Origin of the sequence: Candidatus Competibacter denitrificans Run_A_D11 (genome assembly GCF_001051235.1) — a bacterium.
In the GTDB taxonomy this organism is placed as follows: Bacteria; Pseudomonadota; Gammaproteobacteria; order Competibacterales; family Competibacteraceae; genus Competibacter_A; species Competibacter_A denitrificans.
The window spans coordinates 1-115,343 of record NZ_CBTJ020000055.1; the positions used below are offsets into that span (position 1 = coordinate 1).

The window sequence follows — 115,343 nt, forward strand, 5'->3', positions numbered from 1 at the left end:
ATTGTTGACCATCCTCAATGCCATCCTCAAGACCAACTCCCCTTGGCAGCCTCCCGCAGAGTGCAGGCCATGAGATGACAACACAGTTGCTCTCCCTCAAAAGGAGAGGGGCGTTTCATCACAACCGGTAGTGCAGCGGGTTACGGTTTAGTCCAGACACCGTTGCCGGTGGGGTGGTCATTCCGCCACTCGTCGTAGCGCTCGCCGTTGAGAAAGGTCATGACACTTCGACCCTTTGGCTGGCCATTCTGGATTTCACCCTCGTAGCGTCCATTAGAATAGGTCAACACACCCTAAAAAAGTACAGGTGATTCATTGTAAATGCAGTTTGATAGAAGGTTTGCAACATACAGCCTCCAAGGTTTTCAGGACGGTTCAATCTGGTATTTTTTACCTCAGAACCCTATCATGACCAGTATCATGACTATAGTTTTACAGAGGGCCGAATGATGAAGACCGTCTCCAAAGGGGTGCTCAAAGCAAAAATGCTGGCGTACTTTCGGGAAATCGAAACTACTGGAGAAGCGTTGATTATCACCAGCAACGGGCAACCGGTGCTGAAAGTGATTCCCTATCAACCGGAAGCAACGGTAGAGGCCGTGTTTGCCGATGTGCGCGGTCGCCTTCAAGAACATGGGGATTTACTGGAACCGACTCTGGCGGAATGGGGCGAGAGCTGATGATCGTGCTGGACACGCATGTCCTGGTGTGGTGGACGCTTGATCCTGTCCGCCTCTCAGCAACGGCCAGGCATCTCTGCGACCAGATTCCGACGACCGGCGCGAAAGTCAGCACCATCTCCCTGTGGGAAATCGGCATCAAAATTCAGCGCGGCCATCTGGACCTTGGCTTGAGTCTGGAAGCATATGTACAGCGGCTGCGGGCACTCAAGGGTTTGGAATTGGTTGCCGTCGATGTTGAACATTGGTTGACCAACCTGAATCTTTCCTGGGCGCACCGTGATCCGGCAGATCGCACTATCGTAGCCACTGCCCAGCGCCACGACTTACCGCTCATCAGCAAAGATGACGCGATCCAAGCCTTTTATTCCAAAACGGTCTGGTAGTCACAGGGCCTTTGTCCCGGAATTTCAGAAGCATCAAAAACACGAGTTGACCTCATGAAAATCGCCATCTTCAGCAGCAAATCCTACGACCGTCAGTCGCTGGAACGTTACAACATGCCGTTCGGCCACGAACTGACCTTTCTCGAACCGCGCCTGTCGCCGGAAACGGTGGCGCTGGGGCGCGGCTTTCCCGGTGTCTGTATCTTCGTCAACGACAACTGCAACGCCGAGGTGGTCGCCGACCTAGCCAAACACGGCACCAAAATCATCGCCACCCGCAGCGCCGGGTACAACCAAATCCACTTGGCGACGGCGAAACAGCATGGCGTCATGGTAGCCCGCGTCCCGGCCTATTCGCCCAACGCCGTCTCGGAATTTACCTTGGCCCTGATCCTGACCCTGGGGCGCAAAACCCACAAAGCCTACAACCGCACCCGCGAATTCAATTTCGAGATCGCGGGCTTGGAAGGCTTCGAGTTGCGCGATAAAACGGTCGGCGTCTTCGGCACCGGCAAGATCGGCCAAATGGTGATCAAGAACCTCAGCGGCTTCGGCTGTCGGCTTCTGGCCTATGACAAGTATCCCAACGAGGCGGTGAAACAGTGGGCGACTTATGTGGACGGCCCGACCTTCGCCCGCGAATCCGACATCATCACCCTGCACTGCCCGCTGACCCCGGAAACCCAACACATCCTCAATCAGGAAACCATGCCGTATTTGAAGGACGGCGTATTCATCGTCAACACCAGCCGGGGCGCGCTACTCGATACCAACACCGTAATCAAGTTCCTGAAAAACGGTAAGATTGGAATGCTCGCCATTGACGTGTACGAGGAAGAAGCCGATTACTTCTACCGCGATCTTTCCGATAAAGTGCCGACCAACGACGAACTGGCCCGCCTGCTGACCTTTCCCAACGTGCTGGTGACATCGCACATGGCCTTTCTGACGGATCATGCGCTGCGCAACATCGCTGAAACCACGCTGGGGAATTTCGCCGAGTTCGAAAAAACGGGGCAGTGTGCGAACGCGGTGAGCGAGTAGCTAAAATCTGGCGTAGATCACACAGAAACGCACGATTAGCAGACCGTCCACAGCGGCCATCGTGCAGACGCCGCACCGATAGTTTTTCCAGGGGAGCAGAGGCAACGTATGAAAATTTTGGGTATTGATGTCGGCGGTTCGGGGATCAAGGGTTCCGTGATCGAAACAGAGACCGGGGAACTCACCGGGGAACGGGTACGCATCGCCGCGCCCCGCCCCGCTACACCCGAAACCGTCGGCGTCACGATCCGAGCGCTGGCCGAACAACATCATTGGACGGGTCCTATCGGTATCGGCTTTCCCGCTGCTATCCAGCACGGCGTCGCCCGCACGGCAGCCAATATTGATGCGTCCTTTATCGGCCTGCCGGTCGGCGAGTATTTTTCAAAACAAACCGGCTGCCCGGCTTATGTCGCCAACGATGCCGATGTTGCGGGCCTGGCCGAAATCCGATTCGGTGCCGGCCGGGGAGTCGCTGGCGTCGTGCTCATCGTCACGATTGGCACGGGTCTTGGGACAGCGCTGTTTAGCGATGGCCACCTACTACCGAATACCGAATTGGGTCATATCCTGCTCGACAATGGCCAGGAAGCCGAACGCTATGCTTCCGAAGCCGTGCGCGACGCTCAGAATCTCAAGTGGACAGACTGGGGAAACCGTCTTAATCGCTATCTGCTCGCCATGGAGAAGCTGTTCTGGCCTGACTTGATCATACTAGGCGGCGGGGCCAGCAAAAAGCTATCAAAGTTCGCGGAGAAGATCAGCGTGCAAGCGCCCGTGGCCCCCGCGCAATTTCTCAATCAGGCTGGCATGATCGGGGCAGCGCTATTCGCCGAGGAACGACTGCGTGCCAGCATCGCCTAAATGTCATCTTGAGGGCATAGCATTCTTGTGACTGAATATGGAAAAGCTTATCACCCGTATACGGTGCTATTCCCGCCCTCTTCTTCCTGGCGCGTGCCTGATATAAATTAGCTAACGATAGTTTAGATAAAATAAATTGGATTCAACCCATAGCCACCATCTATGATTGGGTCATCAACTTCATCAAGCCACCATTCATCTGCAACAGGAGACTACGTATGTCCTTGATCAACACTCAGATCAAACCTTTCAAGGCTCAGGCTTACCAGAACGGCAAGTTCATCGAAGTCACCGACCAGTCACTCAAAGGCAAGTGGTCAGTGGTTGTGTTCTATCCGGCCGACTTCACCTTCATCTGCCCGACCGAGCTGGAAGATTTGGCCGACAAGTACGAAGAGTTCAAGAAGCTGGGCGTCGAGGTTTATTCTGTTTCCACCGATACCCATTTCTCGCACAAAGCTTGGGCCGATACCTCGCCGGCGATCAAGAAGGTTAATTACGTGATGATCGGTGATCCCACCGGCACCATGACCCGCAACTTCGACGTGATGATCGAGGAAGAAGGACTGGCCCTGCGTGGGACCTTCGTCATCAACCCGGAAGGCCAGATCAAGGTTTGCGAAATCCATGATCTGGGGATCGGCCGCGATGCGTCCGAACTGCTGCGTAAGGTCAAAGCCGCGCAATACGTCGCTAGCCATCCGGGCGAAGTCTGCCCGGCCAAGTGGAAGGAAGGCGAAAAAACCCTCAAGCCCTCGCTGGATCTGGTCGGTAAGATCTAAGCAACGGACTCCGGCATCACGGCGCACGCGCAGCGTGCGCCTCAACCGGACGGTGCCAGGGCGACGACGCCCTCCCGTTCGGTTTTTTTTGAGCTGTTTTTTTGATAAGGAACCCTTCCGATGTTAGATGACGATCTCAAAACCCAATTAGCCGCTTATCTGGAGCGCGTTACTCGGCCGTTCGAACTGGTGGCTTCGCTTGACGGCAGTGAAAAATCCGAGGAACTGCGCACCCTGCTCGCACAAATCGCGGCCATGAGCGACAAGATTACGCTCAGAACCGATGGGGCCGACGCACGTAAACCGTCCTTTAGCATCAACCACAGCGACAGTGATATGAAGCTGCACTTCGCTGCGATTCCGCTGGGCCACGAATTCACCTCATTGGTACTGGCCTTACTGTGGACTGGCGGCCATCCGCCCAAGGTTGAGCCAGAGGTGATCGAACAGATCAAGAGCTTGGACGCTGATCTCGATTTCGAGGTCTATATCTCCCTCTCCTGCCATAACTGCCCCGATGTGGTGCAGGCGCTGACCCTGATGGCGGTGAATAACCCACGGGTGAAAGCGACCGTCATCGACGGTGGCCTGTATCAGAACGAAATCGAAGACCGCCAGATCATGGGCGTGCCGACCGTGTTCCTGAATGGCGAGTATTTCGGTTCCGGCCGGATGAACGTCGAGGAGATCATTGCCAAAGTCGATAGCGGCGCAGCAAAGCGTGACGCCGCGAAACTCAACGCCAAGGCTCCCTATGAGGTCTTGATCGTCGGTGGTGGTCCGGCAGGTGCAGCGGCGGCGGTCTATGCAGCACGCAAAGGCATTCGTACCGGTGTGGTGGCGGAACGCTTCGGCGGCCAGGTACTTGATACCCTAGCCATTGAGAACTACCCCGGCATGCCCGAAACCGATGGCCCGAAATACGCCGCCGGTCTGGAACAGCATGTGCGGGCCTACGACGTTGAAATCATGAATCTGCAACGAGTTGAGCAACTGATTCCCGCCGCTCAACCCGGCGGCCTGATCGAAGTCAAGCTGGCCAACGGAGCCTCGCTGAAAAGCCGTACCGTGATCCTGACCACCGGCGCACGCTGGCGCAACGTCAATGTTCCCGGTGAACAGGAGTATAAGACCAAGGGTGTGGCGTATTGCCCGCACTGCGACGGCCCGCTGTTCAAGGGCAAGGATGTGGCGGTGATCGGCGGCGGCAATTCCGGCATTGAGGCAGCCATCGATCTGGCTGGCGTCGTCAAGCACGTCACCGTGCTGGAGTTTATGCCCGAACTGAAAGCCGATGCCGTACTGGTGAAAAAGCTCTACAGCATGTCCAACGTGACCGTACATACCAACGCCCAGACCACCGAAATCACCGGCGCGGGCGGTAAGGTAAACGGTATCGTTTTCAAGCAGCGGGAACGTGGTGACACTCAGCAGGTGCCCCTGGAAGGCGTCTTCGTTCAGATCGGTTTGATCCCTAATACCGAATGGCTTAAGGGGACCATGGAATTAAGCAAGTTCGGGGAAATCGTGGTCGATGCACGCGGCACCACCAACGTGCCGGGCGTGTTTGCGGCGGGCGATTGCACCACGGTGCCGTTCAAGCAGATCGTCATTGCCGCAGGTGATGGGGCAAAAGCGGCCCTCAGCGCCTTCGATTACCTGATTCGCACCCCAGCGGCGAGCTGAGTGCCAGCTAGCGGAGTGGAGGATTCAAGCGCTCAGAACTTCACGCAGTTTATCCAGCCGGATCGGCTTGATCAGCGTGATCACCGAACGCAGACCCTTGAACTCCGCCAGCAGGCGCGCGTCCTTGGCGTAATCGGGATTGTAGCCGGTCATGATGATCAGGTTGGCATCGTACTGTTGTTCCATCAGCCACAGCACCAGCTCGTTGCCGTCCATCTCTGGCATCACCATATCCATCGCAATGGTGGTTGGCCGCATTTCATGGTAGGCCGCTTGGAAAGCACGACCGTCAGTCGTCACCTGCACCTCGTAGCCAAGGCCGGTGGCAACTTTGCGGACAAATTCACCAATTTCAGGCTCATCGTCAATGACCAGCAGACGTTTCTCGCTCATCAGTTCTCGCTTGGGCTTCATCCGGCCGAAGAGCCGATATCATGGAGTTTCAGAATAACATGGTACAAGCTGGTATCGTCGGTGTCGGCAAGGATGGCAAAGCCTAACGCCTGGTTCAATTGGAGCATCGGCTTGTTTTCCTTGAGCACTTCCCCATAAATCTCCCCGATTCCCCTTGTACGGGCATAGTCAATCATCCGGCGCATCAGTCGGTTGCCGAGTCCAAAACCGATCAGCGCCCGATCCACCAAGATGGAATACTCGGCGCGATCATTATTCGGGTCGGCGCTCAAATTGACGATGGCATAAATTTCGGCTTTACCGGGCAAACCTGGGCCGGCGGCCACCAACGCGATTTCCCGGTCATAGTCGATCTGGGTGAGACCGGCGGCCATTTCGTGGGAAAGTTCGCGGATCGGCTGAAAAAACCGGCGGCGCAAGTCTTCGGGGGAAGCCCGCGAGACCAGCGCATGGAGCGCTGGCTCGTCCTCCGGCAAAACCGGCCGCAGCCACATCTCCCGACCGTTCGCCAGGCTGAGAGCCTCCTCCAGTTCCTTGGGATAGGGGCGGATCGCCAAGCGCTGCGCCGGGCCTGAAGTGCTGGTGACAGGCGTCAGTTGTACCCTGGCATCAAGCGCCACCACGCCTTGCGCATTGACCCACAGCGGGTTGATGTGCAATTCGGTCAACTCGTCCAAATCGACCACCATCTGCGAAATCTTGACCAGGGTCAGCGCCAGCGCGTTGAGATCGGCCCGGCGCAGGAGACTGTAACGTAGCCGCTTGTAAATACGAGTCTGCCCCATAATCTCGCGGGCCAGATGCAGGTTGATCGGTGGCAAACCGCAGGTGAAATCGTCGATAGTATCCGCCTCAGTGCCACCTTGCCCGAAATAGATCACCGGTCCAAAACCCCCACCGGGGCGGACGCCCAAGGCTATCTCGTAGGCGCCATCTCGTGGCACCATCGGTTGCAGCACAAAGCCATCAAACCGCGCCGCCGGCGCTACCGTGCGCAAGCGCATCAGCATTGCAGTGGCCGTTTGTTGCACCACTTCTGGGCTGATCAAATAGCGCGCGACTCCACCAATCTGCGACTTGTTGACGACATCGGGTGAGATGATTTTCAGAGCCACCGCCTGATCCAGGCGAGCAGCGATCTCGGCCGCTTCATTCGGTGAGCGCGCGGTCAGGGTCTCGACCACCGGAATGCCGTAGGCGCCCAACAGTTGCATTGCTTCGTATTCGTTGAGCTGGTGGCGACCACCGGCCAGCGCTTTGGCGATAATGGTTTTCGCCAGCGCAACATCCGCAGTAAATTCTTCCGGCAACGAGGGCGGTGTCTCCATCAACAACGCCTGGTTGCGCTTGTACTGGACGATGCGCATGAAGGCTCGTACCGCATCGCCGGCCATTTCATAGGTCGGTATTTTTCGCCCCAACCGCTGCCGAGCTTCGGCACCCGTGAGCGAACCGGGGAAGCTGGCGATAACACAGCGGTGGCTGGTCAGTCGCTGGAGCAGAGCCTCGGCGACTGCTGTGGTATCACCGAATGTGCTGGGGGTTTTAATGACCAGCACACCATCGACGCCGGGGTCGGCAAATAGCAAATCCAGAGCTTTCCCATAAGTCTTTTCATCGGCCTGATCGCCAAGATCCAGTGGATTGGGCGAGGTGTTCGGTTCAATGAGGCTTTCCAGGCCACGTTGGGTCGCTTCGGAAAACTGTGCCAAGCGCCCGCCGAAATCATAGAGAATATCGGTGGCCAGCAAGCTCATGCTCGCGCTATTGCCGATGATTGCTAGCCGGTCGCTATTCACCAATCTGGCGGCCTTGAGCACCTCGACCATCCGCAAGAGTTCATCGCTATCATCCACGCGCAACAGCCCGGCGCGGCGGAACGCAGCCGCGTAAACCGTATCGTCGGGAGTATCGGGAAAGCGGCGCGGCTTGAGCACGATCACTGGTTTAACGCGCGCCGCCCGCCGGGCCGCCGACATGAATTTCCGGGCATCACCAATGTGTTCTAGATAAAGCAGGATAGCCCGCACCCGGTAATCACCCGCCAGATAATCGAGGATATCGGCTAAATCGACATCCAGGCCGTCGCCCAAATGAATCAGATGGCTAAAACCAAAGCCATAGTGGTTGCCGATATCGACAGCGGTCTGTCCAATAGTGCCGGATTCGGTAACGAACGCGATTTGACCAGGCAACAGCCGCTGGTGATTGAGGCTGGCGTTGAGGTTGGCCAGCGGCACGTTATAGCCCTGAGAATTAGGCCCCAGTACCCGCAACAGGTAGGGTTTGGCGGCATCCAGCACGGCTTGGCACAAGGCTGCGCGTTCTTTTTCCGCAAGATCACGCGCATCGCTGTAAATAACTGCCGCACGCGCCCCACGCTTACCCAGTTGCTCAATCAACGGCGGAATCTTTGGCAAGGGTCGGGTGATGATGGCCAGGGCCGGTGGAACCGGCAAGTCGGCAATATCGCGATAAGCCAACGCACCTTCCAAGGCCCAACGCTTGGGGTCAACTGGCATGATCGGCCCTTTGAAACCCCCGCGCATCAGATTGCGGGCGATGATGATCTCGGCATCACCACCGTCGCCGATCAGCGCAATGGCATTCGGCTTAAAAAGATAATCCAGGTTGCGAATGGTCATGAACAGCGACTGGTTCCGTTCGAGCTAGGCAGGCCGACGAATTAAGATAAGACGAGGCTGTTGGAAAGATACTATAACAGCCCTTCCAACAGAGCGGGAATTTCCCACGCGCGGCGACCATAACGCCGATCCAGGCCCCTAGCGACGATACCGATGATCATTTTTAGCGAGCGGAGCTAGGGGGTATTCGCTTTTGCAAGACATCAGCGACAATTCGATCCGCAGAGGTCAGATCCCCAGCACGAACCAGCATTTGGGCCAGGTACAACAGGGTGGCATCGCGCATGGCCTGATCTTTAATGGCCATCGCCGCGCTCAACACCGCAGTAAACTCGCTCCGGGCGGTGTCGGCATCCCCATTGACCGCAAGATTGTGGGCCAGCGCGCTCTGTGCTTGCAACCGATGCTGGAGCATCGCCGGCGGCGGTACTTGGAGCTTGATACCTGCAAGCTGCTGCAACAGGTTTTTGGCGGCAGCGGTGGCACCGGCTTCCGCCAAGTGTTGTGCCACGGTGCTGAGCGCAACCAAGTGGCTGGGCTGGCTGGACAAATCGGCGACGATATTTTTGACCTGAGCGAAGACCTCCCCGGCTTGATCGGTGCGCCCGGTCGCGGCCAGATCCCGCCCTAAGGCGCTCAACGTCACAGCCCGCGTAGCCGGATCAGTGATCGTGCGGGCGTTTTCTCCGGCGCGTTTGAAGTAGTCGCCCGCGTTGGTAGCATTGCTCGTGTTTAAGGAGCGCGCAAGACTGGCGTAGGCCAGGGAACGCTCACTGGCAGACCCGATGATATTGGTTATCCTGGCGGCTTGCAGCCACTGATCTTGGGCAACAGTCATTGCTTTTTCTTTGTATCGCTCCATGGCGATTGTTCCCATCGCAACGACTCGGGCATGATTGATGGAATCCAACTGTTCGGCCGAAAAACGACTCGGTTGCTCCTCAAGTAGCTCAGCAACACGGCCAAGAGTTGCCAACCCGGTCGTTGTATCGCCGATTTCTGTTTGGTAACGGGCCCATTCCACCATCAAGCGGGCGTTGTCGGGTGTGACCGGTATCGGTGTTGCAGTCACAGTCGCCGCCGGGGTAATGGTTTTCGGACCTATTGAGGCAGTGCTCGGCGATTGTGGTTCGCTGGGCGCAAGCTTGTCAGGTTCGATCAACAAGCTGGAGTTAGTCGCGCTATCCATTCTGCTAGCGGAATGACCTGCATCCGGCGAGCTTTCCACCGTAGAAACGGCACCCATTTGAGGAGTACTGAGCGCGCCGGCGGTACTTGTCTCCGGTTGAGTGCGCGTACCAACACGCGCCGCGCTTTTGCTGCCGAACCCCGTATCGTTACTTGGGGAAACAGCGATGGTACTGGACGGTGCTGAAACTGGACTAGGCTCGCTTCGGCCTGAGGGCGTGGGGACCGGGAGAGGTGCGGTTGGCTTAGCTGCACCTGCCGCAGGCTCACCGGCCACGTTGGTGGCCGGACTTGCCGATACTGAACGGGTATCGGTTCTTTGCTTTTCTTGGGGTGCGACAGGCTCCATTTTGAGCACGGCATCACTGATAGAGCTGGCTGAGATTTCAAACAGGGGTTTGACGGCTGTTTTGGGCCGGATCGATTCATCGATTCCCCAGTGTTGCCACGCCAGGAAACCCATACCTATCGCTACCAGGGCAGATCCCAATGTTCTGAACTTGAGAGCCGCTTTAAGTTTGACCCATGGACTGATGCCTATATTTTTTTCAGCCCGACGCAGCACTCGCGTGAGCAGTTCCATCTCGGCTTTCTGTTGCTGCTTGCTGATCCTACCCTTGAGCGCTTCCGTTCTAACCCTATTTTTTGAGGTCAACAATCCTTGCAGGCGCTCGCGCTCAAAAGCCTCTTTTTTCTCCGTATAGGCCTGGTAACTATGACCGACGACGCCACAACGCTCACAAATGTCCGTACCATCGGTAGCCACGGCTTGCCTGTGCCCACAGGCGGGACATTGATAATGCGTAGTATCTTTCTCAAGCGGCGCCAAGGTAAGCCTCATCGGCTCCAGACGGCATTTCAAACCGCTATCGGTGAGCATTCGTAGCAAGTTTTGCCCGGTATTCAGCGGGAGATTCTCAGCAAGCACGACATACTCATCGGTCAGAATGCGCTGAATCAGCGCGTCTATTTCCCTAGATCCGCCTTGAAAAAAATTGGCAAGTTTGCGCCGGACTGCCTGTGAATCCTGCTGGGGCTGGATACCAAGCGCTGTTAACTTAAATGTCGGGTCCATAGATTTGGGTTGCCTGTTAAGCCCCTAATAAATAGGCTATGACGCACGAGCGGGCATCAAGGTTGCGTAGCGCCGATCTGGCGGAGGGTACGTGTTCGGTTGCGCAATGTCGGTTAATTTACCGCAATCATTTTATTGCCCCGCACCCTTAAAAGCAGTATCCCGGCATATTTTCTCAATGCTGATTCTTTCCGCAATGTGGGATATTCTCGCAAAATCTTGGTCTTACCATAGATTATCATAAGGACTGCCGCCGCGCCGTCGCTTTGCCGAGCGGCGGTGAGCGCTTTTAGCAGGCTGATCGCCATCGTCTTACACGCCTTTTTTCATTTTCACCAAAGCTTAGGTATTGAGCGGCATGAAAAGCCATATTTCTTTGATTCTTCTATCGACTCTGCAATGCAACGCAGATTGCGAATACTGCTTTGAAGATAAAACGAGTGATCGGCTGACGCTAGATCGGCTTGGCGAGATGATACGCAAGGTTTTGGACTATATGGTGGAGAAATCTCTAGGATCGCTGGAGATTTACTGGCAGGGAGGCGAGGCGATGCTGCTACCGCCCAGTTGGTATGAACAGGCTAATGATCTGATCCGCCGTGAGGCCGAGGCGCGTGGCAAGACCGTCGTACACAGCCTGCAAAGCAACATGCTGGCTTATAGCTCTCGCTGGAACAAGGTGATCGCCGACATGTTCGGCAACAGCGTGGGCACCTCATTGGACTATCCCAACCTGCACCGTAAGTTGCTCGGACATGAGCCGGATACGTATAACCAAATTTGGGCACGGCGGGTGAGCGAAGCGAGGGCGGCCGGTATTGAGATCCAGGTTATCGCTGTTCCTAACCGGGCGACGCTGGAACTCGGTGCGGAACGGTTTTACAGCCATTTCGTCGATGAGTTAGGTATTACCGATTTTCAGGTCAACACCCCCTTCCCCGGCGGCACAGGGAGCACTGCCAAAAAAGCATTGCCTGTCGATGAAGTGGCAGCGCTGGGTCGATTTTATACCGAGCTGGCCGATGTCTGGCTAGCGCGCGGCCGTGATTGCGGCGTGCGAGTCGGGCCGCTGGATGCCCTGCTGCAACACTTCGGCCACCAACCAGCCACCCTTCCCTGCATTTGGAGTGATAACTGTGCCAACTCCCTGATCTCCATTGATGCGCGGGGTTATGTGGCGCAATGTGATTGCTGGGTCACCAGCTACCCCGATTATCATTACGGCAATATTTTTGAATGTGACAGCCTTGCTAAGCTGTTACAGACCAGCCCAGTGCGCAAGCAGTTCAACGAACGCCCAATTCAACTGATCCAGCGTGAGTGCCTAAGCTGCGACTACCTATCCCTTTGCCATGGGGGTTGTCCCGTGCGCACCTACACCGTCCACGGCAGCCTCTTCGAAAAAGATCCCTACTGCGCCCTATACCAGCAAATGTTCGGGCATATGGAACAAGCTGCCCGCAAATTGGCGCGGCAAGCGTCAGCCACGCCCAGTTTGGCCGCCTGATCAATCTACACCGGTGCGGAATATGCCACATGGCATATTCCGCACCATCCCAAAATATGCCATGTGGAATATTTCAATAGGCCCGAACTGCTTATTCACCTCTAAATTGGGGTTTGCGTTTCCCCAAAAACGCATTTAACCCTTCCTGATAGTCCTGGCTATCGTACACGGTACGCCGAAACCCCTGGATTCGCTCGAACAGTTCGGGGGTAATTGAGCGAGCGCTGGAGAGCAAGCGCAGCGCTTCCTTCATCACCGAAATGCTCAACGGCTCATTCGCGACGATTTGGCCGGCCAGATGATAGACGAATATCTCGATTTCTTCGGCTGGCTTGATGTAGTTGACAACACCCAGATTCAGGGCTTGGGCCGCTGGGATCGGTTGCACGGTGAACAGCATTTCCTTGGCGACCGGTAATGGGATCATGTTCATCACCGTGAGCAAGCCGCCCAGATTGTACGGGACGCCGAGCTTGGCCGGCGTAATGGCGAAAGTCGCTTCCGGTGTAGCGACTAAAATATCGCAAGCCATAGCGACCTCGCAGCCGCCGCCCCAGACTCCACCTTCGATCAAACCAAGAACCGGGACTGGGTACTCCTGAATCGCCCGAGTCAGCACCCGCAACGAATCCGCCCAACCCAAAGGGCGCGGCCACGGTTTGGCAACTCGCTAACATCGTGACCAGCGGACCAGACTTTGGTGCCGGTCGGCGCGCGCAGCACCACTGCACGGATATTCTGCTCTTTAAAAGCGTCCAAGGTAATCGTCACTTCTTCAATGAGCGCTTCACTCAAAGCATTGCGCTTAGTCGCATGATTCATGATGATGGTGCCGATGCGGTTCTCGGTTTCGGTAATGATTAGGGACACATCGCTCTCCTAGACAGTGGGCGCTGTGAGTGCGCCTTTCTTAAATGGGCGATATTCCACATGGAATATTGTAGGCTTGACCCGAATTTTCGGCTGTCGTTAACGGTCAACGCTGACTTACCGTTTTCGACAATCGCTGGTTATTCACTCAGTTACATTGTGCAGACTAGAGGTAGTTCATCATGCTCAAACCCAAGGAATCCTGGCGTTATACCCCATGGCTAGCTGCTCTGCTCATTGGGTTCGCCGGCACAGCCTCGGCGGCGGAAACCGCTCTGGATCGTTATGTGGCCAAGCCAGATGCCAACTATAGCTTCAGGGAGTACCTGACCAAGCACGAGATCGGCTATAGCGCTTATTTTCTTGATATGACCTCACAGCAATGGCGCTCAGCGGCCGAAGTTGATAAACCGATCTGGAAGCATGAGGTCGTTGTCGTCATCCCTCAATTGGCCTTGGATAGCACCGATACCGCAATTTTGCTGATCGACGGCGGCGATAACGAAGGGGCAGCCCTCAGCAGCGTAAGCCAGATAGCCGGTGCGGCGGCTGTTGCCACCGGCGCCATCTTGGCGGTGGTGCGCCAGATCCCCAATCAGCCGCTTTACTTCACTGATGATCCGACCAATGGACGCCAGGAGGATGCCATTCTTGGCTACAGCCTTGATAAAGCCCTCGACACGGGTGACCTGGAATGGGCAGTCCATTTGGCGATGACCAAGGCGGCTGTTCGCGCCATGGATACCGTGCAAGCCTTCGCCGCCGGTAAAGGCAAAACGGTTAAAAATTTCCTGGTCCTGGGTGGATCTAAGCGTGGTTGGACAACATGGCTAACTGCCGCCGTAGATAAGCGGGTGAAAGCCATCATACCCGCCTCCATCGATATGTTGAATTTGGGTCGCCAGTTTATCCATCACTGGGAAGCTTACGGATTCTTCGCACCGGCCTTAAAGGATTATGTGGAATTTGATTTGCCCTGTCGCCTACAGACCCCACAAGGTCAAGAACTGTTGCGGGTCGTTGACCCCTACGCCTACCGCGACCGTTACACAATGCCGAAATTAATCCTTAATGCCACCGGCGACCAGTTCTTTGTTACCGACTCGTCTCGCTTCTATTACGGCGATTTGCCCGGCCCCAAGTGGCTACGCTATACCCCAAACACCGATCACAAACAAAGCGACGATACCATCGTCAACGCTTTATCGTGGATCGACAACATTCTCGGTAACAAGACCAGTCCGCAAATCACCTGGACTGTGGAAGGCAGCGATACACTGCGGGTTTCGCCGACCAACCAGCCAAAACAGGTGCGTCTGTGGCAAGCCACCAATGCCAAAGCGCGCGATTTTCGGCTTGAGTCTCTCGGCCCGATGTGGACTAGCCAAGAGCTAACCGCAAGCGCCGACGGCACCTATACCGGCAAAGTGCAAGCGCCGACGAGCGGCTGGAAAGCGTTTTTTATTGAAGTCACCTTTCCGAGCACTGGCGTGCTTAAACCGGATCAAGTCTATTCGACCGACGTGCATATTACTCCAGACGTTTTGCCGTATGCCGGACAGGCTTGTGGCGGAAATCGCAAATCGAATCTGGAAAGCCCACAGCAAAGTTCCTTTGAAAGCGGGATCGGCTTGATCCGTGGCTGGATTTGCGATGCGAAAACCGTGGAAGTGCAAATCGATAACGGCACGCGCGAACAAGTCGCTTACGGCACGACGCGCCAAGACACGGCGGCCATTTGCGGTGATACCAATAACGGGTTCGGTTACACCGTGAATTGGAATCGCATCGGCAACGGTAGCCATACCTTACGGGCGTTCGCAGACGGAACGGAATTTGCCAGCACCACCTTTAATGTGACGACGCTCGGTGAGGAGTATTTGCGAGGCGTCCAAGGCCAATATCCATTGCCCAACTTCCCCAAGGCGGGGAAAAACGTCACGGTACGCTGGTCGGAACCCCACCAGAATTTTGTGATCGTGGGTGGCAGCACCCAGCCCATTGGCGGCACACCGGTGAATTCGACGTTGCCCGCTCATCTGGAAAGTCCCCAGCAAGGCTCTTTTGAAAGTGGGATCGGCTTGATCCGTGGCTGGATTTGCAATGCGAAAACCGTGGAAGTGCAAATCGATAACGGTGCCCGCGAGCAAGTCGCTTACGGCACCACACGGCTCGACACAGCGCCGGTGTGTGGTGACGCCAACAACGGGTTCGGCTACACCGTCAACTGGAACCGCATCGGCAATGGCAGTCACGTTTTGCGGGCGTTTGCGGACGGAACGGAATTCGCCAACGTCGGGTTTACAGTGACGACTTTGGGCGAAGAGTACTTGCAAGGCGCCAGCGGTGAGTTTCCTCTATCGAACTTCCCGCAAGCCGGTAAGACCGCCACCCTGCGCTGGTCAGAAGCCCATCAGAACTTCGTGATCATTAAAGCTCAGTAACTGGCTATTGGTCTCTGACCGAAACCCTCTCTCGCTCGCGGGAGAGGGTTTTTTTATGGGTAGAGTATTCCCCCAATACCGAAAATCAGCCGACCAGATTCTTGGCGGCAAATTCCCAATTCAGCAAATTATCGAGCACAGCCGCCACGTAATCAGCCCGCCGATTCTGGTAATCGAGATAATAGGCGTGCTCCCATACATCGACGGTCAGTAGCGGTTTTTGCTCGTGAGCGATGGGCGTATCGGCGTTGCCGGTCTTCGTCACCGCCAACTTGTCACCGTCTTTAATCAGCCAGGCCCAACCGCTGCCGAATTGGCCGGTCGCTGCTTTGGTGAATTCCGCTTTGAACTTGTCGTAATCGCCGAAGGATTTGTCGATCCATTCGGCTAATGCACCGGTCGGTTTACCGCCACCTTTGGGTTTCAGGCTGTTCCAGTAAAAGGTGTGATTCCACACTTGCGCGGCGTTGTTGAAAATCGCGGCCTGGTCGGCTTTGCCAGCGGTTGCCTTGATGATCGCTTCCAGTGATTGATCGGCCATCGGACTGCCGGCGACCAATTCATTGAGCTTGGTGGCGTAGCCCTGATGATGCTTGCCGTAATGGAAACCGATGGTGTTGGCCGAAATCACCGGACTCAAGGCGTCGTTGGCGTAGGGCAGGGGCGGCAGGGTAAAGGGGCCTGCGGCGGCGGCGCGCGCCACGCGGGGCAGCACTAAATCACCCAGCGTCAGTACGGCGGAACCCGCCAGCACGGTGGTCAGAAAACGGCGGCGGTTTAAAGCGTAATCGGACAGAGTAGGGGACATCGAATCGACTCCTTGTGGGGGCGCTGCGCGCAAAAGCACCCAGCGCATTGGATCAACCTGGCTTGAAGTGTAGACGATGCGCCGTGGCGGATCAGCCGCCGCTACGGCTGGCACGTTTTAGAGTCTGCCAGATCAAAAGAATTTTTCGGGTTAGGGCCGTACCGCGTGGATGATTCGACACAAGCGGGCGGCAGCGGCTTCAATCAGGGTTTGTCCCTCGCGCATCGCCTGTTCCAGTGTCATCGGCCTATCGCAGATACTCAGCAGCGCGTCGATGCCGTGGCTTAACAGCGTGTCGGTGCCCTCGCCCAGCGCACCGGAGAGGCAGAACACCGGTACGTTGAATTGCTTGGCGACTTTGGCGACACCGACCGGTGCTTTGCCGAATGCGGTCTGAAAATCGGTGCGGCCCTCGCCGGTGAGAACAAAGAACGCCGCTTGAACCACCTCAGCGAAATGCACGGCGTCCAGCACAATCTCGACGCCAGGCCGGAGCTGAGCCGGGGTGAAAAATAGCATGGCCGCGCCCAGGCCACCCGCCGCACCCGCGCCCGGTTGATCCGCCGCCTGCCGCCCGGTCGCTGCCGTCGCCAAAGCGGCAAAGTGGGCGAGGGCGGCATCCAGTTCGGCGACCATTGCCGGGGTTGCGCCCTTTTGCGGCCCGAACACCGCAGAAGCACCACACGGCCCACACAGCGGATTGTCCACGTCGCAAGCGACTGTTATCTCGGTTTCCCACAAGCGTGGATCGAGACCATCCAGATGAATCTGCCTGAGGCGAGCCAGCGCCGCACCGCCGTAAGGCAATTCCGCGCCATCCTCGCCGGTGAAGCGAACACCGAGCGCTTGGGCCATCCCAGCGCCGCCGTCGTTGGTGGCGCTGCCACCGATGCCGAGGATGATCTTGCGCAAACCAGCATCCAGCGCCGCTTTCAACAACTGGCCGGTGCCAAAGGTCGTTGTCAGGCGAGGATTGCGTTGGTCGGGGGACAGCAGAGGCAGGCCGGAAGCAGCGGCCATTTCGATCACGGCGGTCTGACCATCGCCGAGAATGCCCCATTGCGCGGTGACCGGATGGCCCAGCGGATCAATAACCTGAGTATGGCGGAATTGGCCGTTGGTGGCGGTGACCAGTGCTTCGACCGTGCCCTCGCCACCGTCGGAAATGGGTACTTTACACACCTCGGCGGTTGGGAATACCTGCCGAATACCGCGTTCCATCGCCTGGGCAACTGCGACAGCGGAAACACTGCCTTTGTAGGAATCGGGAGCGGCGACGATACGCAAGTTTCCGTCCTCCATAGCGATATCTGAGTGAGCAACCCACGCCGAAAAAAAGCATGGCTACTTAAGGCTATGCAGGATATCGTCGTCTTGCAAGATGATTCAAATACCGGCCATGTTGATGTACTTGATCACCAGATAATCTTCAATGCCGTAGTGCGAACCCTCGCGGCCAATACCTGATTGCTTAACACCGCCGAAGGGTGCCACCTCGTTGGAGATGAGTCCGGTATTAACGCCAACCATGCCGTATTCCAGTCGTTCGGCTATCCGCCAAACCCGACCAAGATCACGCGCGTAGAAATAACTGGCAAGGCCGAATTCGGTGTCATTGGCCATCGCCACCACCTCGTCCTCCGTCTCGAAGCGGAACAGCGGGGCCAACGGGCCGAAGGTCTCCTCACGCGCGACCAGCATGTCGCGGCTCGCCCCGGCCAGTACGGTCGGCTCAAAGAACGAATGGCCCAGCGCGTGCCGTGTGCCGCCGGTCAGCACCGTAGCACCCTTCGCCTTGGCGTCGGCGATATGCTCCTCGACCTTGCGTACTGCCTTCTCGTCGATCAACGGGCCGATCCGCACACCAGCAGCGCTACCGTCGCCCACTTGCAGCGTTTTCACCGCCGCAACCAGTTTTTCAGCAAAACTATCGTAGACCTTTGCCTGCACGTACAACCGATTGGCACAGACACAGGTCTGACCGGCATTGCGATATTTAGAAGCTAATGCGCCTTCGACCGCCGCATCCAGATCGGCGTCATCAAAGACAATAAAGGGCGCATTGCCGCCCAATTCCATAGAGACCTTCTTGATGGTGGCGGCCGTTTGCGCCATTAACACCCGGCCAACTTCGGTGGAACCGGTGAAGGTAACCTTACGCACGAGGGGATTCGTGCATAGTTCGGTGCCAATCTCACCGGCCGTGCCAGTAACCACCGACAGTACGCCCGCTGGAATTCCCGCCCGTTCGGCCAGCACCGCCAGCGCCAGCGCGGATAGCGGCGTTTGTGAGGCAGGCTTGACGATCATGGGGCAACCGGCTGCCAACGCCGGCCCGGCCTTACGGGCAATCATCGCCGCCGGAAAATTCCACGGGGTGATCGCGGCGCACACTCCGATGGGTTCTTTGATTACGACGATGCGTTGGTTGGCGACCGGCGCAGGAATGGTATCGCCATAGACCCGCTTGCCTTCTTCGCTAAACCATTCAATGAAGGAAGCGGCGTAAGCGATTTCGCCGCGTGACTCGGCCAGCGGCTTGCCCTGTTCGGCGGTCATGATCAGGGCTAAGTCTTCCTGATTGGCCATGATCAGTTCAAACCATTGGCGCAGTAACCCGGCGCGTTCCTTGGCGGTCTTGGCTCGCCAGCCCGGCCAGGCGCGGTGGGCAGCTTCGATGGCTTGGCGTGTTTCCACGTTGCCGAATCGGGGTACGGTTCCAACAAGCTGGCCGTTGGCGGGGTTAGTCACGTCGATCTGGGCCGTGCCGTCGCGCCATTGGCCGTCAATGAAGCACTGGTGCCGTAAGAGTGAGGGGTCGTTAAGCTTCAGCATCGTCGGAGACTCCAAGTCGAAAAAGAGATACGGATCGATTTAGCCGAAACTCTCAAATCATCTGCCGCGACACGTCAGATAAGATATTGCGGCGCCTGTGATACAGCGCCTCTTTTGGTGTATCAATGCGGGGGATGGCGGCAAAAATTTTTACAGAGCCATCCGCAGCCGTTGCTTTGGCCGCCACATCCCGCTTATCCGTCAGACCATTCGCCAGTCAGGCCACCAGCCAGTCGATATCGAACAGGTCTTCGCCGGTGAAGCCAAGCGTAGCGGCACTTTCCCCGGCCTTGAACTGAAGCGACAGGATACCCACATTGCTCAGGTTCGAGCAATGTGGGCACCCGTCGCTTCCTGCCGGTATCGCCCATACTCAATGTTTAGAACTGGTTGGGATCAATAGTCGGATTCGCCCAGCCATTATTCCACTGGGTATAGAATTCCTGTACCTTTTGGTCCCACTGATCGACCGTGCGTGAAGCCAGGTAGGGTATGGGCCGAACCGGATCGGAAGATGCCCAGACGATTGAAAATTGACCATCATCACGTACTTGCCCAATACGAACTGTCTTCCACGTATGGTTATTATGCGGATCGACCATCACTTGACCTTGCGGGGCATTGAATATCTGTTGCTTCACCGCTTGACGGATCGCGCCCACATCGGGGCTACCGGCTTTCTCAACCGCCTGCGCCCACAGATAAACCCCGGTGTAAGCCGCTTCGATGGGATCGTTTACAACTTGGTCCTGACCATATCTAGCCTTAAAGCGCCGCACGAAATCCTCGTTGGCAACGCTATCAATACTCTGGAAATAACTCCAGGTCGCGTAATGGCCGGCAAGCAGTTTTGAACCCATGGCGTTGATTTCAGATTCGCCGATACTGAACGACATGACCGGTGCGCGTACGTTTTTCATCTTTAAGTCATTGAAGAAGGGCACGTTGCTAGCACCATTGAGGGTATTGAGGATCACATCAGGCTTTTTGGCAAGGATGTCGGCTATCACAGCGTCCGTATCACCGCTACCGAGTAGCAAGAAGTTTTCGCCCACCACCTCACCACCGAGCGCCTGGATTTGGGTTTTGAAGATCTCGTGGGCCATGCGGGGGAAAATATAATCAGACCCGATCAGGTAGAAACGTTTCCCCAAATTATCGAAGCTCCACTGCACGGCAGGTGTCAGTTGCTGGTTGGGTGTGCTTCCGGTGTAGACGATGTTAGGCGAGGCTTCGAAGCCTTCGTATTGCACCGGATAAAACAATAGATGCTGGTGCTTCTCAAAGATCGGCTTGACCGTTTTACGACTGGCAGAGGTCCAGCAGCCAAACACGGTGGCAACTTTCTCGTCAGAGATCAACCGCTCAGCCTCCCGCCCGAAGGTTGGCCAATCAGAAGCGCCGTCTGCCACAACTGGCTGAACTTGACGGCCGAGGACGCCACCCCGTTGATTGATTTCCTCAATCGCCATCAACGTGGCATTGGCGACGGCCTTTTCACTAAAACCCATGGTGCCGGTCAGCGAATGGAGTACGCCGATTTTGATCGGGGATTGGTTTTTGGCGACTGCATCGCGGGTTAGCGGAGCTTGCAGAGCATAGAAGGCACCCAGGGCCATGGCGAGACCGGCGGCAGCATAAACCATTGATTTGCGAATTTTCATTTTATAATCTCCCGTTCAGATTAGGCCGCTTTGGAAAGCGTTTGCTGGACCGGCAAGATGATGGTGAAGGTCGTACCAACACCCTCGGTGCTGTCGATCAGGATTTCACCATTATGCTGGCGGATGATCTTCTCGGAGATGGAAAGCCCAAGACCGGTACCCTTGCCCACATCCTTGGTGGTGAAAAAGGGTTGGAAAATCTTCTTCCTCACCTCTGCCGACATACCCCGGCCATTGTCTTGGATAGAGATGCTCACCTTATCGCCATGGGCACGAGTGCTGATAACAATTTCGCCAAAGCCCTCAATAGCCTGACCGGCGTTAACAATGATGTTGAGCAACACCTGGTTGATTTGCCCTGAAGCGCAGCTCACCAGCGGTAATTGGCCGTAGTCCTTGATAACCTTGGCGCTATGCTTGATCCGGTTATGGGCAATGTTAAGGGTGCTGTCGATGCAACGGTGCAAATCGACATCATCGAAGTTCAGTCGGTCCATGCGGCTAAAATCTTTTAGGCTCACCACGATTTCCGAGATGCGCTCAATACCTTCGGCACTCTCGACCACCATGCTCGATAGATCCTCAAAGGTGCCATTGTTATAGAGTGCCAACGGGTCAGCGTCGGCAGGTGCTCCATCCACAGCCGCGTGTTGGCTGTAGGCAGCTTGCAAATCGACAAATTGCTCTTTCATCATTTCCAGATTACAGCGGATAAAACCGAGTGGTGTGTTGATCTCATGCGCCACACCAGCCACCATTTCGCCCAGCGAGGATAATTTTTCAGCTTGAATCAACATCAGTTCTGATTCACGGACTTTCTCATGCGCGTCTTTCAGTTCAGCGGTGCGCTTATGCACGACTTTTTCGATACGGGCGCTGTGGGTTAGGCTGGCAGCGAAGGCCACCAAGATTCCGGTGACTGCCAGACCAATGACCAATACCACCCAGGCGCTTTTTGGGGTTTCCTTACCGTATACCGCATAAGGGGCGACGAACCGCAGCCGCCAGGATGCGCCACCCGCTGTGACATCAGTCACATGAGCGAGCGAACCAGCACCCTCCACCTTGGCAATACGCCGCGCATAAAGCTCACCGGCACTGTCGGCTGCTGTGTCGATCAAGGTCTGTTCGGTATACGTGTCGTAAAGATTGGCGCGTTGTAGACCCACTTCAATGACGGCAGCGATATCGACTACGCCGACCACAAAACCGGCCAAATTCTCCGCACGTTGTTGGCGAGTCGCTTGCTGGCTTGAGGTGTAGACTGGCGCAAGCGCAATGACCTGCTTCTGCTCCCCAAGGCTAGACAGGGCAGGCCGGCCGTGGTTGATAATCTCACTCATCGTGCGTTGGACCGATGGCACAAGCGTCAAATCCTGCCCTACAGTCAGATCATCCGTGCGCGCCCCGTAAAACGGGCTATGGAAAACCGAGTTAACCCGGAACTGACCACTATGATCGTTCGGCAGCCATGCTGCGGAACTCAACACGTACTGGCTATTCAACAGTTGCTTAATGTTGCTGCGCAATATCGTGCTGGCGTCTTCGCCAATGACACTGGTGGTGGCCCGTTGGTTGTCCGTGATGGACGATTTCATGGCCGACAAGGTGCCGTCCAGATAGGATTTAATAGCATCGGCCTGCTGCAAGGAACGTGTTTCAAATGCTTGTTCAGCCCGAGCCTTCTCCTTGTGGATTTCCTGGTAAAAACCCCAGATTGAGCCGCCGATGCCTATCGCGATCAGCAAGCCAAGCAGCCAACCGCGCACGATGCGTTCCCAGTTTAGGGCAGATGATTTCTCAAAAATGGAGGCGTCTACGGGAGTAGGCAACGCCATAGTGGTTGTCGATGTCATGATAGTTACCTCGTGTTCGCTATAGCTGATTACCGAACGAGCCAGCCAAACAGGGCGCGAACTTTAGCTTTCAGACGGGCACCAAGACCGCCCATGCGCTTGAACATGGCACCCTCGGTGTCAAGCCCGCTCACATCGACCTGGTAGCGTTTCGCTTCGCTGGCCTTACTCTTTAGCGTGTTGTGCTTATCCAGCGCTTTTTGGATTGATCCCATCAAGACAGGCCGTGACGGTGGCTTGATCATGAAGCGGAATATCTGGCATTGGTTAATGAGTTGCCGTAGCAGCTCACTATCCCCAAGCGAAGTCAGGGCAATGGTGACGATGTACGGATAGTGGTATTTCAACGCGGCGACCATCTCGGCCACCGGCTCGCGGTTGGCCTTGACATCGGTGATGAGAATGCCGATCGCTGGGTTGTCTTCCAGGAGAGTGAAGGCTTTGTCGATGGTATTGGCGTAATGAACCCGGCCGGGGCTGTCGTAAGCCTTGGAGATCAGCTCGAATGTTGCTTTGTCATCGTCCACCACCAATAAATCGACAGCGGATTCAATGGCGTTGACCAGCGCCGTACTGGGAAGATCGCTACGCCCGGAGTTGGGATCAGCGGCTCGCTCAGCAACGAAATGGGTGCCCTCGACCAAGCTTTCACGGGCGATATCGGCTGCGTAACCGACGATTTCCTTTAATTCCTTGTTGTTCCAAGGCTTGAGAATGTAGCGAAAGATTTCCCCATCGTTGATCGAATCGACCAGGGCGCTCATATCGGAATATCCGGTAAGCAAGATGCGCATGGTCGCCGGCGAGATCTCCTTGATCACAGCCAGCGCTTCGACACCAATCATTTCCGGCATCCGTTGGTCGCAGACCACGACATGGATTTGGTTTTTGCTGACGATATCAATCGCCTCCAGGCCACTGGAAGCAGTAAACACGTTGTAGAGGGATGAAAATAACCGTTGCAGTGAACGCAAAATGAACGGTTCATCATCAACGAATAGGATGTTGGTAGGGGTGGTGGCTAGGGCTGTCATGGGCGTTAGTTCTCCGAGACGCTATATTCGAGGATATTTAACCGTATGTGTTGGTAGGCCTTGCACTTTCTTAGAACCGGGTCTTTCAAGACTTGCGTGATCGCGGTTCAGCAGTTTTTGCAATGCAATATAACTAATAAATGACATTGGGCTGCTGAGCAGCAGATAGCAATTGTCATACCATGATTCAATTTCTTCATTGTGAATTCGGTTATCGATAGAGCCAAGCCGATCACACTCTACGGCTTTGATGAGCGATTCGCTGACCGATTCTCTGAAAGCCACCTAATAGACCTTTTAGCCACTTCCTTCTTATTAATTTTTTATTATTAATACCTTATATAAATATTCTACCATTTAGATTGAGTGTTTTTTCTTCGTGGATCGTCGATGGTAGGCTTTTGTTGTCCGCCAAATTCTTCCAACTCACCAGTCTTCTAGGGCAATCAGCCTATAAATATTTTTATGACATTCGTATAAAAAATTAAATTAAATAGAGATTAATTTAATTTTTTAGGTCATTTATAGTACAAATTAATAGTCTTTAAAAAGTAACAAATGTGACAATTTAGGAAAATAAGAACTTTTTTGGACAAAAAATGCCAGATAACATGCTAAATAATGTCTTAATATGGCCTTATTAGTCAGCTTTGGCCAAATAGGTGGTAAGTAGCGTCAGCAGGCTTGGAGAAATGCGAAAAATTGTTATTTGAAGCCCACACGCCAGGCGAGAAAATTTCAGCGAATGGGAAAACGCGGACTTGTTGTGTCAAACAAGTTGGAGGGTATCAGTGCATTGGAAATCACCGCACTGCGGTATCGGCCGGTAGCTCCGTCAGAAGCTTTTTATAGCGGTATCGGCGCAACGTGCCACTAACCACCTGATAGCTAGCCAGATATTGGCTCAGCCGCCGGTATGATTCATGTGGCGCAGGATGACCGGTTGGCCATCGAGTTGAAAATCGTGACCGCGAGGCTTGAGCGCCATCGCTGAGATAATTGCTTGTTTCAACCGTTCCTGATCGCCGGGATACGCGCGCAAGGTGTGCTTCAAATCGACCGAATTTTCCTGTCCCAGACAGAGCAATAATCGGCCTTCGGCGGACACCCGCACCCGATTGCAGTCGCCGCAAAAATTGTGGCTGTGGGGCGAAATGAACCCAATCCGACTATTAGTAGCGGGAATGCGGTAATACCGCGCCGGCCCGCCAGTGGTTTCCGTGGTCGGAATCAATTCAAAAACTTGCGCGAGATCAGCATGGATTTCATCGCTGGAATAATACGCCTCAGCCCGGTCATGATCGCCAATCTCGCCCAGCGGCATTTCCTCGATAAAGCTGATGTCCAAGCCGTTATCGAGCGCAAATTGCACCAGATCGACCACTTCATCGTGGTTGCGATGCTTTAATATCACCGTGTTGAGCTTGATGCGCTGAAAGCCAGCGGCTTGTGCGCCCTGGATACCGCGCAAAACGGTTTTTAAGTCCCCATTGCGGGTGATACGCCGAAACCGTGCCGGGTCCAAGCTATCCAGACTGATGTTCAGCCGCGCCACCCCGGCAGCCTTGAGATCGACGGCCAGGCGCTCCAGTTGCGAGCCGTTGGTGGTCAGCACCAATTCCGCCAAACCACGCTCCCGCAACCGGCCCAGTTGCTGGAACAGCCACAGCACGTTGTGTCGCACCAGCGGCTCGCCACCGGTGATGCGGATTTTACGCACACCCAATTCCACGAACGCCTGACCCAGTGCTGTCAGTTCTTCCAAGGTCAGAATTTGTGCGCGCGGCAGGAATTTCATCTGCTCGCTCATACAGTAGACGCAGCGAAAATCGCAGCGATCCGTCACTGAAAACCGCACGTAGTCGATCCGACGGCCGAAACCGTCGATCAAGGTAGGTGCAGAACCTGCGTTTTCAGTATCGTTTGGCGTAGAAAGAGTCACGGTTTGCTGAGCAATCAACGGTTCTTCACTGATTTTGCAACTTAACCGGCGTGTTTTTTGACCCAGGCGACGTACTGATTCATCCAATCTTGCAGGAACTTGCGGCTGCCCTCGCCGATGTTGCCCGCATCGTCAAACAGTCCGTCCTTGGCTTGGATAAACGTTTCCGGCTGGCCCAGTGTCGGCATGTTCAGATAAGCCAGGATATTACGCAAGTGCTGCTGCGCCAAAGCGGTACCGATGGCCCCGACTGACAAACGATGGAGCGGCGGATGGACAGTGGTCTCCCGATTGAGCGGAAAGGAGTGAAATTGAATCGGTCAGCCCATAGAAGAATCCGATCTTTTCAAACCCCACTCGAAACTGCCTCTAAAATCACGCTAGAAGCTCATAAAAGCGTTTTTACGGATTTTCCATACCCAAGAGGCGGGTCACCGTAAAAATCGCTTAAATCGCCTTCCAGCGCGTTTGGTATAACGGCTCGGCTGGCGGTTGCGGTTCGGGCGCCATCGGCTGCATCGTGACCCACAGTTCACCCCGAGCCGGCTCCGTCACACCCGCTGGCATCGGCAAGGTGCGGGCGCTGCCGTCGTCCGGTAAGACACCGAGCATCATCGGCGGCGAATCGGCGGGCTTTAGCCAGAGGAAACAGCGCTGGTCGGGCGGCATCGCCATCGGTCGCGGGTTGCTGACGTACAAACGGCCATCGTCCACCCGCGCCACCGTCCACAGCAATTCTTGCTGCTTGCCCCGGATCGCGGCAAACCTCATGTCGGCTTCTTGCGGTATGTCGGCCAGTTGCGGCGCCAGCACCCCAACCGCCGCTAGCACCCCAGCCGCCGCCAAACCGCGCCAAAACGTTAGGCTATTCCACCATGAAGGGCGCTGCTCGCTGGGAAACAGTCGCTGCTGAAGGTTGTTCCAAACGTCCGTCGGCGGTAAAGCGGGTGAGCTGGCGACCGCCAGCCGGTTCAAGCGGCGCTCCCAGTCCGTCACCGCTCGCTGCAACGCCGGATGTGCCGGTAGTAGCCGCTCAAACCGACGACGGGCGCTGCCATGCAGGGTGCCAAGCACATATTCAGCCGCCAACTGGTCGCGCCAAAAGGAATGCAGATAATTCATGCCGCTTCCCCCAAGCAGATTTTCAGGCGTTGCAGGCTGCGCCGCACCCAGGCTTTGACGGTTCCCAACGGACGATCCAGTGACTGGGCGATGGCGTCGTGGGTCAGACCTTCAAAGTAAGCCAACAGCACGGCACGGCGTGGTTCTGCCTCCAGCCCCTCCAGACAGCGGACCAGCGCATGGTCACCCTGCTCAAGATGCAGTTGCTCTTCAGGGCTTAAGCCGGGAGCCGCGACATGCTCCCAACCTGCGTCGTCCAATTCGGCATGGTGGCGATGCTCACCCCGCCGCAACCGGTCGATGGTCAGATGGCGGACGATGCTGCCCATCCAAGTCAGCGGCTGGCCTAGCGCAGGTCGGTAATCACCCGCGCGTTGCCAAATACGAACGAAACCCTCCTGCAACAGATCAGCCGCTAATTCCCGGTCATGGGTCAGTTTTAGCAGCAAGCCGTATAAGACTGGCGAAGCCTGCCGGTAAAGCCTTTCGAAAGCGTGGCGATCACGCAAGGCACAGCGAGCGAGCAGGTCAACCAGCGAATCGGGAGTGGCCATACAAGAGATTCGAGCGGTTACGGGGATCTTATCGAGGCAGTATAAGCGGGATCGGCCCGATTCGCCGCCCAATCCCACCATCGGCCATAAAGCCGATTTTTCCAGGATGGTACTCGCAATGTACTCAGACTCAATGGCCGAGCGCATTGCCATTATGCTGGTCGGAGATCGCCAGCACCTCTTGGTTCAGAAATCGGGCAAGCGCGGTGGCGAGATCGAAGGTTGCATCGTCCCCAGCAGCCGTTTCCGCCGCCTCGGCTAACGGGCGATGCGCTGCGAACGCAGTCAACAGCACAAATTCTCCGGCAGATAATGGTTGCTGAACCACTGCGTTCTTTAGCCGCCATACTAGGACGGATTGCGCGTGTTTGAGATCGACAGCATCCAGTGGCCCGCCGTTAGGCTGGTGAGCGTCCCAAATTGCGTGAATCGGCCACCGTGATTGCAGTAAGCGAACTGAAGGGTGTAGCCAGATCGATAAACCAGGCAATTGCTCAGGTGGCACAGCGGCCAGTCGGGTAGGGGTTAACAGCGGCGCTTCAGGCGCGAATAACGCCTCATTACGCGCCCACTCCAGTCGAGCGATATCCGCCAGCCAAGGTAAATCGGCCAGGGGTTGAAATGCGGCCAGAAACCCAGGGAACCCTCCACCATAAGCGTACAAGACCGGCCGCTGGGGTGGATGTTGGGCCACGAAGGTCAAGCCGACTGCAGTAAAACATGCCTCGCCGATTAACTGGCGACTCACAGGAAACGCCGCTTCCAGCACGTTCAGTAGGGCATGACGGACGTTATTGCGATAGACGGCCAACCGTCGTTCACGTTCTCCAGTCGGACCGGCTAACAAGGCTAACAAGGCAGGATCGGGGCTGTGAGCCAGCATTGCCTGGTGCAGGCTGGTTTGCAATTCAACCCATCGCATGATTGATCTCGCGGAGGTAGACATTCGCCCGCTCAGCCTCGGCTATGAGCACGGGCAGCGTGGGAATATCGGTGTCCCATTCCACCAGCACCGGCTTGGGACCGGTGCGGCTCAACGCCGCCGCCAGTAAATCCCAAACCGGCTCAGCGACGGCCGAACCGTGATCGTCGATCAGTAATTCACTGCCAGTGATAACTACCCGTGCATGGCCAGCAATATGAATTTCACCGACCGCCTTGAGTGGCAATCGAGCCAGTGGCGCTACCGGATCGGTTCCGTGGTTCCGCGCACTGACGTACAGGTTGTTGACATCAAGCAACAGGCCACAGCCGGTGCGGTGTACCAGCTCAGCTAGAAAATCGGCCTCATCCCAGTCAGCTTCGCTAAAACGTAGGTACGTCGCCGGGTTTTCAAGCAATAAGCGCCGACCCAACGCTTCTTGGGCAAGATCCAGATTGTTAGCGACCACCTGTAAAGTTTCGTGGGTGTAGGGCAATGGCAGTAAATCAGCCAAAAACGTGCCATCCGGGGCTGTTGACCATGCCAGATGCTCAGAGACCAGTTCCGGCTCGAAACGGTCGTAAAGCGCCCGCAATCGTGCTAGATGCGCCCGATCCAGACCCTCCGCCGAACCCAGCGATAAACCCACCCCGTGACAGCTCAGCGGATAATCGCCGCGCAGTCGCTCCAAGGCGGCTACGCGGGGACCGCCAGGCGCAAGATAGTTTTCGCTGTGAATCTCCAGCCACGCCACCGGTTGGGATGCGGCCAGAAATTCTGGTAGATGCGGATGGCGCAGTCCGATTCCCGCTTGGTTGGGAAGGGCGGCACGATTGCGGGTTGGCGTCATATCGTTCAGCTAGCCGCCGGCTTGCCCTGTCCCTTAAACGCTTTCGTCTGGCCACCCATCTTTTCACAGGTTCCTTTAGCGACGTATTTCCAATCTTGGCCATCGTAGTTAGCGGTTGCTTTACCACCGCAGTCGTGTGTGCCCGCAGCGCTGGCACAGTCGTTCTCGCCGGCTTTGGCGACTCCGTAGCATTGGTCTTTACCGTCTTTGGCGGCTAGCGCAGGGGTGGCGACTAGGCTTAAGGCACCAGCGACGGCAGCGGCTAGAGCGAATTGGCTGAAAGTGGTCTTCGTCATCTTCAGTTTCCTTCAAGGTTGGGAAATACCGATTCGATTGATCCGGCTTGATGGTTTACGTGATGGATGCTGATTTGGATGCGGGAATCTTCGGAAATTTTATGATCGGTTCGGTTCGTTGGCTATTTTCCGGTAGCCGGATACCGTTTTGCAGGGACATTTTCCGTCGGTTGCGTCGGTTTTTGGGTTTTGGGTTTTTCCGAAAAACGACGACGACGACGCTCGTTTAAGTCGTTTAAATATGTTTAAAAGAACGTTTAAAGAATGTTTAGGGTGCGAATTTACTTTAAAAATCATATATTTATAAGACGTAATGTCCCCGTTTATGGGACGTAATGTCCCCGTTTATGGGACGTAATGTCCCCGTTTATGGGACGTAATGTCCCCGTTTATGGGACGTAATGTCCCCGTTTATGGGATAAAAATTAAAATGTCCCCGTTTATGGGATTTTTTCCCAAAATTTCACGCGAATTTTAAATTATTTCTTTTTTAATCAATTTTTTATTCTTTTATTGACTCTGCGTGCCATTGAAACCTATGAATCAAGCGGTGGCCTTGATGGATGAAAGGGTTGCTCAGCCGTCGTGGGTCGGGATTGCCCTTGATGCTCAGCGAAATGTCCCCGTTTATGGGATAAGAATGTCCCCATTGATTTTTTTCAACCAGGGGACATTTTTGGTAAACTAACTCAATGGCACGCAGCAGAGAAAGACGCGGCAGCGTGGATGCGGCACGTAGGATGGTCGTGACCGATTTGGCCGACCAGAATCTCAAAAAGCATGTCGCCGCCATCCACATCAACAACAGGCTAACGCTGACCCAGCGCAAAGCCTCGAATGTGCTTTTGTACAATGCTTACGAAAGCCTGTTGACCGCGCGCGTCCATCGGATTCGCGTGAAGGATTTAGCCGAAGCCATCGGGTTTAACACCCACAATCTAGACCCCCTCAAGGAAGCCTTGAAGACACTGGCTCGGACCATACTGGAATGGAACATCCTGGACGAAGAGGGGCGCCAAGAAGAATGGGGCGCGACCACCTTGCTGGCGCAAGCGGTCATCAAAGGCGGTTACTGCGTGTATGCCTACAGTCCAGAGCTGTGCGAAAAGCTCTATCGGCCAGAGATTTACGCGCTCCTCAATCTGAGCATCCAGCGCAAGTTCAGTAGCAGCTACGCGCTGGCTCTCTACGAGAATTGTCTGCGCTACCGGCGGATCGGGACCACGGGCTGGATCGGCCTGGATATCCTGAAACGACTGTTGGGGATCGGTGATACCGACGGCTATTATCAAGATTTTCGCAAGTTCAACGATAAAGTGATTAAGCCAGCGGTACGGCAAGTAAACGATACTTCTGATTTGCTGCTAGAAATCGATTATCAGCGCGACCGGCGCAGAGTCTCGGCGGTGCGGTTTCGGGTGAGTGATAACCCGCAGATGCTGTTATTTGCCCAGCATCAGGCCGCGATTGCCATGGCGGGAGATGCTCCCGTGGCGGAAGATCTGCCCGTCGAAGATAACCCAGAGCAGCGCCTCGAACATCAGGAGCAATTGCGCGCGCGGCTGTCGGCGTTTGGGCTGAGCGCCCGCCAGATCCGTATTGCGTTGGCTAGCCACCCGCCGAGCTATTTGGAAGGTAATCTTACGGTGGTCGAACGCGATTTGGCTGCCGGGAAAGTACATAACTTGCCAGCTTATCTGTTGGCGGCGTTGCGGGAGGATTACCGACCGGCAGCGGAGCCGAGCCGTAGTCCGCCTGCCACACCGAACCCCAGCGCTGATCTGCCGCAGCAACTGCAGTCGGAGCAGGTGGCAGTAGAGGTTTCCGATGCGCGATTTTTGGCGGCACGCTTGCAAGCGGCACTCGACCGGCTTAGCACTGCCGACCGGGAAGCGCTTGAAGCTGCATACATTACCCGACTGGAGCAGGGCGATGGGTTTGAAACCCAGCTAATTTTGGGGCTGTATCGTAAAAACGGCCTGAACAGCAAAATTGTGGAAAGTCATTTTCGGGCTTTTGCGCGTGAGCGCCTGTTAAACTCTGTCAGCGATACCGAAATTGTCGCTGGCGTGGCGGACAAGAACGAATAGAGTGGCTGGTGAACGGGCGGTGTTAATGCCTTGACGTGCTGAATCGGAAGGACGATAGGAGAGAAATCCGATGAGCGAGTATCGGAAGGGATCAAATCGCCAGGCTGAGAGTCGGTCGGATCGACTGGGCAGCATAACGCAGATTATCGGACGTCCGTGGGCTTTGGCAGTGATGGCGTTGCTTGGCTGCTGGTGGCTATCTGTGGCGGTCGGGGCCCAACCCATCACCCCCAATGATGCCGGAGATCGATTCTATTGGGGTTACTTCGTCGGCGGTGGCTTGCTGCTGGCAGGGCTTTTTGGCATACCGGTTGTCATGCTTGCGGGCCAGCGCCGCCAGCTCATGCTAGAGCGGGAGCGGTTGAGCGACCGCCTTTTCGCCCTGACGACCCGCCAGCAGGAGTTGGAGGCGGAGATCGAGCGCCAGCGTCAGGGAGCCGCTCGCCAGCGCGGGCTGGAAATCGAAATCGAGCAATTACGGCGTGCTGGTCGTGAATTTGAAGCGGAAATCGAGCGCCTGCGTCAGAGAACCGCTCGCCAGCGCGAGTTAGAGGCGGAGACTCAGAGGCTACGTCAAGGCACCACTCGTCAGCGCGAGTTGGAAATCGAAGTGGAGCAATTGCGCCAAAATCTGGCCGGCAAACAGAAACTGGAGGCCGAGACCGAGCGCTTGCGGCAAGATCTCGCCTGCCATTGGGAACTAGAGGTCGAGGTCGAGCAACTGCGCAAGGAGGCCGCCAGCCAGCGACAATTGGAGGAAGAAATCCGTCGGCTGAGGCAGAATTTGGAAACCCTGCGCGATAGCGAGCAGCGCTTCCGGACCCTCACGCAGCAACTGCCGGTCGGTATCTTCATGGCCGATCTTCAGGGTCAGTGTCGTTATGTCAACGAGCGCTGGTGCCAGATGACCGGGTTGGCTGCCGAGCAAACCGTCGGCTTGCCATGGACGCACGCTTTGCACCCGGACGACCGTGATCAGGTCGAGAAAATCTGGCGGCAAGCGCTCGACAAGGGGAGCGAGTTCGTAGTCGATCACCGCTTTAAGACGCCGACTGGCCGCGATGTATGGATGGATACTCGCGCGGTGCCCTTGCGGGATCGCTCCGGTCAGATTGTCTATTACCTGGGTGCGAATACCGATATCGCGGAGCTTAAGCGCACGGAGGAAACCTTGCGCGCCAGCGAAGCTCGTTTCCGCAGCTATTTCGAGCTGCCCCTGGTGGGCATCGCCCTGACTGGTCCCGACAAGCGTTGGTGGGAAGTCAATAATCGCCTTTGTGAGATGCTGGGGTATCGGCGTTCCCAACTGCTGCAACTGACGTGGGCCGAATTGACCTATCCGGAGGATTTGGCGACTGATCTTGCCCAGTTCGAACGGGTAGCCAGCCGTCGAATCGATGGTTACTCGGTCGATAAACGGTTCATGCGCCAGGATGGTTCGCTCTTATATGCCAGCGTTTCCACTCGCTGCATCCGGCGCTCAAATGGGATGGTTGACTATTACGTGGCGCTCATACAAGACATCAGCGAACGTAAACAGGCGGAAGAGCACATCCAGCATTTGGCCCACTACGACGCCTTAACTGACCTGCCCAACCGGACTTTGCTAGGTGACCGCTTGCAACAGGTGTTGTTGCGCGCTGCGCGCGATCATACGCAAGTCGGCATCTTGCTGGTGGATCTGGATCATTTCAAGCGGATCAACGATACGTTGGATCATACCGTCGGCGATCAGCTCTTGCGCGAGGTTGGCCATCGCTTGCAGTCGTGTGTACGCGAGTGTGACACCATCTCCCGCCAGGGCGGTGATGAATTCGCGGTTGTGTTGCCTGACCTCATCAACAACGACGAGGCACCCCGGATCGCCGAGCGGATCTTGGGGGCAATGACTGAGCCTTACCGGTTCAGTGATCATGATTTGCACATCACTTGCAGCATCGGTATCAGCCTCTATCCTCGTGACGGTCGCAGCGCCGAAATCCTGTTAAAGAACGCTGATAATGCTTTGTATCGGGCTAAAGATCTGGGACGGAATAACTATCAGTTCTACCAGTCGGGCGCGACGATGGTGGCCCGCGAGCGGCTCACGTTGGAAAACAGTTTGCGCTATGCGGTGGATCGGCAACAACTGGAGTTGTATTACCAGCCGAAGTGGGATTTTCACGCCAACGCCATCACCGGTGCCGAAGCATTGATCCGTTGGAATCACCCGCAGCTCGGACTATTGCCCCCGGCCCGGTTTATTCCTATCGCCGAAGACAGCGGGCTGGTACTGGCGCTCGGTGAATGGGTGTTGCGCGCTGCCGTCCAAGAGATCGGCCAGCTCCACCAAAACGGGGCGTCTGGCTTAAGAGTGGCGGTCAATGTCTCCGCTCGACAATTCCATCAGGGTAATCTCACCACGTTGGTGCAAGGGTTGCTGACTGAGAGCGGCTTCGATCCTGGGTCCTTGGAGTTGGAGCTGACCGAAGGCATTTTGATGCACCACACCGAAGACAATATTACCGCGCTGAAATCTTTTAAAGCCATGGGAGTGCGACTGGCCATTGACGATTTTGGCACCGGTTATTCGTCGCTGGGCTATCTGCAACGGTTTCCGGTGGATGTGCTCAAGATCGACCGGTCGTTTGTGACCGAGTTGCCGAGCAACGAGAGTAATGTCGCTATCGTCGATGCCATCGTTACCTTGGCGCACGGCTTAGGTTTGTTGGTGGTCGCCGAGGGGGTGGAGACCGTCGAGCATGTGGAGTTTTTGCGTGCTCACGGTTGTGATGAAGGCCAGGGTTATTATTTTGGCCGACCTGTGCCGTTGCTGGAATTTCAGAGCCTTTTGATGCGAGATCGTGCCCGGTTGGCAGGTGAGGCGCTATCGGCTGTCTCGCCGTGATGGTTTGTCATTTTCACCGAGCCAGTCGATTTTACTTGAACAATCTCGTGGTCCGATAAGAGACGAGTGGTGAGCGTTTCTGGCAATCTTGAGCACCAAACTCGGTTGTTGCCCTATGAACAAACTGCGTAAGCCCCAAAGAGTTTTTAAAACTGCAAGCCATATCATGGGGCTTACGCAAAAGTGGTCATGAAAGGTCGCCCACTGGCTGAATGGTCCCAACGCTGGATGCCTGTGGCGTAGCGATCTTACTGTTGAAAGATCCAAGCCAATCTTCCTCATCAGGAATCGCCTTCATGGCGTTACTCCGATGAAAAAGCGGATCGTTTGCGCTCGAAGCGTACTGCATGGCGCGGATCATGGTCCCTAGACCCGTGATAAAAGTGAACGTTGAGTGAGTGTATTGCATGTTCATAGCGATTCCTCCGTACTGCGAAAAACACTAACCAACATGGAGTTGCTAATCCTGCGCCCGCCGCAGGAGCCCGGCACTAATACGCCTCACCACGGCAACGCCTCCCCGTGCTGAACGTAGCTGCCGGTGGGGCCGGTGTAATCAAGCAGCGCCATCGCCACGCAGGCCGCCGCGCCGTCACCAACTTCGATTTCACCCAGACCCATATTCATATCCGTCTTCACGTAGCCGGGATCTACCGCGTTGACCTTGATGCCGGTATCGCGCAGCTCGTGGGCCAGGTGGACGGTCCAAGCATTTAGCGCCGTCTTTGAGGTGTCGTAGGCAGCGAACTTGGTATCGTAAATGGGCGATCCGGGCTGACTGTGCAACGTCAACGACGCCAGGCTGCTGGAGACGTTGACAATACGACCCGCTTTCGACAGCCGCAGCAGAGGCAAGAAGGCGCGCGTGACCGCGACCACCCCGAACAGGTTGATGTCGAAGGTCCGCCGCCAGGTATTCTCAGACTGCTGCGACGGGGCAAGGCCAATCTCGTCGATCAGGATGCCGGCGTTGTTGACCAGAATGTCGAGGCGGCCGTGTCGCTCGGCGACGAATTCAACCGCGAGGGCGATGCTGGCGCCATCGGTCACGTCGAGACCGATGGCTTTAACCGGCAGGTGATTGTTTTGGTTTTGTAATTGCAGCACCGCTTCGAATGCGCGGCCATAGTCGCGCCCGGAAAGCAGCGTGTAGACGCCGGCTTCGGCCAGTCGGCGCACGGTCTCGAAACCGATGCCACGATTGGCGCCGGTAACCAGGGCAATTTTCTGGGTATCATTCATGTGACCTCCTTTGCAGTCAGCGTGGAATAACAATTCCATCATCGTAAAGTCTACGCTGCTAAAAGGGACTTAATTAGTCCTAGTTATAGGGAATCATTATCCCAAAGCCGGTCTAATCATTTATACGCTTTCATCGGATATCCGCTTTCATCGGAGGTTGGCGATGCCAGATCTCAACGACACCCTCATCTTCGTCAAAGTGGTCGAGCAGGGCAGTTTTACCGGCGCGGCCAAGTCGCTGTGTCTCCCCAAAACCACCGTCAGCCGCAAGGTGCAAGACCTGGAAGCGCGGCTCAGCGCGCAGCTTCTGTATCGCACCACCCGCAAGCTCAGCTTGACCGAGACCGGCAGCCTCTATTTTGAGCACTGTCAGCGGATTGCCCGCCAGTTGGACGAGGCCGAACGGGCGGTCGCCCAACTTCAGGGCGCCCCGCGCGGCTGGCTGCGTTTTACCGCACCTTACGCGATTGGGGTGACGTGGATTGCGCCGCTGCTGGGTGATTTTTATGCGCTCTATCCCGAAGTGCGCATCGACATGGTGTTGAGCAATGAAGACCTGGATCTGATCGACGAGGGTCTCGATCTGGCCCTGCGCGTCGGCGCTCTGCCCGATTCCCGTCTGGCGGCGCGGCGCTTGGCGGTGTTCCGCAGCCATGTTTACGCGAGTCCCGCTTACCTCACTCGCCACGGTGAGCCACGGCATCCCGACGATCTCCGCCAGCACCGCGCCTTGGCGATGAACACCGCCCGCCGCAACGGCGGCGATTATTTCTGGACGCTGAGCGATGGCGTGGGCGGCGGTGATTTCGTCATCGATCCGGTGCTGGTCGCCAACGGTCCCAGTCCGCTCAAGAGCGCGCTGCTCTGCGGTGAGGGGCTGATGTTGGCAAGCGATGTCACGATCAAGGGGGAGGAAGTGAGAGGGTACGCGCGGCGTGTGCTGCCAAGCTGGGTCGGGCCGACGCTCGATTTCAATGCGGTGTTCGCGCGTGGGCGGGTGGAATCGCCCAAGGTGCGCGCCTTCATCGATTTCCTGGTCGAGCGTCTCGACTTCGATGTGGGCGACCGGCAGATTCTGGCTCCAAATCGTCACCTGACTAAGGGGGCAGAACTACAGCTTCACGCCGATTTAGTTTAATGGGATCAATTTCTTGACTATTTCACCATCCCCTCAGCCCCCGCTTTGGCACAGCCTGGACACCGCACAGGTCTTGCAAGCGCTGGACACCGCGCCCGGCGGCTTGAGCGGAGCCGAAGCCGCCCACCGGTTGGCTGCGCATGGCCCCAACCGGCTCCATCCTCCGGCACAACGTGGCCCCCTGCTCCGTTTCCTGCTGCAATTTCACAACGTCATCATCTATGTATTGCTGGCTTCGGCCGCCATCACCGCCGCCCTGGGTCACTGGGTCGATACCGGCGTGATTCTGGGCGTGGTGTTCATCAACGCCCTTGTCGGCTTCGTGCAGGAAGGCAAGGCCGAATCGGCGCTGGCTGCCATCCGCAAGATGCTGTCGCTGCGTGCGCTGGTGCTGCGCGACGGCCAGCGTCGGGAGATCACCGCCGAAGAACTGGTGCCCGGTGACTGGGTGCTGCTGCAATCTGGCGACAAGGTGCCCGCCGATCTGCGCTTGATCGACAGCAAGAACCTCCGTATCCAGGAAGCCGTGTTAACGGGCGAGGCGGAGGCGGTCGAGAAAGCTACCGCGCCGGTTGCGGCCGACGCCGCTATCGGCGACCGCGCCAACATGGCCTATTCCGGTACCTTGGTCAGCTACGGTCAGAGTACGGGCATCGTCATCGCAACCGGCGAGCACACCGAAATCGGCCGCATCAGCACGCTGTTGGAGCAGGTCGAGGAAGTCACCACCCCCTTGTTGCGCCAGACCGCCCAATTCGGCCGCTGGCTTAGCCTCGCCATCGTGCTGGTCGCGGTGGCGACTTTCCTGATCGGGGTATTTTGGCGCGGCCTGCCTGCGGACAACATGCTCATGGCGGCGGTCGCGCTGGCGGTGGCCGCGATTCCCGAAGGCTTGCCGGCCATCCTCACCGTCATTCTGGCGATTGGGGTACAACGGATGGCGGGCCGCCACGCCATCGTCCGCCGCCTGCCCGCAGTGGAAACGCTGGGCGCGGTCACGGTGATTTGCTCGGACAAGACCGGCACCCTGACCCGCAACGAGATGACGGTGCAGCGGGTCATCACCGCCGACCGGGTGATCAAAGTCAGTGGCGCGGGCTGCGCGCCCAGCGGTGACTTCAGCGTCGCTGGAGCGTCACTGCCACCCGATGCGGCGGCGGATGTGCAAGCCATCGCCCGCGCGGCGCTGCTGTGCAACGATGCGGTCTTGCGCCACGCAGACGGCGCCTGGTGCCTGGCGGGCGATCCCACCGAAGGTGCGCTGCTGGCCTTCGCTGGCAAGGCGGGCTTCGATCAGGCCACGGAAGCCGTGCGGTGGCGGCGGCTGGACAGCATTCCCTTCGAGTCCGAACACCGCTTCATGGCGACTTTGCAGCACGACCCGCAGGGGGGACATTGCATTTTCGTCAAGGGCGCGCCCGAACGGGTGCTGGCCATGTGCGCCAGCGAATGGCGGGCCACTGGGACGCAAGCCCTCGAACCGGCTTATTGGCGCCAGCACATTGAAGGACTGGCGGCGCAGGGTCAGCGAGTGCTGGCGGTCGCCTCCCGACCCGCCGCCGAGACCCAAACCGAGCTTCGGGTTGACGATGTTGCGGTGGGCTTAACCCTGTTGGGCCTGCTGGGGATCAGCGACCCGCCGCGCGAGGAAGCCATCCGCGCCGTGCGCCAAACCCAAGAAGCCGGGGTTCGGGTCAAGATGATCACCGGCGACCACGGCGTCACGGCCCGCGCCATCGCCGCCCAAATCGGCATCGGTGACGGCGTGAAGGTCTTGACCGGCCCGGAACTGGAAGCCCTGGACGATGCCACGCTGCAAACCGTGGTCTGGGACACCGACGTTTACGCCCGCGCCAGCCCCGAACACAAATTGCGTCTGGTCGCCGCTTTGCAAGCCAACCGCCATGTGGTGGCGATGACCGGCGACGGCGTAAACGATGCGCCAGCCCTCAAACGCGCCGATATCGGGGTAGCGATGGGGATGAACGGCACCGAGGCGGCCAAGGAAGCCGCCGATCTGGTATTGGCCGACGACAACTTCAGCTCGATCACCCACGCCGTCGAAGAAGGCCGCACCGTCTACGACAACCTGCGCAAGGCCTTGCTGTTCCTGCTGCCGACCAACGGCGCCCAGGCGGCGATCATCGTCATCGCCATCCTGTTTTCGCTGCCGCTGCCGATCACGCCAGTACAAATTCTGTGGGTCAACATGGTGACGGCGGTGACGCTGGCGCTGGCGCTGGCGTTCGAGCCGACCGAAGCCAACGTCATGCGCCGACCGCCGCGCGACGCGGCAGAACCTTTGATTCCCGGCTGGCTGGTCTGGCGGATCGGCTTAGCGACGGGGCTGCTGGTGGTCGCGCCGCTGGCCCTGTTTCTGTGGGAAATCGGGCATGACCGGCCGCTGGCCGAAGCCCGCACGCTGGCGGTGAACGCGCTGGTGGTGGGCGAGATTTTCTATCTGCTGAACAGTCGGCGGATTGATGCCTCGGTGCTGTCGTGGGATGGCTTGCTGGGTAGCCGCGCCGTACTCGTCAGCATCGGGCTAATTTTATTGCTGCAACTGCTGTTCACCTACGCGCCGCCCGTGCAGACGCTGATGGGAACCGCCGCGATCAGCGCCGCCGATTGGCTGATCGTGACGCTGGCCGGTACGGTGCTCCTACTGTGGGTGGAAGCAGAGAAAACTCGTCGGCGACGCTGGGGCCAGAGAGCCTAACCGCCAATAGCCTGGTCAAGCGCCTTCAACCGACCCGGTAGCGACTCACTGCCCTTCAACCCGACACCCGCACCTCAGCGGGCAAGGAGCGCGATCATGGCTTTTCGGCGCGAAAGCGACAGCATGGGTTCGATAGAGGTGCCCGCCGACCGATACTGGGGCGCACAAACCCAGCGTTCGCTGGAAAATTTCAGGATCGGCGGTCAGCGGTTTCCGCCAGCGGTCATCCGCGCTTTCGGTCTGGTCAAGAAAGCGGCGGCGCTGACCAACCGCGAGCTTGGTGAACTCGACGAGCGGAAAGCCGCGCTCATCGTCCGAGCGGCCGACGAGGTGATCGCGGGCCAATTCGACGACCAGTTTCCGCTGGTGGTCTGGCAGACCGGCAGCGGCACCCAATCGAACATGAACGCCAACGAGGTGATCGCCAACCGCGCCAACGAGCTGGCCGGTCAGCCGCTCGGCTCGAAGCAGCCGATCCACCCCAACGACGACGTGAACCATTCCCAATCATCGAACGACGTGTTTCCCACCGTGATGCATGTCGCCGCTGCCGGAGAAATTCAGCGGCGACTGTTGCCGGCGGTGGCCCAACTTCGCGCGGAATTGGAACGAAAGAGCGAAGATTTCAAAGAGATCGTCAAAATCGGCCGCACCCACTTGATGGACGCCACCCCGCTCACCCTCGGCCAGGAATTCGGCGGTTACGCCGCGCAAATCGGCTTCGCGGAACGGCAGATTCAAGCGGCGCTGACGGGACTTTACGAACTGGCGCTCGGCGGCAGCGCCGTCGGCGCCGGCCTCAACACCCATCTCGACTACGCCCGCCAAGCCGCCGCGCACATCGCCGCGCTGACCGGCCAGCCCTTTGTCAGCGCGCCCAACAAATTCGCCGCCCTGGCGGCCCACGACGCCATCGTTGCAGCCAGCGGGGCTACGCGGGTGTTGGCGGTGGCGTGCCTGAAGATCGCCAACGACATCCGTCTGCTGGGCAGCGGGCCGCGCTGCGGGATCGGGGAAATCACCCTGCCGGCCAACGAACCGGGCAGCTCGATCATGCCGGGCAAGGTCAACCCCACCCAGGCGGAGGCGCTGACGATGGTCGCGGCGCAGGTGATGGGCAACGATGTCACCGTCGGCATCGCCGGGGCCAGCGGCCACCTAGAACTTAACACGTTCAAGCCGGTCTTGATTTATAACCTGCTGGAATCGGTCGGTTTGCTGGCCGACGCCTGCGACAGCTTCACCCGCCACTGCGTGGCCGGCATCGCGCCGAACCGCGAAACCATCGCGCGCCATCTGGCGGATTCGCTGATGCTGGTCACCGCGCTCAATCCGGTCATCGGCTACGACCGCGCCGCCCAAGTCGCCAAGCTGGCTTACGAGCAGAATCTATCGCTGAAAGAGGCAGCCGTGCAGCTTGGCTTTATGAGCGCTGAGGATTTCGACCGCTACGTCCGCCCCGAACGGATGGTGTCGCCTTAAATCGCTTGCCACGCATCCGACGGCGTTAAACCCAGATCGGCGGCTTCCCACACTCACCGCGAGGATTTTGTCATGAGTTTTAATTCCTTCGGCAGTCAAGCCCATCTCAGCGTGTCCGGCCAGCGATTCGACATTCACCGGCTCGATGCCGTGTATGCACAGCATCCCGATGCCGTGCGCCTGCCGTTCTCGATCAAGATTCTGCTCGAAAACCTGCTGCGCACCGAGGATGGTCACGCCGTCCGCGCCGATGACATCGAAGCTGTCGCCCGCTGGCGGGCCAAAGCCGAACCGACCCAAGAAATTGCCTTCACCCCGGCACGAGTGCTATTGCAAGATTTCACCGGCGTACCGGCGGTGGTCGATCTGGCGGCGATGCGCGAGGCGATGGTGCGACTGGGCGGCGATCCCAAAACCATCAACCCGCTCCAACCGGTCGAATTGGTCATCGACCACTCGGTGCAGGTCGATTTCTTCGGCGGCCCGCACGCGCTGGAACAGAATGCCGAACTGGAATTTTCCCGCAACCGCGAGCGCTATCGCTTTCTCAAGTGGGGCCAGCAGGCGTTCGCCAATTTCCGTTGCGTGCCGCCGGATACCGGCATCGTCCATCAGGTCAATCTGGAATTTCTGGCGCGGGTAGTCATGGCGGCGGACGGCCAAGCCTACCCCGACACGCTGGTCGGCACCGACTCGCACACCACCATGATCAACGGCTTGGGTTGCCTGGGGTGGGGGGTAGGCGGTATCGAGGCGGAAGCCGCCATGCTCGGCCAGCCGGTCAGCATGTTGTTGCCGCAGGTGATCGGCGTGCGCCTCAGCGGTCAGTTGCCTGAAGGCGCGACCGCGACCGATTTGGTGCTGACGGTCACCCAAATGCTGCGCAAGCACGGCGTGGTCGGCAAATTCGTCGAATTCTTCGGCAATGGGGTGTTGGGGTTGCCGCTGGCGGATCGGGCCACCATTGCCAACATGGCTCCCGAATACGGCGCGACCTGCGGCATTTTTCCGATTGACGCCGAGACGCTGCGCTATCTGCGCTTTTCCGGTCGGCCGGAGGAACAGGTCGCTTTGGTCGAAGCCTACGCCAAAGAGCAGGGCCTGTTTTTGACGGTGGATGCGCCCGAAGCGAGCTATACCGAGGTGTTGGCGCTCGATCTGGCCACCGTCGAGCCGAGCTTGGCCGGCCCCTTGCGGCCGCAGGATCGGGTGCGGCTCAGTGCGGTGAAATCGTCCTTCGACGCGGCGCTGGCCGATTACCGCGCCCATCAGCCCTTGCCAGCGCCCACCAGCGCGACGCGGGATCAGCCGCCGGTACGCGCCACGTCCAATCTGGGCGAACTGGATGCGGCGGGCAAGCAGGTCGGCAATGACCAACCCGCCCCCGCTGGCACCATCGCCGATTCCGACATCACGGATGGTTCGGTGGTGATCTGCGCCATCACCAGTTGCACCAACACCTCCAACCCGTCGGTGTTGGTGGCGGCGGGATTGCTCGCCAAAAAGGCGGTCGAACGGGGCCTGTCGGCCCGGCCCTGGGTCAAGACCAGCCTCGCGCCCGGCTCCAAGGTGGTGACTGAGTATCTGGCGGCTTCCGGCCTACTGACGGCGCTGGAGCAACTTAATTTCTTCACGGTCGGTTATGGCTGCACCACTTGCATCGGCAACAGCGGCCCGTTGCCGTCGGCGGTGTCGCAAGCCATCGCCGAGGATGATCTGATGGTAGCGGCGGTGCTATCCGGCAACCGTAATTTCGAGGGGCGGGTGCACCCCGAAGTGCGCGCCAACTATCTGGCTTCGCCGCCGCTGGTGGTCGCCTATGCGCTCGCTGGCCGCATCGACATCGACCTGACCAGGGAGCCGCTCGGTCACGATCCCAGCGGCACGTCAGTCTATCTGAAAGACCTCTGGCCCAGTCAGCGCGAAGTGGCGGAAACGGTCGAGCAAGTGCTTGACGCCAGTATGTTTCGGTCGATCTATGCGGATGTTTACACCGGCAATGAGACCTGGCGTTCGCTGGAGGTTCCGGCAGGCGATCTGTTCCAGTTCGAGCCAGATTCCACCTACGTCCGGCTGCCGCCGTATTTCGTCGGCATGGCCAAGCAACCGGATGCGATTAAACCGATCCGCGGTGCGCGGGTGCTGGCGCTGCTGAGCGATAGCATCACCACCGATCACATTTCGCCGGCCGGTTCGATCCAGCGCGACAGCCCGGCCGGGCGCTATCTGATCGAACACGGGGTCGAACCGAAGGATTTCAACTCCTACGGCTCGCGGCGCGGCAACCACGAAGTCATGGTGCGCGGCACTTTCGCCAACGTGCGCCTGCGCAACCGGATCGCGCCCGGCACCGAGGGCGGTGTCACCCGGCATCTGCCATCGGGCGAAACCATGAGCATCTTCGATGCGTCCGAGCGTTACGCGCGCGAGGGCGTACCGCTGCTCATTATCGCTGGCAAGGAGTACGGGTCGGGTTCATCGCGCGATTGGGCGGCCAAAGGGCCGATGCTGCTCGGCGTGCGGGCGGTGCTGGCGGAAAGCTACGAGCGCATCCACCGCTCGAACCTGATCGGCATGGGCATTCTGCCGCTTCAGTTCAAAGCCGGCGAAACTGCGGCGACGCTGGGCCTGAGCGGTCAGGAGGTGTTCGGGGTCGAAGGGGTCGATACCCTGCTGGCGGACGGTCTGGCCGATCACCGCGAGGTGACCGTGAAGGCGGCGGCCGAAAACGGTTCGGTGAAGGCGTTTACCGCCATTGCCCGCATCGATACGCCGCAGGAAGCCCACTATTACCGGCACGGCGGCATCTTGCAGTATGTGCTGCGGCAGATGATTTGAGGGGGGGCTGTTGCGGGAACGACTGTCGCGCTGGCATTCGGCGGCCGGTCTACGGATGGTGCCGGGCGCCGATCATTTCATTTAGAGCCTCCAATTCAGGTTGAACCGAGCCAAATTGGCCTGCCAGCAGCGCTTTGTTTTGGATCAGTTCCATGGGTTATATTATAATCTATTGATTTAAATATAATTTTAATAATTTATAATGTGGCATTATATTTGCTTTACCTACCCTCGTAGGGAATCACAAAGATTTTTCCGCACTTTCGACAGAGAATTTGCGTTTGGTATAAACGGTTTTTGGAAAGGTGAGATTTGTAATGACTGTTGCTCTGATTTCACCACACTGGGCAGCCAATGCGCGTATTCAACGTGCGGCCAACAATAACCCACCCATGCGTCTGCATGAGAGCAATTCTGTGGCTGTCAAGCTGCTGCAAGAAGCGCTCATTCAAGCAGGTTTTCCCATGGTGGCTGGCGCCGATGGGATTTTTGGGCCGCAAACTGCAAAAGCTGTGGTTGATGCAGAGAGATTTTATGGATTTCAAACAGATGCTGGGGTTGCTGGGCGCGAGGTTCTAGGAGCACTCGACCTGGCGTTGCGGGGTTGGAAGCCTCCTCCTGGTGCGCATTGGGGTGGTCTTATCGCCAGGACGATTGTCCCTATTGCCCAGCGCAAAATCACGGCTGCTCTGAGGGCGTTGACTGATATACAAACCATGTTGAACGTCAGCGGGCACTTCGATTTTGTGACTGCTGACGGTGTGACGATGGTCGCCCTTGATACACATTTTAAACTCATTCCGGCTGGCGGTACCAAACCGGCCCGCAAGGATTTCATCAATCTTGCCACGATCATCCCGCTAATAAACAATTTTCGCGGTATTCAGCGTACCCTTGCCAATAGCAACATGATCCGACATTCGGTTTGTACGCTCGGCCTGGATGTGGCGGCTGAAGCGGCTTTTGGCGGTCCTATTCTGTTTGGCCCGCCGTACTCAGATTTTAAGCTCGACCCAGTTGACGTGACCAATATCGATAAGACTGGCCCCAATTCGCTTGCAGCGATGATGATCCATGAGGCAACCCATGTGATTGATGGCCAATCTGGCAGCGATAACACCCATATCTCGGAATTCACCCCGGAGTACGAAACGCAGTCCGCCGCAAATGCACGCCACAATCCGAGCGCCTTTGCCACCTTTGCCGCTCATATCGATGAGCAAAAGGATCGGCCTCGCAACCAACGCTATGGGCTGGGTGATGGGCGTCCTTTATGATTACGATAATGATTTCCAGAGATTTTTAAATTAATCAAAGCGTTTGATAAGCATTTCGGGCGCGACGCCCCTGGTCGAATGATTTAAGATATCCCGCCAGTTTGCTCATCTCCAGGCTCGCTAACGCCTTCAAGCGCGCATCGTTGGCGAGCACCGTGCGCACGGTCTCGGCTAGTGCGGTAGCGAAAGCAGCGGGTGGCTTTTTCTGGAACATCTCATCAAGCAACGCCCGGCGCTTGTCTTCCCAAGTCGTCACTTCATCCCAGCCGCCGGCCTCGGCTAGCTCGACCATCTCGACGCTGAGCAGGCGCAGCAACGTGATTGCCTGCTCCCAGTCGTTCGGAGTCTCAATCACACCGGTGCATCCGCAGCCAGTGTTTCTTCCGCATTTGGAGTGGCGCCTATCGCATCCCAGGCATCTTTGATGGGGCGCAGTAACTCAGCGACTTCATCCAGAATGGCAATATCGGAACGTAAATTGGCTTCCACCAATCGCTGCTGCATGTAGTCGTAAAGAGCTGCCAGATTAGCTGCCAACGGGCCGCCGACATCCAGATTCAGCGCCTCACGCAAGCCGCCGACGATGCCGATGGTTTTGCCGATCTGCTCACCTTTAGCGACGATATCGCCGCGCTGGATGTGCCCCTTGGCTTTGGTCAAGCTGTCCAGCGCACCTTCCATTAGCATCTGAATCAGTCGATGCGGGCTGGCGTAGGCGGTCGCCGATTCGGTATTGATTTGATGGTATTGGCGCAGGGCATGATGCGCGTTTGGTATGGCCATGGTGGATCTTCTCTTTTACGGTGGAGGGGGCCAATGCCCCTTGAAAGTCAAGAATTAAGCTAAAAATTTGGCGCTTTGCCGATCATTAACCCAGCGTGCAAACTTGGTGCCGACCCGTTTATCGTTCCACGGTCTGGGTTGCATTCTTAACGGGCCGATAAACTGGCCAACTGCTGTGTCAAATAACTGCCGGTGCTGGTCAATCGGCTGACCAGCTTATCCATGGCGGCGAATTGGGTTTTATAGCGCGCTTCTAGCGCTGACATGCGCAGGTCGAGGCGGTCGCGCTCGTCACCGATTTGATCGATTTGTTTGCTCAAGCTATCGGTACGGGTTTGTAGCGGGCCATCGCCGCCGAGCACATCGCTAAGCAAGCTATCCAGCCGTTGTGCCATACCGTCCGAGAGCGAAACCTTACCGCGCGCGCCGGTGGCACCGCCCAACACATCCACCGAAACGCCCGTTGCATCGCCAGATGCGCCTGTCAGCTTGCGTCCAGAACCGGTCGCAGCCGCCCCATCCAATGTGCCTTGGACATCGCGGCCGCTTGTTCCAGCGCCCACCGCGAACCCAAGCACCCCTTGAATATTTGCGTCCACCGCAGTGAACTCGACACTGGAGCTTGCGCCGTACAACGCAGAAGTCAGGGTAAATCCGCTCGTACCTGCACTGGCGCTGATCAAAGCACCGGCCGTTTGCAGCGCGGGATCACCATTGATTCGGCTTTGCAGCTCGGCGGCCAACTGGGCTGAGGTATAGGTTCCGGCGGCCAGGGTGATTGTGCTGGATTGCGTGCCATTGACTTTCAGGGCAAAGGTGTTGTCGGTGCCGCTGATCACCAAGGAACCGGTGGTGGGCACGACCGAACCGACATAGCTGCCCTGGGCCGGTAACTGGCTAACCGCAAGATCGTACTGGCCCGGTTTGCTGGTGCTGGTCGCGCTGTTATAACTGATTAGCGGGTCGGTGGTGGCGCCGGTGCGGGTAAACAGGCTGGCGACGGCCTGAGGATCGGCACTCAAGGCGGTTTTTAGTTTGCTGCTGTCCAGCTTCAGCGTACCATCGCTTTGCAAGCTGATCCCAGCATCCGCCAAGGATCGGTAGGCTCCTGTCGTGCCGGTGACACTGCTAGTGAAAACATCACGAATCCGGTTGAGCGTCGCGCGGACGTTTTGATCACCGGCCAGGGTACCTGCCGTTTTAGTATCCTTGTTGTAAGCCGTCAGCGACTTGGTGGTTTTCATCAAATCGTTGTAGGAATTGACGAACGTCTCCAGCGCCTTAGTGGTGACCGAGGCGTCCTCGGCGACCGTCAGACGGGTAGCGGTCTCCCCTTGGCTCTTGAGATTCAAAGCCACGCCGGGAACGGCGTCCTGGATCGTGTTGCTGGCGCTGGTCACCGTCAGGCCATCGAGGTTGATCCGGGCATTGCGCGCTGCCACGGTTTCGGTCAGGTTCTTGCCGGTCGCTCCGATAGGATCGTAAGCCAATAGCGATAAACCGGCTTGATCATCGTGCGTGCCGTCGTCGTCACTGACGGTGATTTTCAGGCTGTTGGCCGCGCCACTCTCTTTGGCACCGATCACCAGGCGATAGCCGTTACCATCATTGACCACGCTGGCCGTCACCCCGATATCGGCTTTATTGATGGCGTCGCGGACCCCAGCCAACGTGTTGTTGGTGGGATCGATGGTGACGGTTTTAACGGTTTTGCCCGCGTTGGCGATAAACGTGCCGGCCGTGCTATCGACCGTGCCGAATTGAAAGGTGAGGGTTCCTGCCCCCACGGTGGCATTGGTGCCGGCGAAGGTATGATCGGCGGCGGTGGCGAGCCGCTGCGCTTGGGCCAGTTGCTCGACTTTGATGGCGTACTCGCCGACTTGCGCGCCGTTGCTGGCGGTGGCGGTAAGCAGCTTATCATCGGCAACGGTCGCTTTCAGACTTTGAAAGGTATCGGTTTTTTTAAGGCTGGTCAGTGCGCTTTGCAGATTGGCCAGCACACTTTTGAAAGAGCCGAAAGCCGATATTTGCGCTTTGAGCTTGCTTTCCCGACTGTCAAGCCGGCTGGTCGCCGGGCCGCGTTCGGCGGCCACCAATTGAGAAGCCAAGCTTTTGATATCGATTCCGGAACCAAGCCCGGAGGCTGTAATACCTGCCATGTCTGCGCTCCGTTGGATATCGTGTACCAAAAAACGGATTTTTGCGGCTTAGGCTTTGGTGTCGAGCAATAGCCCTTCGACCTTCAGCCGCCGGCTATCCTTCGTCGCCACACCTTGCGGGGCTTCCGCCAGGTGTTGATCCTTTTCGAGATCTGCAAAAAATTTGGCGAAGGCGAGGACTTTTTCCGAAGGAATTTGCCGGACCACTTCCTCGGTTTGCCGGTCAACAATGCGCACGACCATTTTGTTGTCGTTCCGCTCATCCACCTCAAACCGTAATGCGGTGTCGCAGCGTTGCAAAAATCGGTTGAGGCCGTTTACCGTGTCCTCTAATCGCCCACGGCTTTCAGGGGTAGCCGCTGGTGATTTTTGCTCGGTCGGCGACGACTGGACAGTAGTCGTTGCGTCGCGCCGGTCGCGCCCTGGCGTGCCAGCGGCATCGGCAGATGGTGCGACTGCGGATTGTGGATCGACCAAGGGGCGAATGGCAGCGTGGTGGACGGCGGGAAGCTCCAGCGGCGCGGAGCGCGGTAGGGATGCCGGGTTTGTGCCGGAAAAGCCGCGTATAGTGAGATCGCTCATAGCGTTTGCTCCCCGCGTGGCAGCGGGGTCCGCAAGCAGGTTTGAACCCCTCTGGACCCCGTGCCGCGCTGCCCCTAAAGGCTAGCCGATTACCGCAACAGCGAGAGCACGCCCTGCTGTGATGAATTCGCCTGCGACAGCATGGCAGTACCCGCTTGTTGCAGGAGCTGTGCCCGACTGTTGTTGGCCACTTCCGCCGCGAAGTCGGCGTCCGTGATACGGGATTTGGCGGCCGTCATATTTTCGGAAACATTCTGCAAGTTGCTGATGGTGCTACCCAGGCGGTTCTGCACTGCACCGAGTTGAGAGCGCATGGTGTTGATGTTGCTAAGCGCGGTATCAACCATAGCGACAAAATTCATTGCAGACGCTTGCGAATTGAGCTGCGCTGAGGCACCGGCCATTGAGGTCATGCCCGCCAGGGTGGCGGCCGAGGCGCCGCCCAAGCCGCTCAGGGTGCCGGCGCTGGCGACCGAGATGTCGATGGTGCCGGTACCGGTGGTGGCGATGGTGGCATCGACCTGCATCGTATAGGTGCCGCTGGTCTTGAGGATGTTTTTGCCGTTAAACGTGGTTGAGTCGGCGATGCGGTTGATTTCCTGGGCCATTGACGATACTTCCTCCGCGATCTTCTGCTGGTCGGAGGAGGTGTTGGTGCCGTTGGCGGCTTGCACACCCAGCTCACGCATCCGCTGGAGGATGTCGTTGGTCGCGTTCAGCGACCCTTCGACCGTCTGCGCCAGGGAGATGCCATCGTTGGCGTTGCGCATCGCCTGGCTCATGCCGCGGATCTGCGCGTTCATCGTGTTGCTGATCGCCATGCCGGCCGCGTCGTCCTTGGCGTTATTGATGCGCAGGCCAGAGGTTAACCGCTCCATCGCGGTCTGCATCGCATTGTTGGTTTTCGACAGTTGGTTTTGAGCGTTGTAGGAAGCGACGTTGGTGTTGACGACGAGTGCCATGGTGATTCTCCTGAGCAGAAACAGTTAATGAGGTTCTGGGCTAATCCCGGATCATCCGGGCTTTGATTTTCTTATCGGCCCCCGCCGCACGAACTTTAGTGTTGCGTGAAAAATGTTTTGCGTGCGGCGGGTGCGGTGCGTGAGGGTGCTTACGGTTGTAATGCGCTCAGCCAATCGTGGGTGTGATCGTCCAGGATGTAGTGCGCCAGCACCCAGGCGCGCAGGGCATCGCCTTCGTGCTCGGCGGCATCCAGGTCGTGAACCCGCTCGCGGATGGCCGCCACCCAGGCAGCGGTATCGTTGGCAACCCGCTGCACTGGTGCGTTCTGGTATGGATAAATGTCGGTGCAGACCATGGGTCGTCCTAAGATGCCGTGCTCCAGGATGCGCAGATTGCTTTTGGCCTCGTTAAATGGGTGCAACTCCAGCGGCGCGACCGCTAAATCGAGATCCAAAGAGGCGAGTTTGGCCGGATAGTCGTTAAGGTGAACCCAGCCATGCACTTCCTTGACATAGGGGCGAACGTCGTCCAGGCACATGCCAAAGAAAATCCAGTCAACTTCGGTAGCGGTTTGCTTGACCACTTCGCTGATGAAGGCTAGATCGCCATGATGTTGCTGGGCGCCAGCCCAGCCGACCCGTAGCTTGGGACCAACACGCCGCCGGTTTTGCAGGTGTCCCCAGCGTGCTCGTTCCAAACGGTTGGGCACGACACGGATATCGGCAATCCACGGTCGGCATGCCTCGGCCAGTGGCTCGGTAGAGACGATCAGCCGGTCGCATTGCGCCAGGGCCTGGCGGTGACGGTGCTTGACATCGCGCACCAGACGTTCCTTCAGGCTGTTGGCATCGGGCACGTTGTGTTTGAGGTCATCAAGGTCGAATACCTTGAATGAGCGGTGAAAACGGCGGTATTGCCGCATCGCCGCAATGCCAAGATCGGCGATCATGCCCTGATAAAACACGGTATCTGGTGCCAGCCGTTCCAATTCGGTCAATTCCGGTGGGCGGGCGCCAGATCTGATCAGAGTGCATTCCGCCTGGGCCTGATGTTCTAGCAGCCAGAGAGGGGCATAGATGCGATAAAGCGCACAGCCGGTTTCATCGGCTGGAAAGCCCAGCACGCGCGGCCGGTCATGGAAGACGGTATCCCAGCCGGGCGCTAGATCGACCTCGACCCGGTGCGGTTCGACCAGGCTCAGGTTTCGGTTGTAGGCGGGGTCGGTCGCCAATTGCGGCAACCAGTGCTCAAACAGACGCTCGGCATCGCTGCGCGCCTGTACCACCACAGCGGAATGGTGATCGCCGCCACCGGTCGCCAGAGGGTATTCACCCAGCCAGGCCAGATTGGCAAACGGCGTCCACAGTGTGCGATAGCCCTGTGCAGCGGCCCGCAGACACAGGTCAGTATCGGCGTGGGCGAGGGTGAAGGCGGGATCGAAACCACCCAACGTGTCGAACACCTCACGCCGAATCATCAGACAATTCGCACTGACGGCGGAGACGGTCTGGTCCACTTGTGCCCGCCCCAGCGGACCCGGTGCTTTAAGCCCCAAGCCGGCAAACAGTGGCCCGGTCAAACCGTGTAGGCCAAGCAATTGCGCAGTGCCGTACACAAACGGTCGCGTTGCATCGGGCGTGGTTAACCGCGCACCGACGATGCCCACAGTGGCACGCAAGGCATGGTTAAGCAACCGCTCGATCCAGTCGGCTTGCACCACCAGAGCCGATCCGGTAAGAAACACCAAAACGTCACCGTGTGCCTCCCGCGCCCCCTGGTTGCGGTAGGCCGCCACTGACAGCGGCCCGCTGGCCACGGTGTAGCGGAAGCGGTCGGGGTAACATTCCGCCAGCTCGGCGTAGAGATCGAAGGTGTCTTCCGCCTCGCTACCACAATCCACCACCACCACTTCGTAATCGGGATAGGCGGTTTTCGCCAGCAGTTTGCGCAAGCAGCGGTCGAGCCGATCCAGTGCATCTTTCGCCAGGATAATGATGGAGACTTTCGGCCGGTGCGCGTGCTGATACACCACTCGCCAGGCGCCGGGCAGCAGGGTTGCCTCCACGGTGGCGGCGATGTGGTGGCGGGTGAGATAGTCCATCACCAACCGCCGCCGCACGCTAGCAATCGCATCAGGATCGGCTGCCGGCAGTCGGGTGGCCGCCCGATGGTAAAGGACATCAGCGAGATGACCGATGGCCCCTGCGCCGTGGCGTTGCCAAACGGTCAGCGCCGCCTGGAATGTGGTGACGCCCGGCAAGTAGGACAAATCGCCGTCCACCAGTACGCTATCGCGCCGCATCAGGCAGCAATCCCCCAGATAATGGGTGCCCAGCAATAAGTCGGGGTCGAACTCCGGTCGAAATAGCGGATCGCGGCACTCACCGCGCAAATCGAGCTGATCTTCGTCCAGATAGATGAACCGCCAGTCGGGATAGCGATTGCTGTAATCGGCAATCTTTAACAGGGCGTGCGGTGCCAGCCGGTCGCCGGCTTCCAGCAGGGCAAACCAGTCCAGCGCAGAGGCATCCAGCACCCGCCGTAGCGCGGCGTCGGCATCGGCTGCGACTTTGACCCACTCGACATGGGCCAACTCGGTGAAGGCGCCCTCCGGGCAATCAAAAGGTGCGAGCACACTGGCGCCCCAGTGGCCGTAAAGCTGTTGCCCCAGCGATTCCAGCGTATCGGCCAACGCGGTGGTTTGGCTCGGCTCGCACCAGATCACCAGGTGAAATATCGGTTGGGTTTGCCAGTGCTTGACCATCCGCTCACCGACGATTTCAGCCCAGCCTTCGCCTACCTGCTGCCGTTCGCACCAGCGGCGGTAGAGAGCGTTGTCCGATAGAGGGCCGGTTTCCCCGGATGGCTCGCCGGTTTTAGTGGTCGTGGTGGCCATCAAGGGCGGTGCTTCACCCGCGCCCTGATAAAAGGCCAGCACCTCCTCCGGGCATTCAAACACCATGAAAGCGTGCTGCCAGGGCCGTGGCCGGAATTTGGGTAACTCACCGGCGAATTTTTGCAAGAAACGCCGGTGGTAGTTGAAATAGATAGCGTCGTAGTCCCCGGCCGATTCATGGAGGATGGCGATATCGGTGAACACGCCGAGCCGGAAGCCGTGTCGGAAGGCACGGTAGCTGAAATCGAGATCGTATAGATGAAAACCGTCGAACGTTTCCGCGTCAAAACCGAGCGTTTCGGCCACTGGACGGCGCGCAGCGATGAAAGCGCCGTCCAGCGCCTGAATCCCTTCAACCAACGTCGTCGGCGTGCCGTAAACCACCACGGCGTAGGCGTCGTCTTGGCGCTGAACGATCCGCCCGAAGACATGCCCCAATCCTGCCGCGCCCCAACTGGTGTATTTCCAGAGCGCGGTCTGACCGCCGGTATCAGTCAGCCGATTAGTGCCGGCGACACCGACCACATCGCAGCGCTCCAAATGCTTGAGCAGGCGCTGGCCAAAATCCGGCGTCCAAATCTCCAGGTCGTCATGGGAGAAGATCAGGTAGTCGCCGCGACTGCGAGCGATGCCGCGGTTATAGCCCTCGCATAACGAACTGGCGTCGTCAATGCGGATGATCTCGTGGGGAATGTCGGTCAATAGCTCGTGATATTGCCGAGCGATTCGACTAAAGCGCGCGTTATCAACGCTACAAATCACTACCGAGATCGTTACCGTGACCGGTGAGGCTGGTACTGCTTCCTCCAGCCGAGCCGATGCGACCGTAGAGACGGGCAAGTGCGCTGATGACACAACGGACGATTCCTGCTTTTCTTGAGGCGGCTGGTTGCGGTCCTTAATTTGGCCTAACTCAGCAGGGTGAGGAATGAGGGATAGGCTGGGCGGTGGTGCGTTAAATCCAGCAAACAGAGCGTCGTGCCATTCGCCCAGATGATCTTCCAACATCCGGTGAGTACGGACCCAGGTTTGCAGCAGATCGCCTTCGCGCCAGATTGCGGCCAGATCGTGCGCTCGCTCACGAATGGCATCGACCCACGCCGGTATCGGGTTAGGTAGCCGGCTAATCGGCGCATCCGAATCGTAACCGTCATCCGCACAGCAGAGCGTTGGCCAGCCCAGGACGCCGTATTCGAGCAGGCGTAAACGGTTGTCGGTGGCAGTGAACGGATCGGATGCCGGTGGGATCACGGCTAAATCCAAATCGAGGCTAGCCAGACGAGCTGGATAATCCTGGAATGGCACTACCGGATGGTGTTCGCTCAGCAGTGACCGGATATTTTCTGGACACGATCCCAGTAAGATCCAATCCACAGCATCGCGGGTAGCCTCAATTACCGTGCGCAGCAACGTAAACGCCGTGCTTTGCCCAACACCGTTTACCCAGCCGATGCGGGGTTTACTGCCCCGGCCCCGACGGCTGCTCAGGTTTTCCCAGCGCTGACGCGGCAGATAGTTTGGCACGATGCGGATATCGCCGATCATGTCGCGGAACGCCTCGGCCAGGTCAGCATCGGCGACGATCAACCGGTCGCAAAAGGCTAAAGTCTGACGTAGATATTGCTCGGCTTGCTGGAGCGTGTCCGCATCTTCCGGTGTGCAGGGAATGTGAGTCCGCGCGGCGATCCGGGCCATGGCGTCGTTTTGCGTGAGTACGATCCGGCGATGCGGTAGGGCGGCACGCAGTTTCGCAATCCGGTCGAAACCGAAGGCATCTTGGAACAGAAAGACCGCCATGCCGGTGCGTTCGAGCGCCACTGGGTCCAGAAATTCGGGTTTGAGTCGATCATAATCCGGTAGCAAAGCATGGCGCGTCTGCCCGCTCGCCTCTAATGCCGCCAGCGGGTCACGCAGCCGGTGATGGCTGGTGCTTTCCCCATCGTAAGGCGCGGCCAAAACACAGGGTAGCGTCTCGAACTGGGGGTTCCACGGCACCATGAGCGTGTTGTCGAGCGACCAGTCAGGCTGCGCCAGACTCAGACGGCGGTTATAAGCAGGATCAGCGACTTGCCAGGCCAACCAGCGCCGTGTGAGCGCCAAAGCCGCCCGCTCGGTCGCGTCCTGATGGGCGGATGGCGTGTTGCCGGTCTGCTGAAGCAGGGTAGCAAACGGGGTCCAGACGACTTGCAGCCCACGCCCCCGGACTTGCAAGCACAGATCGACTTCAGCGTACTGGTCTGGGAAATGGTGTTCATCCAGTCCGCCGATTTCCCGGTAAAGGTCGCGCCGAATCAGCAAACAAGCGGCGCTGACGACGGAAAAATTCTGTGTCTGCTGTGCTCGACCTTGGTGGCCGAGGGTTGCTATTGGTGTATCGCAGCCGATAGGCTCGGCACCCCCAGAGAGGCCGAGAATCAGGCCGGCCTGTCGCACGCGGCCCTGCGGCGACAGCAGTCGGCCACCGACCACGCCGATGCCTGCCCGCAACCCGTGCGCAAGGAGCCGGTCGAGCCAGTTCGGTTGGACGGCGACCGTATTGCTGTCCAACATCAGCAGAAACTCACCAGTAGCCAGCGCGGCAACCTGGTTGCGGATTGTCGAGGGATTGTCGGCTACGACGCCGGACAGATGCTTAATCCGTGCATCCTGCGAGGATAAATCGTCCAAATAAGCGGCCGTGGCGGCCTCGTCGGCGGCGTTGCCCGCGACCCAGACCTCAAAATTGCGGTACTCGGTTTTGGTCAGCAGATGATCCAGACACAGCCTAAGCTGCTCAAGCGGCACTGTCGCCAGCAGGATGATCGACACCAGCGGATGGCGCGCGAGCGGGTAATCGACGAACAGCGTATCCGGCAGCAAACCGGGGTAGAGGGCGGCGGGTTCTTGCCGACGCGCGAGATGGGCGCTCAGCAACTCTTGGGCCATCGGCAGCCAGTCGGCGGTCTCGCCATCGGTCTGCACGGGTAAACTCACGGCCAGTTCGTCGATGTGACCGATAGCAGCTTCCCCAGCCATTTCCAAAGCCCGTAAAGCCGCATCGAAGGCGAACGCGCGCGGCCAGGCGGCCAGCCGATGATCCAGGGTTGGCCACAGCGCCCGATGCACCAAAACGGCGTGCCCGACATACGCTGATCCGTACAGCAGTTCTGGATTGATATCGGGTTTCAAGTGTGGGTCACTCGGTTGACCCGTGCCGTCCAGCCGATCCTCATCGAAATACAGGCAGCGCCAGGCTGGATGCTTGGCGGCGGCAGCCAACGTCAGCGCGGCAAATGTCGGCTCGAAGCGGATACCAGGTACGCAGACCATCAGCCAATCCAGCGATGCAGCGGCAACGGCTTGATTAAGCAGCGCCGGCAATGCTTCAGCAGTGGTTAACTGAAGCCATGCCAGCGCGGGTAGCGTGGTGAAAAGCGGATCGGGGCAGGGGTAGGGTGAAATGACCGTCAGCCGCCAACCTGGGGTGGCTTGCGTGGCCAGAGTATCGAGCGTATCGGCGACGGCAGCGTTATCGTTGGTTGTGGCTACCAGCACGATATGAACGCCCGCTCCGGCCTCGACCAGGGGCGCGACCTGCTCGGCCAGCCGGGCTGTGGCGGTAGCAGGCCAGCGCTGGCGTTCGCGCCATGCCGGATAAGACAGGGCTGGTGCGGCTGGTGCGGGGCGATTGGCGTTTGCCTGCTCGCCAGCGAGGGCGGTGAGCATCTGTTCACGGCCCGCTTGCACGTTGGCTGACAGGGTGGGGTGTCGTTGATAAATCTGCCGATACAGCGGCAAAAACCGCTCCCTTTCCCGACCCGACATGTGCTCGCTAAGATCGGTGCGAATGCGCACTTCAACGGTGGTTTGAGCGATGGGTTTCGGCTCGGTCAGCGCCGTTAGCCGTAGCAGGAATTCCCAATCCTCCAGCGCGGTGTAACTTTCCTCAAAAGGCCCGGCCCGCAACGCTAATGTTCGGCGCAAAGCCCAGGTGTTGACCGGAACAAAATTTTCAACCAGCAGGTGTGCACGGTCGTAGGGAATGCCTTTGAAGGGTTCGCCGCGCGCCAACTCGTGACGCTCGCCGTTTGCAAGCTGCTCGCGCACATACACGGCATCGGTGTAGACCAGATCAGCGCCCGGCTCTTGCAGGGCCGCGACCACCGTTTGTAGATGATGGGGCAGGAAACGGTCATCGTCGTCAAGAAAGCAAATGATTTCGCCACGCGCCAGAGCAATGCCGCTATTGCGGGCAGCCGATAAGCCCCGGTTAACGCCATGGCGTATTGAGCTGATCGGAACTTGAGTCTCCAGGGTAGCCAGCGCCGATTCGACCGGTTGGCCGCAATCGTTGACGACGATGATTTCGATGGAGCGGTAGGTTTGCGCCAACACGCTGTGGATGGCATCAAGCAGCAGCGCTGGCCGATTGAAGGTGGTGATAATGACGGAAACCAGCGGGTTTTCGTGATGAGCCTTTTCAAGCAGCTGCTGCAATTCATCCAGGATGGCTTGCTGCTCCCTGACGGTTTCCGCCGATGGCGAAAGAGCTTTTTTGATCCGTCCTTGTTGGATGATTTCTTCCCAGCGGGTGATGACGGTTTCCCAGTTAAAGCACTGCCGCCAGTGAGCATGGCCAATGTCGCCCAAGCGCCGGCGCAGATCAGGCGATCTTTCTAAACAAGCCAATCGGTTAAGAAATTGATCCATTGGGGCAATCAGCCCACCGGTTAACTGATTAGCTGCACCGCAGGTTGGTGTCGCTAACCAGGGTTTGGTACCAGCCATGGCTTCGAGAATAGTTGTTGGGAAACCTTCTCCCAAAGACGATAACAAAACAACATCCGCAGCTTTAATGGCCGCTTGAGCCTTAGCGTGTGGCAGACCGAGGATTAGTTTGATATTTTTAATGCCCGCAATGCGCTTGATTACCGCCTGGCTATAGTCAGCATCGGCGGGATGGCCGATCATCACCAATAACCAATCATCGGGCATTCCGGCTAATGCATCGATTAATCCTAAATGATTTTTAACTGGAAACAGATTGGCAATATGCAGTAATAAAAATCGCTCTTTTTCTATACCCATTTCAAGCCGAAAATCTTCGGTTGACTCAATGGGTGAGCAGGCATTCGGGATATACTCAACAGGTAAATGCTCTTCTGATAAGAAATGGGCATCAGGACCGTGCGGATTGAAAGCGATCAGGTGATCGGCTTTTTTAAGCGTGCTGCTTAAGCGTTGCCGGAAGGCGGCATGGTTGCGCCATAGGGCGTAACCTTGGTCGTTGATGATCGGTTGCACGATGATGCGGGTCTGCGGTGGGAAGGTGCCGGATTCCAGCGACCAAATCACCCAATTCAGCGGATCTGCCAACAAGATGCAGGCGTCGTAATCACCGGAGGCGATGAGATGCCTTAACTGGTCGGTTGCCTTGGGATACGGTTGTCCCGCTACGCTGGCGCGGCTGAGCGAAATAATAGGGCTGTTTTGGTATTTGTGCTCCTTGCGGTCGGGCAATTCGCCGGTGGCGATAGTGACTTGATAGCCTTTTGTGCTCAAATGCGTGGCTATTTCTTGCGTTTGTTTTTCCAGGCCACCGACAGAGGGCCAAAAAAAATCCACTGCTAACAGGATTTTTTTGGGCTGTGTTAGCTGCTGTATCTGGAATGTTGGCTCATTGGCAGGGCTTTGCTTTGATGTTGCGGAATCTGCAACGACCAATAAAGAAATTCGATTGAAGAAATGAATGCTGGCGATTTGCCAAGGCGTGTATTTCTTTATGGTATTGGTAATGGTATAAGGCGAGTACCAGCAATTGTGATCGGGATGAATGGCTTCGAGAAAAACCTGATTGTTGCCTGAATATTCAAAGTGCCGATTGAAACACTGAAAGAGGTCGGGGACGGTGATAAGGAATTTTTTGGTGGAGATTTTGGCCATTTCATCAAGAAATTTTGGCACGTCTCCGATATGTTCGAGAACTTCCGGGATGATGACGACATCATAGTCGCCCGATTCTTCCAGAGAATATAAAAACCGCCCATTCTGAATATAAGGCTTTAGAATTGGGTAGACTTCAGTGTGAATATCGTACCCATCAAGAATCGCACAAAATGGCGCAAGCTGAACATGCAGATTGTCAGCGAGTTGGGTGACGGGATAATCGACACAGCCGATATGAAGGACTTTTTTGTTCTCGCAGTAACTCCGCAAAACCTCCAGGCGTGATTTGCCAACGTAGGCATCGGAAACAGGGACGGATTGCAAGTAAAATGAAGCATGTTGATTTTCGATCATGAATTGAACCGAAAGACGATGATGGGTGAGAAAAGGGTTTAGATGTCTTAGCAGGGCATATACATATTGCGGGCCAATGAATTTACCTTGTTGAAAAACAAATAAATTCAATGAAATTGCGTGCCATTTTCCAACAGTGCATGCAGAGAGATCGTCGGAATTCCGACGCCGCCTGAAATCCGTCGCGTTAGGCTGAGGTCGGCGGAACCGAACCACGGCATCGCCCCCAAGCCAGGAGAATTCCTGTATGAGCGGTTCCACCGCACCGTTTGATCGCGCCCGTTTCACCCGTGCCTGTTGGTCGATCTACGCGATCCTGATGGCGTCCTATCTTTTGGTGTTTTTCCATCGAATTGCGCCAGCGGTAGTCTCCGCCGATTTGATGCGGGACTTCGGTACCACGGGCGCGGCGCTGGGATCGCTGGCGGCGACGTATTACTACCTCTATACGGTGATGCAGATTCCGGCGGGTGTACTGGCGGATACTGTGGGAACGCGGTTGGCGGTGACGCTGGGCAGTATCGTCTCTGGTCTCGGTTCGATCCTGTTCGGCTTGGCGGCCACATTCAGCGAGGCTTCCATCGGCCGAGCGCTGGTGGGTTTGGGCGTGTCGGTGGTCTTTGTCGGGTTGATGAAAAGCAATTCGGTCTGGTTTCGGGAACGGGATTACGGATTCATCAGCGGGTTAACCGTGTTGCTCGGCAATGTCGGCGCCATTCTCGCGGCAGGACCGCTGGCAGGAATCTTGACGATCTGGTCCTGGCGCACGGTGTTTATCAGTCTGGGCGTAGTGGCCCTGGGATTGGCCGGATTGACGTGGCTGGCGGTGCGCGATAGCCCGGAGCAGGCCGGTTTTCCCTCGCTGCGCGAGCAAGAGGGACACGCACGCCATGCCAGTCGTCGCCAACCTTGGTGGCATGATCTAGCCGGTGTGCTGGTCACGCGACGGCTATGGCCGGGATTTTGGGTCAACCTGGGGATGCCGGGTAGTTTGCTGGCTTTTCTCGGTCTGTGGGCGATTCCCTTTTTGCGCGATGTGCATGGTTTGGATCGAGCGGCCGCCTCGATTTACACCAGCGTCGGCTTGGCCGGCTTTGCGTCAGGCGCTTTGTTCTATGGCTGGTTTTCCGACCGGCTGGGCCGGCGTAAACCGCCATTGATGGTGGGTACCTTGCTGTATGTACTGGTCTGGGGAGTGATCGAATCAGGTGTCTGGGCGCCGGGAGCAGCGGGGATGGCCTGGTTCGGGTTACTTGGCTTCGGCGCCGGGGCATTCGTGTTGACGTTTGCTTGTGCCAAGGAGAGCGTGATGCCGGCTTTATCCGGGATGGCGGTAGCGCTGGTGAACACCGGCGCCTTTCTGGGCGCTGCCATCTTACAACCGTTGCTGGGTTGGGTAATGGATTTGACCTGGAACGGCACGCTCGCCAACGGCGTGCGGTTATACGGTCCCGGTGATTATCGAACCGGCTTTTTGCTGATGCTGGCTGGGGCTGGACTGGCGGTGGTCAGTGCGCTGTTTTTCCACGAAACCTATTGTCGGCAGATGGCCGCAGCCGATAGCCCGCCATCATCCGGCTAGAGGTAGCAGCTAGCGATGGTCTGGCAGGTTGCAGCGCAGCACTGAAAGCTACCAAAAAAGCTTGAGGGCCTATGCGAGAAACCCTCTCCTTCTGGGAAAGAGGTCGAGGGTGAGGGTATTCGATTTTGTGTAAGCGCTTAACCTTGCAGTAATTCATCCAGACGACCTGCACGATCCAGAGCGGCCAGGTCGTCATAGCCGCCGACGTGCGTTTCACCAATGAAGATTTGTGGTACGGAACGACGGCCGGTGCGAGCAATCATGACATCCATCTGAGCGGGATCGCTATCGACCGCGATTTTCTTTAGATCCGTGATGCCTTTATTTGTCAGCAATTGTTCTGCACGTCGGCAATACGGGCAAAGTTGAGTACCGTATAGGGTGACTTCGGGCATAGCGCGTGCTCCTCAGTGGTCAAAGAGAGAATCCCGCTAGCGTATCACCATGAAGGATATCGCACAGGCCATCTCGGCCGTGGTTGATCAAGTTGCGACCCTCAAAGCCAGCAACTGAGCTTCTGCCAATCAAGTGCCGCTTCGGTGGCATCGGCCAAACGGTCGATATCGGCTTCGCGTCGTGCGGCGAGGTCAACGAGCGCGATGTCTTGAGCGCCCGCCCAGGCCAGCAACGCCGCCAGGGCTTGCGGATGTTCGAACAGACCGTGGCAGTAGCTGCCAAGAATCTGATGATCTTCGGATAGCGCGCCCTCGGTGCGTCCGTCGTCGAGCGAAACAGCGGGTCGAAGCAATGCCGGCCCCTCTGTGACGCCCATGTGGATTTCATAGCCGCGCATCGCCGGACGGCCTGCATCAATAGTCAACCAGCCGCTGACATTGCGTAGCTGCTTTTCCGGCTCCAGTGTCGTCTCGCAATCCAGCAGATTCAAACCGGGCGTACTGCCGGGCTGGCCTTCCAGACCGGCTGGATCGTGCAGCGCGCGGCCCAGCATCTGATAGCCGCCGCACAGGCCGATGACTTTGCCGCCGTAGCGCAGATGACGTTTGATGGCGGCTTCGTGGTTCTGGGCACGCAGCCAGGCCAAATCAGCACGGACTGCTTTCGAGCCGGGCAGCACGATCAGATCACACGGCGGCAGCGGCTGGCCGGGGCCAATCCAGCGGAAATCAATTTCAGGATGCAGCCGCAGCGGATCAAGATCGTTGTGATTGGCCGTGCGCGGCAAGGCCAGCGCCACGACGGTGAGCTTGGCCTCGCCCACTCGTTCGGAGTGACGCGCAATCGCGTCCTCGGCATCCAGAAACAGCCCGTGCAGATAGGGCAATACGCCCAGCACGGGTTTTCCGGTGTATTGCTCCAGCCAGTCGAGGCCCGGTTGCAACAGCCCGATGTCACCACGAAACCGATTGATCACCAGCCCCTGTGTTCGCGCCCACTCGGTGGGAGCGAGTAAATTTAGCGTACCGGACAGATGGGCCAGCACCCCGCCCCGGTCGATGTCACCGACCAGAATCACCGGAATATCAACCGCTTCGGCAAAACCCATGTTGGCGATGTCGCGGTCGCGCAGATTGACCTCGGCCGGGCTGCCCGCGCCTTCCACCAGCACACAGTCAAATTCAGCGGTCAGCCGTTTCCAGGATTCCAGCACGGCGGCCATCGCAGTGCGTTTGTAGTCGTGATAGGCGCGGGCGTCGAGATCGGTGATGGCGTGACCGTGGATGATGACCTGCGCGCGGCGGTCGCTGCTGGGTTTGAGCAATACCGGGTTGAAGTCGATACGCGGGGCAAGTCCAGCGGCTTGCGCTTGCAGGGCCTGGGCGCGGCCGATTTCACCGCCATCGACCGTCACCGCTGAATTCAAGGCCATGTTCTGGGATTTGAACGGCGCGACCCGCACCCCGCGCCGGTGCAGGATGCGGCACAGGGCGGCAACCAGGGTGGATTTACCCGCGTCGGAGGTGCAGCCCTGTACCATTAAGGCTTTTTTGATCATTAGTTTTGCAGGCTTGATGTCGTCCCACTACCATGTTTCACAACGATACCACAGCTGAAACAGCCTCTAGCTCTACCCCGTGTTCATTTAATGAGTCGCTTCTGACGTGCCGACACGGGGATTTTTCCCCACTCAAATGGGAGCCGATGGACCACCGTCCAGCCAAATAAAACTCTAGTATGCCGTTGGGCGCGTGTTACCCAGGGTCTTGCCTCATATTCCGTAGCTAACGTACCTAGCCCCATAATCGCTAATCGTTTGCTCAAGGTGCGACCATATTCACAGTCGGCGTTCCGTTCATGATGCGCATCAGCCGCACAGCTTGCTGCATCGACATGATTGAAGTAGCGCCCTGAGTCCGTGATGGAGACTGGAGCGCCCAGCCAGTGCCCGACTTCGTGAGCCGCTGTAATTTGGTAATGCGAGTGACCGATCTCATCAATAGTTCGGTCAAAATCGACATCTTCGTCGGTAAGGCGGAGTTGGAAGGAATGAAATTGATGACCGGAAGGTTCTGCCAGTTTTACAGCTTCAATCAGCGCATGGGCAGTACTGGTGTTGCCAAAAGGCACGAGCGCGATCTCCAGCCCACAGCGGGCATGAGCGGGCACATTGCGAACGCTGATGAACTCCTTATAGACCTCATCGCTGATATCGGCACTAGGATCGCTGCCATCGGGCGGTATAAGAATAAGTTGATTGTTCCACGCTAATTCCACAACCTTCTTGAATTTGATACAGAACGCATTGAACTCGGATTCTAGCCAACTCCGGCAGCGCCAACGACGTCCATCCGCATCCAATACATCACCTCTTCTAACTTCAGACATAGCGCGAGCGAGATGTTCATGACGGACAAGGCCAGCGGTGATGGTAGATACTGAGGGATCGCGCGCAAAAAGGCGGACTTTTAGGCGGATTATGAGTCTTGCTGGTTGATTCGAGAGCGCGGGATGCAAGACCGAATCAAAGTTACTCTCTTTGATGGTGCGACGGTGGATCATAGTGGCCTTCTCTAATACATTTAGGAAAAAATCATTACTCCTATGGTTTATTCCCAGCCGAAAGCAGGGTAGTTCAAAGCAGAGCAAATTTTAGCACTGGCCAATTACGGCAAAAAAACCAGTCGCCAGCTTCCGGGCCAGCCCAAAGCAATTCATCGCAACATCGGTTTGTCTGTAACGTAGCAGTCTGCCGCTGTAGCAAACCTCTAAATAATATGAACATTATCTGTAATAAAGCGGCACAATACCTCTTGAATAGCAACCATGCCCGGCGCGAGCCGGGTACGGTTGGGGCATGAGGCTAAGTTTAGCCTTGAAGTTGTTTTTCAATATCCGAAGCTTTCACCAGAGCATCGGATCGACTGACTTCATTTTTTTCCTTATACAGAATTAACACGCCCTGCATACCGACGTTGAATTTTTTCAAGCTTGCCGTATCGTTGTCATAACTGACAACGAGCACCTTAAGATCCTTGTAGTGCGGATTGGCATAAATTTCGTTTAATGCCTGCTTTTGCGAGGCGCATACGGGACAGCCTTTTTTGTGAAAGGCGACCAGGAATGGTTTGCCACTGGCCTGCGCATCGCTAAAAGCTCCCTCTTTAAAAGGCATCTCATGGCTCATTTCCTTTTTCTCCATCGACATGAAGCTTTCTTTGGTCATCATTTTATCCTCGGCGGCGGAAGCGGGGCTGAGAGCCGCCGTCCCGATGGTGAGCACCGCGCCGACTATGATTGATAACCTATTGATTTTATTCATTTTTAACTCAAAAATCAGGTTGAGGGATAGAAGGACGGATTGGCCTTCTGATGGTCTTACGGTCGTTCGGTGCCATAGGTTACAAGGTGCATTTGTAACTTTGAGAGGGCTTTGAGCGTAATCAATGCTAAGCGAGCGAGAATCCGATGAGCTGGATCAATTGCTCAAGCGGCTGGTAACGGAAACGCGCCACGGCCAGGCGGCCAGCTACAAAAAGCTGTTGGAAACCCTGGCGCCTATGGTGCGACGCAGTGCGGCTTCGCTTCTGGTGCGCTGTGGGCAAACCGCGATGACGGAAGACGTGACCCAGGAAGTATTGATCGCCATCCATCTCAAACTCCATACCTATGATGCCGGTCTCTCTTTCATCGCGTGGCTGCGGGCTGTGACCCGACATAAGGTGATCGATGCCTTACGTCGTAACAAAATGCCGGTTTCCTCAATGGAGGAAGCAGGATTTGCAGAACCTGCTGATCCAGAAAATTTCGAGGAAATCCAAAGCGTCAGGCACGATCTCCAGAAGCTGCTGGCGCAATTGAAGCCCCCGGCTGGCGAGATTATCCATGCACTCAAGGTCGAGGGCGTAACGGTTCAAGAATTGGCGACGCGCTATAAAATGACTGAAAGTAATATCAAAATCATCGTGCATCGCGGGCTGCAAAAACTATCTGCAATGATCGCTTACAGCAAGGCGACATAAATGAAGACCGATGATCTGATCACCCTATTGTCGCAATCGCCCCAGCCGAGAAAACCGCTGTCATTTTCATTGGTTCTCCTGGCATGTCTGGCGATGATGACCGCATTCACTGTGTTCGTCCCTGGCTTGCGGCCGGACTTGGCTATAGCCCGTATGGCAGTCGTTCATAAAACGATTTTATTGGGTGCAGCCGCCGGTATGGCGGGGTTTTTATTGAAGAATGCTGCAAAACCAATGCCTGATGATCAGGGCGTTAAGCTTTATCTCTGGCTGCTTGTGGCTTTATATCTTGGATCAATCTTCTTTGAGTTGATTACAACGCCTTTATCCCGGATCGCCGGATTTTTTTATACCGTGAATTTCCCAGAGTGTTTATTTTTCGTCACGCTTTATGGCGCGGTGGGGTCATGGATTTTGCTCTGGCTGATGCGTTTTTATGCGCCCCATGATCTTAAAAAAGCAGGAATGACCATCGGATTTGCAGCAGCGACAACGGGCGCTGTGGGTTATTCGCTTCATTGTACAATCGACAGCCCTGTCTTTATTACTATTGCATACGGTCTTCCGGTGCTTTTGGTATCGGTCATTATGCGGAAGCTGGCCGACAAATTTATTCGATGGTGATGTAACCCGCTTACTCCATGCCAGCGTAAGGTTGTTTGAAAACACGCCTTATGGAGCAAAGCAATGATCGATCTGACTCAATCCGCACTGGCCCTCGCCGAGGGTTTTGGCCTGGCCTTTTCACCTTGCATCCTGCCGATCTTACCCTTGATTCTGGCTTCATCCGCTAGCGGTGGTCGTTGGCGGGCCTTGGAGATTGTTAGCGGCTTCATCCTCAGTTTTACCGCGTTCGCCCTGGTTTCGAGACAAATTCTGGCGACGACCGGTATCCAGCAGGATCAAATTCAATTCGGCGCTTTCCTGCTGCTGTTGGCTTTTGGCCTGGTGATGCTCGTTCCCCGGCTCGAAGAAAAGTTCGCGGCCCTCACCGGTGGATTGGCCGAGCGCGCGAATACAGCCAGCAATCGGCCAATCTCGACGCGGGCGGGCGGCGGCTTGATCGTTGGCGCACTGATCGGGGTGGTCTGGACGCCGTGCGCCGGGCCGATCCTCGCGGTTGCGTTACTACAAGTGATTCAGTCACAAACGAATTTGGACGCCGTAGCCACCATCGGTGCGTTTAGCATCGGGGCGGGTCTACCCATGCTGATTATCGGCTATTTTGGCCAGGCGCTCATTCGCTACATTCGCGCCCTGTCCCGCCATGCGGTGGTCATCCGCCGCGCTATGGGCATCGTGATCGTGGTGTTTTCGATCATGGGGCTGTCCGGCTTTAACCTCGGCGAGTGGGTCGTCACAGCGGCTGGTGCGGCTGGACAACCCACGCCCGCGCCAAGCCAGTTGCAAGAGGGCCTGGCGCAGCCCTACCCAGCCCCTGAGATCAGCGGTATTAGCCACTGGTTGAATTCAGCGCCGCTGGACAAGACCGCGCTCAAAGGCAAAGTCGTGCTGATCGATTTCTGGACGTATTCCTGCATTAATTGCATCCGCACCTTGCCGTATCTCAAAGCCTGGTATGAAAAATATAAGGATCAGGGTCTGGTCATTATTGGCGTTCATGCCCCGGAATTCGCTTTTGAAGCCAAGATCGAAAATGTAGAGAAAGCAATCCAGAAATTTGGCATTACTTATCCAGTCGCTATGGATAATGATTTTTCTACCTGGAAAAATTATAAAAACCGCTATTGGCCCGCGCATTATTTAATCGACCGAACCGGCCAGGTGGTTTATAGCCATTTTGGTGAAGGTCAATACGAATTAACTGAAGCCAATATTCGCCAACTGCTGGGCCTTAAAGAGAAACCCCAGGTTGATGTTGATAAAGAGGCTAGGGTAGCGGCAAGCCAGACCCCGGAAACTTATCTGGGAACAGACCGATCCGAGCATGAATCCACAGCGGATAAAGAGGCGCTACCGCTGCATTTTTGGGCATTACAGGGGAAATGGTTGCGAACCGGTGAATACATTCAGTCCCAGGCTAAAAACGCCGCCTTGACCCTTCATTATCGCGCCAAAAAGGTTTTCCTGGTCATGGAAAGCCAAGACCAGACACCCCGAACGGTTCTTATCAGGCAAAAGAGCACCGAAAAGCGCCTGACTGTTGATGACTCCAAACTGTATGAAATCGCCCTCAACCCGGCCCAGGAAAATAATTGGGTCAGCATTATTGCTGAAAACCCTGGCTTGAGACTGTTTGTTTTTACCTTTGAGAGTTAGGAGTAAAACGATGCGTTGGCTATGGTTCCCTTTGCTTTTAATCGCCACAGCAGCCTATCCACGAGAGATGACTATGAATAAAGAAACCAAGGAAAGTGCCTTAAAACACTTAACACCCGAACAATATCAAGTGACCCAGCAGGCCGGAACCGAGCCGCCATTTAAGAATGCCTATTGGGACAACCATCAAGAGGGCATTTACGTGGATATCGTCTCTGGCGAGCCGCTGTTTTCATCGTGGGACAAGTTTGATTCCGGCACGGGGTGGCCCAGCTTCACCAAGCCCATCAACAGCGCGAGCATTAAAAGCCTGCCGGATCACAGTTACGGCATGGGGCGGGTTGAGGTGAGATCCGCCAAAGCGGATTCGCATTTGGGGCATGTCTTTGACGACGGTCCTGCCGATCAGGGCGGTTTGCGCTATTGCATCAACTCGGCGTCCTTGCGGTTTATCCCCAAAGACCAATTGGAGGCTGAGGGCTATACGGAATTCAAGAAACAAGATTGAAGGGCCTGAAAACCATGCCCTATAGAAACAGCCGCGCAGCAGCTTCCGGGTTAGCAGGAAAATAAAAATGCATGTAGCTGGCAATCAGTCGCTGGCGGCGGTAGATCGCCTCACTACCGCGTCCATTCAACTTGATGGCATGACCGGTCGGTTCCAGCGGGGTTTCCGTGGTGGAATAGTGGAAGGTGTGACCAGTTAGCCGCCCTTCCGGCAGTTCGGCGCTCAGCATTCCCAGCCCGGCCAGCTTCGGCTGCATCCGCACCGCTCCCGGTAATAGGCCGAAGGTGGGGTAGGCGACGCCTTCCACCGTATACAGCGTGTCGAAACAGGCCATCATCCCGCCACATTCGGCCAGTAGCGGCTTGCCCACCGCCACCTGCGTAGCCAGCGCCTGAGCCATCGCCCGATTAGCCGCCAGCGTCGGGCCGTGCAGTTCGGGATAGCCGCCGGGCAACCAGATCGCATCGCAGGGCGGCGGCGCGGCATCGGCTAATGGTGAGAAGAAATGCAGAGTTGCGCCCAGCGCTGCCAGGCATTCCAGATTGGCCGGATACAGGAAGCAAAACGCGGCATCACGGGCGACGGCGATAATTTTTCCAGCCAGCAATGGCGGCAAAATCGGCGCGGGTGCGGCGATAAATTCCACGGTGGGCGGCAAAGTAGCGGCTTCGGTGGCGGTGAGTAGATCGGCCATCCGTTCAATGCGGGCGTCGAGATCGGCGATTTCGGCAGCAGGCAATAACCCCAGATGGCGTTCCGGCAGTGCGGCGGCGGCATCACGCGGCAGATGACCCAGCCAGGCAATATCGGCGGGTAAAGTCTGCCGACAAAGCTGGGCGTGGTAAGCGCTACCGACCCGATTGGCCAGCACATGGCTGATCGGCGCACCGTCGCGGTAGTGCTTCAAGCCCCACACCACCGCGCCAAAGCTGCCCGCCATCGCATCCGCATCCTGCACCAGCAGGATCGGCAGGCCAAGCCGCCGGGCCAGTTCCGCCGCGGATGGTTCGCCATCATGCAGGCCCATCACGCCTTCTACCAGGATCAGATCGGCCGTGGCAGCGGCTCTGGCCAGACGCCAGGCGGCATCGGCTTCACCCGCCATGCGAAAATCAAGGTTCTCGCACGGCTGGCCGGATGCCAGCGCATGAATCTGCGGATCAAGGAAATCGGGGCCGCATTTGAAGACACGCACCCGACGGCCTTGCCGGACATGCAGTCGGGCCAGCGCCGCAACCACTGTGGTTTTGCCCTGGCCCGAAGCCGGTGCGGCGACCAGTAAGGCGGGACAAGTCGGCATCAGAACTCAATCCCCGGCATGGCCTGCACGCCGGCCTGAAAGGCATGTTTCACTAGATTCATTTCGGTCACGGTGTCGGCGATGGTGATCAATTCCGGCGGTGCGGCGCGACCGGTGACGATGAGATGCTGCATGGGTGGTCGGGCGCAGATCGCCGCCAGCACGGGTTCAAGTTCCAGCCAGCGGTATTTGAAAACATAGGTAAATTCATCAAGGATCAGCAGATTAACGGCGGGATCAGTCAGCGCCTGTTGCGCTGTTTCCCAGGCGGCGCGGGCGGCGGCGGCATCGCGTTTGGCGTCCTGCGTCTCCCAGGTAAAGCCTTCACCCATGACCTGCCATTGCACACCAGGCTGGCGGCGGAAGAACGCTTCTTCACCGGTATCGCTGCGGCTTTTGACGAACTGAATCACCACGGCGCGCAAGCCGTGGCCCAGCGCCCGCGCTAGCACGCCGAAAGCCGCTGAGGATTTGCCCTTGCCGATGCCGGTATGCAGCAGGAACACCCCGCGTTGAATTTGAGCCGCGCTGATTTTTTCAGCCACCACCGCCTTTTTGCGCTGCATCCGGGTCTGATGGCGCGTATCTGGCTGGCTCATTCCGTAGGAGCCTCGGCGTCACTGACTTCACCAGCGGGTGGCGGATCATCCGCCAGCACTGCCGCAAGATAATCTTCCGGCAAACGATATTCAGCAGCCAATTCGGCGGCACTTTTACCGCTGGCGTGAATCGCCGTCAGCCAGCCCGCTAAGCCTGTGGTCAATGATCGCCCAGCCCGTTCACCGCTTCTGGCGCTGGTTTCGCCATCGGCGACTTCGTACTTTTGGGTATAGCCGCGCGGTGTCACCATCAAGCCATGTTGGATGAACGTATGGGAATTGCCGATCAACACCGTCGCCAGCATGGCGATATCGGCTTCTGCCAGCTTATCCAGCGTGGTGAATTCCAGATGCTGCTTCGGTCGATACGCCGATTTGACGATGGCGACCGGCGTTTGCGGAGCGCGGTGGCGTAAGAAAATGCGCTGCGCCTCGACGATGTGCTGAACCCGGCGGCCGCTTTTCGGGTTATACAGCGCCACCACGAAATCGGCGTAGGCGGCGGCATCCAGACGGCGGGCGATGGTTGGCCAGGGTGTCAGCAAATCGGAAAGGGAAATGGCGCAGAAATCGTGAGTCAGCGGCGCACCGACCAGCGATGCACAGGTGTTGAGCGCCGATGCACCGGGCACGATCTCTACTTGAATCGGTGAATCCGGCGTCCAACCGGCTTGAAACAACACCTCGAAAGTCGGCCCAGCCATGCCATACACGCCCGCATCGCCGGATGAGATGATCGCCACTTTTTTACCCTGTTGCGCGTGATCGAGGGCCTCAAGCGCACGATCCAGTTCCTCCGTCATCGCTTTTTTGATGACTTCCTTACCCTTGATCAGTTCGGCAATCAGGCGGATGTAGGTCACGTAGCCGATCACGGTATCGGCCTCGGCCAGTGCGGCGCGGGCGCGGGCGGTCAGGTGGTCGAGACTACCCGGCCCCAGGCCGATGAGCATGATTTTTCCGATATTATTCATTAGCTTATTCTGGCAATGGAAACTGTGGCGTTTTTACCGTCGGGGCCGCGTCGCCGGTGTTTTTCGATCAACAATTGGCTGGAATCCACGCCAGCGGCCAGCAGCGCTGCTGCTTCCGAGACCGAGGGCGTGCCGGTGTAGCGGCGCACGGTTTCGGAGGGATTAGGCACCGACACGGCGGCGAGTTCAGCAGCGGAATAATAGCGGATACGCCAGCCATAAGCGGCAGCCAGTTCAGCAAAACCCGCTTCATCAGCCTTGAGGTCGATGGACGCGACTGCTACCACCTCGGCCAGGCTTGATCCGCAGGCGGTCAGCGCTTCGGCGATGCATTGCGCGATAGTGGCGGCCGGTGTGCCACGGTCACAGCCGAGGCCGAGGGCGATTTTCAATAGGTGATTCCTCTAAAATGACGGGTAGCCAGGCTGGTGCCAGGCAAGCGAATCGTACCATTAACCCCACATGGCAATGGCTAAGATGGTTGGCGGATGCGATGGGAGTTCGCGGATTTTTCTGTATAACTTCGCTATAGTGGGGTTATGCAGAACCATATAATTAATTGTTAGGTTGCTATGAATACCGTGTTCTTACATCTCGAGCGGCTGCGTCGGCACTATGAAGTCGCTGTGCGTACCTATGATCAGGTATCACTTCTGGATCTTTCGCACGCGCTACGTGTATGGACAGAGCTGAAGAAGCCACTCCAATCGTTGGCGCCGAAGTTTTCTAATGCCATCGCATTCAAGACGGGTGTGCCAGCAAAGAAAGTTCTCAAGGCTGCTCGTGGGCACAACTATGTGTTCTGCTATTTGCCTGGGGGTGTCATCACATATGCAAGCAAAGGTCATCTTGCTTCGGGGCCTGGAATGGGCGAAAGCGATGGTGACTTCACGCTTGGAATAGCCGTCAAACCAACCGCATCACAAATCGAACTCGGAAAGTTCGCCTTGGTTTCGACTTCCTTCGACCAGCCTCTTATAAAGGCTCTCGATTCAGTAGCCGTTACACGCTGCACATTCATGCAGTGGATGGGAGCTGAGGCAGTGCGTGTTGCATTTCAAAACCCGAAGGAGAAAGGGCAATACGAAACTGTGGCAATTTCACGGGAAATGGTTATTAAGAGGGTTGCAAACACTCTGGACGGGTCGCATCCTTCAGCCGCGGGCGGGAGTGACGTGGACAATACATTTGACGCCCCCATACACCACCTTCTTCAGTATCAAGTCGGCGGTGTGCCTCTTCCCTATTTCATCTTGCTCAAAATAGCGCAAGACATCCTCGAAGTTTCTCAAAGGCTTCTTGTTCTAAATGGAAAAGCAACCTAACCCTACGGTCCACCGGACGCTGCGCGATAAAGCTGCGTAGCGCCGGTGACCTCCACGTTAGGTGCCTGTGTAGCATCATCGCAGCATATGAAAAGCGCCTGACCGATCAACTACTCTGCAAGAAAAAGGTGACATAAATGACAGATACTTGGCTTCCTTCACTAATCACTTCAACGCCACAAGAGGGATTTGAGCTGGCGATTACCCTTAGTCGCCGCGGCGTCAAATATACTCAGCCAGATGTAGAGGTCTTGAAGAAACTCCGCCCAGATTATGCAAATTCCGCGGAAGGCCTTACTTGGGCTTCTCAAGTGATCGCAATTAATTTCCAAACCGTAGCCGCGGCCAACAATTACTGGCGAACATGAGTAGCCAGGCACCTAACGGTTCGTTCAAACCGACCCCACTTCGCGGCGTCGGCATACCAAGGCAAAATACCTTATGCTATCGGCGCCGCTCAGTCGGCGCGGCTTAACTCAGGTGTTAGGCAGCATCAATGTCGTTCGCACCAACTCTTGCCGCTATTATCGGTGGCTTGTTGCTTGGCTTCGTGCTCGTGAATACGTGCGTGGAGTGGGGCCGCGCAGTTTGGACAGCGGTGCGCTCGCACCCTCGAGACTCTTGGACGAAAACTCTTTGTCGAGTGGGAATAGTATCGATTCAGAGCAAAGGGCCTTGGGTGTTGGGGGCAGTGATCGTTATTGCCCTCCTTCTGCCTCGTGAACCGTGGGCCAAAGGGATCTTGGTGGCAGGAATATCGTGGATAGCTTTTGTTCTTGTGACGCTTTTGATCGCCGTGATGGCCACAGTGCTTTATTCGGCAAACGCTAGAACGCGCGCTAGGCAGAACAGGCACCCATGATACTGCCTAACCAGCCGCTCCACCACGATGCGCATGGCGCGTTCGCAAGCCCGGCTTGAGATACGCGGTATATTTTCTCAGTCCGGGCTTACGCTACCTGCCTCCGCAGTCGGCTCAGCTCGAACGTTAAGAGGAGTAACTCACATGCGAATAGATCCCAGCCTAAACCGTAATTTTCCCAAACTTGCAGAATGGATCACTATTGAGATACCTAAATGTCGCTACGACGCAAGAATTTGGCCTGCTTTTTTGAAATATAGCCAATTATCTACATCCGCTGCGGCTTCAGCGCTTTCTTACAATGGCTTTCCACCGACAATAGACATATCCGTTCAGCGTTCCTATGGCAGTTATCGCCCTAGATTTAAGCGAAACCGCGATAAGATATTCATCAGCAGGAATTTGTGTCGAGAATTCGAGAAGCAAGATCCGGATTACCGCGTTAGTAAACCCTATGACCTTATCATGACAGCAACCATTCTTCATGAAATGGTACATTGGGGAGACTTTATTTTCGACTATATAAATCAGCCAGATAAAGATATATATGATTCTGTTAAAGGCAAGTGGCTAAAGGGTATGGATGTAGGGTTCCAGTTCGAGAATGAGGCGTTTTATGGCATCTATACCAGAGAGTACTTGTAGATTATGATTTCAATTGAGGGGCTACAGAGCGAGAATAGGGTCGGTTCTAATATTCCAATATCGGCTAATCCAGCGCTCCAGCAGAGCTTCGCTATCGTTTCGCCCGCTGAGCTTTGCGTTAGACTTCACAAGGACACGCTTTATGGCACAAATCAAAATCTATGGCCTCAAATCGTCACTTGCGGAAAAATCATCTTCACTTTCATCTGCAATTCACAGCGCAGTTGTCGAAGCATTAGCCTACCCTCCAGACAAGAAATTTCACCGTTTCATTGGACTCGATAAGTCAGATTTCCTATTCCCGTCTGATCGAAGCGAAAATTACACAATTATTGAAATTTCAATGTTTGAGGGTCGCTCAATCGAGGCGAAAAAGGCATTGATACGCCTTCTGTTTGCCAATATCGCCCGCGAGGCAGAAATTGATCCGCATAACATCGAAATCACAATAATCGAGACGCCAAAACAAAATTGGGGTATTCGTGGCATGTGCGGCGATGAATTAGCGTTAGGATACAAGGTAAATGTATAGTATTTTCTATTTTCTTCTTCCCAATAAATACAACAGGGCAAAGCGTACAATGCCTACTCATAATCAATTCGGATTCCCTGATAAAAGACTTCCTGTTTAATAGTTTTCAGGCTCACACCATTTCTTATCAGAAGGTTTTCCGGCGTTCGCCATTGCAAGTTGATTTGAGTATCTTGCGGGTGGCCATTAGTGACAAAAACATTACCGCTCTCATTTGGTAATGGAGCATCAACCGGAATTAAAGAAACCTGTGTGCTGAAACCGGTAGTTGCCCCGCAATCCCTCTGAAATAACACAGCTTTGAAACGGCCCTTCGGCGCTGCTTTTTCCTGAAAAATTTCATTGCCGCATAAATCCGAAAAGAGCCGATCCAGAAAATAAAATCCCGCAACCGCCAAACCAGCCAGAATGCCAAGGATGATCAGCACCGCACTCAAAAAACCCTTCATTCTGGCTCATCAGCCTGGCCGGTAAATCACCAGCTTGCCGCGCAACGGTTCCGCCAGCGCGGTGGGCAATTCGCGGTGGCTGATCCACAACACGGCAGCAAACGCAGTGGGATCAATCGCTTCAAGCTGATCGAATAACGCCAGGTTGGCAGGCAGCGGCCCACTGCGACCGTTGGCGTGATGAGGCCACCAGTCCGTGCGACCGACTTCCTGCACCAGCGCCACCGGTTCGTCATTGACCACGGCGGCGCTGGCTCGGACCAGCGTTTCGTGCGATGCCTCCAAGGTCCAGCCCAGCTCCCGCCCCAGCAAATCGACCGCCAGGGTTTGCCGCACATCCGAAGCCGTAGTCAGTACCGGCGTTGCCCCCAGCGCGGTGGCCAATTGCCTGGCGAGCGCATTGGCGCCGCCCAGATGGCCGGATAGCACGGGAATGGCAAATTTCCCGGCTTCATCCACCACCACCACCGCCGGGTCTTGTGTCTTATCACGCAAGTGTGGGGCGATCAGCCGCACCACCGCGCCCACCGAGACGATAGCGATAATCCCTTCAAAAGCCGCGAAGAGCGCCGGGATTTGATCGCCGACTTTGCCCGGATAGCTACAGCTCGCATCAGGGGCGACGCGCTCAGCGTCCGCCCGGAATTTCTCCGGCACAAACAGCCGGGTATCGGGCAAAACCGCCAGCATCCGACCGGCCAGCGCGATGCCGTGGCGGGTGATGGCGACGATGGCGAGTTTCATACCGCTTTGGCAGCCGATGGTTTACGGCAGCCCCGGTGCAATGCGCCCCGCGCCCGGCCGGGATTCTGCACCAGCATCAGCGACAGATAATGCACCGTCTGGCCCTTGAGGCAGGTCACATCGCGGACGATGCGCTGATCCGGCGCACCGACTTTTTCGATGAAACAGGCGGTCGCCGCGAGGCCGCGCCGTTCGATCAGTTCGATCACGTCATCAATCAGCGGCTTGACCTTCATCAAGACCAGCGTATCGAATTCATCCAGCAAATGATCGATGACCGCGATGCCGTAGGCGGTCGGAATCACGGCGATGGTTTCGTCTTCTTCCGCCAGCGCCACGCCGGTCGTCGCCGCGGCAGCGGCGAAGGACGACACGCCGGGAATGGTTTCCACCACCACCGCCGGAGCCAGTTCCCGCACCACTCGCGCCAGATGGCCGAAGGTGGCAAAGGTCGAGGCATCGCCTTCCACCAGAAACACCAGGTCGCGGCCCTCGGCCAGCAGCTCGACCGTGCGCGTCGCCGCGCGTGCCCACGCCTTGGCCAGAATCTCCGGGTCGCGGGTCATGGGAAAGACCAGTGCTTCGGCATCGGCGGGTTTGGGCAGACCGCCACGCTCGACGATGGACAGCGCATAGGAGGCATCTTCGGCCTTCTTGACCGGATACAGCCAGCGCGCCCCGGAGGTGACGGCCGCCCAGGCCCGGCGGGTGATGAGATCCGGGTCGCCAGGGCCGAGCGATGCGCCGATTAATTTGCCGTAGCTTTGCATCGAAGAATCCCTCACCCTAGCCCTGTCCCAGCGGGATAGGGAATTCTAAGATATTGTTAAATTTAATAGTCATGCGGGTTCCTTGTGGGCGGTAACAATCCACACCGGGTTTTGCGCTGCCAGGCGGTGATGATCAAGAATCGGTTGACTGCGGCTGGCTTGCAGTTGCACTACGTCCCAGCCGACGCCGGCGGCCTGTAAAACCGTGGTAGCGGTCGCCAGGTTTTCCAGGGTGACGAAGTTCATCACCAGCCGTCCGTTTGGTTTCAGGCGCGATACTATGAGGTCGATCAACCCGGCCAATTCGCCACCAGAACCACCGATGAACACGGCGTCGGGGTCGGGCCAGGCAGCCAGCAGCGCCGGTGCTTTGCCGATGCACAGCGTGTAGTTGCTGAGCCGAAACCGGAGCGCGTTGGCCTGCGCGTTGGCGGCATCGGCTTCGTTCTTTTCGATAGCCCAGACGTGGCCTTGTGGGGTCAGTCGCGCGCACTCGATGCCGACCGAACCCGATCCCGCGCCGATATCCCAAACGATGGCGTCTGGTTGCAAGCGTAATTTGGCCAGCGTCAGCGCCCGCGCTTCCTGTTTGGTGATCAGGCCCTTATCGGGTGCTCGCTGCTGATATTCATGATCTTCCAGGCCGAAACGGGGCAGTTCAAGCGTCGGGCCACGTTCGACCAGCAGCACGTTGGGTTCGGGGAACTCGCGCGCGGCGACCTCGGCAAGGCTCAAATCGGGGAAGATGGCCTCATCAGCCAACAATAGGCGGCAGGCGATGGATAGCGTGACCTCGGTGTGGTAACCGGCAGTGAGCAAGGCCCGCGCCAGCCGCGCCGGGTTATTGCGCGGGCCGGTGAAGACCGCAATGCGCGGATGCCGGGCGATGGCGCGAATCACCGGATACAGGCCATGATCTGGCGTTGCGCCTACCGTCCATTCCCCGGCGTCCGGGCCGTGGCATGAGGCAATGACGACATCCTGCCACGGCTTTTTGAAGCGGGCGAAGGCCAGTTGCAGAGTCGAAGGCGCGGGCAGCACCGTCACGGCGTCGGCCCCAAGCTGGCCGATCAGATAGCGGGCGATACCGTGGCACAGCGGATCGCCGGTTGCCAGCACGACGACGGCGCGCTCCGTCGCCAGCGCCGCTCTGATCCAGAGCAGACTCTGGCTCAAGCCGCCATCGAGATCGCGGGTTTCGGCAGCCGGTGCCAGGTGGACGCGCACCAGTTCCAGGGTGCGGCCAGCGCCGATGACCAGATCGGCCTTGTTTAGACTATGCCGGGCAGTTTCCGACAAGCCCGCCCAGCCGTCGTCCAGCAGGCCGATGAGGGTGACCGTCGCACTCATAAGATGTTTTCCTCAGCGACTCGGCAAATGAACTGGCCTTCAAAGTCGCAGACCAGTACCGTCAGTTGATAGCCGCCGGGGTATTGAGTTTTCAGGCTACGAATCGCTCTAAGCGCCAGTTGCCGGTGGAAAGCGACCGTTAAGCCCAACCGGGCCAGTTGTTCTGCCGCAAACCGAGCCGTTTCGGCGGCGCGGATGGCCTCAATCAATGCATCCGGCGCAGCCACCGCCTGCGCCGCCTCGGCCAGAATGACGCGATCCACCGGCGCCCGCCAGGCATGGGTTACGCTCAAGCCCTGGCACAGCTTGGTCAGCTTACCGACCATCACGCCCAGATAAATCGCGGTGAAATTCCGCTGCACGGCAGTGGTGAAAGCGGCTTTGACAAAATCGCCCATCTGCACGAAACAGGATTCATCCAGGTCGGGTAGCTGGCGCATGGCGAATTTCTCGGTGCGGCCGCCGGTCGTGAATACGACAGCGGTCTGTCTCTGATTCGCCGCTACCTCAATGGCTTGTACCACGCTGGCGCGAAACGCCGCCGTTGAATACGGGCGGACGATGCCCGTCGTGCCCAGGATCGAAATACCACCCAGAATCCCCAGGCGGGCGTTAAGGGTCTTTTGCGCGATGGTCTCGCCGCCTGGCACCGAAATCGTCACTTCCAGCCCTGCTGTCGCCAGCAACTCGGCAGCTACGGCGCGGAGGTTGGCGCGAATGTTCCGTTGTGGCACCGGATTGATGGCCGGGCCGCCGACCGCCAAACCCAGCCCTTCTTTGGTGACCACACCGACGCCGGGGCCACCTTTCAGCGCGATTTCTCCGGCTTGATCGGGCAGGAGGCAAACGTCAGCAGTCAGGTGCGCGCCGTGGGTAGCGTCGGGATCATCACCGGCATCTTTGATCACCACGGCATGGGCGGTGCGAGTCTCGCCGCTTCCATCCAGACGACCCTCCGTCACTGCGAAGGTCACCGCCTGGCCGTTGGGCAACTGACAAACGATGCTGTCCGGCACTGCGCCGGTCAGCAGGCCCACCGTAGCGGCTTTTGCTGCCGCCGCTGCACATGCGCCGGTGGTAAATCCGGTACGGTTGCCACGGGCGCGGCGGCTATCGCCCTTGCGTACCCTGGCGGGCTTGAGCGCATGGCCGACGATGTTTTCCTCGCTCATGCGGCCGATTGGGCTGGCGCCGTTTCCGCCAGCGACAATAAGGCATGAATCGCCGCCACCACCAGTGTCGAGCCGCCCTTGCGGCCCTCAATCGCTACCCACGGCGTTTCTGCAACCGTCATCAACGAGGCTTTCGATTCGGCGGCGGACACAAAGCCAACCGGCATTCCGATGATCAACGCAGGCCGCACCCCTTCGGTGCGAATCAGGCGGATCAGCTCGATCAAGGCGGTGGGCGCATTGCCAATGCCGACAATCGCACCGTCCAACGTGCCCAGACGCCAGGCTTTGCGCATCGCCTGCACCGCGCGGGTGCTATTGGCGGCTTTGGCAGCTTCAATCACATCGGCATCGGCGATGTAGTGATGGGTGGTTAAACCGAAATGGGCCAGCCGCGGCTGTGACAGCCCGACGCAGATCATCTCCACATCGGCGACGAGGGGCGTACCGCCTTTGCGCACGGCCTGTAACCCGGCCTGCATGGCGTCGGGATGGAAGACGGTTAAGCCGTTGAACTCGAAATCGGCGGTGGCGTGGATCATCCGCCGCACCAGCGGCCATTGCTCGGCGGTGTAGCAGTGCGGCCCGGCTTCGGCGTCGATAATGGTGAAGGAATCGTGCTCGATGGCGCGACCAGCGGCGGTCAGTTGTTCAGTGATGCGATTAGCAGTAACGGTCATGGCGGCCTGTGACGATTAAATCGGCTCGGTTGGGTCGAGAGTTGCCTTGCGGAAGCGATGGGCGAAGGTCGGATCATACAGCTTGGAACGGGCCAGTTCCGGCCAGTCGGCAGCGCCCAGCGTCGGGCTGGCGACGATCATGGCCTGGCTGGCGATCTTTTCCGCCTGGCATAGGCGTTTGATGTCGGCCAGGGTGCCACGCACGATTTTTTCCTCACCCGGCCAACTGGCTTTTTGCACCACCAGCATGGGTGCATCCTCCGGCCAGCCTGCTTCGCGCAAAGCGGCTTGCACCTTGTGCAACAGGGTAATCGACAGATAAATGCACAGCGTGGTGCGGTGCGCAGCCAGTGCCGCCAGGTCTTCACCGGGCGGCATCGGTGTGCGTCCAGCCACCCGGGTCAGGATCACGGTCTGGGTCACTTCCGGCAGGGTCAGGGTTTCGCCTGCCGCTGCCATCGCCGCCATCGCCGAGGACACACCCGGCACCACCGCCCACGGAATCCCGGCGGCGGTCAGTGGCCGGGTCATCTCAATCAATGCGCCGTACAGACCGGGGTCGCCGGTCTGTAAGCGCACCACCGTCTCATGCCGCGCCGCCCGCTCGATCAGCCAGTCGGTCATCGCGTCCAGCGTCATGTCTTTGGAATCGCGGATTTCACAACCAGCCGGGGCATAGCGGGTTGCGGCCTGATCGACCAGCGAACCGGCGAACAGGATCGCGCCCGCCCGTTCCAGCAGCGTGCGACCTTTGACGGTGATCAGGTCGGGATCGCCGGGGCCAGCCCCGACGAACCAAACCTGTCCAAACGTAGTGTCAGGCATGAGCGGCGAATAACCGTCGTTCGAGCAACGCCGAGCCGCTCAAGCCCCGCAGCGACTTGGCGGCAGCCAGCACGGCGAGATCAACCAACGGTTCAATGAGAATGATCGTCAGATACGCGCCGCCGAAGGTAGCGACTTGCGTCAGATTTCCCGCACCGACGCCCTGGCCGTAAAACGCCCAGAACGCGACCCAGGCGATGATGCCGCCCTGATAAGCCAGTGACAGTTTGAAAAGCTGGCTGTAGCCGAGATCAACATACGCAGTACGCGCCGGAATGATCTTTTGCGCCAACGCCGCGATCAGGAACAACGGGGCCAGCAGGGTAGTGACGTTCATCCCGTATTGCGGCAGATCGATGGGGGCGAAAAGAGCGCCTTGCAGCAGCAACCCGGCGGCCAGGCCGAGCGCGGCGGCGGCGGGGCCGAGCAGCAGCAATAGCGTGGTGCCGAGGATCAGATGGACTTCGGAAACCCCAACCGGCGGATGCGGCAAGACCTCAAAGCAGCAAAAGGTGAGTAAGGCCGCGATCAGGCTACGGACGGTTAAGGTGATGAATCCGTGCTGGCGCACGGCTTTGAAAGCGAGCCAACCGGCTGTGGTCAGAACTGTAGCTGCGGTGGCGTAGCTGAGGATGATTTTGGCGCCATCGACGACGCCTGGTTCGATATGCATGGGCAACCCTTTTATGTTCAACCGACTTCGAACGCAAGCCATCGGGGATGAAGCAGCTAGCGGTCGAGGGGTCAAAAGTTTGCCCACCGGCCAAACCCGCGCCCCGGGGCTTGCACCATCAAGTCTCCTGGGCCGGTCTTCTGGCTTGCCGTCGATCTCGTCCGCGCCTTCCCGTGGAACCTACACAGTGGCGTTTCGCGGAGTTGTCAGGCTTACAGCAGCGGGGGCTGCGTCGGAATGGCTGGTTGTCCAGCGTCACCGACTTCCCGTTTCACACTCTAGGAGTGCACCCAAGATGGCGAGATCTTACAGTAATTCCGGGGCTATGTCGTTAGTGTGAGGAATCATGCCGTTGCAGGTAGACGGCAAAGTGGTTGGGCGTGGCGCGGGTATAGCGATCTGACGCTGTTCACGACAAGCGATGAATTTTTTGAGAGCGAGGGTGACGGCGCCATTAAAGAGTCAACTGGCGTTTAATTGAGGGGCTGGCGTGTAGCCAGTCCGTCTCGAATGTAAGGTTAGGGTTTTTGTGGCTTTAGCGGTAGAACCTCGCGGATTGCAGAAATAACTGACTCGGGTTTTTCTAGTGGGATACCGTGCCCGCTATCCACCCATATTTGTTTTGATCCTGGATAAAGTCGGGCGAGGTCTTTACGTTTTTCATTTGCATCATCCGCCAACTCTGATTTTTCTTTCATGGGCTGTGACGCACTGAGTACAATGACCGGTTTACCGATAAACGATGGCAAGCTCAATACATTTTCTCCTGTGGTATTGATTGCATTCATTTCGTCTCTCTCCACAGAAGATGTCGCCACACCAAAAACAAAACGGAACCAAGTGGGCCAATTTTCAGGTGAGCCTTTGCCTTTCAATTGGGCGGGATGAGTAGAATCAACAAGGATGAGTGCTGTTACCTCATCTGGATAACGCCGGGCAAAAAGTTGCATATACAAACCGCCAAGCGAGTGGCCTACCAATACATAAGGTGGGTTTAGATCTTTGCTGCGAAGCAACGAGCGCAGCTCATTAACGATATGAGTACCATCACGAGGTGTTGAAGCGGGATCACTTTTCCCGTAACCAGGGCGGTTATAGGCAAATGCTGTAATGTCTTTTGATATTTCTGGAAATACCTTTTCCCACCAGTTGATTTCTCCCCCAAGGCCATTTTCAAAGACAACCGTTCCAGTATCGTGCTTAACGAGAACATACTCGACTTGTCGATTATTGATATTTTCCGTTAGTGCGCCTTGTAGCGTTGTGCAGCCAGAGAGCAAAGCCACCATCAGAAAGGTAATACATTCAATGAGTAATTTGGTTTTCATGTGATTTTTCTTGTAGCCACTCGGATTTTTCTGAAGTGTGTCATAAGACCAGCGATTGCGAATATTGCACCAATTGCTGCCCATACTGGCCCAAGTTGCCCGAAAAATACCGCCACCCAGGGAATTTGAAACACGTTGTGGATAGCGTTTTAGCAGTTCTGGGAATTAATGAGTGAGGAACATCGTGCTTACTCGGAATCTGATCTCGCCGCAGTTTCTTGGAATGAAGAGGCCCAACACCTGAGTTAAGCAGAAGTGCGCAGCAGCATTGCGTTGTGGTACACGCTACCATAAACGTCAGACCTGCAAAGCATTTTCGGTTTGAACGATTTGTTAGCCTGCACTTTCTAGTTTTCCGCCCATCTTAAGGTAGCAAATGGCAATGACTGCTTTTACTACGAGCATGGTGAAGAAAAAGACTACGGTTTTGATTAATGTATCTTGATCGAGCGAGGTATTCCAAACCTTAAAGGTTAGTACTCCTGCTCCAATGCTAAACAGTGTAGAGATCAATCTGTAAAGAGGCGGCATTATAGGGACACATCCGCAGCATTTTAGCAGGATTTCATCATCTCGATCTTTTCGCCAGTCTAAAGAAGCAAGCTGGGAGAAGCCAATTTCAACTTGGCTATTACATGAGGGGCATGTGATTTTCATAGTGCAAGCTAACGAATGAAAGGGGCTTTCCTGTCCAGAACCGGTTGCTGTGCGGCGAGCGGCAATGAGTGCCAAGATAGGGTAGCGAATCTCATCAACGGACTCGGGAGGGGAAATCATGGCTATTGTGTATGTCGGGATCGATCTTACCAAGAACGTGTTCGCGGTACATGGGGTGGACGAGCACGGCCAGCCGGCCCTGGTGCGTCCGAGCGTACCGCGCCAGGCTGCACGAGTTGATCGCGAGTTTGCCACCGTGCGTGATCGGCATGGAAGCCTGTTCGGGTGCCCACCACTCCTCGCCAAAACCAAGACCGACGCCATCAGCCGCTGGGCGGCGGCGCTGGAACAGCGCCGGGGGTATTGGAAGGCGGTCGTGGCCATCGCCGCCAAGAATGCGCGTCTGGCGTGGGCCGTGCTCCATCAGGGTGAACGCTTCGCCCTGCCGACCTGATGACAACAGCGCCTAAGCGATATCCCCCTCATCTCGCCCCCACAAGGAGAAGCTTCTCACCCATCATCCCGCCACCCAGTGACCTCTCGCGTTGATGATTTAGGTTGGACCTGTGTGGGGAGTACCTGTTGAACTCTGGGAGGCCGCTTAGGCGATCCTCGATTCACGAATGAGGCCCCCGCGCGCGTCTTTCATCAGGGTCCGTGGCATCAAAGCCGCATCAATGACCGGTTGTAGTTTCTCCAGTCCGCACCTGATTCACTGCTCAGCGCTCAAGACCCTGGCTCGGCGGTTTAACATCCGAATACACTCATCGACGAATCGCTACGCTTTTCGTCGTGGCCGGCTTTTGCTTGACTTCCGGGAAAGCCCTTGTAGTTCGAGCTAACCGGACCCGCTACGGCAAGCGCCGTAGCGGGCCGGTTGAGCGAGTTGTTAGGCATTACTGCGCTGGTTTGCACGCATCGCCTTCAGTCGACGATAAACAGTGTAGCGCCAACTTCAGTGCGCGAACGGTGCGGTTCAGCTCCGTCGGCAACCTGGTAGCTCATGCCCGGCTTCAGGATGAATCTGCGGCCGTCTTCAAGCTCGGTTTCGAGTTCCCCGTCCAAGCACAGCAAGATGTGGCCCTTGGAACACCAGTGGTCGGCGTCGTAGCCTCGTGAGTACTCAACCATGCGCACTCGAATACTCCCGAAGTTCGCTGTGCGCCAGTAGGCGACCCCGGTGGTTCCTTTATGCTCGGTGCGAGGAATCGACTCCCAGTCGGTGGTGCCAAAGGGTATGCCTTCCATCTTCATGATCGGTATCTCAGAGGTGCTCTTGGCGCGGCGGCGGTTCGTGGATCTGGGGTCTGGTCGCGGTGGCGCGAATCGGTTCGTGTGTGATGCCTAACGACCAAGGTAACCCGGCGGCGGCCAAGAACCTTTGATTTCAGAAAACGCCCGATCCGCCGCTCGGGTTGACCGCCTTGTTCGCCCTTCTCTCGTCACCGCTCGTCGTCGATTGGAGTATCGAGCAACGCATGATGGAACTGGTCTTGATAAAGATCAAAGCCCTCGATAAGCCGACCAAATCGGCCGTGTCCTGAAAAACCTGCTAGCGCGGCGATCAAGTATTTGAAATCATCAAACTCATGGTTATGTGCAAGCTGTGCCAACACCATTGACCTGCCGAGGTTGTTTGTGGCTTGAAATTCAGTTGCAAGATCGGCTGGACAAGGTACGGCGATTTGTGATTGGGAAGACGCGGAAATTAGACCGGCGTGAATGAGCATCAGCAACGCCATCTTGCCGCTGGATTTCTGCGATAGTGCCAACAGATGTGGGGCTACGGCGTACATGGCCTCTGAAGTGTCGCCCTGATGCTGAACGTCATTGATAATGTCGCCGAGCAATTCGTCATTCATGCCAGACAGGTATGCGGTGGCGAGCCACGAGACGACATCGGTGGCAGGCATCTTGTACGCCGTCCTCAATGTGTTCCAGCGGTCGTCATCCAGGGAGAGTGGCATGTTTCTTTGATGGGCGAACAAATGATTATGCGGTTCCAGTATATTTACGATTTCTCAATCCATAACATCGTAATATTATAATTTTTATAAATTTAATAGCCTTCATATTTCTCAAAAACTCTATAAAACTTGGGTTATCTTGGCTGAGCCAGCAAATTATACACCCGCCTCCAATCAGCCGATTACACGCCCAAGACTGGCATTTAGAAAGCAAACCGTCCAACCAGTGGGCAGTGATCGGACACCGCCAGCAGCGGATCGGGATGGGCGCGGTCGGCGGCGCGCGTGCGCCCGAAGCGACCAAGCGCTACTTTTTCAGCAATGGCGTTGGTGGTTCCGCTGACGGCGATGCCATCCAAGCCGACCGGATTGCGGCAACCCAGCGCAGCGGGGTTTCGCAAGACGTTGGTTTCATCCTCGGTCAGTAGCCGGGTTTTAGCCGCTTCGCAAAGGGGCGCCGATGGACCCTCCAGGCACCGAATAGGTAACAAGGTGAGTTTGGATGTCGGCGGCTGACCGTCGTTGATCTCCCGCCACAAATTTCCAGAGCGTATCCCCGGTTGATACGGGTCGGTGGGATTCCTCACGGGCCGAACGGCCTCGCTGGGCGGTCGTGCAGCTTCCTGGGCCAAATTGCGGTTAAAGTCACCCAGCACCATCAATCGGTTGGCTCCCTGGCTCTGCTGTTCCAGCCAGGCTTCCAACGGTTGCAATTGCTCCTGCAAGACCAAACAGGGGGAATGATTGCCCGCCAGTTGCCCTCTGCCGTTCGGATCGCTGCTTTCCAGAGGCGAGACACAGCCCGATTTTAGGTGGAGATTCAGCAACCGGAGCAATTGACCATCGACCCGCAAGCCCAGCGCCAGCCCTGGCCGAGGGCGATCTTCCGGGGGTCGCGCGGGCAAAGACAACGGCGCATAAGCGCTACACGCTTCGGCAGCCTCGCCAAGCGTTCGCCGCCAGGCAAAGGCCAGACGCTGGACGCCATAGCCTTCAAAAGAACATACCTGATAATCCTGACCGCCGTCAGGCAGGATTTCCAGCACAGCCGCTTTGCCACTGACTTCCTGAAAGGCGATGACATCAGGCGCTTGCCGCTGGATCACCTCTGCGATCTGTTGGCGGCGCTTGGCGTAGGCTGCAGTGGTCGGCGGAACGATGCGGTGATTTTCCTGATAGACATCGCACGGAGGAATCCGGGCGATATCCCACTGGATCGGCGCATCTCGACCCCATCGCAACTCCCAGCCGGTGGCGGGGCCACTGGGACTGGGTTTCCACAGGCCATCGTTTCGGTCGCGGGCAAAACGGCCGCTACAGGCATCAAGCCATTGCCTGAACAGCGCGTTGTCCATGTGCCAACCGAGATTCCAGGTCATCACCGACAACTCGCGCGCCTGAAGCGCACTGCTCAGCAGGAGCGCAAGGAGTGGCACGACCCAGTATTTAAGCGAACGGTTTTGCACGAGATTGACCAATTCCACGCTCCTCAGCATAGAGCACAACGCTATCGGCACCGAAGGCAAACCTCACCATCGCGCGGCACACTGCTAAATCTTGCAGATTTCCGGCCGCCACCGTCAGTTTGACAAAACCGCATTGGCCGCAGGCGGCAAAGCCAAGAAAGCCGCCGGGATGAATTTCCTCCTTCATCCACTACACTCGCACCGATGCCGCACAACTTTCGCAGCCGGTGACTTGAGGAAGAAGGCCGAATTCCATCACGCTCTCCCAGGAGCTGAAAACGGCTTATGCCTTATGGGGCCAACGACCCCCCAACGCCTCAGACAATTCCTTGCAGTGCTGGTGCAGCACCTCGACGATCTTGGCGGTGTTGATTTTTTCAAAGCGGTATTTAGGGCCGGAAACGCTGATTGCGCCGCTGAGCTTTTGCTCGACGGTAAACACCGGGCAGGCAATCGCGGCGGTTTCCGGGTCGCGTTCGCCCAGCGAAACCGCAAATAGCCGTTCACGGATCTGGTCGTATTTGGCGCCGCTGAGGCCGTTAAACGCCAGGATGACATGGGCCGATGCGCCCGCCGTCAGCGGCAAGCGCGCGCCTTCCTGGATGGAATCCCGAATTGCGCGCGGCGAGTCCACCCGATGCAGGCAGACCCGTTGATTGTCGTCGCGGATGAAAAAAGACGCGCTTTCCTGCAACTCATCGACGATTTTCCGCAGCACCTGCGGGACGAAATCCGCCGTCTTGAAGTGCTTCTGATAGAGTGACCCCAAAAATAGCGGTTTCGGCCCCAGTCGAAACGCACCGTCGTCCAGCCGTCGCAGATAGCCGAATCGCTCCAGCGATTCCGCCAGTCGCAGCGTGGTGCTTTTGTAAAAGCCTACCCGCTTGGATAGCTCGGTCAACGTCAGACTTTGATCCGCTTCCTTGAAAGCATCGAGCAACGTCAGCGCCCGGTCAACCGCAGCTACACCCCCCTCGTCGCTCATAGATTGGCCTCAATAATAAAATGAAATTCTATTCTCTGATTATGGCAGATTTCAGCCCCGCTTGACAGCAGCGATCAACTTACCACCGCTTGGTAAAAACTATTTTTATCAAATGGGTAGCGGGTGATAACTTTGTCGAGCTATTCATATAATATTCCATTATATTAGAATCTAATTTTGTCAAATAAAACGACTTTATAGGGGATCTGAGGAGTTGCCATGTCATTTTCCAGATCGATTCACTTAGCCCGCAAATCCTTAGCCGCCGATCAGGAGCCGTTGGTTTGCACCCCGCTGGTTGGGGCGACCGAGGAAGCCGTCGCGCGGGAATTGGCCGTGATCCTGCCCAAGCGCCCGGATTTGCTGGAATGGCGGGTCGATTTCTTTTCCGGCATCGCCGATAGCGGTCGGGTGGTGGCGCTGGGCCAGATGATCCAGCAACAGGCCGGCTCGATTCCGCTCATTTTTACCCGCCGCTCGATCCGCGAGGGCGGTCAGCCGATCCCGTTGACTGAAGAGCAGGTGTTCGAGTTGTATGCCGCCGTCTGTGGGGCGGGCTGCGTTGATTTGTTCGATTATGAATTGAGCATCGAAGCGCGCTATTTCCGCCAGGCGGTGGCGTTGGCCAAGGCCACTGACTGCCGGTTGATCGCGTCGTATCACAATTTCCAGGAAACGCCGGATGCGCCCACGCTGGTGGCCCAATTCATCGCTATGGAACACGCCGGGGCCGATGTCGCCAAGATCGCGGTGATGCCAAAGGACCTGCGCGATGTGTTGACCTTGCTGGAGGCCACCCTGACCGCGCGTCATCGCATTTCGCTGCCGATCATCAGTATGTCGATGGGCGCTTACGGCTCGCTGAGTCGCCTGTTTGGCTGGCTGTTCGGCTCATCGGTCAGCTTCGCGGTGGGTGAACAAAGCTCGGCACCGGGGCAAATTCCCATCGAGCAATTGCAGACGGTGGTGCAGATTCTCCAACACGCCCTCAAGGGCCAATGAGTGCGCGGTGATGCGCCGCTGGTCAGCCTGTGCGGTTGACGGCGCCATGAGGGATCGAGAACCGGCCGTATCCGCTGGCCTGGTGAAAGGCAGTTTGTGGATGTTGGCGGCGGGTGTGTTGTTTTCGGCGATGGCGGTGCTGGTCAAGCTGGGCGCGCGCGATTTTAGCTCGGTCGAATTGGTGTTCTACCGCTCCTTATTCGGTTTCCTGGCAATTTTGCCGGGCGTCTGCTTCAAACGACAGCGCTTGCGCACGCCGTACTGGCGTTGGCACCTGTCGAGAAGCGTGCTGGGTACGGCGGGCGTGTTTCTGCATTTTTTCGCCATCGCTACGTTGCCGCTCGCTACCGCCGTGACCTTAACCTACACCGCCCCACTATTTCTGACCGTGCTAACGCTGCTGACCTTCCGCACCCGGCCCGGTTGGGTGCTGCTGAGCGGGATCGCGCTGGGCTTTGTCGGCGTGGTGTGCCTGCTGCAACCGACGCTGGGACGCGAATTGCTGTTCCCTGCGCTGCTGGGCTTGATGGGCGGCTTGTGTGGCGGTTTGGCGTTTTTCAGCACCCGCGAATTGGGCCAATATGGCGAGCCGCCCTGGCGGGTGGTGTTTTACTTCTCGGCGGTTGCAACCGTGGCGGCGGGCGGCTGGATGCTGTTGCACCATCCGCGTCTGCCCAGCCTGGCCGCAGCGCCGGTATTGCTTGGCATCGGCGCCAGCGCCACGCTGGCCCAACTGGCGATGACGCGCGCTTACAAGGAAGGTCAGGTGCTGATCGTCGGCAGCTTGAGTTATTCCACGGTCGCGTTCACCAGCCTGCTGGGAATTGTGCTGTGGAACGAATGGCTTACGCCCAGCGAATGGGTCGGGTTGGCCCTGATCGTCGCCAGCGGTGTGATCGCGACGGTCGGTTCGCAGCATCAATCCGCGCCGCCGACTGGCGACCGTTGCGCAGCGAGCTGAGACGTGCTGGATATTCTGGCGATCACCGGGCCGATTTATTCGTCGAAAAACCGATTATGAAAGCGCTGTTTATCGCGCCCCCGATAGAGGGTGAAGTCGCTATCGACGCTGGCGATATCCCAAATCTTGATCCGATCACACAGCGCCACCAGAGAAGCATCGGCAAAGTCAGCGGGGAGATCAGCGTACTTCGCCAAGAGCGCTCGAATCTGGGGTAGATCGTCAACCGTACCGGTGTCGATGCTCAGCGCCTGTTGCGCCCAGAACAGGAAGTCGTGCTGGGCTTCGCCGGAGAAGTCCAGCACATAAACCACTTCAGTGATTACCGGCAGAGTAGTCAGCAACGGTTGCCGGTTGCGCTCGACAAAACGCACGGCCGCCGCGTGATATTGGTCAGAACGATCAAATAGGGCAATCAGCGGCCCGCTATCCAGCACGATGCCGCGCATGGAGCCGCTCGCCGATGATCTGTTTGCGCCGCTGGCTGCGATCCGATTCTCCGCTGGCATAGCGGCCAAACAGCGTATATCCCAAGGTATACGGATCGGCGGGTTGCGCTTCCCGCTGGAGTTTTTCACAGATGGCTTGGCGAACGAATTCCGATAGCGGGATACCGTCTCGTTCCAGTCGCTGTCTCAGTTCGGCTTCCAGCGCTTTTTCCAGTCTTAATGAAACGGACATAGGAGCTACTTTGTAATACAAGAATGTCCGACGAAGTATAATCAGTATGACCAGCAAATACTATCACCCGCAAATTCTGCAAACCATCGCGGGCGCTAACCGAGGGAGGGCTTGGCCTCGCCGCGCACCACCTCGCCAACATGTGCCATCTGCCGCACCAGCGGATCGACGGTTTCCACCGCGACGGTGTGCCGCACGACCTCATCGCCAGAGCGGCGGAATCGAATGAAAAAGGCGGCATGGTAGCCGCCTTTTTTCAAGCGTGTGACTGCGTTAGGAGTTTATTGCACGCCGAGCAACGCTAGCATGATCCCACCGGAAATGGCGGTGCCGAACACCCCGGCCAGATTCGGCCCCATCGCGTGGAAAATCAGGTGATTATGCGGATTGGCCTGATTAGCGACGATATGGGAAACCCGAGCCGCAATGGGCACCGAGGCGATGCCCGCCGAACCGATCAGCGGATTGATCTTGTCCTTGAGAAACAGGTTCATGATCTTGGCGGTGATGACGCCGGAGGCGGTGCCGAACAAAAAGGCCAGCAAGCCCAGCACCACGATCAAGATCGTGTCCCAGGTGAGGAATTTGTCAGCCGCCATCGTGGAGCCGATGGCCACAGTCAAAATAATAATGATGATGTTCATCAGCGGCCCGGCGGCGGTTTTGGCCAGGCGATCAGTGACGCCCACTTCCTTCAGCAGGTTGCCCAGCATCAGCATGGTGATCAGCGGCGCGACCGGCGGGAAGAATAGATTGACGATGATGGCGATGACGGCGGGGAAGGCGATTTTTTCCAGTTTGCTGACCTTGCGCAGTTGCGCCATTCCCATCTTGCGCTCCTCAGGGGTGGTCAACAGCTTCATCACCGGCGGCTGGATCATCGGCATCAGCGCCATGTAGGAATAGGCGGCCACCGAAATCGGGCCGAGTAGATGCGGGGCCAGCTTCACCGTGACGAAAATCGCCATCGGGCCGTCTGCGCCGCCGATGATGCCGATAGCGCCCGCTTCGTTGATGGTAAAGCCGCAGAGCTTGGCGAGAATCAGCGCGACAAAAATGCCCAGATGCGCGCCCGCGCCTAAGATCACCAACTTGGGGTTGGCGATCATCGGGCCGAAATCGGTCATCGCGCCCACGCCGAGAAAGATCAGCGGCGGAATAATCAGCTTGGCTACGCCTTCGTAGGCATAGTGAAACAGGCCACCTTCCTTCACCACATAGAGCAGCGCCGAAACTGGCGGCCCGCCCGGCACATCCGGCGGCCCTGGCACGTTGGCGACGATGCAGGAAAAACCGATGCCGATCAGCAATAAAGGTTCGTAATGTTTGGCGATGGCCAGATAAATCATGGCCCCGCCAATGGCGATCATTACCAGATTGCCAAAACTAAAGTTGGCCGCTCCGGTCTGTTGCAGCAGTGCGTCGAAAAAAAATAAAATTTGCTCAAACAATGCTTATCTCCCCAGCCGTGATTTTTCGCTTTGCAACCACACCGCGTGGATAGGCGGCAAACATTCAATGGCCGCCTTCGCGCAATTTTTTCTCGTCGATCTCTCCCAAGCGGTTCAGATAAGGAAAGAGCGAAAGCACGAAGCCGATGCCGGAAATCACCACAAAGCTGAGAAAGAAATCAATAATACTCAAGACGATAGCACCATACAGCGAATCAGGAATCATCGGGATTGACCTTAACGGAAATGGGGAGGATGGTGACGGGTCGGCGGCGCTGAGCGGCCAGGTCTATCAAGCCGGTCAGGCGGAGAGATCCAGTAGTCGGCCCCGGATGCGCAACGCCAGATCGCGCAGATCACCCGGTTCGCGAAATGCCGCCAAGGCGGTATCCGCTTCCTGCCAGTTTTCATCGTAAATGCAGCGCCGTGCCGCCATGGCGAAACGCTCGTAGGGCGTTCCAGTCGCCAATTCAAGCAATTGCTCGATGTCGGCCCGCGTCTCTTCCAGCACCGCCAGATCGGGCGCGGTTTCTTCCAGCGCTCTGACGCGCCGCGTCAGCGCTCGGAGATCGTCTTGCACCGTTCCCAGCAAGCTCAGCACTTCGATCAGCACCTCCTGGAGCGTCTGCTGATCCTGAGCCGTTTCGAGGCGGCGTATCAAGTGCTCGGTGGATTGTTCTTGCCGGGGGCGTTGCATGGCCGATTCCTTACGGGGTTCATCGCGGACGTTGAAAACCTCCACTTTCTACCGGAAGCCCTGTAAAGAAGCCGTAAAAAATACGGCGCTCTGTGTAAAAATTGCGTAAAAATCAGCGAGCACGTCGGGCCGCTTTAGTGGGGTAAAACCGCCCGCTCAGGCAGGGCAGAAGCGATAACCGACGCCAGTTTCGGTGAGCAGATAACGAGGCCGCGTCGGATCGACTTCCAGCTTTTGCCGAAGATGCCCCATGTAGATGCGCAGATAATGGCCGCGCTCGACATAGGCCGGCCCCCACACCTCGCGCAAGAGCTGGCGGTGGGTCAGTACCTTGCCGGGCTGGGAAACCAGGGTTGCCAGCAGCCGGAACTCGATGGGCGTCATGCGCACCGGCTGGTCGCCGCGCAATACTTGGCGGTGCTCCAAATCCACGGTGGCTTCACCGAAGATCACCATCGCCGCGCCGCCTGGCTCGCGCGCCGTGCGTCGGCATACCGCCCGCACCCGCGCCAGCAGTTCCGCTACCCCGAACGGCTTGATCAGATAATCATCGGCCCCGGCATCCAGTGCCGCGACCTTATCGTATTCCTCCACCCGCGCCGACAGCACCAGAATCGGTAGAGTGCTCCAGGCGCGCACATCGCGGATGAATTCTAGCCCGTCCCCGTCCGGCAAACCCAAATCGAGAACCACCAAATCCGGCTTGCGGGTGCCGGTTTCCGACAAACCGCGTTGCAGGGTATCCGCCTCGCACACCCGGCAACCCTCGCCCTCCAGCGCGGCGCGCACAAAGCGGCGGATGGCTTGTTCATCCTCGACGATCAGCACGCTCAACCCCATTTCAGCAGACGCCATCATCTCGGCTCCAGCTCCAGCTCCGGTTCATCCTCGGTTTCCAGCGGTGGCAAGGCTTCCAGCGGCAAGCTAAAGGTGAAACAGGCGCCGCCGCCGGGCCGATTCTCCGCTCGAATGTGGCCGCCGTGCGCCTCGATGATGGCCCGACAGATCGACAGGCCCAAGCCGACGCCCGGTACGGGCGATTCATGCTGACCACGGGTGAATTTTTCAAATAAGTCCAGCGCCTGAGCGGAGGGTAAGCCCGGCCCCTCATCCCACACCTCCACCTTCAGCCAGTCGGCTTCCGGTCGGGCGGTCACGCCGATGACCGCATCAGGCGGGGTGTATTTAGCTGCGTTTTGCAGCAAATTCACCAGCACCCGTTCAATCAGCACGGCATCGCAATTCACCAGCGGCAACTCCGGCTCAAGCGCCAGCCGCAACGGATGGTCGCGCAAAGGCTGTTCCAACATCCGCACCGCCGATCCCACCAATTCTTCCAGTGATTGCCAGTCTTTGCGCAAGCGCACCTCGCCCACGGCTTGCAATTTGGCCATCTCCAGCAGGTTATCGACCATCAACGCCATCCGCGCCGCCTGCTCGCGAATGGTTGCCAGCGACTCCTGAGAAGACGGCGGCGCGGCTCGCCATTCCAGCAGCAGAGTTTCCGTCAGCCCCAGCAAGGCGGTCATTGGCGTGCGCAGATCGTGCGACAAGCCTGCCAGCAGCGCATTCCGCTCCCGTTCCGCCTCCATCTTGACCCGCGTGCGGTGCGCCACAGTGGCAAAATGCACCCGCTCCAGCACCATAGCGATCAACACCGCCAGGGTATCCAGCAGTCGGCGCTGCTCCAGGCTTGGCGGCTGCCGCCGTTCGGGTTCCACCACCAACACCCCGCGCGTGCGCAACGGCGCGCGCAGCGGCAGGTAGAGCAGCGGCGCATCGGGCAAGCAGTCAGTACCAAGCCCAATGGGCGCGCTGCGGTCGAAACACTGCTGGGCGATGGCGAAATCCACCGCCGGTGGATCGGCTTGCGTGGGTAGCTGTTGCAAACGCTCGTCATCGTCCAGGGTGAGCAACTGGGTTTTAAGCCGCAGCCGGGCTTTGATGCACCGTTCGCTGACTTCGCCCACCTGTTCGACCGACACCGCACCCGACAGCCCACACGCGATCTTGTAGAGATGCCGGGCGCGTTCCTCGCGGGCGCGGGCGATGTGGGCCTGGTAGCGAAAGCGAGCGGTCAATTGGCCGACGACCAAACCGACGATCAGCATGACGATGAAGGTCAGGATGGCTTGCAGGGTGTCGAACGCAAACGCGAAAGTCGGCGGCACAAACACGAAATTGAACGACAGCACGTTGAGCACCGCCACCAACACTGCTGGGCCGCGCCCATAGCCCGCTGCCACACCGACCACCGCCAGCAGAAACAGCATAACCAGGTTGGCGTGATCGAGATACGGTAATAGCGGTATCGCCACTAAGGTGACGCCCAGGGAAACCAGCAGCGCCAGCCCGTAACCTTTTAACCACGCTAACGGGCCGAGATCTCCGCTCGTCTCATCGGGGCGGATCGATACGGCAATACGCTTCTGGTGAGGGTAGATCACGTTGGCCAACCGCTTTAGCGCCAACTGGAACCCAGCCAGCCGTTTACGTAGCCACCTTAACTGGCTGCAACTAGCGAAGCTGTCGATGCGAGCGGTTGCTTGCGTCTGAATCCAGGGGTTTGAGCGGTCTCTTGGCATTGCTATAACAGCTCGCGGCGCACCAAAGGAGCGGCCCGGACACGTTTTCCAGGCGCCGATTCGGGCGAGTTTTGGTCAGTTTATTTTTGGCAGGTCAATGGCCTGCGGAAAGCTTGAGACTTTATACGGCACGAAACCACCTTTTTATATGCGGATAATAATTCAGCTTGAATTAATCTTTGGGGTTTATATGTCCTATGTAAGCATTAGGAAAATGCGGGCTAGCAAAGGATCAGCGATTGTCACAATACACCAAAGGTTAATACGTTGCAGTGGGGTAAACCAATGAGACGCTTGGTTCTAGTCACTTCGGTGGGTTTGATGCTAGCAGGTCCGCCAATGGCGGTGCTAGCGCAGCCGCCAGCGGGCCGTTTGCTGGCTTCTCAGTGTGCGCAATGCCACGGAACCAACGGCCAATCGGTCGGCGGCATCGATAAATTGGCAGGCGAAAGCACTCAGGAAATTTATCAAGAATTATTGGAGATGAAATACACCAATAAAACCAACGATATCATGCATCGCCAAGCCAAAGGCTATAACGAATCCCAGTTGTGGTTGATCTCCCAGTACTACGGCAGTTTGAGCAATGTCAGGGGCAGTACGAGCACTAGCCAAGGTCAGGAGAGTACGGGAAAAACCGCCGATGACGACGATAAGAAGGACTGAAATGCGCGGTTTCTTTAACACCTCCGTTCACAAGTCCTCGTGATCCGCGATTAGGAACAATCTCATGAACATGATCTCTCGTCGCCGCTTTCTGACATTAGCCGGGGCATCCGCCGCCTTGGCCGTTAACTCGACAATTTTGCGCGCCCAATCCGCCACCCCTGCCAGCGTCATTGTCGTCGGGGGCGGGTTCGCCGGAGCCACTGTCGCCAAGTACTTACGCCTTTGGGGCGGTAACAGCGTCACGGTGACGCTGGTGGATACTAACCTTGCTCATGTCTCCTGTATCTTGAGCAACTTGGTTTTGAATGGCTCGTATAAATTAGCGAATATCACATTCGACTATACGGCGCTTGGCCAAAAATACGGCGTCAAGTTCGTGCAAGGACGAGTGGAGGGCATTGGTGTGGCCGGCAACCGTCGCTCGGTGACGCTGGCCAACGGTCAGACCTTATATGGCGACCGGATTGTCCTGGCGCCTGGGATCGATTTTGATCCCATACCGGGTCTCGATCCCAATAAGATTCCACACGCTTGGGTGGCTGGCCCCCAAACCACGTTACTTCAGCAGCAGATTGCAGCGATGCCAGCCGGTGGTACCTTCGTCATGACGATTCCGCCAGCGCCTTATCGGTGTCCGCCCGGCCCTTATGAGCGCGCCTGCCTGGTGGCTGATTATCTCAAGCGCAACAAACCTGGCTCCAAAGTCGTCGTGTTGGATGCGAATCCAAGCATCGTCGCCGAACCCCATACCTTTACCACCGCGTTTACGCAAACCTACGCCGGTCTGTTGAGTTACCGGCCCGGCGTGAGCATCGTATCGGTCGATTCAAATGCCCGCAGTGTTCAGACCAACCAAGGTTTATTCGCAGCCAACGTGCTCAATGTCATTCCGCCGCATCGCGCAGGCCGCATCGTCGCTAACGCCGGCCTCATTCCACCGGGTAGCCGCTGGGCCTCGGTAAACCCGCTGAGCTACGAATCGACTCTGATGCCGGGTGTGCATGTCATTGGCGATTCACAAGGCACCGGTCAACCCAAATCCGGCCATATCGCCAACGCCGAGGCGAAGGTCTGCGCAGACGCCATCTTGCGGGCTTTCGCCGGCGAGCAGCCCGACCCGGCGCCGATGACCAATTCAGCCTGTTACAGCCCAATCACCGCGACCACCGCATCTTGGCTCACAGCCGTTTTTGCTTACGACGCAGGCAGCGGGACGATGAAGGTTGTGCCAGATTCTTTTGGTGAGGCCGCCACGCCCACTAAGGATAATTTTGAGGATATGTTCGACTGGGCACGCAATCTGTTCGCCGATACCTTTGCATGAACTCAATGGCCCAAACGCTGGTTTGGGCCAAATCTCTCCTAATGGTTGTGACTTTCTTTGACTTGGCAGCGCATCACGGCTCAAGAATCATTGGTGATACGCTCATTTTCAGGGCTTTTGGGTCAGCGGATCGGCCGGCGATTGATCGACGAAAATCAGTCGGTCGGTCGCAAAACCCAGCGTCTGCGCCTTTGCGACCAGAGTGTCTTTCAGCTTCTCATCAATGGTGGGATTTCTGGCCAGCAGCCAGAAGTAAGACCGGTCCGGCCCGGATACCAGCGAATACTGGTAGTTGGCCTGATCCAGGGCAAATATGACGTAAGCGCCATAAAAAGGACCGAAGAAGGAAACCTTTAAGTACCCCTGATCGGGTTTTTCCACAAAGTACGCTTTGCCCTCGACAGACTGCCAAGCGCCATCAGCGGCGGAATAACCCCGATTGAGCACTGAGATACCGCCATCCTCGCGCAATTGATAGGTCGCGCTCACCCGGCTTAGGCCCCGCTCGAATGAATTATCCAAGCGGGCAATCTCGTACCAGGTGCCTAAATACCGCTCGACCTCGAAATGATCGACTGGCTTAATCCCCTCCGGAACGCTCACGCAACCGGTCAATATGAACCCCAAGGCCAAGATAAATTTTTTCATAAAATCAAGTGCGTTTTCCAAATGTGTTTTCTGAGAGCCTACCTAAAGTTCAATCCTTCCGCCGTTTTAAATGCAGATGCGCTCGAATCCAATCGGTTAAGTGCCAATGCGGCACTTCGGGAAACGGCACATCGGGCGATTGATGTAAAGCGTCCTGATAGAGCGAACTCCAGTCGATATCCTCAAAGCGTATCTCCGGCAACAGGATGGTTAGCAGCCCCCTCCTTTCAGTGGTAAGAGGACGCCCATGTTGCAGATCGAACTCTTGTAATACGCGCTGGGCGAGGGGATCGCCAAATTGTTCAGCCAGCTTCCAGATTTCTTTGGTCTTATCGCTGCCTTCATGGAAGGCTTTGCAGCCAATTTCGTAGAATACCTCACGATACGCTGCATGAACTGGTGCCTGCGAGGGCAATAAATCGGTCAGCCAATCCGGTTGCAGTTTGGGTGCATCATGGGCCATTGCGCGAAAAGCCACATAGCGGGTAAAGGGCAAGTGAGGAGTACCGGCCACGGTTTGCAAGCGCTCGATATGCGAGTGGCTGAGTTGGTGCTCCGCCCGCCAAGCCGCCAGTAAAAATCTGGCTAAAAGTAAGTCTGCCGCAAACTCTTCGTCGGGCCGCAGGGTTCGAGCCTGCTGAAAATGGGTATAGCGGTCAACTTGCTCGGTAAAGCGATATTTGGCAAACGGCAATTGCGCCACGTCCGAGCACTTGGAATAGTCAAGCGCCCAGGCGAGCGGGTGGCCTTGTTCGGCGGCCCAGCTTGCGTAGCGATTCGCGTTACGCTCATCACCCTCTGCACGGAAATGTAAGGTCAGGGCAATAAAGGCGGGATACCACATGGATGCGGCAGAGGCATGAAGCAGCCGGATACCCTCGTCTTTATCGCTGGGATGGCACAGCAAATTATGCAGGCCCGCGAGAAATTGGGCGATGCGATCATCGTCATCCGCCAGCGCATGGATTCGATCAAGATCGCCCCACAGGGTGGCGTAAAGTTCCTCCGCGCGGTTTTTATGTAATGTTGCAGATATTGTTGTTAGCATGGCAGCCCCCTTCAGCAGAAACGGCTTACGTCGTTATCAGATCGTTTCAACCGGGATCTTTGAGTAAAACCTATCCTAATTGTATTAGACAGCACCCGGCCCGAAAGGTGGCGCGGGGAGGTCAGCGGCGGTCGGCCAGAATCACGCCCACCACGCCGCCCGCGATCAGCAGGAAACCCAGTACATTGGTTAAGGTCACCGGTTCACCGAGCGCCAGGGTCGATGCCAGCAGGCCGAAAGCCGGTACGCCCAGGCTGCCGAGCGAGGTGGTAATCGCCGGTAAAGCGCGGTTAATGGTCAGCATGGCCCAGAAGCAGAACGCCGTGGCCAGCGGGCCGTTGTAGAGCAGTACCCAGCCCAGTTCGACCGACCCCTGCCAGGGTCGATCCGCTTCAAAAACCAGCGCCAGCGGAACCAGCAGCGCCGACGCCACGCTGAATTGCCACGGCCCCAAGGACAGCGGCGAACCCTGCCAGTGATGGCGGCGGACTTGGACGATCAAGAGCGCCCACGCCAGCGCGGCGGCGAGCAATAAGCCGTTGCCGAGCAACACATGTGGATCGCTCCAGTCGAAACCGGAGGGATTGAACAGCACCGCCACGCCACCCAGCCCGCAAAGCAGACCATACAACTTGATCTGGTTCAGCCGCTCGCCCAGCAGATGGATGGCCAGCGGTGTGACCCACAGCGGCGTGGTGTAGGCCAGAATTGCCGAGCGACCCGCCGGCACGAATTGCAGGGCGACGGTGGTCAGCGCCATGAATGCCGCCATCTGGATCGCACCCACCGCCAGCACAATCGGCCAGTCCCGCCGACTCGGCCAGCGCAATTCGCCCAGCATGGCCGCGACCCCGAACAGAATGACCGCACCCATCACCATTCGCGCGGCGACAAAGCGCAGCGGCGAGATGAAATGCAGGCCGACTTTCATCACCGGCCAGTTCGCACCCCATAAGATGATGACAAAGAGCAGCAGCACCAGCGCCGTGCGGGGTGAGACGCCCGAGCCTGTCGGATGGGCGGCGGACGGTGAAATCGTCATGGTCGGCAGGCTTTAATCCAGCGTTCTGTGGAAGGTTTTAAGACTGAGCGCCAGCACGGCGGCCATAAACAGCAAAATCGGCCAGATAGGCCCCTACAGTAAATCCAGGCCGTTGCCCTTGAGCAGAATGCCGCGAAATCAGAATCAAAAAATGGGTCAGCAGTATCGCCAAGGTGCAGGAAGTGGCAAGTTTCAACGGGAGGTGGTGGCTATCGTTTATTCTCTCTGTAGGGCTTGCACCAAGGGGTCGAATGGTCTCGGTGAGGTCACTTTTAACGTAACTGCACATTAAATATACAATTTGGTATAATATAAAGAATACTGGTATAGTAAATATTATTTTTTTCGTGGAAAAAATCAGTATCTAAGTAACTTTTATGAGGAAAATCTTGCTGTTCCCACTAACCTGAGTTTTTCTCGCCATTGATCCATGCGTTCTCGCAACAGCTTAAAGCTTCTTTGTAGGGGCCGTATAGTTTGTCAAGATGGCCTCTAAAATTTTAGGCTGCGATTTCAGGATCGCTCCGATTGTTCAAGCACGATCCCTTCAATAAACTGAAGGTGTATCAAGATTGTTGATAACGAGGGTTTAAATGAAAAAAAAGCATGTTGCATTGATTACCGCATTAATGAGTTCAATAGCTATGACTGTCCAGGCGCAAGCTATACGGGATACCATTACTATTGCAGCCGGTTATGCGCCTTATCCAATGGCGGTTGCCATGGCAGAGCAGTTCACTCAAGCCGATAAAACCAGAAAAACCCCGAATATTCAATCAACCAGCCCGGAGTTGGCATATAAGCAATTTTGTGCTGGTGATGGCCCTGATACTTTGGACGCGACCGTCGTTTTGCGCCCTATGACGCCCGCCGAGGAAGAGTTGTGTGCGAAGAATGACGTTAAGGATTTTGCAAAATTCAAGACCGGTCTCACTGCTATCGTCCTTGGCTTTCTTGGAAATCCGAAAGATTACCCCCACCTGACTCGTAAGGAACTCTTCCTGGCGATGGCGAAGGATATTCCAGACCCACAAGGGGGCAATAAATTAATACCGAATCCTTATAAAACTTGGAAGGAAATCAACCCAGCATTTCCAGATACCAAGATTCAAATTTGGAACTCCACACCGGTTTTTGCTTACTATCCGGTGGTGCTGAAGCAGATCATGACTGTGGGTTGCAAGCAAATGCCAAGCTTGCAAGCGTTGGAAAGCACTGATCCCAAAGCGTTTGAAGCGGCCTGTACTACATTTCGCAAAGATGGTCACTACAACGAATACGATAGCCTTGACACGGTTCGGGCTAAGCTTGGTGACGGAATCGGTATATTCTCAGATGCTTTTGCCAACAAATTTGCTTTGAATAAATTAGCTATTGATGATGCTGATCCGTTACCAGGTAGTATCAGTCACAACGTATATCCGCTGATCAGTCCGCTGATCATCCAGGTTAAGAAAAGCCATTTCAAAACTGTTACCGGCTTAAAAGAGTATATGACCGAGGCCCTTTCGGATAAGGCCATCTCGCATAAGGGCTATTTGCTTGAACAAGGTTTGGTCCCGTTGCCGGCCCCAGAATTGCAGAAGATGCGTGCTGAACTTGAAGCGCTTCACTAAATAAGTCGTAATCGGTTCGGCCGCACGGCCGAACCGTCAAAGTAGCGCCCTCATCCCCTGTCGATTCCCCAATGTTGGGGAGATTCAGCGATAACGCTTAAGGCTCGCTGTCGGCCCCTGGCTTAGCTCATAAGCCTGTCTGAACTACCTGGCGTTTAGCCAGCGCAGCACATCGTTCCTTATACCAACTAGATCGATCAACCGGTTACTCTATATCATAATTAGTTTGGTCTCAGGGATAACAACAAGATGTTTGCGCTACTTCGTCGCTCCATTCCCGATACGCCGCTACCCTCCAGGCGGGAAGCCTTACGCACGGCTGCCGCTAGCGGCGTTGCCGTGCTATTAACCAGCCTGTTGTCGGCCTGGCTGGCGCCAGCGGATCTAGGACCGGTGTTGGTGGCGTCTATGGGCGCATCGGCGATCATTATGTTGGCTTTACCCACTAGCCCGCTGGCGCAGCCTTGGCCAGTGATCGGCGGTCAGTTAATCAGTTTTGCCATCGGCATCACCATAGCGCGCTGGATTCAATGGCCGCTATTAGCCTGTGGTTTTGCCGTGTTGCTGGCGGCCCTTGTAATGATGCGCCTGCATTGCCTGCACCCACCGGGCGGTGCAGCGGCGCTGATTCCGATTTTGGCCCATTCTCAAGGGCAGCAGCTCAGCTATAACCATCTGCTAGCGCCTATGGCGCTCAATGTTTTCTGCCTGGTGATGCTGGCGTGGGGACTCAATTATCTGCTCGGTCGTCCGTACCCACAGCGTCAGCACTCGCCACCCGCCAACCCGCACGGCACCAGCGATCCGCTACCGAGCGCCCGTACCGCTTTACAAGATGATGACGTACTGGCGGTATTGGCTGAAGAAACGGTGATGCCGGATATTGGTGCCTCTGATTTGCGGCGGTTGCTGGCGCGGGCCGAGAATACCGCGCTGCATCGGGTGTTTGGTGAGGTTCGTTGCGCTGCGTTGATGTCGCGCGAGGTGGTGACGGTTTCCCCCAAGCAGTGGGCGGGGGAGGCGTGGCGATTGTTGCGCCGACATAAACTGCGCACTTTGCCGGTGCTCGATTCCGCCGGTCAGTTGGTGGGGATGATCGCTCTGGTGGATTTCCTGAAACGCATTCCGTTCGAAGGCTTGCAGGAGGATGCACACGCGATGACAGTTTGGCTATCAGGAAAACAGGCTAAAAAACCGTTGGTTGAAGACGTGATGACCTCTAATATCCAGACGGTGCGCGACGATCAACCCCTGCTTGATCTGGTGCCGATGCTGTCAGATCTGGGCTTCCATCAGTTACCGGTTGTCGATGTGGGCGGCCAGCTCGTCGGTATCATCACGCAATCTGATGTGATTGCCGGATTGTATTGGGAGTTGACTCGGCAGGTGATGGAAAAGCCAAGCTGAAAGGGGAGATCAATGCGGATGAAAAGCGATTTGCGTTGCAGAACTCCAGGATGGATGATGATCTTGCGTCATCATGGGGCAGTATCGATTCATCCCTCAAAATGCCCTTTGCTGAAGTCCTGATTTTTAATAGCCCAAACGGCTGCCTCGACCCGCGATGACAAATCCAGCTTGCGCAGTAGATGCTTGACATGAACCTTAACCGTGCCTTCGGTAATCTTTAGTTTTCTAGCGATCAATTTATTGCTGTAACCAGTGGCGATTAGCGACAGGATTGCCTGCTCGCGTTCAGTTAATTTGATGCTGACGGGTGATTTAGCCTGGTTTTCATGGCGCAAGGCGGCCGCAAGAATGGATGCGACCCGTTCGCTTAGAGCGATTTGGCCGCTTGCGGCGACTTGTAAGGCGTGCAGCACATCTTCTGGTTCCATATCCTTGAGCAGATAACCGTCAGCGCCCAGCCGCAACGCTTCCACCACATCCTCTTCACTATCGGAAATGGTGAGAATGATGACGCGGGCATCCAGATCGGCTGCTTTCAAGGCTTTCAAGGTGTCCATCCCACTGAGGCCGTGCATATTGAGATCGAGCAGGATTAAATCGGGCAACAACTGGCAGGCCATTTTCAAACCCGATACCCCATCACCGGCTTCGCCAGCCAAGCGCAAATCTGGAGCCATAGCAATCAGTTGCAGGATACCTTTGCGCATCAAGGGGTGATCATCGATCACTAGAATGCTTTGGACTTCATCAGCCATGAGATGCCTCGCTCAGCCGGCTCGAAGCAATGCGGCTGGCAGCCGGTATAAAACTCAAGCGCACGCACACGCCCGTGTCTGGTTGGGAATGCAGGCTCAATACACCGCCTAAATGGCGGGCGCGCTCGCGCATGATATGCAAGCCAAAGTGATTATCCCGCGCGGTTGCCACCGGCAGGCCGACCCCATCGTCGGTGATTTCAATGATGGCTTCTCCGCTCTCGGTGCTGCGCAACTGGATATCAATCGCCTGGGCGTGCGCGTGCTTTACAGCGTTATTCAATGCTTCCCGGATAATTTGCATGACGTGGATTTGTTCATTGGGATTAAGCGAGCTGTGCCAACCACTATGATTTAAACCAATCGGTAGCTGGCCGCGATGACTGAATTCCCGCACGGTCTCGCTCAAGCTGTCTTCCAGACGAGAATGCTCCATTTTCAGGCGGAAGGTGGCGATCAATTCTCGCAGTTGCCGATAGGCCTGATTCAGACCATCGCGTAGTTCAGCGGCGATATCGTGCGGTACGGTCATCGGCTTGGACTGCTCCGGTAACAGCCGCAAGCGGCTGACCTGAATTTTCAGATACGACAGGGACTGAGCGAGCGAGTCGTGTAGCTCACGAGCGATAACGGCGCGCTCTTCCAACAACGCCAATCGGCGCTGGTTGTCAGCCAGTTCGTTGGCGCGCAAGGCGGCGGCAATATTGCGCGCCACCGTTTCTAGCAGTGGTATTTGCCAGGCAGCGGTTGTGCTCAGCGCCGGGGCACGGACAATTAAAACGCCAAATTGCCGTTCATGCTCCCTGATGGGTATTGAAAAAAACTCCTGGTTTACGGTCAGTGTGTGGGTTGCGCCATCACCCAGACAGGTATGGCACTGTAGGCGCTGGCAGAGCCACGGCCACGGTACATCCGGTGTTTGGGTTGAAAAAGCCTGGGTGGCTTGCCGAGTGGCGGCATCGGTCAGGCAAAGCTTGATCGATCCCTGGCCGGTTAATTTTTCGATTTCCGTCAGTAATGAGGAATAGCTGGCGGCGCTCAAAACCGGGTCATTCAGTTGCCGAGCGGTTTGGTAGAGCAGTTCCAGGGAGCGGTTGCTGATCTGAAGGGCTTCGGTTTGTTGGGCGACCCGCTCTTCCAGGCTGGCGTAGAGCGCCGATAAATCCGCCGCCATGAGATTGAAGGCATTGCCTAAAACACCCAGTTCATCGCTGCCGACATGCCGGGCGCGCACCGATAAATTGCCGCCACGGGCTGTGCGCGCCAGCCACACCAGATTGCGCAGGGGAACCACCACACGGGTATGCAATTGATACAGAGCGACCAAAATGAGCGCCAGGGTCAACAACAGGATGACGCCCTGAATCAGCCGCAACCGTTGGATTTTGGTCTCCGTATTCTCTGCGAGTTGTTTGACAAACTGATCCAACTGGCTAACGAACGCATCCACCTGCTGCAAATAAACTGGAGACAGGCTGGCATCACCGGTCGCGCTGATTAGAAGCGGGTGTAGGGTATCGCGCCAAGCCGATGCGATGCTGTTCAAGCGATGGCGAATGGGATCATCAGTGACTGAGGCAATTGGCCCCGTCTGCCAGAGTTGCGTCAGGCGTTGCTCAAACTGGACGATTTCTTCCTGCACATTCTCGATATGTTGCGACCCGGTACTTTGGGTATCTTGCAGGCGCGTGGCGATCCGATAAGACTGCATTCGCAATGAGCCGGCCAGATTGATAGCGTCGGCATCGCCCTGTGCAGATTTGGCGGTCAGCACCGCGCTGATCATGCTCAGTAACGCCAGCAGCACGATGCTGCCCATCGCCAAGCCACCACGAACGATAATCGACTGCCTGATTTCCATTGCAAGGTATCTCCATCACCCGTAAGAAGAAAATTATCTCGATATTTTTAAGGTTATCTCTACAGGGGTACTTCCCTCATGGCGCCGCTGCAAATAAACAGTAGAATTAATAATTAATAATTAATAATAACATATAGTTAAGACAATACATCCAGATACCTCCAAAGAGGTATACGCTATTCAAAGTTGTGGTTTTGGGCCGAAATCATTTGATCCAGGTCAAGAATCGGCCATCGTCTAAAGCGTATATTGCGGTTGCAGCATTCTGCGCGAGAACCGCGATGGCGACATTAAAACAACAACAAATCTCCGTCCTCACCATGAACACGATGGCCTTCGCGGTGAACTTCGCCGTGTGGGTCATGTTTTCGGTCATCGGCATCAAGATCAAGGCCGAACTGAATTTAAACGAAACGGAATTCGGTCTGCTGGTGGCGACTCCGATTCTGACCGGTTCGCTGGTGCGGCTGCCGCTGGGTATCCTCACTGACCGCTATGGCGGGCGGATCGTGTTTTTCATCCAGATGCTGCTGGTGTCGATTCCCACCTGGCTGGTCTCTTATGCGACGGAGTATTGGCAATATCTGGTGTTGGGGCTGTTCGTCGGGCTGGCCGGTGGCTCGTTTGCAGTCGGCATCGCCTACACCTCAACCTGGTTTAGCAAAGAGCGCCAGGGGACGGCGATGGGCATTTTCGGCGCGGGCAACGCCGGTTCCTCGCTGACCAAATTCGTCGCGCCCATGATCATCGCCGCCTTCGGCGCCTGGCAGATGGTGCCGAAAGTCTACGCCGTCGCCATGATCGTGATGGCAATACTGTTCTGGTTTTTCACCTACACCGATCCGCTGCACCAGAAAGATGCGGCACAAAACCGCGTCCGACCGAGCCTGGGCCAGCAGTTGCAACCGTTGCTCGACGCGCGGGTGTGGCGCTTCGGGCTGGCTTACGCTTTCGTGTTCGGCGGTTTCGTGGCGCTGGCCTTGTGGTTGCCGAAGTACTACGTCGGCGAATACGGCTTGCCGCTGGCGACCGCCGCGTTTCTGACTATCTTCTTCGATCTGCCCTCCGGGGCGATCCGCGCCTTGGGCGGTTGGGCCTCGGACAAGTGGGGCGGCAACACCGTCACTTGGTGGGTGCTGTGGATCAGTCTGATCTGCTTGTTCGTCCTCAGCTATCCGCCGACCACCATGACCATTCACGGCATCAAGGGCGATGTCTCGGTCAACCTCGGCATCGGCATCGTGTTGTTCACCGTGCTGGCGTTTGTGGTCGGCATGGCCCAGGGTTTCGGCAAGGCCAGCGTCTACCGCAGTCTGGCCGATTATTATCCGACCCAGATGGGCGTGGTTGGCGGCATCGTCGGCCTGATCGGCGGTTTGGGTGGTTTTGTGATGCCGATCATGTTCGGGGTCGCCGCCGACGCCGTGGGTGTGCGCAGCAGTTGTTTCATGCTGATGTTCCTGCTGGTGGTGGTCACCATGCTGTGGACCTGGGTGGCCGAAAAGAACGAGCGCGAGGAGATTCTGGAGCGGCACGCCGACGCACGGGCCGAACTGGCGGGCGCAAACCTGGTGGATCGGATTTATCGCCGCCGCCATCTGCTGGCCGACTGGCGGCCGGACGATGAGGCGTTCTGGCAATCGGTCGGGCGGCGTATTGCTAATCGCAATCTGTGGCTGTCGATGCCCGCGCTGCTGCTGGCGTTCGCGGTGTGGGTGGTGTGGAGCGTGATCGTGGTCGAACTGCCACGGGTCGGCTTCAAATTTAGCCAAAACCAGTTATTCTGGCTGGCGGCGCTGCCGGGCTTGTCCGGCCCGTTCTTCCGGGCGCTGTATTCCTTCGTGGTGCCGATTTTCGGCGGTCGCAACTGGACGGTATTCAGCACCGCGCTGTTGCTGTTGCCGACGCTGTGGATTGGCGTCGCGGTGCAAGACCCGAACACCAACTATGCGGTGTTCGTCGCTATCGCCCTGTTGTGCGGGCTGGGCGCGGGCAATTTCTCGTCTAGCATGGCCAATATCAGCTTCTTCTTCCCGCAGCGGCTGCAAGGCACCGCGCTGGGCCTAAACGGTGGCGTCGGCAATCTCGGCGTCGGCATCGCCCAGTTGATCGTGCCTATCGCCATGTACGGCGGGGCGCTGTGGATTCTCGGTGGTAATGCGCAGAACCGTTTCGACGAGGGCATCGTCACCCCAATCTGGCTGCAAAACGCCGGTTTTATTTGGGTGCCGTTCATCGTCGCTGCTTCGGTCGCCGCCTGGTTTGGCATGGATAACATCGGCACGGTCAAAGCCGGTTTCGCCGAGCAGGTGGCGATCTTCCGCCACAAGCATCAGTGGCTGATGAGCTGGCTCTACACCGGCACCTTCGGTTCCTTCATCGGGCTGGCGGTCACCTTCCCGATGCTGGTCAATACCGCCTTTCCGACCGCTAACACCTTCAAATTTGCCTTCGTTGGCCCGCTGTTGGCGGCGCTGGTGCGGCCGCTCGGCGGCTGGCTGTCGGATCGAATCGGCGGCGCGATCATCACCTGCTGGGTGTTTGTGGCGATGACGGCGGCGTCATTCGGTGCGCTGCTGTTCCTGCCGGGGCTGAATGGCGGCGACGGCAATATGAGCGGTTTCATCACCATGTATCTGATGCTGTTCGTTGCAGCAGGCATTGGTAACGGCTCCACCTTCCGCATGATTCCGATCATTTTCCGTGTCTTGCGCCAGCGCCGAATACACGGCAAAGACCGTGCGGCGCTGGAGGAAGCATCGCATCTGGCCGCGACCGAGGCAGCCGCCACGCTCGGCTTCAGTTCGGCGGTGGCGGCCTTCGGCGGCTTCTTCATTCCCATCGCCTACGGTGCGTCCATCAACCTGACCGGCGGCTATCAGGCGGCGCTGATGGTGTTCGCACTGTTTTATCTCAGTTGCCTGTGGGTCACCTGGCGCTGGTATGCGGGCAAGAACGTGGAAGCGCCGTGTTGATGTCCTCACCCTGGCCCTCTCCCCCAAAGGGAGGGGGAAGAACCCTCACCCTGGCTCTCTTTCAATAGAACAGGCACATAACAAGAATTTTTGATCTGGAGCGCCCTTGCGATGAGCGAACACAACCCCCGCACCTGGTTAAGCACCTGGACCCCGGAAGACCCGACGTTCTGGGAAAACACCGCCAAGCCGCTGGCCTGGAAAACGCTGACTATCACCACCCTGAATCTGATGATGGCCTTCATCGTCTGGTTCGTGGTGTCGGCGCTGGTGGTGCGCCTGCCGAATATCGGTTTCAAGCTGACAGCCAGTCAAACCTTCTGGCTGGCGGCGATGCCGGGCTTGGCCGCTGGCATCTTCCGGGCGATTCATACTTTTCTGGTGCCGATATACGGCACCCGCCACGTCATCGCCTTTTCCACCCTGTCGCTGCTAATTCCAATTGTCGGTTGGTTCTACGCCATTCAAGACCCGACCACGCCGTATTGGGTGCTGTTGCTGCTGTCGTTTCTGGCCGGATTGGGCGGTGGCAATTTCTCCTCATTCATGCCCTCGACCAGCCTGTTCTTCCCCAAGCGGTTGCAAGGCACGGCGCTGGCGATTCAGGCCGGTATCGGCAATTTTGGGGTCAGCGTGGTGCAGTTCCTGACGCCGTGGATCATTGGTTTTGCGCTGTTCGGCACGCTGGCCGGTGAAGCCCAAACCTTCGTTCCCAGCATACCGGGAATGCCCCCCCGGCCGATGTGGCTGCAAAACGCTGCCTTGATTTACGTGCCGTTTATCGTGGTGTTCGGCATCGCCGCCTGGTTCCTGTTGAAGTCGGTGCCGGTGCGGGCCAATTTCCGCGAGCAGCTCGATGTCTTCCATGTCAGCAACCTGCACGGCTTCTGGATGACCTCGCTGTACCTGATGACCTTCGGTTCATTCTCCGGCTTCGCCGCGACCTTCCCGCTGATGATCAAGCAGATGTATACGGTGTTGCCGGGTGGCCCTGACCCGTTGAAATACGCCTTTCTCGGCCCGCTAGTCGGCGCGGCGGCGCGAGTGCTGGCCGGGCCAATTTCCGACAAGCTGGGCGGGGCTATCGTCACCCATTGGTCGGGCATCGGCCTGCTGATTTGCACCATCGCGGTGACCTTCTACACCCATCCCGATGCAGCGACCGGTATGACCCAGTTCCCGCTGTTCATCGGGCTGATGCTGGGCGTGTTCTTCTTCAGCGGCGTCGGCAACGCCAGCACCTTCAAGCAGATGCCGATGATTTTCGAGCCACGGCAGGCGGGCGGCATCATCGGCTGGACGGCGGCGATGGCCTCGTTTGGCCCCTTCATTTACGGCATGTTGATCGGCTGGTCGTTTGCCGCTACCGGTTCGCCCAACGCTTTCTTTTACGCCGCAGCACTGTTCTACCTGTTCAACATCGGCATCAACTGGTGGTACTACGCCCGCAAAGGGGCGGAGAAACCGTGCTGATTTTCAAAGAGGTTTAATGCGATGAGCCATTTTCTCGACCGGCTGAATTTCTTCAAGAAAGTCACCGACACCTTCTCCGGCGATCACGGCATCGTCACCAACGAGGATCGCGGCTGGGAAGACGCCTATCGCGCTCGCTGGCAGCACGACAAGGTGGTGCGTTCGACCCACGGCGTGAACTGCACCGGCTCCTGTAGCTGGAAGATTTACGTCAAAAACGGGCTGGTGACCTGGGAAACCCAGCAGACCGACTACCCGCGCACCCGCGACGATCTGCCCAATCACGAACCGCGCGGCTGCCCGCGTGGCGCGTCCTATAGCTGGTATCTGTACAGCGCCAACCGGGTGAAATATCCGCTGGTGCGTGGGCGTTTGCTGAAGCTGTGGCGGGCGGCGCTGGCCGAGAAAAAAGACCCGGTGGATGCCTGGGCCTCTATCGTCGAAGACCCGACCAAAGCCAGCGAATACAAGACCCAGCGCGGTCTGGGCGGTTTCGTCCGCGCCACCTGGGAAGAAGTGAATCCACTGATTGCCGCCGCGAATGTCTATACCACCAAAAAATACGGCCCAGACCGCATCTACGGCTTTTCACCGATTCCGGCGATGTCGATGGTGTCCTACGCCGCCGGTTCGCGCTATCTGTCGCTGATCGGCGGGGCCTGCGGGTCGTTCTATGACTGGTATTGCGACCTGCCGCCCGCCAGCCCGATGGTGTGGGGCGAACAGACCGACGTGCCGGAATCCGCCGACTGGTACAACTCCAGCTTTTTGATGATGTGGGGTTCCAACGTGCCGCAGACCCGCACGCCGGACGCCCATTTCATGACCGAGGTGCGCTACAAGGGCACCAAGATCGTGACCGTGTGCCCGGATTATTCCGAGGCGTCCAAGTTCGCCGACATCTGGCTGCATCCCAAGCAAGGCACCGATGCCGCCGTGGCGATGGCGATGGGCCACGTCATCCTGCGCGAGTTCTATCTCGACGGCAAATCCGAATACTTCACCGAGTACGTCCGCACCAAGACCGATTTCCCGATGCTGGTACGGCTCGACCAGCGGGCCGATGGCAACTACGTCAACGGTCGCTTCCTGCGGGCGTCCGACCTCGCCGATAGCGCCGGACAGGCCAACAATCCCGACTGGAAAACGCTGGCCTTCGATGAGAAGAGCGGCCACCTGATCGTGCCAAACGGCTCCATCGGCTTCCGCTGGGGCGAGAAGGACGGCATGGTCGGCAAGTGGAATCTGGAAGCCAAAGAATCGCTAAGCGGCGCGGAAACCCAGTTGCGGCTATCGGTCAACGATATTAAAGATGAGGTCGCGCCGGTTGCCTTCCCCTATTTCGGCTCCACTAAGCATCCGCATTTTGCCTGCACCGAACACGACGCCATTCAAGTGCGCAACGTGCCGGTGAAGAAAATCAAATTGGCGGACGGTTCCGAGGCGCTGGTCGCCACCGTCTACGATTTGACGCTGGTGCAATACGGCCTGGATCGCGGCCTGGGCGGCGCGAATGTCGCCAAGACCTATGACGACAACGTGCCTTATACCCCGGCCTGGCAGGAGAAAGTGACCGGCGTGCCGCGTGCGCAAATCATCACCGTGGCCCGCCAGTTCGCCGAGAACGCCGACAAGACCCACGGCAAGTCGATGGTGATTATCGGTGCGGCGATGAACCACTGGTATCACATGGATATGAATTACCGGGGCGTCATCAACCTGCTGATGATGTGCGGCTGCGTCGGCCAGAGCGGCGGCGGCTGGTCGCATTACGTCGGCCAGGAAAAGCTGCGGCCGCAAACCGGCTGGACCGCGCTGGCCTTCGCGCTGGATTGGCACCGGCCACCGCGCCACATGAATTCGACCTCGTTCTGGTACATCCACACCAGCCAGTGGCGGCACGAAAAATTGACCATGCGGGAAATCCTCTCGCCGCTGGCCGACCTGCAGCAGTGGCAGGGGTCGCAAATCGACTACAACGTGCGTTCGGCGCGGATGGGCTGGTTGCCGACCGCGCCGCATTTCAACGCCAATCCGCTGGAAATCACCAAAGCAGCGGCGGCAGCGGGCGAGGAACCGGCCCCGCACATCGTCAAGAAGCTGAAAGCCGGCAAGCTCGGTTTCGCCTTTGAAGACCCGGATAATCCGGTCAACTTCCCGCGCAACCTGTTCGTGTGGCGCTCCAATCTGCTCGGCTCGTCGGGCAAGGGCCACGAGTATTTCCTGAAATATCTGCTCGGCACCACCCACGGGGTGCAGGGCAAGGATTTGGGTGAGGAGGGCGGCGAGAAGCCATCCGAAGTGCAATGGCGCGAGGCGGCGCAAGGCAAGCTCGATTTGCTGGTGACGCTGGACTTCCGCATGTCCACCACCTGCATGTATTCCGACATCGTGCTGCCAACCGCGACCTGGTACGAGAAAAACGACCTCAACACCAGCGACATGCACCCCTTCATCCATCCGCTGAGTGCGGCGGTCGATCCGGCCTGGGAATCGCGCACCGATTGGGACATCTTCAAAGGTCTTGCCAAGGCGTTTTCGGAGACCTGCCCCGGTCATCTCGGCGTCGAAAAGGACATCGTGGCCTTGCCGACCTTGCACGACACCCCCAACGAGCTGGCCATGCCGGACGTGAAGGATTGGAAGAAAGGCGAGTGCGATCTGATCCCCGGCAAGACCGCGCCCAGTCTGGTGGTGGTCGAGCGCGACTATCCCAGCACCTATAAGAAATTCACCTCGGTCGGGCCGCTGCTGGACAAACTCGGCAACGGCGGCAAGGGCATCGGCTGGAACACCGAGCACGAGGTCGAGGCGCTGGCGGCGCTCAATTACACCGTGCTGGAAGAGGGCGTCTCCAAGGGTCGGCCGCGCATCGACAGCGACATCGACGCCGCCGAGATGATCATGATGCTGGCCCCGGAAACCAACGGCCACGTCGCGGTGAAAGCCTGGGCCGCGCTGTCCAAAATCACCGGCCGCGATCACAGCCATCTGGCGCTGCCCAAGGAGCACGAGAAAATCCGCTTCCGCGACATCGTGGCCCAGCCGCGCAAGATCATTTCTTCACCCACCTGGTCGGGGCTGGAAGACGAGAAGGTCAGCTACAACGCCGGTTACACCAACGTCCATGAGCTGATTCCGTGGCGCACCGTCACCGGTCGCCAGCAGTTCTATCAGGATCACGCCTGGATGCTGGGCTTTGGCGAGGCGCTGTGCGCTTATCGGCCACCGGTGGACATGAAGACGGTCGAGCCGATCATTGGCCAGAAGCCGAACGGCAACAAGGAAATCGTGCTGAACTTTATCACCCCACATCAGAAGTGGGGCATCCACAGCACCTACACCGACAACCTGCTGATGCTGACGCTCTCCCGCGGCGGGCCGATCATCTGGATGTCGGAAGTGGACGCCAAGAAGGCGGGCATCGAGGATAACGACTGGATCGAAGCCTACAACATCAACGGTGCGATTGCGGCGCGGGCGGTGGTCAGCCAGCGGGTGCCGGAAGGGATGTCGATGATGTATCACGCCCAGGAAAAAATTGTGAACACGCCCGGCTCGGAAATCACCGGCACCCGGGGCGGCATTCACAACTCTGTGACCCGCACGGTGCTCAAGCCGACCCACATGATCGGCAGCTACGCCCAGCAGAGCTACGGCTTCAACTATTACGGCACCGTCGGTTGCAACCGCGACGAGTTCATCATCGTCCGCAAGATGGCCAAAATCGACTGGCTGGATGACGAACCGTCCGCCGAAGCCGAAACCGTGTCCGCAACGAGCACCCCCGTGGAGGCGCATTAATCATGAAAGTACGCGCACAAATCGCCATGGTCCTGAATCTGGACAAGTGCATCGGCTGCCACACCTGTTCAGTGACCTGCAAGAACGTCTGGACCAGCCGCGACGGCATGGAATACGCCTGGTTCAACAACGTCGAGACCAAGCCCGGCATCGGCTATCCCAAAAACTGGGAAGACCAGGAGCAGTGGAACGGCGGCTGGAATCGCGGCAAAGACGGCAAAATTACGCCCAAGCAGGGCGGCAAGCTGAAGATTCTGTCCAACATCTTCGCCAATCCCGACCTGCCCGCGATTGATGACTACTACGAGCCGTGGGATTACGACTACGCGCATTTGCAAAACGCGCCGGAGTCGAAAGCGATGCCCACCGCTCGGCCCCGTTCCGCCATCAGCGGCGAGCGGATGCAGAAAATCCACTGGGGGCCGAACTGGGAAGAAATCCTCGGCACCGAATTCGCCAAGCGCTCGAAGGACACTAACTTCGATGACGTGCAGAAGGAGATTTACGGCGAATTTGAAAACACCTTCATGATGTATCTGCCGCGCCTGTGCGAGCACTGCCTGAATCCGGCCTGTGTCGCCTCGTGCCCCAGCGGCGCGATTTACAAGCGTGAAGAAGACGGCATCGTGCTGATTGACCAGGATAAATGCCGGGGCTGGCGGATGTGCGTGTCCGGCTGTCCGTACAAGAAGATTTATTACAACTGGAACACCGGCAAATCGGAAAAGTGCATTTTCTGCTATCCGCGTATCGAGTCCGGTCAGCCGACGGTTTGCTCGGAAACCTGCGTCGGGCGCATCCGCTATCTGGGCGTGTTGCTGTACGACGCCGACAAGATCGAGCAGGCCGCCAGCGTGCTGGACGAGCACAGCCTGTATCAAGCCCAGCTTGATATGTTCCTCGACCCGTTCAATCCGACGGTGCAGGCCGAAGCCCGCAAGGCGGGGATTCCCGAACCGTGGCTGGAAGCGGCGCAAGACTCGCCCATTTACAAGATGGCGATTGACTGGAAGATCGCCTTCCCGCTGCATCCCGAATATCGCACCTTGCCGATGGTCTGGTACGTACCCAGCTTGTCGCCGATTCAGGCCCGTGCCGAAGCCGGACAAATCGGCATGAACGGCATCATCCCCGATGTCGGCTCGTTGCGGATTCCGTTGAAATATCTGGCGAATTTACTGACCGCTGGCGATGAAAAGCCGGTCAAGCTGGCGCTGGAGCGGATGCTGGCGATGCGCGCTTACATGCGGGCCAAAACGGTGGACGGCGACATCCGCGAGGACGTGCTGAAAGCGGTCAACTTGCGGGTCGATCAGGTGGAGTCGATGTACCGCTATCTCGCCATCGCCAATTTCGAAGACCGCTTTGTCATTCCCACCAGCCACCGCGAATACGCCAGCGCCACCTACGACGCTTTCGGCGAGCGCGGCGGCTGCGGTTTCAGCTTCGGCAACGGCTGTTCGCCGGGCACCGACAAGACCAACCTGTTCGGCGGCAAGAAAGTCACCACCCGCCGCGCCATTCCGATCAAGGTGGAGCCGACCGGCCAATGAAAACGCTGAAGGTGTTGTCCGCCCTGCTGTGCTATCCCCAGCCGGAAATCCAAGCGGCGCTGCCGGAGATGGCCGAAGCGCTGGCGCAAGAAGCGGTATTGCCGGAAACCGAGCGTGCCGCGTTACAGGCGCTCATCCAGCGGCTGGCACGCACTGAACTGATGGAATGGCAGGAACAGTACGTGGCGACATTCGACCGGGGCCGGGCGCTGTCGCTACACCTGTTCGAGCACATCCACGGCGAATCGCGGGATCGCGGTCAGGCGATGGTCAACCTGTTGGAAGTCTATCGCAAACACGGTTTTGAGCTGGACGCCCGCGAACTGCCGGATTATCTGCCGCTGTTTCTGGAGTATCTGGCGCAGCGGCCCACCGAGGAAGCGCTGGAATTGCTGGCGGAAATCGCGCATGTCATCACCTTGCTGGGCGCACGGCTGGCCAAGCGCAACAACGACTATCACGTCCTGTTCGACGCCCTCACCGCGCTGGTCGGCGAATCCGAGGACAGCGCCGACATCCGCCAGCAGGCGGCGACCGAAGGCCCGGATCAGGCGATAGTGAACATGGACAAGATTTGGGAAGAGGAGGTGGTGACCTTCCTGGGCAATCAGGAGGGCTGCGCCACTGGAGGCAAGCCATCCACCGTGCAGCCGGTGCAATGGCTGCCCCGTTCCGGCGCGACGCCGCACGCCGCCCGTTCCTTATAAAACACCCCTCACCCTTTAGGAGAGGAGCATCCCTATAAAAACACCCCTCGCCCTTTGGGAGAGGGGGCGGGGGTGAGGGTGATTTTCAGCACGAGGTTACGATGATGAGTTACTTAGAGACCTTACTGTTTGGCGTTTATCCCTATCTGGCCGGGGCGGTGTTTTTGCTCGGCAGCCTGGCGCGTTT

General features: G+C 57.3%; 99 protein-coding genes, 3 pseudogenes and 1 riboswitch (1 of these 103 running past the window's edge). Of the genes and pseudogenes, 38 read left to right on the forward strand and 64 right to left on the reverse strand.

The window, feature by feature from the left end; all coding sequences use genetic code 11:
• The first annotated feature begins 446 nt into the window (after positions 1–446).
• The 6 genes from BN873_RS11710 to ahpF all read left to right on the forward strand — a co-directional run bounded on the left by BN873_RS11710 (position 447) and on the right by ahpF (position 5,442).
• Positions 447–680 (forward strand): type II toxin-antitoxin system Phd/YefM family antitoxin, encoded by a 234-nt coding sequence (locus BN873_RS11710; RefSeq protein WP_048673878.1) that lies wholly within the window; start codon positions 447–449, stop codon positions 678–680.
• Positions 665–1,066 (forward strand): type II toxin-antitoxin system VapC family toxin, encoded by a 402-nt coding sequence (locus BN873_RS11715; protein WP_242434423.1) that lies wholly within the window; start codon positions 665–667, stop codon positions 1,064–1,066. The genes BN873_RS11710 and BN873_RS11715 overlap by 16 nt, the downstream gene beginning before the upstream one ends.
• A gap of 54 nt (positions 1,067–1,120) precedes the next feature.
• Entirely contained in the window at positions 1,121–2,110 is a 990-nt protein-coding gene (locus tag BN873_RS11720; protein WP_048673881.1) for a 2-hydroxyacid dehydrogenase, read from the forward strand.
• 108 nt (positions 2,111–2,218) lie between these two features.
• A complete protein-coding gene (gene ppgK, locus BN873_RS11725; RefSeq protein ID WP_048673882.1) occupies positions 2,219–2,974 on the forward strand; it encodes a polyphosphate--glucose phosphotransferase in 756 nt (251 codons plus the stop codon).
• Between the two features lie 218 nt (positions 2,975–3,192).
• Positions 3,193–3,756, forward strand: a complete 564-nt coding sequence (gene ahpC / locus BN873_RS11730) for an alkyl hydroperoxide reductase subunit C (protein ID WP_048673884.1) — start codon at positions 3,193–3,195, stop codon at positions 3,754–3,756.
• 120 nt (positions 3,757–3,876) lie between these two features.
• The gene (gene ahpF, locus BN873_RS11735; RefSeq protein WP_048673886.1) at positions 3,877–5,442 is read left to right on the forward strand and encodes an alkyl hydroperoxide reductase subunit F; all 1,566 of its coding nucleotides are present in this window, start codon (positions 3,877–3,879) and stop codon (positions 5,440–5,442) included.
• Positions 5,443–5,466: 24 nt separating this feature from the next.
• Here the strand turns inward: ahpF and BN873_RS11740 are convergent, their stop codons facing one another.
• From BN873_RS11740 to BN873_RS11755, 4 genes are all read right to left on the reverse strand, one after another.
• Positions 5,467–5,835, reverse strand: a complete 369-nt coding sequence (locus BN873_RS11740; protein ID WP_171820462.1) for a response regulator — start codon at positions 5,833–5,835, stop codon at positions 5,467–5,469.
• Between the two features lie 17 nt (positions 5,836–5,852).
• Positions 5,853–8,501 (reverse strand): bifunctional acetate--CoA ligase family protein/GNAT family N-acetyltransferase, encoded by a 2,649-nt coding sequence (locus BN873_RS11745; protein WP_048673888.1) that lies wholly within the window; start codon positions 8,499–8,501, stop codon positions 5,853–5,855.
• Between the two features lie 163 nt (positions 8,502–8,664).
• Positions 8,665–10,764 (reverse strand): tetratricopeptide repeat protein, encoded by a 2,100-nt coding sequence (locus BN873_RS11750; protein ID WP_048673889.1) that lies wholly within the window; start codon positions 10,762–10,764, stop codon positions 8,665–8,667.
• A gap of 113 nt (positions 10,765–10,877) precedes the next feature.
• Entirely contained in the window at positions 10,878–11,072 is a 195-nt protein-coding gene (locus BN873_RS11755; RefSeq protein ID WP_048673890.1) for a hypothetical protein, read from the reverse strand.
• Positions 11,073–11,122: 50 nt separating this feature from the next.
• On the opposite strand from BN873_RS11755, the gene BN873_RS11760 reads away from it, so the two are divergent.
• On the forward strand, positions 11,123–12,271 hold the full coding sequence (locus BN873_RS11760) for a radical SAM protein (RefSeq protein WP_048673891.1): 1,149 nt from the start codon (positions 11,123–11,125) through the stop codon (positions 12,269–12,271).
• 91 nt (positions 12,272–12,362) lie between these two features.
• Here the strand turns inward: BN873_RS11760 and BN873_RS11765 are convergent, their stop codons facing one another.
• Both BN873_RS11765 and BN873_RS21255 read right to left on the reverse strand, forming a co-directional pair.
• Positions 12,363–12,890 (reverse strand): enoyl-CoA hydratase-related protein, encoded by a 528-nt coding sequence (locus BN873_RS11765; protein ID WP_320411710.1) that lies wholly within the window; start codon positions 12,888–12,890, stop codon positions 12,363–12,365.
• On the reverse strand, positions 12,884–13,141 hold the full coding sequence (locus BN873_RS21255) for an enoyl-CoA hydratase-related protein (RefSeq protein WP_320411709.1): 258 nt from the start codon (positions 13,139–13,141) through the stop codon (positions 12,884–12,886). The genes BN873_RS11765 and BN873_RS21255 overlap by 7 nt, the downstream gene beginning before the upstream one ends.
• Positions 13,142–13,323: 182 nt before the next feature.
• Here BN873_RS21255 and BN873_RS11770 point away from each other — a divergent pair, with 182 nt between their 5' ends.
• Positions 13,324–15,585 (forward strand): PhoPQ-activated pathogenicity-related family protein, encoded by a 2,262-nt coding sequence (locus BN873_RS11770; RefSeq protein ID WP_048673892.1) that lies wholly within the window; start codon positions 13,324–13,326, stop codon positions 15,583–15,585.
• Between the two features lie 85 nt (positions 15,586–15,670).
• Here BN873_RS11770 and BN873_RS11775 read toward each other — a convergent pair whose 3' ends face one another.
• The 14 genes and pseudogenes from BN873_RS11775 to BN873_RS11835 all read right to left on the reverse strand — a co-directional run bounded on the left by BN873_RS11775 (position 15,671) and on the right by BN873_RS11835 (position 29,468).
• The gene (locus BN873_RS11775) at positions 15,671–16,393 is read right to left on the reverse strand and encodes a superoxide dismutase (protein ID WP_082161239.1); all 723 of its coding nucleotides are present in this window, start codon (positions 16,391–16,393) and stop codon (positions 15,671–15,673) included.
• Between the two features lie 150 nt (positions 16,394–16,543).
• On the reverse strand, positions 16,544–17,680 hold the full coding sequence (locus BN873_RS11780; protein ID WP_048674056.1) for a glycerate kinase: 1,137 nt from the start codon (positions 17,678–17,680) through the stop codon (positions 16,544–16,546).
• A 99-nt stretch (positions 17,681–17,779) separates the two neighbouring features.
• Positions 17,780–19,228, reverse strand: coding sequence for an NADP-dependent succinate-semialdehyde dehydrogenase (gabD, locus tag BN873_RS11785; protein ID WP_048673893.1), 1,449 nt, complete (start codon positions 19,226–19,228; stop codon positions 17,780–17,782).
• Positions 19,229–19,280: 52 nt separating this feature from the next.
• Complete coding sequence (locus BN873_RS21180; RefSeq protein ID WP_277921596.1) at positions 19,281–19,415, reverse strand: hypothetical protein; 135 nt, start codon at positions 19,413–19,415, stop codon at positions 19,281–19,283.
• Positions 19,416–19,608: 193 nt separating this feature from the next.
• The gene (gene urtA / locus BN873_RS11790; protein WP_053085330.1) at positions 19,609–20,892 is read right to left on the reverse strand and encodes an urea ABC transporter substrate-binding protein; all 1,284 of its coding nucleotides are present in this window, start codon (positions 20,890–20,892) and stop codon (positions 19,609–19,611) included.
• Between the two features lie 20 nt (positions 20,893–20,912).
• On the reverse strand, positions 20,913–22,748 hold the full coding sequence (locus tag BN873_RS11795) for an ATP-binding protein (RefSeq protein WP_082161240.1): 1,836 nt from the start codon (positions 22,746–22,748) through the stop codon (positions 20,913–20,915).
• 29 nt (positions 22,749–22,777) lie between these two features.
• Positions 22,778–23,782, reverse strand: coding sequence for a response regulator (locus BN873_RS11800; protein WP_048673895.1), 1,005 nt, complete (start codon positions 23,780–23,782; stop codon positions 22,778–22,780).
• Between the two features lie 904 nt (positions 23,783–24,686).
• Complete coding sequence (gene moaA, locus BN873_RS11805; protein WP_048674060.1) at positions 24,687–25,724, reverse strand: GTP 3',8-cyclase MoaA; 1,038 nt, start codon at positions 25,722–25,724, stop codon at positions 24,687–24,689.
• A 41-nt stretch (positions 25,725–25,765) separates the two neighbouring features.
• A pseudogene (locus BN873_RS11810) lies at positions 25,766–25,981 on the reverse strand (NADPH-dependent FMN reductase); the annotation flags it as partial.
• Positions 25,982–26,171: 190 nt separating this feature from the next.
• Positions 26,172–26,846: an anti-sigma factor gene (locus BN873_RS11815; RefSeq protein ID WP_048673899.1), complete on the reverse strand. Its 675-nt coding sequence runs from the start codon at positions 26,844–26,846 to the stop codon at positions 26,172–26,174.
• Positions 26,843–27,400 carry a sigma-70 family RNA polymerase sigma factor gene (locus BN873_RS11820; protein ID WP_071244172.1) on the reverse strand — a complete coding sequence of 186 codons (558 nt, stop codon included), beginning with the start codon at positions 27,398–27,400 and terminating at the stop codon, positions 26,843–26,845. The genes BN873_RS11815 and BN873_RS11820 overlap by 4 nt, the downstream gene beginning before the upstream one ends.
• Before the next feature lie 130 nt (positions 27,401–27,530).
• Positions 27,531–28,322: an HvfC/BufC N-terminal domain-containing protein gene (locus tag BN873_RS11825; protein ID WP_048673902.1), complete on the reverse strand. Its 792-nt coding sequence runs from the start codon at positions 28,320–28,322 to the stop codon at positions 27,531–27,533.
• Entirely contained in the window at positions 28,309–29,172 is an 864-nt protein-coding gene (bufB, locus tag BN873_RS11830; RefSeq protein ID WP_048673904.1) for an MNIO family bufferin maturase, read from the reverse strand. The genes BN873_RS11825 and bufB overlap by 14 nt, the downstream gene beginning before the upstream one ends.
• A gap of 5 nt (positions 29,173–29,177) precedes the next feature.
• Entirely contained in the window at positions 29,178–29,468 is a 291-nt protein-coding gene (locus BN873_RS11835) for a BufA1 family periplasmic bufferin-type metallophore (protein WP_048673906.1), read from the reverse strand.
• Between the two features lie 692 nt (positions 29,469–30,160).
• On the opposite strand from BN873_RS11835, the gene BN873_RS18820 reads away from it, so the two are divergent.
• Both BN873_RS18820 and BN873_RS11845 read left to right on the forward strand, forming a co-directional pair.
• Positions 30,161–31,558 carry a replication initiation protein gene (locus BN873_RS18820; protein ID WP_082161244.1) on the forward strand — a complete coding sequence of 466 codons (1,398 nt, stop codon included), beginning with the start codon at positions 30,161–30,163 and terminating at the stop codon, positions 31,556–31,558.
• Between the two features lie 70 nt (positions 31,559–31,628).
• Complete coding sequence (locus tag BN873_RS11845; RefSeq protein ID WP_048673908.1) at positions 31,629–34,445, forward strand: putative bifunctional diguanylate cyclase/phosphodiesterase; 2,817 nt, start codon at positions 31,629–31,631, stop codon at positions 34,443–34,445.
• 187 nt (positions 34,446–34,632) lie between these two features.
• Here BN873_RS11845 and BN873_RS11850 read toward each other — a convergent pair whose 3' ends face one another.
• Positions 34,633–34,860, reverse strand: coding sequence for a hypothetical protein (locus BN873_RS11850; protein WP_048673911.1), 228 nt, complete (start codon positions 34,858–34,860; stop codon positions 34,633–34,635).
• Positions 34,861–34,946: 86 nt separating this feature from the next.
• A complete protein-coding gene (locus BN873_RS11855; protein ID WP_048673913.1) occupies positions 34,947–35,687 on the reverse strand; it encodes an SDR family oxidoreductase in 741 nt (246 codons plus the stop codon).
• Between the two features lie 163 nt (positions 35,688–35,850).
• On the opposite strand from BN873_RS11855, the gene BN873_RS11860 reads away from it, so the two are divergent.
• From BN873_RS11860 to BN873_RS11880, 5 genes are all read left to right on the forward strand, one after another.
• Entirely contained in the window at positions 35,851–36,825 is a 975-nt protein-coding gene (locus tag BN873_RS11860) for a LysR family transcriptional regulator (protein ID WP_071244160.1), read from the forward strand.
• Positions 36,826–36,844: 19 nt separating this feature from the next.
• Positions 36,845–39,544 (forward strand): cation-transporting P-type ATPase, encoded by a 2,700-nt coding sequence (locus BN873_RS11865; RefSeq protein WP_082161257.1) that lies wholly within the window; start codon positions 36,845–36,847, stop codon positions 39,542–39,544.
• 96 nt (positions 39,545–39,640) lie between these two features.
• Positions 39,641–41,026, forward strand: a complete 1,386-nt coding sequence (fumC, locus tag BN873_RS11870; RefSeq protein ID WP_048673917.1) for a class II fumarate hydratase — start codon at positions 39,641–39,643, stop codon at positions 41,024–41,026.
• Between the two features lie 72 nt (positions 41,027–41,098).
• On the forward strand, positions 41,099–43,864 hold the full coding sequence (acnA, locus tag BN873_RS11875) for an aconitate hydratase AcnA (RefSeq protein WP_048673919.1): 2,766 nt from the start codon (positions 41,099–41,101) through the stop codon (positions 43,862–43,864).
• Positions 43,865–44,181: 317 nt separating this feature from the next.
• Positions 44,182–45,141: a peptidoglycan-binding domain-containing protein gene (locus tag BN873_RS11880; protein WP_048673921.1), complete on the forward strand. Its 960-nt coding sequence runs from the start codon at positions 44,182–44,184 to the stop codon at positions 45,139–45,141.
• Between the two features lie 34 nt (positions 45,142–45,175).
• On the opposite strand, the gene BN873_RS11885 is transcribed toward BN873_RS11880, so the two are convergent.
• The 6 genes from BN873_RS11885 to BN873_RS11910 form a co-directional block, all read right to left on the reverse strand.
• Positions 45,176–45,496: a flagellar protein FliT gene (locus BN873_RS11885; RefSeq protein WP_048673923.1), complete on the reverse strand. Its 321-nt coding sequence runs from the start codon at positions 45,494–45,496 to the stop codon at positions 45,176–45,178.
• A complete protein-coding gene (gene fliS / locus BN873_RS11890; protein ID WP_048673925.1) occupies positions 45,493–45,924 on the reverse strand; it encodes a flagellar export chaperone FliS in 432 nt (143 codons plus the stop codon). The genes BN873_RS11885 and fliS overlap by 4 nt, the downstream gene beginning before the upstream one ends.
• A gap of 146 nt (positions 45,925–46,070) precedes the next feature.
• Positions 46,071–48,083, reverse strand: a complete 2,013-nt coding sequence (fliD, locus tag BN873_RS11895) for a flagellar filament capping protein FliD (RefSeq protein ID WP_048673927.1) — start codon at positions 48,081–48,083, stop codon at positions 46,071–46,073.
• A gap of 48 nt (positions 48,084–48,131) precedes the next feature.
• The gene (locus BN873_RS11900; protein WP_048673930.1) at positions 48,132–48,665 is read right to left on the reverse strand and encodes a flagellar protein FlaG; all 534 of its coding nucleotides are present in this window, start codon (positions 48,663–48,665) and stop codon (positions 48,132–48,134) included.
• Positions 48,666–48,754: 89 nt separating this feature from the next.
• Positions 48,755–49,627 carry a flagellin N-terminal helical domain-containing protein gene (locus BN873_RS11905; RefSeq protein WP_048673932.1) on the reverse strand — a complete coding sequence of 291 codons (873 nt, stop codon included), beginning with the start codon at positions 49,625–49,627 and terminating at the stop codon, positions 48,755–48,757.
• 149 nt (positions 49,628–49,776) lie between these two features.
• Positions 49,777–58,803 carry a glycosyltransferase gene (locus tag BN873_RS11910; RefSeq protein WP_139031699.1) on the reverse strand — a complete coding sequence of 3,009 codons (9,027 nt, stop codon included), beginning with the start codon at positions 58,801–58,803 and terminating at the stop codon, positions 49,777–49,779.
• 247 nt (positions 58,804–59,050) lie between these two features.
• Here BN873_RS11910 and BN873_RS11915 point away from each other — a divergent pair, with 247 nt between their 5' ends.
• Positions 59,051–60,385 (forward strand): MFS transporter, encoded by a 1,335-nt coding sequence (locus BN873_RS11915; protein ID WP_048673936.1) that lies wholly within the window; start codon positions 59,051–59,053, stop codon positions 60,383–60,385.
• Between the two features lie 137 nt (positions 60,386–60,522).
• Here the strand turns inward: BN873_RS11915 and grxC are convergent, their stop codons facing one another.
• From grxC to BN873_RS11935, 4 genes are all read right to left on the reverse strand, one after another.
• Positions 60,523–60,780, reverse strand: a complete 258-nt coding sequence (grxC, locus tag BN873_RS11920; protein WP_048673938.1) for a glutaredoxin 3 — start codon at positions 60,778–60,780, stop codon at positions 60,523–60,525.
• 101 nt (positions 60,781–60,881) lie between these two features.
• Positions 60,882–62,339 carry a cobyric acid synthase gene (locus BN873_RS11925; protein WP_171820463.1) on the reverse strand — a complete coding sequence of 486 codons (1,458 nt, stop codon included), beginning with the start codon at positions 62,337–62,339 and terminating at the stop codon, positions 60,882–60,884.
• Between the two features lie 83 nt (positions 62,340–62,422).
• Positions 62,423–63,343, reverse strand: coding sequence for a hypothetical protein (locus BN873_RS20105; protein WP_139031700.1), 921 nt, complete (start codon positions 63,341–63,343; stop codon positions 62,423–62,425).
• Between the two features lie 307 nt (positions 63,344–63,650).
• Entirely contained in the window at positions 63,651–64,103 is a 453-nt protein-coding gene (locus BN873_RS11935; RefSeq protein WP_048673941.1) for a TlpA family protein disulfide reductase, read from the reverse strand.
• A 124-nt stretch (positions 64,104–64,227) separates the two neighbouring features.
• Here BN873_RS11935 and BN873_RS11940 point away from each other — a divergent pair, with 124 nt between their 5' ends.
• The 4 genes from BN873_RS11940 to msrB all read left to right on the forward strand — a co-directional run bounded on the left by BN873_RS11940 (position 64,228) and on the right by msrB (position 67,591).
• Positions 64,228–64,803, forward strand: a complete 576-nt coding sequence (locus BN873_RS11940) for a sigma-70 family RNA polymerase sigma factor (RefSeq protein WP_048673943.1) — start codon at positions 64,228–64,230, stop codon at positions 64,801–64,803.
• Complete coding sequence (locus tag BN873_RS11945) at positions 64,804–65,427, forward strand: NrsF family protein (RefSeq protein ID WP_048673945.1); 624 nt, start codon at positions 64,804–64,806, stop codon at positions 65,425–65,427.
• Positions 65,428–65,490: 63 nt separating this feature from the next.
• Positions 65,491–67,083 (forward strand): cytochrome c biogenesis protein DipZ, encoded by a 1,593-nt coding sequence (locus BN873_RS11950; protein ID WP_048673947.1) that lies wholly within the window; start codon positions 65,491–65,493, stop codon positions 67,081–67,083.
• 73 nt (positions 67,084–67,156) lie between these two features.
• Entirely contained in the window at positions 67,157–67,591 is a 435-nt protein-coding gene (gene msrB / locus BN873_RS11955) for a peptide-methionine (R)-S-oxide reductase MsrB (RefSeq protein ID WP_171820464.1), read from the forward strand.
• Positions 67,592–67,610: 19 nt separating this feature from the next.
• Here msrB and BN873_RS11960 read toward each other — a convergent pair whose 3' ends face one another.
• The 4 genes from BN873_RS11960 to BN873_RS11975 are packed head-to-tail and all read right to left on the reverse strand — an operon-like array spanning position 67,611 to position 70,856.
• Complete coding sequence (locus tag BN873_RS11960; RefSeq protein ID WP_048673949.1) at positions 67,611–68,891, reverse strand: cobyrinic acid a,c-diamide synthase CobB; 1,281 nt, start codon at positions 68,889–68,891, stop codon at positions 67,611–67,613.
• The gene (gene cobO, locus BN873_RS11965; RefSeq protein WP_048673951.1) at positions 68,891–69,490 is read right to left on the reverse strand and encodes a cob(I)yrinic acid a,c-diamide adenosyltransferase; all 600 of its coding nucleotides are present in this window, start codon (positions 69,488–69,490) and stop codon (positions 68,891–68,893) included. The genes BN873_RS11960 and cobO overlap by 1 nt, the downstream gene beginning before the upstream one ends.
• Positions 69,487–70,464 carry a precorrin-3B C(17)-methyltransferase gene (gene cobJ, locus BN873_RS11970; protein ID WP_053085332.1) on the reverse strand — a complete coding sequence of 326 codons (978 nt, stop codon included), beginning with the start codon at positions 70,462–70,464 and terminating at the stop codon, positions 69,487–69,489. The genes cobO and cobJ overlap by 4 nt, the downstream gene beginning before the upstream one ends.
• Entirely contained in the window at positions 70,464–70,856 is a 393-nt protein-coding gene (locus tag BN873_RS11975; RefSeq protein WP_048673952.1) for a cobalamin biosynthesis protein, read from the reverse strand. The genes cobJ and BN873_RS11975 overlap by 1 nt, the downstream gene beginning before the upstream one ends.
• A gap of 180 nt (positions 70,857–71,036) precedes the next feature.
• On the opposite strand from BN873_RS11975, the gene BN873_RS11980 reads away from it, so the two are divergent.
• The 4 genes from BN873_RS11980 to BN873_RS11990 all read left to right on the forward strand — a co-directional run bounded on the left by BN873_RS11980 (position 71,037) and on the right by BN873_RS11990 (position 73,828).
• Positions 71,037–71,789, forward strand: coding sequence for a hypothetical protein (locus BN873_RS11980; protein ID WP_048673954.1), 753 nt, complete (start codon positions 71,037–71,039; stop codon positions 71,787–71,789).
• Between the two features lie 137 nt (positions 71,790–71,926).
• The gene (locus tag BN873_RS19515) at positions 71,927–72,157 is read left to right on the forward strand and encodes a hexameric tyrosine-coordinated heme protein (protein WP_082161245.1); all 231 of its coding nucleotides are present in this window, start codon (positions 71,927–71,929) and stop codon (positions 72,155–72,157) included.
• A gap of 638 nt (positions 72,158–72,795) precedes the next feature.
• The gene (locus BN873_RS11985) at positions 72,796–73,296 is read left to right on the forward strand and encodes a hypothetical protein (protein ID WP_048673956.1); all 501 of its coding nucleotides are present in this window, start codon (positions 72,796–72,798) and stop codon (positions 73,294–73,296) included.
• Between the two features lie 142 nt (positions 73,297–73,438).
• Positions 73,439–73,828 carry a tautomerase family protein gene (locus tag BN873_RS11990; RefSeq protein WP_048673958.1) on the forward strand — a complete coding sequence of 130 codons (390 nt, stop codon included), beginning with the start codon at positions 73,439–73,441 and terminating at the stop codon, positions 73,826–73,828.
• A gap of 53 nt (positions 73,829–73,881) precedes the next feature.
• Here the strand turns inward: BN873_RS11990 and BN873_RS11995 are convergent, their stop codons facing one another.
• From BN873_RS11995 to BN873_RS20110, 10 genes are all read right to left on the reverse strand, one after another.
• The gene (locus BN873_RS11995; protein WP_048673960.1) at positions 73,882–74,277 is read right to left on the reverse strand and encodes a hypothetical protein; all 396 of its coding nucleotides are present in this window, start codon (positions 74,275–74,277) and stop codon (positions 73,882–73,884) included.
• Between the two features lie 9 nt (positions 74,278–74,286).
• The gene (locus BN873_RS12000; RefSeq protein ID WP_048673962.1) at positions 74,287–75,021 is read right to left on the reverse strand and encodes a cobalamin biosynthesis central domain-containing protein; all 735 of its coding nucleotides are present in this window, start codon (positions 75,019–75,021) and stop codon (positions 74,287–74,289) included.
• Positions 75,018–75,791, reverse strand: a complete 774-nt coding sequence (gene cobI, locus BN873_RS12005) for a precorrin-2 C(20)-methyltransferase (RefSeq protein WP_048673964.1) — start codon at positions 75,789–75,791, stop codon at positions 75,018–75,020. The genes BN873_RS12000 and cobI overlap by 4 nt, the downstream gene beginning before the upstream one ends.
• A 69-nt stretch (positions 75,792–75,860) precedes the next feature.
• Positions 75,861–77,141: a bifunctional cobalt-precorrin-7 (C(5))-methyltransferase/cobalt-precorrin-6B (C(15))-methyltransferase gene (locus tag BN873_RS12010; protein ID WP_048673966.1), complete on the reverse strand. Its 1,281-nt coding sequence runs from the start codon at positions 77,139–77,141 to the stop codon at positions 75,861–75,863.
• Entirely contained in the window at positions 77,138–78,313 is a 1,176-nt protein-coding gene (locus BN873_RS12015; protein WP_048673968.1) for a cobalt-precorrin-5B (C(1))-methyltransferase, read from the reverse strand. Before BN873_RS12015 ends, BN873_RS12010 begins: the two co-directional genes overlap by 4 nt.
• Positions 78,310–78,993, reverse strand: a complete 684-nt coding sequence (locus BN873_RS12020; protein ID WP_048673970.1) for a precorrin-8X methylmutase — start codon at positions 78,991–78,993, stop codon at positions 78,310–78,312. The genes BN873_RS12015 and BN873_RS12020 overlap by 4 nt, the downstream gene beginning before the upstream one ends.
• A 15-nt stretch (positions 78,994–79,008) precedes the next feature.
• On the reverse strand, positions 79,009–79,818 hold the full coding sequence (gene cobM, locus BN873_RS12025; protein WP_048673971.1) for a precorrin-4 C(11)-methyltransferase: 810 nt from the start codon (positions 79,816–79,818) through the stop codon (positions 79,009–79,011).
• The gene (locus BN873_RS12030; RefSeq protein ID WP_048673973.1) at positions 79,811–80,491 is read right to left on the reverse strand and encodes an energy-coupling factor ABC transporter permease; all 681 of its coding nucleotides are present in this window, start codon (positions 80,489–80,491) and stop codon (positions 79,811–79,813) included. Before BN873_RS12030 ends, cobM begins: the two co-directional genes overlap by 8 nt.
• Before the next feature lie 113 nt (positions 80,492–80,604).
• A riboswitch (cobalamin riboswitch) is annotated at positions 80,605–80,800 on the reverse strand.
• A gap of 209 nt (positions 80,801–81,009) precedes the next feature.
• A complete protein-coding gene (locus tag BN873_RS19520; RefSeq protein WP_082161247.1) occupies positions 81,010–81,819 on the reverse strand; it encodes an alpha/beta fold hydrolase in 810 nt (269 codons plus the stop codon).
• 333 nt (positions 81,820–82,152) lie between these two features.
• A complete protein-coding gene (locus BN873_RS20110; protein WP_171820465.1) occupies positions 82,153–82,596 on the reverse strand; it encodes a hypothetical protein in 444 nt (147 codons plus the stop codon).
• Here BN873_RS20110 and BN873_RS19525 point away from each other — a divergent pair.
• Positions 82,595–82,772: pseudogene (locus BN873_RS19525) on the forward strand (IS110 family transposase); the annotation flags it as partial. The gene BN873_RS20110 and the pseudogene BN873_RS19525 sit on opposite strands and share 2 nt — an antisense overlap.
• Positions 82,773–82,786: 14 nt before the next feature.
• Positions 82,787–82,930: pseudogene (locus BN873_RS21355) on the forward strand (IS110 family transposase); the annotation flags it as partial.
• 470 nt (positions 82,931–83,400) lie between these two features.
• Here the strand turns inward: BN873_RS21355 and BN873_RS12050 are convergent.
• The 5 genes from BN873_RS12050 to BN873_RS12070 all read right to left on the reverse strand — a co-directional run bounded on the left by BN873_RS12050 (position 83,401) and on the right by BN873_RS12070 (position 86,894).
• Positions 83,401–83,730: a DHCW motif cupin fold protein gene (locus BN873_RS12050; RefSeq protein WP_048673980.1), complete on the reverse strand. Its 330-nt coding sequence runs from the start codon at positions 83,728–83,730 to the stop codon at positions 83,401–83,403.
• A gap of 188 nt (positions 83,731–83,918) precedes the next feature.
• Positions 83,919–84,389 (reverse strand): hypothetical protein, encoded by a 471-nt coding sequence (locus BN873_RS12055; protein ID WP_139031702.1) that lies wholly within the window; start codon positions 84,387–84,389, stop codon positions 83,919–83,921.
• Between the two features lie 257 nt (positions 84,390–84,646).
• Positions 84,647–85,921 carry an endonuclease/exonuclease/phosphatase family protein gene (locus BN873_RS12060; RefSeq protein ID WP_171820466.1) on the reverse strand — a complete coding sequence of 425 codons (1,275 nt, stop codon included), beginning with the start codon at positions 85,919–85,921 and terminating at the stop codon, positions 84,647–84,649.
• The gene (locus tag BN873_RS20400; protein ID WP_048673987.1) at positions 85,890–86,096 is read right to left on the reverse strand and encodes a hypothetical protein; all 207 of its coding nucleotides are present in this window, start codon (positions 86,094–86,096) and stop codon (positions 85,890–85,892) included. Before BN873_RS20400 ends, BN873_RS12060 begins: the two co-directional genes overlap by 32 nt.
• Before the next feature lie 96 nt (positions 86,097–86,192).
• Positions 86,193–86,894, reverse strand: coding sequence for an IclR family transcriptional regulator (locus tag BN873_RS12070; protein ID WP_048673988.1), 702 nt, complete (start codon positions 86,892–86,894; stop codon positions 86,193–86,195).
• 219 nt (positions 86,895–87,113) lie between these two features.
• Between BN873_RS12070 and aroD the strand changes: the two genes are divergently transcribed.
• Both aroD and BN873_RS12080 read left to right on the forward strand, forming a co-directional pair.
• Positions 87,114–87,896: a type I 3-dehydroquinate dehydratase gene (aroD, locus tag BN873_RS12075; protein WP_048673990.1), complete on the forward strand. Its 783-nt coding sequence runs from the start codon at positions 87,114–87,116 to the stop codon at positions 87,894–87,896.
• Between the two features lie 10 nt (positions 87,897–87,906).
• Positions 87,907–88,857 carry a DMT family transporter gene (locus BN873_RS12080; protein ID WP_242434424.1) on the forward strand — a complete coding sequence of 317 codons (951 nt, stop codon included), beginning with the start codon at positions 87,907–87,909 and terminating at the stop codon, positions 88,855–88,857.
• Between the two features lie 35 nt (positions 88,858–88,892).
• Here the strand turns inward: BN873_RS12080 and BN873_RS12085 are convergent, their stop codons facing one another.
• The 8 genes from BN873_RS12085 to BN873_RS12110 form a co-directional block, all read right to left on the reverse strand.
• Entirely contained in the window at positions 88,893–89,306 is a 414-nt protein-coding gene (locus BN873_RS12085; RefSeq protein ID WP_048673992.1) for a type II toxin-antitoxin system VapC family toxin, read from the reverse strand.
• Positions 89,284–89,538: a hypothetical protein gene (locus tag BN873_RS20405; RefSeq protein WP_048673994.1), complete on the reverse strand. Its 255-nt coding sequence runs from the start codon at positions 89,536–89,538 to the stop codon at positions 89,284–89,286. Before BN873_RS20405 ends, BN873_RS12085 begins: the two co-directional genes overlap by 23 nt.
• Positions 89,539–89,633: 95 nt before the next feature.
• Positions 89,634–89,798: a hypothetical protein gene (locus BN873_RS20410; protein ID WP_171820467.1), complete on the reverse strand. Its 165-nt coding sequence runs from the start codon at positions 89,796–89,798 to the stop codon at positions 89,634–89,636.
• A gap of 21 nt (positions 89,799–89,819) precedes the next feature.
• On the reverse strand, positions 89,820–90,989 hold the full coding sequence (locus tag BN873_RS12095; RefSeq protein ID WP_048673995.1) for a sodium ion-translocating decarboxylase subunit beta: 1,170 nt from the start codon (positions 90,987–90,989) through the stop codon (positions 89,820–89,822).
• 64 nt (positions 90,990–91,053) lie between these two features.
• Complete coding sequence (locus BN873_RS20415) at positions 91,054–91,215, reverse strand: hypothetical protein (protein WP_171820468.1); 162 nt, start codon at positions 91,213–91,215, stop codon at positions 91,054–91,056.
• A gap of 75 nt (positions 91,216–91,290) precedes the next feature.
• Positions 91,291–91,686 (reverse strand): hypothetical protein, encoded by a 396-nt coding sequence (locus BN873_RS12100; RefSeq protein WP_139031704.1) that lies wholly within the window; start codon positions 91,684–91,686, stop codon positions 91,291–91,293.
• Between the two features lie 156 nt (positions 91,687–91,842).
• The gene (kdpE, locus tag BN873_RS12105) at positions 91,843–92,526 is read right to left on the reverse strand and encodes a two-component system response regulator KdpE (protein WP_048674075.1); all 684 of its coding nucleotides are present in this window, start codon (positions 92,524–92,526) and stop codon (positions 91,843–91,845) included.
• 14 nt (positions 92,527–92,540) lie between these two features.
• Positions 92,541–94,271: a DUF4118 domain-containing protein gene (locus BN873_RS12110; protein WP_082161249.1), complete on the reverse strand. Its 1,731-nt coding sequence runs from the start codon at positions 94,269–94,271 to the stop codon at positions 92,541–92,543.
• Positions 94,272–94,556: 285 nt separating this feature from the next.
• On the opposite strand from BN873_RS12110, the gene BN873_RS12115 reads away from it, so the two are divergent.
• Together BN873_RS12115 and BN873_RS12120 are read left to right on the forward strand one after the other, a co-directional pair.
• Positions 94,557–94,937, forward strand: a complete 381-nt coding sequence (locus tag BN873_RS12115; protein ID WP_139031705.1) for a c-type cytochrome — start codon at positions 94,557–94,559, stop codon at positions 94,935–94,937.
• Positions 94,938–95,001: 64 nt separating this feature from the next.
• Positions 95,002–96,264: an FAD-dependent oxidoreductase gene (locus BN873_RS12120; RefSeq protein WP_048673999.1), complete on the forward strand. Its 1,263-nt coding sequence runs from the start codon at positions 95,002–95,004 to the stop codon at positions 96,262–96,264.
• Positions 96,265–96,372: 108 nt separating this feature from the next.
• Here BN873_RS12120 and BN873_RS12125 read toward each other — a convergent pair whose 3' ends face one another.
• The 3 genes from BN873_RS12125 to BN873_RS12135 form a co-directional block, all read right to left on the reverse strand.
• The gene (locus tag BN873_RS12125; protein ID WP_048674001.1) at positions 96,373–96,912 is read right to left on the reverse strand and encodes a lipocalin family protein; all 540 of its coding nucleotides are present in this window, start codon (positions 96,910–96,912) and stop codon (positions 96,373–96,375) included.
• 49 nt (positions 96,913–96,961) lie between these two features.
• Entirely contained in the window at positions 96,962–97,960 is a 999-nt protein-coding gene (locus BN873_RS12130) for a hypothetical protein (RefSeq protein WP_139031706.1), read from the reverse strand.
• A 121-nt stretch (positions 97,961–98,081) separates the two neighbouring features.
• Positions 98,082–99,002: a DMT family transporter gene (locus tag BN873_RS12135; protein ID WP_048674006.1), complete on the reverse strand. Its 921-nt coding sequence runs from the start codon at positions 99,000–99,002 to the stop codon at positions 98,082–98,084.
• A gap of 593 nt (positions 99,003–99,595) precedes the next feature.
• Here BN873_RS12135 and BN873_RS12140 point away from each other — a divergent pair.
• Complete coding sequence (locus BN873_RS12140; protein ID WP_139031707.1) at positions 99,596–100,618, forward strand: PstS family phosphate ABC transporter substrate-binding protein; 1,023 nt, start codon at positions 99,596–99,598, stop codon at positions 100,616–100,618.
• 249 nt (positions 100,619–100,867) lie between these two features.
• Positions 100,868–102,025, forward strand: a complete 1,158-nt coding sequence (locus tag BN873_RS12145; RefSeq protein ID WP_048674011.1) for an HPP family protein — start codon at positions 100,868–100,870, stop codon at positions 102,023–102,025.
• A gap of 89 nt (positions 102,026–102,114) precedes the next feature.
• Here BN873_RS12145 and narL read toward each other — a convergent pair whose 3' ends face one another.
• Together narL and BN873_RS12155 are read right to left on the reverse strand one after the other, a co-directional pair.
• A complete protein-coding gene (gene narL / locus BN873_RS12150; protein WP_048674013.1) occupies positions 102,115–102,783 on the reverse strand; it encodes a two-component system response regulator NarL in 669 nt (222 codons plus the stop codon).
• Complete coding sequence (locus tag BN873_RS12155) at positions 102,776–104,644, reverse strand: type IV pili methyl-accepting chemotaxis transducer N-terminal domain-containing protein (RefSeq protein WP_048674014.1); 1,869 nt, start codon at positions 104,642–104,644, stop codon at positions 102,776–102,778. The genes narL and BN873_RS12155 overlap by 8 nt, the downstream gene beginning before the upstream one ends.
• Positions 104,645–104,925: 281 nt before the next feature.
• Between BN873_RS12155 and BN873_RS21185 the strand changes: the two genes are divergently transcribed.
• From BN873_RS21185 to narI, 6 genes are all read left to right on the forward strand, one after another.
• Positions 104,926–107,619 carry an MFS transporter gene (locus tag BN873_RS21185; protein WP_048674016.1) on the forward strand — a complete coding sequence of 898 codons (2,694 nt, stop codon included), beginning with the start codon at positions 104,926–104,928 and terminating at the stop codon, positions 107,617–107,619.
• 111 nt (positions 107,620–107,730) lie between these two features.
• A complete protein-coding gene (locus BN873_RS12165; protein ID WP_048674018.1) occupies positions 107,731–109,092 on the forward strand; it encodes an MFS transporter in 1,362 nt (453 codons plus the stop codon).
• A gap of 21 nt (positions 109,093–109,113) precedes the next feature.
• Complete coding sequence (locus BN873_RS12170) at positions 109,114–112,896, forward strand: nitrate reductase subunit alpha (RefSeq protein WP_048674020.1); 3,783 nt, start codon at positions 109,114–109,116, stop codon at positions 112,894–112,896.
• Positions 112,897–112,898: 2 nt separating this feature from the next.
• Complete coding sequence (gene narH / locus BN873_RS12175; RefSeq protein ID WP_048674022.1) at positions 112,899–114,449, forward strand: nitrate reductase subunit beta; 1,551 nt, start codon at positions 112,899–112,901, stop codon at positions 114,447–114,449.
• Positions 114,446–115,156, forward strand: a complete 711-nt coding sequence (gene narJ, locus BN873_RS12180) for a nitrate reductase molybdenum cofactor assembly chaperone (RefSeq protein WP_048674024.1) — start codon at positions 114,446–114,448, stop codon at positions 115,154–115,156. The genes narH and narJ overlap by 4 nt, the downstream gene beginning before the upstream one ends.
• A gap of 104 nt (positions 115,157–115,260) precedes the next feature.
• A protein-coding gene (gene narI, locus BN873_RS12185; RefSeq protein WP_048674026.1) for a respiratory nitrate reductase subunit gamma crosses the window boundary here: on the forward strand, positions 115,261–115,343 show its 5' end (the start). The gene runs 598 nt beyond the window's last position; 83 of the gene's 681 nt are visible here — the first part of the coding sequence; it begins with the start codon at positions 115,261–115,263; its stop codon lies beyond the right edge, outside the window.

What these genes read in the sequence shown, in the direction of transcription:
- BN873_RS11825 (WP_048673902.1), bottom strand. Translation starts at nt 28,322, where the DNA reads ATGCGATGGGTTGAATTGCAAACCAGCCTGCACCAGGCAATGCTGGCT.
- BN873_RS11855 (WP_048673913.1), bottom strand. Translation starts at nt 35,687, where the DNA reads ATGAATGATACCCAGAAAATTGCCCTGGTTACCGGCGCCAATCGTGGC.
- BN873_RS11915 (WP_048673936.1), top strand. Translation starts at nt 59,051, where the DNA reads ATGAGCGGTTCCACCGCACCGTTTGATCGCGCCCGTTTCACCCGTGCC.
- BN873_RS11980 (WP_048673954.1), top strand. Translation starts at nt 71,037, where the DNA reads ATGAATACCGTGTTCTTACATCTCGAGCGGCTGCGTCGGCACTATGAA.
- cobO (WP_048673951.1), bottom strand. Translation starts at nt 69,490, where the DNA reads ATGAGCCAGCCAGATACGCGCCATCAGACCCGGATGCAGCGCAAAAAG.
- BN873_RS11715 (WP_242434423.1), top strand. Translation starts at nt 665, where the DNA reads ATGGGGCGAGAGCTGATGATCGTGCTGGACACGCATGTCCTGGTGTGG.
- BN873_RS12155 (WP_048674014.1), bottom strand. Translation starts at nt 104,644, where the DNA reads ATGGAAATCAGGCAGTCGATTATCGTTCGTGGTGGCTTGGCGATGGGC.
- BN873_RS12000 (WP_048673962.1), bottom strand. Translation starts at nt 75,021, where the DNA reads ATGAAACTCGCCATCGTCGCCATCACCCGCCACGGCATCGCGCTGGCC.
- BN873_RS11770 (WP_048673892.1), top strand. Translation starts at nt 13,324, where the DNA reads ATGCTCAAACCCAAGGAATCCTGGCGTTATACCCCATGGCTAGCTGCT.
- BN873_RS12030 (WP_048673973.1), bottom strand. Translation starts at nt 80,491, where the DNA reads ATGCATATCGAACCAGGCGTCGTCGATGGCGCCAAAATCATCCTCAGC.
- msrB (WP_171820464.1), top strand. Translation starts at nt 67,157, where the DNA reads ATGAATAAAGAAACCAAGGAAAGTGCCTTAAAACACTTAACACCCGAA.
- BN873_RS12070 (WP_048673988.1), bottom strand. Translation starts at nt 86,894, where the DNA reads ATGAGCGACGAGGGGGGTGTAGCTGCGGTTGACCGGGCGCTGACGTTG.
- BN873_RS11950 (WP_048673947.1), top strand. Translation starts at nt 65,491, where the DNA reads ATGATCGATCTGACTCAATCCGCACTGGCCCTCGCCGAGGGTTTTGGC.
- BN873_RS11985 (WP_048673956.1), top strand. Translation starts at nt 72,796, where the DNA reads ATGCGAATAGATCCCAGCCTAAACCGTAATTTTCCCAAACTTGCAGAA.
- BN873_RS12015 (WP_048673968.1), bottom strand. Translation starts at nt 78,313, where the DNA reads ATGAGCGAGGAAAACATCGTCGGCCATGCGCTCAAGCCCGCCAGGGTA.
- fliS (WP_048673925.1), bottom strand. Translation starts at nt 45,924, where the DNA reads ATGGCCATACCAAACGCGCATCATGCCCTGCGCCAATACCATCAAATC.
- BN873_RS12135 (WP_048674006.1), bottom strand. Translation starts at nt 99,002, where the DNA reads ATGACGATTTCACCGTCCGCCGCCCATCCGACAGGCTCGGGCGTCTCA.
- BN873_RS12085 (WP_048673992.1), bottom strand. Translation starts at nt 89,306, where the DNA reads ATGCGCGGCATCGTGCTGGATAGCGGGCCGCTGATTGCCCTATTTGAT.
- BN873_RS11755 (WP_048673890.1), bottom strand. Translation starts at nt 11,072, where the DNA reads ATGGCGATCAGCCTGCTAAAAGCGCTCACCGCCGCTCGGCAAAGCGAC.
- BN873_RS12165 (WP_048674018.1), top strand. Translation starts at nt 107,731, where the DNA reads ATGAGCGAACACAACCCCCGCACCTGGTTAAGCACCTGGACCCCGGAA.
- BN873_RS11845 (WP_048673908.1), top strand. Translation starts at nt 31,629, where the DNA reads ATGAGCGAGTATCGGAAGGGATCAAATCGCCAGGCTGAGAGTCGGTCG.
- BN873_RS11905 (WP_048673932.1), bottom strand. Translation starts at nt 49,627, where the DNA reads ATGGCACTCGTCGTCAACACCAACGTCGCTTCCTACAACGCTCAAAAC.
- BN873_RS11925 (WP_171820463.1), bottom strand. Translation starts at nt 62,339, where the DNA reads ATGATCAAAAAAGCCTTAATGGTACAGGGCTGCACCTCCGACGCGGGT.
- BN873_RS12140 (WP_139031707.1), top strand. Translation starts at nt 99,596, where the DNA reads ATGAAAAAAAAGCATGTTGCATTGATTACCGCATTAATGAGTTCAATA.
- BN873_RS11750 (WP_048673889.1), bottom strand. Translation starts at nt 10,764, where the DNA reads ATGGACCCGACATTTAAGTTAACAGCGCTTGGTATCCAGCCCCAGCAG.
- ppgK (WP_048673882.1), top strand. Translation starts at nt 2,219, where the DNA reads ATGAAAATTTTGGGTATTGATGTCGGCGGTTCGGGGATCAAGGGTTCC.
- BN873_RS11710 (WP_048673878.1), top strand. Translation starts at nt 447, where the DNA reads ATGATGAAGACCGTCTCCAAAGGGGTGCTCAAAGCAAAAATGCTGGCG.
- narJ (WP_048674024.1), top strand. Translation starts at nt 114,446, where the DNA reads ATGAAAACGCTGAAGGTGTTGTCCGCCCTGCTGTGCTATCCCCAGCCG.
- BN873_RS12170 (WP_048674020.1), top strand. Translation starts at nt 109,114, where the DNA reads ATGAGCCATTTTCTCGACCGGCTGAATTTCTTCAAGAAAGTCACCGAC.
- narH (WP_048674022.1), top strand. Translation starts at nt 112,899, where the DNA reads ATGAAAGTACGCGCACAAATCGCCATGGTCCTGAATCTGGACAAGTGC.
- BN873_RS11940 (WP_048673943.1), top strand. Translation starts at nt 64,228, where the DNA reads ATGCTAAGCGAGCGAGAATCCGATGAGCTGGATCAATTGCTCAAGCGG.
- BN873_RS20415 (WP_171820468.1), bottom strand. Translation starts at nt 91,215, where the DNA reads ATGATTCCTGATTCGCTGTATGGTGCTATCGTCTTGAGTATTATTGAT.
- BN873_RS11910 (WP_139031699.1), bottom strand. Translation starts at nt 58,803, where the DNA reads ATGATCGAAAATCAACATGCTTCATTTTACTTGCAATCCGTCCCTGTT.
- BN873_RS11945 (WP_048673945.1), top strand. Translation starts at nt 64,804, where the DNA reads ATGAAGACCGATGATCTGATCACCCTATTGTCGCAATCGCCCCAGCCG.
- BN873_RS12055 (WP_139031702.1), bottom strand. Translation starts at nt 84,389, where the DNA reads ATGCCTGCCACCGATGTCGTCTCGTGGCTCGCCACCGCATACCTGTCT.
- grxC (WP_048673938.1), bottom strand. Translation starts at nt 60,780, where the DNA reads ATGCCCGAAGTCACCCTATACGGTACTCAACTTTGCCCGTATTGCCGA.
- BN873_RS11745 (WP_048673888.1), bottom strand. Translation starts at nt 8,501, where the DNA reads ATGACCATTCGCAACCTGGATTATCTTTTTAAGCCGAATGCCATTGCG.
- BN873_RS20110 (WP_171820465.1), bottom strand. Translation starts at nt 82,596, where the DNA reads ATGATTTCCCCTCCCGAGTCCGTTGATGAGATTCGCTACCCTATCTTG.
- BN873_RS11835 (WP_048673906.1), bottom strand. Translation starts at nt 29,468, where the DNA reads ATGACGAAGACCACTTTCAGCCAATTCGCTCTAGCCGCTGCCGTCGCT.
- ahpC (WP_048673884.1), top strand. Translation starts at nt 3,193, where the DNA reads ATGTCCTTGATCAACACTCAGATCAAACCTTTCAAGGCTCAGGCTTAC.
- BN873_RS11720 (WP_048673881.1), top strand. Translation starts at nt 1,121, where the DNA reads ATGAAAATCGCCATCTTCAGCAGCAAATCCTACGACCGTCAGTCGCTG.
- narL (WP_048674013.1), bottom strand. Translation starts at nt 102,783, where the DNA reads ATGGCTGATGAAGTCCAAAGCATTCTAGTGATCGATGATCACCCCTTG.
- BN873_RS12050 (WP_048673980.1), bottom strand. Translation starts at nt 83,730, where the DNA reads ATGAAGATGGAAGGCATACCCTTTGGCACCACCGACTGGGAGTCGATT.
- BN873_RS12145 (WP_048674011.1), top strand. Translation starts at nt 100,868, where the DNA reads ATGTTTGCGCTACTTCGTCGCTCCATTCCCGATACGCCGCTACCCTCC.
- BN873_RS19520 (WP_082161247.1), bottom strand. Translation starts at nt 81,819, where the DNA reads ATGAAAACCAAATTACTCATTGAATGTATTACCTTTCTGATGGTGGCT.
- BN873_RS11860 (WP_071244160.1), top strand. Translation starts at nt 35,851, where the DNA reads ATGCCAGATCTCAACGACACCCTCATCTTCGTCAAAGTGGTCGAGCAG.
- BN873_RS18820 (WP_082161244.1), top strand. Translation starts at nt 30,161, where the DNA reads ATGGCACGCAGCAGAGAAAGACGCGGCAGCGTGGATGCGGCACGTAGG.
- BN873_RS20405 (WP_048673994.1), bottom strand. Translation starts at nt 89,538, where the DNA reads ATGTCCGTTTCATTAAGACTGGAAAAAGCGCTGGAAGCCGAACTGAGA.
- BN873_RS11850 (WP_048673911.1), bottom strand. Translation starts at nt 34,860, where the DNA reads ATGAACATGCAATACACTCACTCAACGTTCACTTTTATCACGGGTCTA.
- BN873_RS11990 (WP_048673958.1), top strand. Translation starts at nt 73,439, where the DNA reads ATGGCACAAATCAAAATCTATGGCCTCAAATCGTCACTTGCGGAAAAA.
- BN873_RS11740 (WP_171820462.1), bottom strand. Translation starts at nt 5,835, where the DNA reads ATGAGCGAGAAACGTCTGCTGGTCATTGACGATGAGCCTGAAATTGGT.
- BN873_RS12110 (WP_082161249.1), bottom strand. Translation starts at nt 94,271, where the DNA reads ATGCCAAGAGACCGCTCAAACCCCTGGATTCAGACGCAAGCAACCGCT.
- BN873_RS12080 (WP_242434424.1), top strand. Translation starts at nt 87,907, where the DNA reads ATGCGCCGCTGGTCAGCCTGTGCGGTTGACGGCGCCATGAGGGATCGA.
- acnA (WP_048673919.1), top strand. Translation starts at nt 41,099, where the DNA reads ATGAGTTTTAATTCCTTCGGCAGTCAAGCCCATCTCAGCGTGTCCGGC.
- urtA (WP_053085330.1), bottom strand. Translation starts at nt 20,892, where the DNA reads ATGAAAATTCGCAAATCAATGGTTTATGCTGCCGCCGGTCTCGCCATG.
- BN873_RS11760 (WP_048673891.1), top strand. Translation starts at nt 11,123, where the DNA reads ATGAAAAGCCATATTTCTTTGATTCTTCTATCGACTCTGCAATGCAAC.
- BN873_RS12010 (WP_048673966.1), bottom strand. Translation starts at nt 77,141, where the DNA reads ATGAGTGCGACGGTCACCCTCATCGGCCTGCTGGACGACGGCTGGGCG.
- cobM (WP_048673971.1), bottom strand. Translation starts at nt 79,818, where the DNA reads ATGCCTGACACTACGTTTGGACAGGTTTGGTTCGTCGGGGCTGGCCCC.
- gabD (WP_048673893.1), bottom strand. Translation starts at nt 19,228, where the DNA reads ATGCTGAAGCTTAACGACCCCTCACTCTTACGGCACCAGTGCTTCATT.
- BN873_RS12020 (WP_048673970.1), bottom strand. Translation starts at nt 78,993, where the DNA reads ATGACCGTTACTGCTAATCGCATCACTGAACAACTGACCGCCGCTGGT.
- BN873_RS11800 (WP_048673895.1), bottom strand. Translation starts at nt 23,782, where the DNA reads ATGACAGCCCTAGCCACCACCCCTACCAACATCCTATTCGTTGATGAT.
- BN873_RS11935 (WP_048673941.1), bottom strand. Translation starts at nt 64,103, where the DNA reads ATGAATAAAATCAATAGGTTATCAATCATAGTCGGCGCGGTGCTCACC.
- cobI (WP_048673964.1), bottom strand. Translation starts at nt 75,791, where the DNA reads ATGCAAAGCTACGGCAAATTAATCGGCGCATCGCTCGGCCCTGGCGAC.
- BN873_RS11900 (WP_048673930.1), bottom strand. Translation starts at nt 48,665, where the DNA reads ATGAGCGATCTCACTATACGCGGCTTTTCCGGCACAAACCCGGCATCC.
- BN873_RS11995 (WP_048673960.1), bottom strand. Translation starts at nt 74,277, where the DNA reads ATGAAGGGTTTTTTGAGTGCGGTGCTGATCATCCTTGGCATTCTGGCT.
- BN873_RS20400 (WP_048673987.1), bottom strand. Translation starts at nt 86,096, where the DNA reads ATGAAGGAGGAAATTCATCCCGGCGGCTTTCTTGGCTTTGCCGCCTGC.
- BN873_RS12130 (WP_139031706.1), bottom strand. Translation starts at nt 97,960, where the DNA reads ATGCTAACAACAATATCTGCAACATTACATAAAAACCGCGCGGAGGAA.
- fumC (WP_048673917.1), top strand. Translation starts at nt 39,641, where the DNA reads ATGGCTTTTCGGCGCGAAAGCGACAGCATGGGTTCGATAGAGGTGCCC.
- BN873_RS11795 (WP_082161240.1), bottom strand. Translation starts at nt 22,748, where the DNA reads ATGACATCGACAACCACTATGGCGTTGCCTACTCCCGTAGACGCCTCC.
- BN873_RS12115 (WP_139031705.1), top strand. Translation starts at nt 94,557, where the DNA reads ATGAGACGCTTGGTTCTAGTCACTTCGGTGGGTTTGATGCTAGCAGGT.
- aroD (WP_048673990.1), top strand. Translation starts at nt 87,114, where the DNA reads ATGTCATTTTCCAGATCGATTCACTTAGCCCGCAAATCCTTAGCCGCC.
- BN873_RS11820 (WP_071244172.1), bottom strand. Translation starts at nt 27,400, where the DNA reads ATGGCCACTCCCGATTCGCTGGTTGACCTGCTCGCTCGCTGTGCCTTG.
- bufB (WP_048673904.1), bottom strand. Translation starts at nt 29,172, where the DNA reads ATGACGCCAACCCGCAATCGTGCCGCCCTTCCCAACCAAGCGGGAATC.
- kdpE (WP_048674075.1), bottom strand. Translation starts at nt 92,526, where the DNA reads ATGGGGTTGAGCGTGCTGATCGTCGAGGATGAACAAGCCATCCGCCGC.
- BN873_RS12100 (WP_139031704.1), bottom strand. Translation starts at nt 91,686, where the DNA reads ATGCAACGCCCCCGGCAAGAACAATCCACCGAGCACTTGATACGCCGC.
- BN873_RS12120 (WP_048673999.1), top strand. Translation starts at nt 95,002, where the DNA reads ATGAACATGATCTCTCGTCGCCGCTTTCTGACATTAGCCGGGGCATCC.
- BN873_RS11815 (WP_048673899.1), bottom strand. Translation starts at nt 26,846, where the DNA reads ATGAATTATCTGCATTCCTTTTGGCGCGACCAGTTGGCGGCTGAATAT.
- BN873_RS11880 (WP_048673921.1), top strand. Translation starts at nt 44,182, where the DNA reads ATGACTGTTGCTCTGATTTCACCACACTGGGCAGCCAATGCGCGTATT.
- BN873_RS21185 (WP_048674016.1), top strand. Translation starts at nt 104,926, where the DNA reads ATGGCGACATTAAAACAACAACAAATCTCCGTCCTCACCATGAACACG.
- BN873_RS12125 (WP_048674001.1), bottom strand. Translation starts at nt 96,912, where the DNA reads ATGAAAAAATTTATCTTGGCCTTGGGGTTCATATTGACCGGTTGCGTG.
- BN873_RS11775 (WP_082161239.1), bottom strand. Translation starts at nt 16,393, where the DNA reads ATGTCCCCTACTCTGTCCGATTACGCTTTAAACCGCCGCCGTTTTCTG.
- ahpF (WP_048673886.1), top strand. Translation starts at nt 3,877, where the DNA reads ATGTTAGATGACGATCTCAAAACCCAATTAGCCGCTTATCTGGAGCGC.
- BN873_RS19515 (WP_082161245.1), top strand. Translation starts at nt 71,927, where the DNA reads ATGACAGATACTTGGCTTCCTTCACTAATCACTTCAACGCCACAAGAG.
- BN873_RS11960 (WP_048673949.1), bottom strand. Translation starts at nt 68,891, where the DNA reads ATGCCGACTTGTCCCGCCTTACTGGTCGCCGCACCGGCTTCGGGCCAG.
- BN873_RS20105 (WP_139031700.1), bottom strand. Translation starts at nt 63,343, where the DNA reads ATGATCCACCGTCGCACCATCAAAGAGAGTAACTTTGATTCGGTCTTG.
- fliD (WP_048673927.1), bottom strand. Translation starts at nt 48,083, where the DNA reads ATGGCAGGTATTACAGCCTCCGGGCTTGGTTCCGGAATCGATATCAAA.
- cobJ (WP_053085332.1), bottom strand. Translation starts at nt 70,464, where the DNA reads ATGAATAATATCGGAAAAATCATGCTCATCGGCCTGGGGCCGGGTAGT.